At 64.6% G+C, this 115,343-nt stretch carries 103 protein-coding genes, 1 tRNA gene, 1 other RNA gene and 1 riboswitch (1 of these 106 running past the window's edge); of the genes, 62 read left to right on the top strand and 43 right to left on the bottom strand.

What is annotated here, in order from left to right:
• Positions 1-233 carry the 5' portion of a replication-associated recombination protein A gene (locus tag NCS02_RS03945; protein WP_034471382.1) on the bottom strand. 1,084 nt of this gene lie to the left of the window's left edge, so 233 of the gene's 1,317 nt are visible here — the first part of the coding sequence; it begins with the start codon at positions 231-233; its stop codon lies off the left edge, out of view.
• A 160-nt stretch (positions 234-393) separates the two neighbouring features.
• Here NCS02_RS03945 and cytX point away from each other — a divergent pair, with 160 nt between their 5' ends.
• Positions 394-1,722: a putative hydroxymethylpyrimidine transporter CytX gene (gene cytX / locus NCS02_RS03940; protein ID WP_244807790.1), complete on the top strand. Its 1,329-nt coding sequence runs from the start codon at positions 394-396 to the stop codon at positions 1,720-1,722.
• 3 nt (positions 1,723-1,725) lie between these two features.
• On the opposite strand, the gene speB is transcribed toward cytX, so the two are convergent.
• Positions 1,726-2,751 (bottom strand): agmatinase, encoded by a 1,026-nt coding sequence (gene speB, locus NCS02_RS03935; RefSeq protein WP_175981751.1) that lies wholly within the window; start codon positions 2,749-2,751, stop codon positions 1,726-1,728.
• A 115-nt stretch (positions 2,752-2,866) separates the two neighbouring features.
• On the opposite strand from speB, the gene NCS02_RS03930 reads away from it, so the two are divergent.
• Positions 2,867-3,769 (top strand): LysR family transcriptional regulator, encoded by a 903-nt coding sequence (locus NCS02_RS03930; RefSeq protein WP_244807789.1) that lies wholly within the window; start codon positions 2,867-2,869, stop codon positions 3,767-3,769.
• A gap of 23 nt (positions 3,770-3,792) precedes the next feature.
• Here NCS02_RS03930 and lolA read toward each other — a convergent pair whose 3' ends face one another.
• Positions 3,793-4,473: an outer membrane lipoprotein chaperone LolA gene (gene lolA / locus NCS02_RS03925; RefSeq protein WP_081851844.1), complete on the bottom strand. Its 681-nt coding sequence runs from the start codon at positions 4,471-4,473 to the stop codon at positions 3,793-3,795.
• A gap of 26 nt (positions 4,474-4,499) precedes the next feature.
• Positions 4,500-6,815 (bottom strand): DNA translocase FtsK, encoded by a 2,316-nt coding sequence (locus NCS02_RS03920; RefSeq protein WP_008350980.1) that lies wholly within the window; start codon positions 6,813-6,815, stop codon positions 4,500-4,502.
• A 354-nt stretch (positions 6,816-7,169) separates the two neighbouring features.
• Between NCS02_RS03920 and trxB the strand changes: the two genes are divergently transcribed.
• The 5 genes from trxB (at position 7,170) to NCS02_RS03895 (ending at position 10,942) form a co-directional block, all read left to right on the top strand.
• Positions 7,170-8,165, top strand: coding sequence for a thioredoxin-disulfide reductase (gene trxB / locus NCS02_RS03915; protein ID WP_008350982.1), 996 nt, complete (start codon positions 7,170-7,172; stop codon positions 8,163-8,165).
• A 155-nt stretch (positions 8,166-8,320) separates the two neighbouring features.
• Positions 8,321-9,157 carry a Smr/MutS family protein gene (locus NCS02_RS03910; RefSeq protein WP_008350985.1) on the top strand — a complete coding sequence of 279 codons (837 nt, stop codon included), beginning with the start codon at positions 8,321-8,323 and terminating at the stop codon, positions 9,155-9,157.
• Entirely contained in the window at positions 9,147-9,767 is a 621-nt protein-coding gene (locus NCS02_RS03905) for a trimeric intracellular cation channel family protein (protein ID WP_008350988.1), read from the top strand. The genes NCS02_RS03910 and NCS02_RS03905 overlap by 11 nt, the downstream gene beginning before the upstream one ends.
• A gap of 143 nt (positions 9,768-9,910) precedes the next feature.
• Positions 9,911-10,564 carry a protein-L-isoaspartate O-methyltransferase family protein gene (locus tag NCS02_RS03900; RefSeq protein ID WP_008350990.1) on the top strand — a complete coding sequence of 218 codons (654 nt, stop codon included), beginning with the start codon at positions 9,911-9,913 and terminating at the stop codon, positions 10,562-10,564.
• Positions 10,565-10,618: 54 nt separating this feature from the next.
• Positions 10,619-10,942: a rhodanese-like domain-containing protein gene (locus NCS02_RS03895; RefSeq protein ID WP_008350991.1), complete on the top strand. Its 324-nt coding sequence runs from the start codon at positions 10,619-10,621 to the stop codon at positions 10,940-10,942.
• A gap of 19 nt (positions 10,943-10,961) precedes the next feature.
• Here the strand turns inward: NCS02_RS03895 and NCS02_RS03890 are convergent, their stop codons facing one another.
• The 4 genes from NCS02_RS03890 to hemC form a co-directional block, all read right to left on the bottom strand.
• Positions 10,962-12,539, bottom strand: a complete 1,578-nt coding sequence (locus NCS02_RS03890) for a GDSL-type esterase/lipase family protein (RefSeq protein WP_244807788.1) — start codon at positions 12,537-12,539, stop codon at positions 10,962-10,964.
• Between the two features lie 190 nt (positions 12,540-12,729).
• Positions 12,730-13,923, bottom strand: coding sequence for a heme biosynthesis protein HemY (locus tag NCS02_RS03885; protein WP_008350996.1), 1,194 nt, complete (start codon positions 13,921-13,923; stop codon positions 12,730-12,732).
• The gene (gene hemDX, locus NCS02_RS03880; RefSeq protein WP_034471392.1) at positions 13,923-15,992 is read right to left on the bottom strand and encodes a fused uroporphyrinogen-III synthase HemD/membrane protein HemX; all 2,070 of its coding nucleotides are present in this window, start codon (positions 15,990-15,992) and stop codon (positions 13,923-13,925) included. Before hemDX ends, NCS02_RS03885 begins: the two co-directional genes overlap by 1 nt.
• Positions 15,992-16,999 (bottom strand): hydroxymethylbilane synthase, encoded by a 1,008-nt coding sequence (hemC, locus tag NCS02_RS03875; protein ID WP_008351000.1) that lies wholly within the window; start codon positions 16,997-16,999, stop codon positions 15,992-15,994. The genes hemDX and hemC overlap by 1 nt, the downstream gene beginning before the upstream one ends.
• Positions 17,000-17,334: 335 nt before the next feature.
• Here hemC and ppc point away from each other — a divergent pair, with 335 nt between their 5' ends.
• Positions 17,335-20,412 (top strand): phosphoenolpyruvate carboxylase, encoded by a 3,078-nt coding sequence (gene ppc / locus NCS02_RS03870; protein WP_244807786.1) that lies wholly within the window; start codon positions 17,335-17,337, stop codon positions 20,410-20,412.
• Between the two features lie 753 nt (positions 20,413-21,165).
• Here ppc and NCS02_RS03865 read toward each other — a convergent pair.
• The gene (locus NCS02_RS03865; protein ID WP_008351004.1) at positions 21,166-21,930 is read right to left on the bottom strand and encodes a class I SAM-dependent methyltransferase; all 765 of its coding nucleotides are present in this window, start codon (positions 21,928-21,930) and stop codon (positions 21,166-21,168) included.
• A gap of 103 nt (positions 21,931-22,033) precedes the next feature.
• Here NCS02_RS03865 and NCS02_RS03860 point away from each other — a divergent pair, with 103 nt between their 5' ends.
• The 19 genes from NCS02_RS03860 to NCS02_RS03770 all read left to right on the top strand — a co-directional run bounded on the left by NCS02_RS03860 (position 22,034) and on the right by NCS02_RS03770 (position 41,381).
• Positions 22,034-22,840 carry a helix-turn-helix transcriptional regulator gene (locus NCS02_RS03860; RefSeq protein ID WP_175981740.1) on the top strand — a complete coding sequence of 269 codons (807 nt, stop codon included), beginning with the start codon at positions 22,034-22,036 and terminating at the stop codon, positions 22,838-22,840.
• 55 nt (positions 22,841-22,895) lie between these two features.
• Complete coding sequence (gene argH / locus NCS02_RS03855; RefSeq protein WP_008351007.1) at positions 22,896-24,299, top strand: argininosuccinate lyase; 1,404 nt, start codon at positions 22,896-22,898, stop codon at positions 24,297-24,299.
• A 143-nt stretch (positions 24,300-24,442) separates the two neighbouring features.
• Positions 24,443-25,372, top strand: a complete 930-nt coding sequence (locus tag NCS02_RS03850) for a bestrophin family protein (RefSeq protein ID WP_008351010.1) — start codon at positions 24,443-24,445, stop codon at positions 25,370-25,372.
• Positions 25,373-25,478: 106 nt separating this feature from the next.
• Positions 25,479-26,084 (top strand): glutathione transferase GstA, encoded by a 606-nt coding sequence (gene gstA, locus NCS02_RS03845; protein ID WP_008351011.1) that lies wholly within the window; start codon positions 25,479-25,481, stop codon positions 26,082-26,084.
• 231 nt (positions 26,085-26,315) lie between these two features.
• A complete protein-coding gene (locus NCS02_RS03840; protein WP_244807785.1) occupies positions 26,316-26,831 on the top strand; it encodes a Csu type fimbrial protein in 516 nt (171 codons plus the stop codon).
• Positions 26,832-26,899: 68 nt separating this feature from the next.
• Complete coding sequence (locus NCS02_RS03835; protein WP_152563197.1) at positions 26,900-27,307, top strand: hypothetical protein; 408 nt, start codon at positions 26,900-26,902, stop codon at positions 27,305-27,307.
• 391 nt (positions 27,308-27,698) lie between these two features.
• Entirely contained in the window at positions 27,699-29,819 is a 2,121-nt protein-coding gene (locus NCS02_RS03830) for a glycosyl hydrolase family 18 protein (protein ID WP_250522894.1), read from the top strand.
• A 78-nt stretch (positions 29,820-29,897) separates the two neighbouring features.
• Positions 29,898-30,368 carry a type II secretion system major pseudopilin GspG gene (gene gspG, locus NCS02_RS03825; protein ID WP_008351020.1) on the top strand — a complete coding sequence of 157 codons (471 nt, stop codon included), beginning with the start codon at positions 29,898-29,900 and terminating at the stop codon, positions 30,366-30,368.
• Positions 30,369-30,385: 17 nt separating this feature from the next.
• On the top strand, positions 30,386-31,570 hold the full coding sequence (locus tag NCS02_RS03820; protein ID WP_250519331.1) for a type II secretion system F family protein: 1,185 nt from the start codon (positions 30,386-30,388) through the stop codon (positions 31,568-31,570).
• Positions 31,571-31,573: 3 nt separating this feature from the next.
• Positions 31,574-33,217, top strand: coding sequence for a GspE/PulE family protein (locus tag NCS02_RS03815; RefSeq protein ID WP_008351022.1), 1,644 nt, complete (start codon positions 31,574-31,576; stop codon positions 33,215-33,217).
• Positions 33,218-33,229: 12 nt separating this feature from the next.
• Positions 33,230-34,072: a hypothetical protein gene (locus tag NCS02_RS03810; RefSeq protein WP_244807783.1), complete on the top strand. Its 843-nt coding sequence runs from the start codon at positions 33,230-33,232 to the stop codon at positions 34,070-34,072.
• Positions 34,069-34,833, top strand: a complete 765-nt coding sequence (locus NCS02_RS03805; protein ID WP_244807782.1) for a hypothetical protein — start codon at positions 34,069-34,071, stop codon at positions 34,831-34,833. Before NCS02_RS03810 ends, NCS02_RS03805 begins: the two co-directional genes overlap by 4 nt.
• A complete protein-coding gene (locus NCS02_RS03800) occupies positions 34,830-35,354 on the top strand; it encodes a hypothetical protein (protein WP_244807781.1) in 525 nt (174 codons plus the stop codon). Before NCS02_RS03805 ends, NCS02_RS03800 begins: the two co-directional genes overlap by 4 nt.
• On the top strand, positions 35,351-35,914 hold the full coding sequence (locus NCS02_RS03795) for a hypothetical protein (protein WP_008351026.1): 564 nt from the start codon (positions 35,351-35,353) through the stop codon (positions 35,912-35,914). Before NCS02_RS03800 ends, NCS02_RS03795 begins: the two co-directional genes overlap by 4 nt.
• Positions 35,911-37,890: a secretin GspD/PilQ domain-containing protein gene (locus tag NCS02_RS03790; RefSeq protein ID WP_244807780.1), complete on the top strand. Its 1,980-nt coding sequence runs from the start codon at positions 35,911-35,913 to the stop codon at positions 37,888-37,890. Before NCS02_RS03795 ends, NCS02_RS03790 begins: the two co-directional genes overlap by 4 nt.
• 22 nt (positions 37,891-37,912) lie before the next feature.
• A complete protein-coding gene (locus NCS02_RS03785) occupies positions 37,913-38,380 on the top strand; it encodes a type II secretion system protein (RefSeq protein WP_244807779.1) in 468 nt (155 codons plus the stop codon).
• Between the two features lie 5 nt (positions 38,381-38,385).
• Positions 38,386-38,763, top strand: coding sequence for a type II secretion system protein (locus NCS02_RS03780; RefSeq protein ID WP_008351031.1), 378 nt, complete (start codon positions 38,386-38,388; stop codon positions 38,761-38,763).
• The gene (locus tag NCS02_RS03775; protein WP_008351032.1) at positions 38,738-39,250 is read left to right on the top strand and encodes a type II secretion system protein; all 513 of its coding nucleotides are present in this window, start codon (positions 38,738-38,740) and stop codon (positions 39,248-39,250) included. The genes NCS02_RS03780 and NCS02_RS03775 overlap by 26 nt, the downstream gene beginning before the upstream one ends.
• A 52-nt stretch (positions 39,251-39,302) precedes the next feature.
• Positions 39,303-41,381: a glycoside hydrolase family 19 protein gene (locus NCS02_RS03770; protein WP_250522893.1), complete on the top strand. Its 2,079-nt coding sequence runs from the start codon at positions 39,303-39,305 to the stop codon at positions 41,379-41,381.
• Between the two features lie 53 nt (positions 41,382-41,434).
• On the opposite strand, the gene NCS02_RS03765 is transcribed toward NCS02_RS03770, so the two are convergent.
• Positions 41,435-42,274 carry a lytic transglycosylase domain-containing protein gene (locus NCS02_RS03765; RefSeq protein WP_250522892.1) on the bottom strand — a complete coding sequence of 280 codons (840 nt, stop codon included), beginning with the start codon at positions 42,272-42,274 and terminating at the stop codon, positions 41,435-41,437.
• A gap of 151 nt (positions 42,275-42,425) precedes the next feature.
• Here NCS02_RS03765 and NCS02_RS03760 point away from each other — a divergent pair, with 151 nt between their 5' ends.
• Complete coding sequence (locus tag NCS02_RS03760; protein ID WP_008351040.1) at positions 42,426-43,286, top strand: 2OG-Fe(II) oxygenase; 861 nt, start codon at positions 42,426-42,428, stop codon at positions 43,284-43,286.
• Positions 43,287-43,329: 43 nt separating this feature from the next.
• On the opposite strand, the gene NCS02_RS03755 is transcribed toward NCS02_RS03760, so the two are convergent.
• On the bottom strand, positions 43,330-44,868 hold the full coding sequence (locus tag NCS02_RS03755) for a lytic polysaccharide monooxygenase (protein ID WP_250522891.1): 1,539 nt from the start codon (positions 44,866-44,868) through the stop codon (positions 43,330-43,332).
• A gap of 319 nt (positions 44,869-45,187) precedes the next feature.
• On the opposite strand from NCS02_RS03755, the gene NCS02_RS03750 reads away from it, so the two are divergent.
• The 4 genes from NCS02_RS03750 to NCS02_RS03735 all read left to right on the top strand — a co-directional run bounded on the left by NCS02_RS03750 (position 45,188) and on the right by NCS02_RS03735 (position 49,939).
• Complete coding sequence (locus tag NCS02_RS03750; RefSeq protein WP_008351043.1) at positions 45,188-45,706, top strand: Csu type fimbrial protein; 519 nt, start codon at positions 45,188-45,190, stop codon at positions 45,704-45,706.
• Positions 45,707-45,810: 104 nt separating this feature from the next.
• Positions 45,811-46,536: a fimbrial biogenesis chaperone gene (locus NCS02_RS03745; RefSeq protein WP_034472900.1), complete on the top strand. Its 726-nt coding sequence runs from the start codon at positions 45,811-45,813 to the stop codon at positions 46,534-46,536.
• A gap of 22 nt (positions 46,537-46,558) precedes the next feature.
• On the top strand, positions 46,559-48,973 hold the full coding sequence (locus tag NCS02_RS03740; protein ID WP_244807773.1) for a fimbria/pilus outer membrane usher protein: 2,415 nt from the start codon (positions 46,559-46,561) through the stop codon (positions 48,971-48,973).
• Positions 48,974-48,976: 3 nt separating this feature from the next.
• The gene (locus NCS02_RS03735) at positions 48,977-49,939 is read left to right on the top strand and encodes a Csu type fimbrial protein (RefSeq protein WP_008351048.1); all 963 of its coding nucleotides are present in this window, start codon (positions 48,977-48,979) and stop codon (positions 49,937-49,939) included.
• A gap of 28 nt (positions 49,940-49,967) precedes the next feature.
• On the opposite strand, the gene NCS02_RS03730 is transcribed toward NCS02_RS03735, so the two are convergent.
• The 4 genes from NCS02_RS03730 to apbC form a co-directional block, all read right to left on the bottom strand.
• Positions 49,968-52,253 (bottom strand): arginine/lysine/ornithine decarboxylase, encoded by a 2,286-nt coding sequence (locus tag NCS02_RS03730; protein WP_008351050.1) that lies wholly within the window; start codon positions 52,251-52,253, stop codon positions 49,968-49,970.
• A 91-nt stretch (positions 52,254-52,344) separates the two neighbouring features.
• Entirely contained in the window at positions 52,345-52,914 is a 570-nt protein-coding gene (gene dcd / locus NCS02_RS03725) for a dCTP deaminase (RefSeq protein ID WP_008351052.1), read from the bottom strand.
• 161 nt (positions 52,915-53,075) lie between these two features.
• Positions 53,076-53,609, bottom strand: coding sequence for a superoxide dismutase family protein (locus NCS02_RS03720; RefSeq protein WP_008351054.1), 534 nt, complete (start codon positions 53,607-53,609; stop codon positions 53,076-53,078).
• A 119-nt stretch (positions 53,610-53,728) separates the two neighbouring features.
• A complete protein-coding gene (apbC, locus tag NCS02_RS03715; protein WP_008351057.1) occupies positions 53,729-54,817 on the bottom strand; it encodes an iron-sulfur cluster carrier protein ApbC in 1,089 nt (362 codons plus the stop codon).
• 261 nt (positions 54,818-55,078) lie between these two features.
• On the opposite strand from apbC, the gene NCS02_RS03710 reads away from it, so the two are divergent.
• A complete protein-coding gene (locus tag NCS02_RS03710; RefSeq protein WP_008351059.1) occupies positions 55,079-55,735 on the top strand; it encodes a YiaD family glycine zipper/OmpA-like lipoprotein in 657 nt (218 codons plus the stop codon).
• Positions 55,736-56,050: 315 nt separating this feature from the next.
• Entirely contained in the window at positions 56,051-58,198 is a 2,148-nt protein-coding gene (gene metG / locus NCS02_RS03705) for a methionine--tRNA ligase (protein ID WP_008351060.1), read from the top strand.
• Positions 58,199-58,262: 64 nt separating this feature from the next.
• Here metG and NCS02_RS03700 read toward each other — a convergent pair whose 3' ends face one another.
• Positions 58,263-62,426, bottom strand: coding sequence for a translocation/assembly module TamB domain-containing protein (locus tag NCS02_RS03700; protein ID WP_250519325.1), 4,164 nt, complete (start codon positions 62,424-62,426; stop codon positions 58,263-58,265).
• A gap of 32 nt (positions 62,427-62,458) precedes the next feature.
• Positions 62,459-64,192 carry an autotransporter assembly complex protein TamA gene (locus tag NCS02_RS03695; protein ID WP_239295371.1) on the bottom strand — a complete coding sequence of 578 codons (1,734 nt, stop codon included), beginning with the start codon at positions 64,190-64,192 and terminating at the stop codon, positions 62,459-62,461.
• A gap of 333 nt (positions 64,193-64,525) precedes the next feature.
• Between NCS02_RS03695 and NCS02_RS03690 the strand changes: the two genes are divergently transcribed.
• The 4 genes from NCS02_RS03690 (at position 64,526) to panD (ending at position 66,923) form a co-directional block, all read left to right on the top strand.
• On the top strand, positions 64,526-64,714 hold the full coding sequence (locus tag NCS02_RS03690) for a DUF3460 family protein (RefSeq protein ID WP_174447747.1): 189 nt from the start codon (positions 64,526-64,528) through the stop codon (positions 64,712-64,714).
• Between the two features lie 86 nt (positions 64,715-64,800).
• Positions 64,801-65,628, top strand: coding sequence for a segregation and condensation protein A (locus tag NCS02_RS03685; RefSeq protein WP_034472990.1), 828 nt, complete (start codon positions 64,801-64,803; stop codon positions 65,626-65,628).
• Between the two features lie 60 nt (positions 65,629-65,688).
• Positions 65,689-66,522 carry a pantoate--beta-alanine ligase gene (gene panC / locus NCS02_RS03680; RefSeq protein WP_008351071.1) on the top strand — a complete coding sequence of 278 codons (834 nt, stop codon included), beginning with the start codon at positions 65,689-65,691 and terminating at the stop codon, positions 66,520-66,522.
• Positions 66,523-66,536: 14 nt separating this feature from the next.
• A complete protein-coding gene (panD, locus tag NCS02_RS03675; protein WP_008351073.1) occupies positions 66,537-66,923 on the top strand; it encodes an aspartate 1-decarboxylase in 387 nt (128 codons plus the stop codon).
• Positions 66,924-66,980: 57 nt separating this feature from the next.
• Here panD and NCS02_RS03670 read toward each other — a convergent pair whose 3' ends face one another.
• Positions 66,981-67,607 carry a ParA family protein gene (locus NCS02_RS03670; protein ID WP_008351074.1) on the bottom strand — a complete coding sequence of 209 codons (627 nt, stop codon included), beginning with the start codon at positions 67,605-67,607 and terminating at the stop codon, positions 66,981-66,983.
• A gap of 177 nt (positions 67,608-67,784) precedes the next feature.
• On the opposite strand from NCS02_RS03670, the gene NCS02_RS03665 reads away from it, so the two are divergent.
• Complete coding sequence (locus NCS02_RS03665) at positions 67,785-68,204, top strand: PaaI family thioesterase (RefSeq protein ID WP_034472911.1); 420 nt, start codon at positions 67,785-67,787, stop codon at positions 68,202-68,204.
• Here NCS02_RS03665 and NCS02_RS03660 read toward each other — a convergent pair.
• A complete protein-coding gene (locus tag NCS02_RS03660) occupies positions 68,198-69,673 on the bottom strand; it encodes a cobyric acid synthase (protein ID WP_244807771.1) in 1,476 nt (491 codons plus the stop codon). The genes NCS02_RS03665 and NCS02_RS03660 overlap by 7 nt on opposite strands.
• A 56-nt stretch (positions 69,674-69,729) precedes the next feature.
• On the opposite strand from NCS02_RS03660, the gene cobU reads away from it, so the two are divergent.
• The 4 genes from cobU to NCS02_RS03640 are packed head-to-tail and all read left to right on the top strand — an operon-like array spanning position 69,730 to position 73,115.
• Positions 69,730-70,278: a bifunctional adenosylcobinamide kinase/adenosylcobinamide-phosphate guanylyltransferase gene (gene cobU / locus NCS02_RS03655; protein WP_244807770.1), complete on the top strand. Its 549-nt coding sequence runs from the start codon at positions 69,730-69,732 to the stop codon at positions 70,276-70,278.
• 4 nt (positions 70,279-70,282) lie between these two features.
• The gene (gene cbiB / locus NCS02_RS03650) at positions 70,283-71,224 is read left to right on the top strand and encodes an adenosylcobinamide-phosphate synthase CbiB (RefSeq protein WP_244807769.1); all 942 of its coding nucleotides are present in this window, start codon (positions 70,283-70,285) and stop codon (positions 71,222-71,224) included.
• A gap of 5 nt (positions 71,225-71,229) precedes the next feature.
• Complete coding sequence (cobD, locus tag NCS02_RS03645; protein ID WP_244807768.1) at positions 71,230-72,225, top strand: threonine-phosphate decarboxylase CobD; 996 nt, start codon at positions 71,230-71,232, stop codon at positions 72,223-72,225.
• The gene (locus tag NCS02_RS03640; RefSeq protein ID WP_244807767.1) at positions 72,222-73,115 is read left to right on the top strand and encodes a cobalamin-binding protein; all 894 of its coding nucleotides are present in this window, start codon (positions 72,222-72,224) and stop codon (positions 73,113-73,115) included. The genes cobD and NCS02_RS03640 overlap by 4 nt, the downstream gene beginning before the upstream one ends.
• Here NCS02_RS03640 and NCS02_RS03635 read toward each other — a convergent pair whose 3' ends face one another.
• Genes NCS02_RS03635 through NCS02_RS03610 form a run of 6 tightly spaced genes read right to left on the bottom strand, consistent with a single transcriptional unit; the run spans position 73,116 to position 79,172 of the window.
• Entirely contained in the window at positions 73,116-73,685 is a 570-nt protein-coding gene (locus tag NCS02_RS03635; RefSeq protein ID WP_244807766.1) for a histidine phosphatase family protein, read from the bottom strand.
• The gene (locus tag NCS02_RS03630; RefSeq protein WP_244807765.1) at positions 73,670-74,428 is read right to left on the bottom strand and encodes an adenosylcobinamide-GDP ribazoletransferase; all 759 of its coding nucleotides are present in this window, start codon (positions 74,426-74,428) and stop codon (positions 73,670-73,672) included. The genes NCS02_RS03635 and NCS02_RS03630 overlap by 16 nt, the downstream gene beginning before the upstream one ends.
• Before the next feature lies 1 nt (position 74,429).
• Positions 74,430-75,482, bottom strand: a complete 1,053-nt coding sequence (gene cobT, locus NCS02_RS03625) for a nicotinate-nucleotide--dimethylbenzimidazole phosphoribosyltransferase (protein WP_244807764.1) — start codon at positions 75,480-75,482, stop codon at positions 74,430-74,432.
• 11 nt (positions 75,483-75,493) lie between these two features.
• On the bottom strand, positions 75,494-76,270 hold the full coding sequence (locus NCS02_RS03620) for an ABC transporter ATP-binding protein (protein ID WP_244807763.1): 777 nt from the start codon (positions 76,268-76,270) through the stop codon (positions 75,494-75,496).
• On the bottom strand, positions 76,267-77,295 hold the full coding sequence (locus NCS02_RS03615; protein WP_502799582.1) for a FecCD family ABC transporter permease: 1,029 nt from the start codon (positions 77,293-77,295) through the stop codon (positions 76,267-76,269). The genes NCS02_RS03620 and NCS02_RS03615 overlap by 4 nt, the downstream gene beginning before the upstream one ends.
• The gene (locus NCS02_RS03610; protein WP_244807762.1) at positions 77,292-79,172 is read right to left on the bottom strand and encodes a TonB-dependent receptor domain-containing protein; all 1,881 of its coding nucleotides are present in this window, start codon (positions 79,170-79,172) and stop codon (positions 77,292-77,294) included. Before NCS02_RS03610 ends, NCS02_RS03615 begins: the two co-directional genes overlap by 4 nt.
• Positions 79,173-79,253: 81 nt before the next feature.
• A riboswitch (cobalamin riboswitch) is annotated at positions 79,254-79,551 on the bottom strand.
• Positions 79,552-79,818: 267 nt separating this feature from the next.
• On the opposite strand from NCS02_RS03610, the gene NCS02_RS03605 reads away from it, so the two are divergent.
• From NCS02_RS03605 to NCS02_RS03585, 5 genes are all read left to right on the top strand, one after another.
• A complete protein-coding gene (locus tag NCS02_RS03605) occupies positions 79,819-80,187 on the top strand; it encodes an ATPase (protein ID WP_244807761.1) in 369 nt (122 codons plus the stop codon).
• On the top strand, positions 80,184-80,498 hold the full coding sequence (locus tag NCS02_RS03600; protein ID WP_008351102.1) for a cell division protein ZapA: 315 nt from the start codon (positions 80,184-80,186) through the stop codon (positions 80,496-80,498). The genes NCS02_RS03605 and NCS02_RS03600 overlap by 4 nt, the downstream gene beginning before the upstream one ends.
• Before the next feature lie 105 nt (positions 80,499-80,603).
• Positions 80,604-80,785: non-coding RNA, 6S RNA (gene ssrS, locus NCS02_RS03595), on the top strand.
• A 79-nt stretch (positions 80,786-80,864) separates the two neighbouring features.
• A complete protein-coding gene (locus NCS02_RS03590) occupies positions 80,865-81,323 on the top strand; it encodes an EVE domain-containing protein (RefSeq protein WP_008351103.1) in 459 nt (152 codons plus the stop codon).
• Positions 81,324-81,392: 69 nt separating this feature from the next.
• Positions 81,393-82,121: an SIMPL domain-containing protein gene (locus NCS02_RS03585; protein WP_008351105.1), complete on the top strand. Its 729-nt coding sequence runs from the start codon at positions 81,393-81,395 to the stop codon at positions 82,119-82,121.
• 52 nt (positions 82,122-82,173) lie between these two features.
• Here the strand turns inward: NCS02_RS03585 and lgt are convergent, their stop codons facing one another.
• Together lgt and NCS02_RS03575 are read right to left on the bottom strand one after the other, a co-directional pair.
• The gene (gene lgt / locus NCS02_RS03580) at positions 82,174-83,076 is read right to left on the bottom strand and encodes a prolipoprotein diacylglyceryl transferase (protein WP_008351107.1); all 903 of its coding nucleotides are present in this window, start codon (positions 83,074-83,076) and stop codon (positions 82,174-82,176) included.
• Positions 83,077-83,114: 38 nt separating this feature from the next.
• Positions 83,115-84,032, bottom strand: a complete 918-nt coding sequence (locus NCS02_RS03575; protein WP_244807760.1) for a LysR family transcriptional regulator — start codon at positions 84,030-84,032, stop codon at positions 83,115-83,117.
• 107 nt (positions 84,033-84,139) lie between these two features.
• Here NCS02_RS03575 and ilvD point away from each other — a divergent pair, with 107 nt between their 5' ends.
• On the top strand, positions 84,140-85,813 hold the full coding sequence (ilvD, locus tag NCS02_RS03570; RefSeq protein WP_008351111.1) for a dihydroxy-acid dehydratase: 1,674 nt from the start codon (positions 84,140-84,142) through the stop codon (positions 85,811-85,813).
• A gap of 19 nt (positions 85,814-85,832) precedes the next feature.
• On the opposite strand, the gene NCS02_RS03565 is transcribed toward ilvD, so the two are convergent.
• The 4 genes from NCS02_RS03565 to NCS02_RS03550 all read right to left on the bottom strand — a co-directional run bounded on the left by NCS02_RS03565 (position 85,833) and on the right by NCS02_RS03550 (position 92,405).
• Positions 85,833-89,780, bottom strand: coding sequence for an autotransporter outer membrane beta-barrel domain-containing protein (locus NCS02_RS03565; RefSeq protein ID WP_244807759.1), 3,948 nt, complete (start codon positions 89,778-89,780; stop codon positions 85,833-85,835).
• 280 nt (positions 89,781-90,060) lie between these two features.
• Positions 90,061-90,399 carry a DUF2486 family protein gene (locus NCS02_RS03560; RefSeq protein ID WP_008351113.1) on the bottom strand — a complete coding sequence of 113 codons (339 nt, stop codon included), beginning with the start codon at positions 90,397-90,399 and terminating at the stop codon, positions 90,061-90,063.
• A 60-nt stretch (positions 90,400-90,459) separates the two neighbouring features.
• The gene (locus NCS02_RS03555) at positions 90,460-90,876 is read right to left on the bottom strand and encodes a DNA polymerase III subunit chi (protein WP_008351114.1); all 417 of its coding nucleotides are present in this window, start codon (positions 90,874-90,876) and stop codon (positions 90,460-90,462) included.
• The gene (locus NCS02_RS03550) at positions 90,873-92,405 is read right to left on the bottom strand and encodes a leucyl aminopeptidase (protein ID WP_250519324.1); all 1,533 of its coding nucleotides are present in this window, start codon (positions 92,403-92,405) and stop codon (positions 90,873-90,875) included. The genes NCS02_RS03555 and NCS02_RS03550 overlap by 4 nt, the downstream gene beginning before the upstream one ends.
• 168 nt (positions 92,406-92,573) lie before the next feature.
• On the opposite strand from NCS02_RS03550, the gene lptF reads away from it, so the two are divergent.
• From lptF to NCS02_RS03535, 3 genes are read left to right on the top strand one after another with little or no spacing between them, the layout of a single operon-like run.
• On the top strand, positions 92,574-93,671 hold the full coding sequence (gene lptF / locus NCS02_RS03545) for an LPS export ABC transporter permease LptF (protein ID WP_008351116.1): 1,098 nt from the start codon (positions 92,574-92,576) through the stop codon (positions 93,669-93,671).
• A 4-nt stretch (positions 93,672-93,675) separates the two neighbouring features.
• Positions 93,676-94,824, top strand: a complete 1,149-nt coding sequence (lptG, locus tag NCS02_RS03540; RefSeq protein ID WP_008351117.1) for an LPS export ABC transporter permease LptG — start codon at positions 93,676-93,678, stop codon at positions 94,822-94,824.
• A 27-nt stretch (positions 94,825-94,851) separates the two neighbouring features.
• Positions 94,852-95,226 carry a sirohydrochlorin chelatase gene (locus tag NCS02_RS03535; RefSeq protein WP_244807758.1) on the top strand — a complete coding sequence of 125 codons (375 nt, stop codon included), beginning with the start codon at positions 94,852-94,854 and terminating at the stop codon, positions 95,224-95,226.
• A gap of 257 nt (positions 95,227-95,483) precedes the next feature.
• On the opposite strand, the gene cobA is transcribed toward NCS02_RS03535, so the two are convergent.
• From cobA to NCS02_RS03505, 6 genes are all read right to left on the bottom strand, one after another.
• The gene (cobA, locus tag NCS02_RS03530) at positions 95,484-96,242 is read right to left on the bottom strand and encodes a uroporphyrinogen-III C-methyltransferase (RefSeq protein WP_008351119.1); all 759 of its coding nucleotides are present in this window, start codon (positions 96,240-96,242) and stop codon (positions 95,484-95,486) included.
• A gap of 26 nt (positions 96,243-96,268) precedes the next feature.
• Positions 96,269-97,582, bottom strand: a complete 1,314-nt coding sequence (locus NCS02_RS03525; protein WP_008351120.1) for a sulfate adenylyltransferase subunit 1 — start codon at positions 97,580-97,582, stop codon at positions 96,269-96,271.
• Between the two features lie 27 nt (positions 97,583-97,609).
• Entirely contained in the window at positions 97,610-98,572 is a 963-nt protein-coding gene (gene cysD / locus NCS02_RS03520; protein ID WP_008351121.1) for a sulfate adenylyltransferase subunit CysD, read from the bottom strand.
• A 65-nt stretch (positions 98,573-98,637) separates the two neighbouring features.
• Positions 98,638-99,360, bottom strand: coding sequence for a phosphoadenylyl-sulfate reductase (locus tag NCS02_RS03515; RefSeq protein ID WP_244807757.1), 723 nt, complete (start codon positions 99,358-99,360; stop codon positions 98,638-98,640).
• Positions 99,361-99,363: 3 nt separating this feature from the next.
• Positions 99,364-99,903 (bottom strand): DUF934 domain-containing protein, encoded by a 540-nt coding sequence (locus tag NCS02_RS03510; RefSeq protein ID WP_034472943.1) that lies wholly within the window; start codon positions 99,901-99,903, stop codon positions 99,364-99,366.
• A 10-nt stretch (positions 99,904-99,913) separates the two neighbouring features.
• The gene (locus tag NCS02_RS03505) at positions 99,914-101,590 is read right to left on the bottom strand and encodes a nitrite/sulfite reductase (RefSeq protein ID WP_250519323.1); all 1,677 of its coding nucleotides are present in this window, start codon (positions 101,588-101,590) and stop codon (positions 99,914-99,916) included.
• Between the two features lie 239 nt (positions 101,591-101,829).
• Between NCS02_RS03505 and NCS02_RS03500 the strand changes: the two genes are divergently transcribed.
• The 3 genes from NCS02_RS03500 to NCS02_RS03490 all read left to right on the top strand — a co-directional run bounded on the left by NCS02_RS03500 (position 101,830) and on the right by NCS02_RS03490 (position 104,184).
• On the top strand, positions 101,830-102,771 hold the full coding sequence (locus NCS02_RS03500; RefSeq protein ID WP_008351128.1) for a CysB family HTH-type transcriptional regulator: 942 nt from the start codon (positions 101,830-101,832) through the stop codon (positions 102,769-102,771).
• A gap of 52 nt (positions 102,772-102,823) precedes the next feature.
• Positions 102,824-103,984: an ABC transporter substrate-binding protein gene (locus tag NCS02_RS03495; RefSeq protein ID WP_008351129.1), complete on the top strand. Its 1,161-nt coding sequence runs from the start codon at positions 102,824-102,826 to the stop codon at positions 103,982-103,984.
• A gap of 115 nt (positions 103,985-104,099) precedes the next feature.
• Positions 104,100-104,184 (top strand) — tRNA-Leu (locus tag NCS02_RS03490).
• 63 nt (positions 104,185-104,247) lie between these two features.
• Here the strand turns inward: NCS02_RS03490 and NCS02_RS03485 are convergent.
• Entirely contained in the window at positions 104,248-104,469 is a 222-nt protein-coding gene (locus NCS02_RS03485) for a hypothetical protein (RefSeq protein WP_152563226.1), read from the bottom strand.
• Entirely contained in the window at positions 104,442-104,810 is a 369-nt protein-coding gene (locus NCS02_RS03480; RefSeq protein ID WP_250481500.1) for a hypothetical protein, read from the bottom strand. Before NCS02_RS03480 ends, NCS02_RS03485 begins: the two co-directional genes overlap by 28 nt.
• Positions 104,811-105,141: 331 nt before the next feature.
• Here NCS02_RS03480 and NCS02_RS03475 point away from each other — a divergent pair, with 331 nt between their 5' ends.
• From NCS02_RS03475 to NCS02_RS03460, 4 genes are all read left to right on the top strand, one after another.
• On the top strand, positions 105,142-106,659 hold the full coding sequence (locus tag NCS02_RS03475) for a hypothetical protein (RefSeq protein ID WP_250481499.1): 1,518 nt from the start codon (positions 105,142-105,144) through the stop codon (positions 106,657-106,659).
• A 108-nt stretch (positions 106,660-106,767) separates the two neighbouring features.
• Positions 106,768-107,865, top strand: a complete 1,098-nt coding sequence (locus NCS02_RS03470) for a TIGR03118 family protein (protein ID WP_033537122.1) — start codon at positions 106,768-106,770, stop codon at positions 107,863-107,865.
• A gap of 185 nt (positions 107,866-108,050) precedes the next feature.
• A complete protein-coding gene (locus NCS02_RS03465) occupies positions 108,051-108,764 on the top strand; it encodes a pseudouridine synthase (RefSeq protein WP_244807753.1) in 714 nt (237 codons plus the stop codon).
• Between the two features lie 122 nt (positions 108,765-108,886).
• Positions 108,887-109,063 (top strand): hypothetical protein, encoded by a 177-nt coding sequence (locus tag NCS02_RS03460; RefSeq protein WP_008351142.1) that lies wholly within the window; start codon positions 108,887-108,889, stop codon positions 109,061-109,063.
• Here the strand turns inward: NCS02_RS03460 and NCS02_RS03455 are convergent.
• Complete coding sequence (locus NCS02_RS03455) at positions 109,060-110,073, bottom strand: NAD-dependent epimerase/dehydratase family protein (protein ID WP_244807752.1); 1,014 nt, start codon at positions 110,071-110,073, stop codon at positions 109,060-109,062. The genes NCS02_RS03460 and NCS02_RS03455 overlap by 4 nt on opposite strands.
• A gap of 86 nt (positions 110,074-110,159) precedes the next feature.
• On the opposite strand from NCS02_RS03455, the gene NCS02_RS03450 reads away from it, so the two are divergent.
• From NCS02_RS03450 to NCS02_RS03440, 3 genes are all read left to right on the top strand, one after another.
• Complete coding sequence (locus NCS02_RS03450) at positions 110,160-111,191, top strand: CDP-6-deoxy-delta-3,4-glucoseen reductase (RefSeq protein ID WP_008351145.1); 1,032 nt, start codon at positions 110,160-110,162, stop codon at positions 111,189-111,191.
• Between the two features lie 275 nt (positions 111,192-111,466).
• Positions 111,467-112,651: an acetylornithine transaminase gene (locus NCS02_RS03445; protein ID WP_244807751.1), complete on the top strand. Its 1,185-nt coding sequence runs from the start codon at positions 111,467-111,469 to the stop codon at positions 112,649-112,651.
• Positions 112,648-113,070 (top strand): GNAT family acetyltransferase, encoded by a 423-nt coding sequence (locus NCS02_RS03440; RefSeq protein ID WP_244807750.1) that lies wholly within the window; start codon positions 112,648-112,650, stop codon positions 113,068-113,070. Before NCS02_RS03445 ends, NCS02_RS03440 begins: the two co-directional genes overlap by 4 nt.
• 61 nt (positions 113,071-113,131) lie before the next feature.
• Here the strand turns inward: NCS02_RS03440 and NCS02_RS03435 are convergent, their stop codons facing one another.
• From NCS02_RS03435 to NCS02_RS03425, 3 genes are all read right to left on the bottom strand, one after another.
• Positions 113,132-113,428 (bottom strand): hypothetical protein, encoded by a 297-nt coding sequence (locus NCS02_RS03435; RefSeq protein WP_244807749.1) that lies wholly within the window; start codon positions 113,426-113,428, stop codon positions 113,132-113,134.
• 693 nt (positions 113,429-114,121) lie between these two features.
• Positions 114,122-114,793 carry a hypothetical protein gene (locus NCS02_RS03430; protein ID WP_244807748.1) on the bottom strand — a complete coding sequence of 224 codons (672 nt, stop codon included), beginning with the start codon at positions 114,791-114,793 and terminating at the stop codon, positions 114,122-114,124.
• A gap of 160 nt (positions 114,794-114,953) precedes the next feature.
• On the bottom strand, positions 114,954-115,343 hold a 390-nt coding region (locus NCS02_RS03425; protein ID WP_250522890.1), incomplete at its 5' end, for an ATP-binding cassette domain-containing protein.

The following is a 115,343-nucleotide window of genomic DNA, read 5'->3' as shown; positions in this document are numbered from 1 at the left end:
GCCGACAGCGAGATGAACTGCGCGTGAAACGCATCGGCCATGAGACGCGCGAGCGTGGTCTTGCCGACGCCGGGCGGGCCCCAGAGAATCATCGAATGCGCCTCGCCCGATTCGAAGGCGACGCGCAGCGGTTTGCTCGGCCCGAGCAGATGCTTCTGGCCGATCACGTCGTCGATGGTGCGGGGGCGCAGGCGCTCCGCGAGCGGAACGGTGCCACGGTTTTCTTCGAACATGTGCTGTGCGATGCAGATTGACGCAGTTGGGTGGATCGCGGCGATAATCTCGCGCTTCGGCAAAGGCGCGGCGCGGCCGCAGAATCGGGTCATTATGACAGCCTGAGGGCCGCGACCAACGCGGGCCACGCCTGAACAATCCATATAAGGACGCAATCCGATGGGGCAAGAGCACACCACGAACGCCGCAGCGCACGGCGAAACTTCGACTTACGCGCCGCTCACGCCGGTGCCGCCGGAGCGGCGCGCATTCGGCACGGGCGACGCCTTCGCGCTCTGGTTCTCGCTCGGCATCGGCCTGCTGGTCGCGCAGGCGGGCGCGCTGCTGGTGCCGGGATTGTCGCTGCCGCACGCCCTCGCGGCGATCGTCATCGGCACGGTGATCGGCGTCGTGCTGCTCGCGCTCGCGGGCGTCGTCGGCACGGATACGGGGCTTGCGGCGATGTCCTCGCTGCGCCCGACGCTCGGCGTGCGCGGCGCATCGGTGCCGGCGGTGCTCAACGCAATCCAGCTCGTCGGCTGGGGTTCGTTCGAGATCATCGTGATGCGCGATTCCGCCGACGCGCTCGCGAAGCAATCCTTCAATCTCTCGATGCCGCTCGTCTGGACGCTCGTCTTCGGCGCGCTCGCTACCTTGCTCGCGGTGAGCGGCCCGCTCTCCTTCGTGCGCCGCTTTCTGAGAACGTGGGGAATCTGGCTCCTGCTCGGCGGCGCGGGCTGGCTCACCTGGAATCTGCTCGCGAAGCACGATCTCGCCACGCTGATGGCGCGTCCCGGCACCGGCGAAATGGCGTTCGGCGCGGGCATCGATCTGGTCGTCGCGATGCCGCTGTCGTGGCTGCCGCTGATCGCCGATTACACGCGTTTCGGCAAGAGCGCGGGCGGCGCGTTCCGCGGCACGCTTCTCGGCTACGGCATCGCGAATCTGTGGTTCTATGCGCTCGGCGCGATCTACGGGCTCGCGGCGGGCGGCGGCGATGCGCTTCTCACGACCGCGTTCGCGCAGGCGGGCGGCGGGCTCGCGCTCTTCCTGATCCTGATCGACGAAACCGACAACGCCTTCGCCGATATCCACTCCGCCGCCGTATCGACGGGCACGTTCTGGGCGCGCGCGAGCGTGCCGCTGCTCTCGTGCGCGTTCGGCGCGCTGTGCACGCTCGTCGCGCTCGTCGTCGAGATGGGCAAGTATCAGAACTTCCTGCTGCTGATCGGCTCGGTGTTCGCGCCGCTCTTCGGCGTCGTGCTGGCGGATCACTTCATCGTGCGCAAGCGCCGCATCGAAGCGGCCGTGCTCGCCGATGTCAACGGCCGCTATGGCTTCTCCGGCGGATGGCACGTCAGCGCGTTCATCGCATGGGGCATCGGGATCGCGGCGTATCACGCGATCAATCAATGGCTGCCGAATCTCGGCGCGACGCTGCCCGCGCTCGCACTCGGCGCGGTGTGCTATCTGCTGCTCGTGTCGGGCAGACGTCGCGCCTACGCGTAAGCGTTATTTCGCCGCGCGATACTCCACGCCCGGCAGCACGCACAGCAACTCGAACGCGAGGTTCGCGCCGAGCAGCGCGGTCGTGCCGAACGGATCGTAAGGCGGCGCGACCTCGACGAGATCCGCGCCGACGATGTTCAGCCCGCGCGCGCCGCGCACGATCTCCAGCGCTTGCGGCACCGTCAGCCCGGCGATTTCCGGCGTGCCGGTGCCGGGCGCGAACGCGGGATCGATGCCGTCGATATCGAAGGTGATGTACACCGGCCCATCGCCCATCTGCGCGCGCACTTCGTCCATCAACGGAACGAGCGACTTGTTCCAGCATTCCTCCGTCTGCACGACGCGAAAGCCCTGCTCGCGGCACCAGTCGAAATCGCCCGCTTCGTAGCCCGTGCCGCGCAGCCCGATCTGCACGACGCGCGAGCAATCGAGCAAGCCCTCTTCCACCGCGCGGCGAAACGGCGTGCCGTGCGCGATCTTCTCGCCGAACATCGTGTCGTTGACGTCCGCGTGCGCGTCGATATGAATCAGCCCGACCTTGCCGTGCTTCGCGTGAATCGCGCGCAGGATCGGCAGCGCGATGGTGTGATCGCCGCCGAGCGTCAGCGGCTTGCAGCCGTGCTTCAGGATTTCGCGATACGCGCGCTCGATGCGGTCGATCGAATCGAGCAGGTTGTACGGATTGATCGCGACATCGCCGATATCAGCCACGCGCAGCGAATCGAACGGCGCGGCGCGCGTCGCCATGTTGTACGGACGCAGCAGCACCGACTCGCTGCGCACCTGACGCGGGCCAAAGCGCGCGCCGGTGCGATTCGACGTGCCGAGATCGAACGGCACGCCGACGAAACAGGCATCCAGCCCTTCCGCCGATTGAACGTGCGGCAGACGCATCATCGTCGTGATGCCGCCGCAGCGCGGCATCTGATTGCCGGAAAGCGGCTGCGGACGCTCGGCGCGCTGTTCGAGGAAATGCGAATCGAAGTGTTCGGCTGGAGCGAAAAGCGACGAAGGCGAGGAAGGATTCATGGCGTCGAATGGCGGCGGGTGGTCGATCCGACAATTAATAGCCGCTTTCCCGCGGAGATAAAATGGCGAAGAAATCAACTTAACATCGATATTTATCGATGTATCGACGGCGGCCATGTTCACTCACCTTTCCGATCTGGATCTGCGCCTGATCCGCGTGTTTCTCGCCATCGTCGATGCGGGCGGCGTCTCGTCCGCGCAAGCGACGCTCAACGTCGGGCAGTCGACCATCAGCACGCAGCTCGCGACGCTGGAAACGCGGCTCGGCTACCGGCTTTGCGAGCGCGGACGCGGCGGCTTCGCGCTGACCTCGCGCGGCGAGCCGTTCGTCGAGGCGTGCCGGACGCTGCTCGCGGCCATCGACACCTTCGATTCGACCGCGCGAAATGTCGGCAAGAAGCTCGTCGGCACGCTGACGCTCGGGATGATCGGCAACACGCCTGTCAGCGCGAACGCGCGCGTCAGCGAGGCGATCGCGCGTTTCCGGCAGCGCGACGAATCCGTGCGCTTCGCGGTGCTCGTGCGCTCGCCCGGTGAACTCGAAGAGATGCTGCTCGCCGAACGCATCCAGATGGCGATCGGATACTTCTGGCATCGCGTGCCGTCGCTCGAATACACCGAAATTTTCGCGGAGGATCAACTCGCGTATTGCGGACGCGAGCATCCGCTGTTCGCGCGCGCGGGACGCGTCGCCGTACCAGAAGCGTTCGAGCACGACTGGGCGTGGCGCAGCTATCCGCTGCCGGAAGCGGGCGAGCTGACGCCGCGCAATATCGGGGCGGTCGCGGACAACATGGAGGCCGTCGCGATGCTCGTGCTGTCGGGCCGGCATCTCGGCTATCTGCCCGAGCATTTCGCCGCGCTCTACGTGAAGGAAGGGTTGCTCGCGCCGTTGAACCCGAAAGCGATGCGCTATCGCGTCGCGTTTCAGATGGTCACGCGCGCTGAACGCTCGGGCAGCGCGAAACGGGAAATCGTGGAAGCGTTCGTCGAGGACATGCAAGCCGCGCACGCCTGACGCGCGCGGCCGGACCTGAAACGTCAACCGTTGATGACATCCGCGCCCTTCGGCACGGTGAATTTGAACGTATCGCTCTTGATGGGCGGGTTCTTCTGGATGTTCGAGAACGTCAGCAGCGTCACGTTGCCGAAAACGTCGTGCAGTTCCATCGCCTGCAGGTTGCCGTCCTTGAAGCCGATGCCGACCGTCTCGAATTGCGTGTCCTTCGCCTTGGGCGTGAGTTCGAGCCAGTCGATGCCGCCCTTCTCCCCCGCGTCGCGCAGGTTGAAGTTCTTTTCCAGATCGTTACTGCCGAAGAGAATCGCCGCCGGGCTCGCACCGAGCGCGCCGCCGAGCGTGCGTACCGTGACCTGGTTCAGATCCTTGTCGTAGACGTAGAGCTTGTCGCCGTCGGCCTGGAGAATTTGCGAATACGGCTTCTGATACGACCAGATGAACTTGCCCGGCCGCGCGAACATGAACGTGCCGCTGGAGGCTGCGCCCTTGGTCGGCACTTGCGTGGACGTCGCGCCGTTGTTGGTCTTGCCGGGCGCCTTGATTTCCTGCTGCGTGAAGTCGCCGCGCGCCGCGTGGACTTGCGACACGAACGCCTTCAATTGCTCCGTGCCGCTCGCGAATGCGTGCGATGCGACCAGCATCGACGCCGAAACCAGCGCCGTGCCGAATGCCTTGACGAAACTGCGCCCCGTAAACTGCTTCATGCTTATGTTCTCCATATAACGCGCGGTCATTCCGCGTCGCGCGCCGGCGTGAGGATTTCGCGGTTGCCGTTCGACGACATCGCCGACACGAGCCCCGAGTTCTCCATCTGTTCGAGCAAACGCGCCGCCCGGTTGTATCCGATGCGCAAATGCCGCTGCACGAGCGATATCGACGCGCGACGGTTCTTGATGACGACCTCGACCGCCTGATCGTACAAAGGGTCCGACTCGCCATCGGCGCCGCCGGTTCCGCTTGCGCCCGCCGAGCCTTCGTCGCCATCGCCCGCGAGGCCGCCTTCCAGAATGCCCTCGATATAGTTCGGCTCGCCCTGCTCCTTCAGCTTGTCGACGACGCGATGCACTTCTTCATCCGACACGAACGCGCCGTGCACGCGTACAGGCAGGCCCGAACCGGGCGGCAGATAGAGCATGTCGCCCATGCCGAGCAGCGACTCCGCGCCCTGCTGATCGAGAATCGTGCGCGAATCGATCTTCGACGACACCTGGAACGCCATGCGCGTCGGCACGTTCGCCTTGATGAGGCCGGTGATCACATCGACCGAAGGACGCTGCGTCGCGAGAATCAGATGGATGCCCGCCGCGCGCGCCTTCTGCGCAATGCGCGCGATCAGCTCTTCGACCTTCTTGCCGACGACCATCATCAGATCGGCGAGTTCGTCGATCACGACGACGATGTTCGGCAGACGCGTGAGCGGCTCCGGCTCGTCGGGCGTGAGGCTGAACGGATTCGGAATGTTTTCGCCGCGCTTCTTCGCTTCGTCGATCTTCGTGTTGAAGCTCGCGAGATTGCGCACGCCCATCTTGCTCATCAGCTTGTAGCGGCGTTCCATTTCGGCGACCGCCCAGTTGAGCGCGTGGCCGGCCTGCCGCATGTCGGTGACGACCGGACACAGCAAATGCGGAATGCCTTCGTAGACGCTCATTTCGAGCATCTTCGGATCGATGAGGATGAGACGGACCTGATCCGCGCTCGCCTTGTACAAGAGCGAGAGAATCATCGCGTTGATGCCGACGGACTTGCCCGAGCCCGTCGTGCCCGCGACGAGCAAGTGCGGCATCTTCGCGAGATCGGCGCAGACCGGATTGCCGCCGATGTCCTTGCCGAGGCCCATCGTCAGCGGCGATGCGCCGTTCGCATAGACTTCGGAGCCGAGAATTTCGGAGAGCTTGACCGTTTGACGGCGCTGATTCGGCAATTCGAGCGCCATGAAGTTCTTGCCCGGAATCGTCTCGACGACGCGAATCGACACGAGCGACAGCGAGCGCGCGAGATCCTTCGCAAGACCGACGATCTGGCTGCCCTTCACGCCCGTCGCCGGCTCGATTTCATAGCGCGTGACGACCGGCCCCGGATACGCCGCGACCACGCTCACTTCGACGCCGAAGTCCTTCAGCTTCTTCTCGATGAGACGCGACGTGTATTCGAGCGTATCGGCGGCGATGGTTTCCTGCGTCTTCGGCGGCGGATCGAGCAGCGCGAGCGGCGGCAAGGTGGAATCGCCCGGCAGGTCCTTGAAGAGCGGCACCTGCTTTTCCTTTTCGGCGCGTTCGGAACGCGCGGGCGCGGGCGCGGCGGGCACGATCATCACCGGCTCGTGATCCTCGCTCTTCTCGCGCGAACGCACGACCTTGCCTTCGCGCTTGACCGCGGCCGCTTCGCCCAGCTTGCGATCGCGTCCGGCTTCGCGGCGCAGTTGCGCGCCGGTGATCGCATCGAGAATGCCGTCGCCGACCTTCTCGCACACGGACAGCCACGAGAAGCGGAAATACAGCGAGAGGCCGATCGCGAGCGCGATCAGCAGAAACAGCGTCGCGCCCGTGAAGCCGAGCGCGTGCGATACATGGCGCGCGACCACATCGCCGACGACGCCGCCCGGCGCGCGCGGCAACTGCACCTTGAGCGACCACATGCGCAGTGCCTCGATGCCGTCGGAGGCAAGCAGCACGAGCACGAACGCGAACGCTTCGGCGAGCCAGGTGCGGTCTTTCGGCGCGTCTTCGTCGACGACCGGCGGATGCGTGATCTTTCGATAATTCGCGATGATGCGCCGCGCGAGCAGCACGATCAGCCAGTAGGACGATAGCCCGAAGACGAGCAGGAGGATGTCCGACGTGTACGCGCCGACGCGCCCCGCCCAGTTCGCGATGTGATCGACGCTCACCGCGTGGGTCCAGCTCGGATCCTTGCGGCTGTACGAGAGGAGCGCCATGACGAGAAACAGTCCGAGTGCGACCTGGAGAATCCAGCGAATCTCGGTGAAGAGCCGCGACATGCGGTGCGGCAATGCCTGCGGGCTCGCGGAATAGGTAGCTTTGGCCATTGATTCGGTGTCGCTTTGTATCGCTTTTTTGCGGCTCGCGCCTGTTGCGCAAGAGCGGCATGGAACGGTGAACTATTGTAAACGCTGCATTGCGGTGAAAGGCGCAAAAACCGGCGCGTTCTTGCAACCTGTAACACTCGTCACGCGCGCGTCATGTCGCGGTTTCGGCCCGGCGCGGCTATCAATCCGATTGAAAGGTTCATTCGGAAGGCTTTTTCCGACGCCTTTATAATCGTCGTTTTGCACTCAAATACGGTTCATCGGATGTACCGGGCGTCGAGATTGCTGCGTCGCAGGCAATCGCTCGCGCGCCTCGAGGCGCGCATCCGAAACCATCAATAACGGACCATCATCATGTCTTCGCCCAAACACGCCAAAGTGCTGATTCTCGGTTCCGGCCCCGCCGGCTACTCCGCCGCCGTCTACGCCGCGCGCGCGAACCTGTCGCCGCTGCTCATCACCGGCCTCGCGCAAGGCGGCCAGCTGATGACCACCACGGACGTCGAGAACTGGCCGGCGGATCCGTCGGGCGTGCAAGGCCCCGAACTGATGCAGCGTTTCGAGGAACACGCGCGCCGCTTCAACACCGAGATCGTCTTCGATCACATCCACACCGCGAAGCTCAACGAGCGCCCTTTCCGTCTGATCGGCGATTCCGGCGAGTACACCTGCGATTCGCTCATCATCGCGACGGGCGCATCGGCGCAATATCTCGGCGTGCCGTCGGAAGAAGCGTTCATGGGCAAAGGCGTGTCGGCCTGCGCAACGTGCGACGGCTTCTTCTATCGCAACGGTGAAGTGGCGGTGATCGGCGGCGGCAATACGGCCGTCGAGGAAGCGATCTATCTCGCGGGCATCGCGAAGAAGGTCACGGTCGTGCATCGCCGCGACAAGTTCCGCGCCGAGCCGATTCTCATCGACCGCCTGCTCGCGAAGGAGAAGGAAGGCATCGTCGACATCAAGTGGAATCACGTGCTCGACGAAGTCACCGGCGATCAGTCCGGCGTCACCGGCCTGCGCATCAAGGACACGCAATCGGGCAAGACGACCGACATCGCGCTGCAAGGCGTGTTCGTCGCGATCGGCCACAAGCCGAACACCGATCTCTTCGTCAACCAGCTCGAGATGAAGAACGGCTACATCATCACGAAGGGCGGCACGAGCGGCGACGCGACCGCGACGAGCATCCCCGGCGTGTTCGCGGCGGGCGACGTGCAGGATCACGTCTATCGCCAGGCGATCACGAGCGCGGGCACGGGCTGCATGGCCGCGCTCGATGCGCAGCGTTATCTCGAAACCATCGACGAAACGCCGACGCCGCATTCGATGAGCCACGAAGCCGACCGCTGATCGGGCGGCGCGAGCCGCTAGAATGCAGCAACGACGGGCCACGGTTCACTCCGCCGGCCCGTTTTCGTTTCGGCGCGCGCGTGCCGTCGTTTCAGCGGCGACGCCGGCGCGCGGCGCGCCGAGTCCGATCCCCGACCCATTCCGCTGGCCGAACGATGCCGAAGAATCTCCCTCATCCGAACGAACCGAAAGTCCGTCGCAAGGAAGCGCCGCGCCCGGCCGCGCCCGCGCAAAAACCGGTGGATGCGCGCGATGTCGCCGCCGCCGTGAAACGCGAAGGCCTGTCGGGTCTGTCGTCGCTGAAGGGCGCGCTGAAGGCCGACGCCGAAAAGCGCGAAGTCCAGCGCGTCGCGGCGGCGCGCGCCGAGCGGGAAGCCGTCGCGGATGCCGACGAGTTTCGTCGCGCGATCGGCGAAATCGAGCCGCTCAAGACGCCGCCGCGCACGACCGTCACGCGCGTACCGCCGCCGCCCGTGCCGCTGCAGAGCCGCCGCGACGAAGAAGCGGTGCTGCAGGAAGCGCTCTCCGACGAATACGATCCCGAAAGCCTGCTCGACATCGACGAAACGCTGTCGTTCTATCGTCCGGGCGTCAGCCAGGAAGTCGTCAGAAAGCTGCGGCGCGGGGCGTGGATCGTGCAGGCGCAGCTCGATCTGCACGGCATGCGCCGCGAGGAAGCGCGCGAGGCGCTCGCGGAGTTCATCCGCGAATCGGTGAAGCGCGGGCTGCGCTGCCTGCGCGTCATTCACGGGAAAGGGCTCGGGTCCATCGGCAAGGAGCCGGTGCTGAAGGGCAAGGTGCGCGCGTGGCTCGTGCAGAAGTCGGAGGTGATCGCGTTCTGTCAGGCGCGGCCGCACGACGGCGGCGCGGGCGCGGTGCTCGTGCTGCTGCAGCCGGGCGGCACGCCGCGTCATCACAATCATCCGCAGGACAAGTCGCAGGACCGGAGCCTCGGCAAGAACAGCAATCCGGGGCCGGACAGTGCATCCTAGACTCACCCTCGCCATCACCATCATGGAGGCGCTCGCGATTTTCGCGTACGCCTTCTCCGGACTCATCGAGGCGCGCAAGCGCCGGCTCGACGCGGTAGGCGCGTTTCTCGTCGCGCTCGTGACCGCGTTCGGCGGCGGCACGGTGCGCGACGTGCTGCTCTCGCGCCGGCCCTTCTACTGGGTCGAGCATCAGGACTACGTGCTGTTCATCTTCGCGATGGCGATCTTCGCGCCGCTTTTTTTGCGCGTCACGTCACGCCTCTTCGACCAGCGCGCGCTGCTCGTCACCGATGCGATCGGGCTCGGGCTCTTCAGCGTGTCGGGCACGTCGATCGCACTCGACGCCCAGATGCCCGCCTTCACCGCGACGATGATGGGCGTCATCACCGGCGTGTTCGGCGGCGTGCTGCGCGACGTGCTCTGCAACGAGATTCCGCTGATCCTGCGCGACTCGCGCCCGTACGCGGTCTGCGCGTTCGCCGGATGCTGGATGTATCTCGGGCTCGAACGGCTCGACGTCGACACGATCTACAACGTGCTATTTTCGACGGCGTTCATCCTGATCGCGCGGCTCATCACCTTCAAGTTCGATATCCGCCTGCCGCATTAGCCGCACGGGAGGCCAGCGCGTCGGGCGCAGGTCGGGCGCAAAGCAGGCGGGAAAACCCTTCGATTTGCTACAATCGCGTAGTTTTCTAGCCCCGCATCCGGCCGCGATGCAAGCCGCTCCGGTCGCCATCACGCACACAGAACATGAACATCGAGCAAGCGCGTTTCAACATGATCGAGCAACAGATTCGTCCGTGGGAAGTGCTGGACCAGGACGTCCTGAACCTGCTCGCGATCGTCAAGCGCGAGAACTTCGTTCCCGCCGCGTACCGCAACATCGCTTTCGCCGATCTCGAAATTCCGCTGCCTGGCGGCGAGCGCATGTTGTCGCCCAAGGTCGAAGCGCGCGTCCTGCAGGAACTCGCGATCCACAAGGGCGAAACCGTGCTGGAAATCGGCACCGGCTCGGGCTACATGGCGGCGCTGCTCGCGCACCGCGGCCGCAGCGTGACGACGGTCGAAATCTCGCCGGAGCTCGCCGCTTTCGCGCAGCAGAACCTCGCGGCGAACGGCGTGACGAACGTCGACGTGATCACCGGCGACGGCGCGCTCGGCTGGAATCAGGGCGCGCCTTACGACGTGATCTGCGTGTCGGGCGGGCTGCCGGTCATGCCGCAGGAATTTCTGGAACAGCTGAAGATCGGCGGGCGCATCGCGGCGTTCGTCGGCTCGGCGCCGGTCATGAAGGCGCAGATCATCACGCGCGTGGACGAAAAGCAGTTCCGCGTGTCGGATGTCTTCGAAACGCTCGTCGCGCCGCTGAAGAACGCGGTGCATCCGTCGCAGTTCAAGTTCTAAGCCGAAAGCGCGCTGCCGGCCTTATCCGGTAGCGCGCATCTTGCCGGAATCTCCATGCAAAACCTGACCGCACCCGAACTCGCCGCGTGGCTCGCCGATTCGTCGCGCCCCGCTCCCGTTCTGCTCGACGTGCGCGAGCCCTGGGAAATCCAGACGGCGAAGATGGACAACATCGTGTCGATTCCGATGCGCGACATCCCAGCACGCAGCGAAGAACTCGACGACGAAGCGCAGATCGTCTGCATCTGCCATCACGGCGCGCGCAGCGCACAGGTCGCGATGTTCCTCGAATCGCGCGGCTTCACGAAGACGTTCAATCTCTACGGCGGCATCGACGCATGGTCGCGTCAGGTCGATCCGTCGGTTCCGACGTACTGAAAGCGCTCGGCGCGGCGCTTCATCCCTCGCTCGACCAGAGTGCGGTGCCGCGCGCCGAAAAGATGACGAGATAGCCGTTCGGCAAGATAGTCGCGTAGGCGCCCGGATGCCCCGACGTGTGCGTCTGCCAGACCGTCGCGCCATTGTTGTCGTACATCGCCAGATTGCCGTCCTCCTGCATGCGCAGTTCGACGCCCGGCGTGCCGCTCACCTGCGATGACCAGATCGTCGCGCCATCCTTCACCGCGACGAGATAGCCGTCGCCGCGCAAGTTCACCTGCACGTTTCCACTGCACGCCGCGATCGATTGCCCTTCCGCAAGGCCTTCGCCCATCGCGATGCGCCCGCACGCTGTCGGCGCGTTGATCGGCGGCAGCGCGGCTAACCAGCCCAGATCGACCGCATTGGCGATCGCCAGCATGCCGGCATCGTCCGGATGAAGGTCGTCGCCGCTGTTGTAGGCGCGCGCGAACGCCGTCGAGTCGTGCGCGCCGGCCGGGTGGCCCAGCGCCGCGGCCTGATCCAGCACGGCATCGCAACCGCTGCTCTTGCTGCGCAGATAAGCGTTCACCGTCTGGCGCGTGTTCTCGATCTCGGGCGTCCATTCGTCGAGGCCTTCGAAGGGCGTAAGCGTCGAGCAGATCAGGCCCACTTTCGCCGCGGCCGCCTGGTGAACGAGTTGCTGATACGCGCCGATGAGCTGCTGCGCGCTCGGCGGATTGCCGCTGATTAGATTGTTCACCGCGTCGTCGGAGACGATCACCCATTTGACGTTGGACTGCGCGAGCACGTCGCGGGCGAAGCGCGTCAGCCCGGCTTGGCCCGAACCGTTCGTGAAGAAATCGTTGCCGCTGATGCCCTGATTCAGCACGCCGACCGTCATGCCTGAGCGGATCAGCCGCTCCGCGAGGCGGTTCGGCCAGCGCCGGTTCGTATTGGGCGTCGACGCGATTCCGTCCGTGATCGACGCGCCGAAGGTGACCACCGCGCCCGTCGCCGCGGCGTTCATCACATCGACATTGGTGAGGAAATAGTACGACTGCTCGCCCGCCGCGTTCACGACGCCGCCCGTGAACGCCGGGTCCGCGCTGACGTCGCCCGGTGCGATCCAGTTGTCCTGCAAGCCCTCGACGTGCCCGGTCGATCCCGGCGGCGTCTGCGACGGAATATGGAAGCTCACGGAGATGTCCGCGAGCGCCGGCACCTGAAACGGAACGGGGTCGGTCTGGACGGTGCCGCCGACGGGAATCGTCACATAAGTCTGCCCGTTGAAGGTCGCGGCCTTGTCGCTGCCGGCGATCGTCCGCGCGCCGCTCGCGCGACGGGCGACATGCACGTCGCCGAGCGTAACGGGCTGCGTGCCGAACAGATTGGAGAACGTCAGGCGCGCCGCCGTCCCGCCGATGCTCGTCCGCACGACGTGGCGAATCGTCTGATTGTTGAAGCCCCGGTCGGCGGTGACATCGGGCGCGGCGGCCCAGGTTCCGGTCCACGGCGCGGACGTGATAACGCCCTGCGCGAAGTAATGCGACGTATCGGGCCAGGACAGAAAAACGACGAGCGCAAGCCCGATCAACGTGTGTAGCGCCCGTTTCACGCCGCCTCCTTTTCTTTCGATCCTCGTATCGGTGGAAGGAAACTAGACCATCTTGCCCGCGCATCGGCCGTGCGGTGGCGTACAGACAACGCGAAAACGCCGGTCCGGAAAGCGCGTGCGAAAAAAAATAATGGGCTGCATGAGCATCGCGCCCGTGCAGCCCGTTCCTGAACGCGTCAGGCGAGCGCAATCAGACGACGTTCATCGCCAGCGCGCTTGCGCGGTAATGTTCCGCGGCCTTGTCCGCGTCGCCGAGCTGTTCGTGCAGACGGGCGAGCGCGCGATGCGTGCGAATCTTCAGCGGTTCGTTGTCGGCGAGCTTCAGCGCCGATTCGAGGAACGCCTGCGCCTTGCCCCACAACTGCTGATGCAGGCAGAGACGTCCGAGCGTGAAAAGCAGGTCGGCGTCTTCGGTGCGTTCCTTCTGCCACGCTTCGGCGCGCTGGATCAGCGGGAAAGCGTCGCCGCCGACGATGCAGTCCGGATAACGCCGCAACAGCCGCGCGTCCCAGTTGTGCGCGAGCGCGTCTTCGACGATCTTCTTCGCCTCCGCGCGACGATCGAGCGCGATCAGCAGTTCCGCGGCGAGATCGGCGAGACGCGGCGACTGGCGCTCGGTCGCCGACAGCGATTGCCACAGTTCGAGCAGCGCGTCCGGGTTATGCCGGCGATCGCGCAGCAGATTTTCCGCCGCGACCTGGCGCAGCCGCACCGCGACCGCCGGATGCAGCGCCTCGCGCTTCTCCAGCATCCGCACGAGCTTCAGCACTTCGCCCCAGTTCTTCAATTGCTGCTGCGCGCGCAGCGCGATTTGCTGCGCGTGGATGCGCCGGCCGCCCTGCGCCTGCATTTCGGTGAGCGCGACGAGCGCGCCGTCGGCGTCGCGGCCATCGGCGCGCATGTCGGCGGTGGCCATCAGGCGCGCGTCCTGCCAGTCGGCGCCGGAAACCTGCGCGAGCCACTCGTCGCGGCGCGCATATTCGTGCAGACGATGCGCCGCGTTCGCGCCGATCAGCCCGGCCGCACCCTTGTTGTCTTCGACGGACAACGCATCGCGCGCGGCCTTCTCGGCTTTCGAGAAACGTCCGGCGTACAGATGCCCGACCGCATCGCGCAGCGACGCATTCGCCTTCGCGATCTTGCTGCGCGTGCGGTACGCGGCGACGCGCGACGGCATCTTCCAGACGCCACGCACCGCGCGGATGATCGCGTACAGCACGATGAACAGCACGACGAGCGCGACCGCGAACAGATTGAGCGACATGTCCACGCGATACGGCGGTATCACGAGCAGGATTTGTCCGTTGTTGAAGCCGCCGACGGTCGCGACGATCACCGCGACGGCGAACAGCAGCGCGAGCCAGATGAGTCCACGAATCGTCATCATCCGCCTCGCTTGAACTGATGGACGGCGGCGAGGCTCGCGTTCAGGTTCGGTACGGCGACGGCGAGCGACGCCTGATCGACCTGCTTCACGAGCTCGCGCACGGCCTGCACTTTCTTCGACGAGGCATCGAAGTAGCGGCCGAGCGCGGCGTCGGCGGCGCGCAGGTCCGACTTGAGCGTCGGCTCGCTGCGCGACAGCAGCGAAAGACGCGCGGACAGCAGCCGCAGCTTCACGTTTTCGCGCACGAAATAACCTTGATCGGGCGATGTGAGCATCGCATCGGCGTTATCGATGCGGCGCACCGAGACGAGGCTCGACAACTGCTGGCCGATGCCGTTCGTGATCTGATGCCACAGCACCTTCCAGCGCGGCTCGCCGGTCGCCGCCGCGATCGACGCGCTGTTGGCCGGCTCGGCGGCCTGCGCGCGGGCGCGGGCGATCGGCGCCTCGCCCGAAAGCGGCAACTGGTCGATCTGGTCGATGGCCGTGTCGAGCTTGATCGCGAGACCGGTGAGATCGGTCGTCGGCGTGGCTTTCAGCTTGTCGATGTCCTGCGCGATCGCCTTGCGGATCGCGACGACCTGCGGACCGGTGGTCGCGGCAAGACGCGTGTCGGCGCTTTGCAGCGCGAAAAGCGCGAGTTGAACGTTGCCGGTGAGTTGCAACTGCTGGCTCGCGCTCGACAGAATCTGCTCGACTTCGGCGACGGTCCAGTCGTCGCGATTGCTCGCGAGATCCTGATATTGCTGCTGCAGCGCCTGACTGTGCGCTTCGGCATCGGCGAGCTTGCCCTGCAACTGGATGATCTGCGTGTTCAACGCGGTGGTCGCGCTCGCGGCCTGATCGGCTTTCGCGCGCAGATCGGCGTTCTGCTCGTCGGACTGGGCGAGGCGCTGCGACAGTTGCGCGTCGGTGCGCTCGAACTTGCGGTTCAGGACGAAGGCGCCCGCGCCCGCCGCCACCGCCAGAATGACGACGACGAACCACAACACCACGATGCCCGCGCCGCCGTTCTTCTTCTGCTGCTCATAAGGCGTGAAAGGCGTGTTCGGCGGCAAGGGCGGTGTCACGTTCGGCTGAGGTGAAGCTTTCTTGGAATCGTTCGAATCAGTCATGCGTGATTGAGCCGTTTGTTGGGCCGGCGCGGTGGCCGGATTGGCGTCCGTCGGCGCGGATGAGGAATTTATCGAAGCCGATGCGCTCGCGTGCGCGTGAGCCTCCGGATCCCGTTGGAGCGGGAACAGCGCTTCCAGCGCGTGCGCGATGCGCTCATCGCCCGCGCCGGACACCGTAATCCTATCAAAACCCGCTCCCCGCGCGGCCTCGGCGATGCGCGGGTGCGGGCAGACGAGCGGCGCGCGCTTGAGCAGCACGATTTCGTCGGCGGTGAGATGTTCGTGGGCGAGCTCGTCGAGATTGCGCACGCCTTCCGAGCTTGTCAGCAGCCACGCGTGCGGTTCTCCGGCCAGCAATTCGTGGATGCGCTCCCACTCTTGCATCGACGGTTCCGGCAACACGCGGCGATAGGCGGCGGCCTTTTCGACCCGCGCGCCTGCTTGCGCGAGCCGCTCGGCGAGCCATTCGCGGCCGCCGTCGCCGCGCACGATCAGCACGCGCTTGCCTTCGAGACCGTTCGTGCCGAAATGCGCTTCGATCGCGGTGAAGAGCGCCTCGGAATCGAAGCGCGGATCGAGCGCTTGCGCCGACGGACTGATCACGCGATGCGACGGCGCGTGCACGCCCTGACGCGCGAGCGCCGCGACCGAGCCCGGACCGACGACCGCGACGGGCAAATCGACGGGCCACGGCGCGGCGAGCCGCGAGAACGCATGATCGATCGCATTCGGCGACACGAACACGACGAGCGCATAGCGCCCCGGCGCTTCCGGCGGCAGAAAAAGCTCGTCGAGCGCGGCGCGCAGCGGCGCATCGTCGGCGACGGGCGCGATATCGATGAGCGGAAATTCCAGCGCGTCGAAGCCGGCGCTCGCAAGGAGCGCGAGCAGCGCGGACGACTGTCCGGCGGGACGCGTGACGACGACGGTGGCGCGGCGCTCGCTCGCCATCAGGACTTCGGCCCCGAGGGCGCGGTGTTCGGGCCGTCGGCGCGCGACATGGTGCTGAGCGCGGCGACGATATCCATCGCGCCTTGCGCTTCGAGATCCGACGACACGCGCTGGCCGAGCGCGAGCGCGGCGGCGAGATCGGGCGCCTGCACGCTTTCCTCCGCGCGCAGCACGCGCTTGCCGTCGGGCATCGACACCGCGCCGCGCAGATGCAGCGCGCCGTCGCGCCATACGGCGTACGCGGCGAGCGGCACTTCGCAACTGCCGCCGAGCGCGCGCGACACCGCGCGTTCCGCCTCGACCGCGAGCGCGGTGTTTTCATCGTGCAAAGGTGCGAGCCACGCGGCGAGATCGGCGCGGTCCGCGCGAATCTCGATACCGAGCGCGCCCTGCCCCGCTGCCGGCAAGCTCTCGGACGGATCGAGCAGCGCACGGATGCGCGCTTCCAGACCGAGACGCTTCAAACCCGCCGCCGCGAGGATGATCGCCGCGTACTCGCCGCGGTCGAGCTTGGCGAGACGCGTATCGAGATTGCCGCGCAACGGCCGCACTTCGAGATGAGGAAAGCGCGCGCGAATCATCGACTCGCGACGCAGGCTCGACGTGCCGACGATGCTCCCCGCAGGCAGCGCATCGAGCGACGCGTAATGCGGCGACACGAAAGCGTCGCGCGGATCTTCGCGCTCCATGATGGCGCCGAGCGTGAAGCCTTCGGGCAGTTCCATCGGCACGTCCTTGAGCGAATGCACGGCGAGATCGGCGCGGCCCTCGGCGAGCGCGGCTTCGAGCTCCTTCACGAACAAACCCTTGCCGCCGACCTTCGACAACGTGCGATCCAGAATCTGATCGCCGCGCGTCGTCATTCCGAGGATTTTCACGTCGCAAGATGGATATAATTTGTGCAGCGCACACCGCACGTGCTCGGCTTGCCACATCGCAAGCCGGCTTTCCCGCGAAGCGATGATGATGCTCGCGGGCGGTGTCGTTGAATGCGTCTCGGAATTCATTGATGCTCGATCGAATGACGGGATGGATGAATAGACATTAGCGAACAATGGTAGCACGCACGCCAAGGTCCACCGACACCCGGGCAGCGCGCGAGAGCCTTGTCCGATGCGCCTTTCGGGGCGTCCGTGGTGTGTTCGTAGCGGCGTGAACGACGGCCCCGGCCGCGTCGCGCGCGATGAACGCTTCGGGGCGCGAAGAATGCCGCGGCATGCTGTCGCCGGTTTGACGCACGGCCGTTCGCGCGGCCCGCGATTTTCTGCCGATGCGGCGCCCGTCGAGGTCGCCGGATCATGTCGATGTACCCTGGCTTCGCAGCTTTCGAGAGGAACCCAACGTGACGTCATCCGGATCGGCTCGCCCGGCGCGCCGCAACGCCGCATTGCCCAAGTCTTCCTCCTCCGACGCGCCGCGCGCGGCGTCGTCGCCCATCGTCACGACGAAGGCCGCGACGGCCGCGAAGGCTTCGAAAGCCGCCATCGCGCCGAAGCTCGCGAAGAAAGCCATCGCGACCAAGACCGCGCCGACGAAGCTCAAAACGCCGCGCCCCAACGGCGTGGCCGTCGCGAAAGCCGCGAAGCCCCCGAAGCCCGCGAGCCGCACGCGCGACGACAAGGACCGCCCGCTCTTCGAAGACATCCGCTTTCTCGGGCGTGTGCTCGGCGAAGTGCTGCGCGAGCAGGAAGGCGACGCCGTGTTCGAGGTCGTCGAGGCCATTCGTCAGACGGCCGTGAAGTTCCGCCGCGAGGACGACGTCGAAGCCTCGCAGACGCTCGAAAAGAAGCTGCGCGCGCTGTCGCCGGAACAGACGGTGTCGGTCGTGCGTGCGTTCAGCTACTTCTCGCATCTCGCGAACATCGCCGAAGACCGCCATCACAATCGCCGGCGGCGCATTCACGCGCTCGCGGGCTCGGGTTCGCAGCCGGGCACCATCGCGTATGCGATCGAGCGCATGCGCGAGCACAAGAACATCAGCGCGACGCGCAAACTGCTCGAGAGATTTTTCGGCGATGCGCTGATCGTACCCGTCCTCACGGCGCATCCGACCGAAGTCTCGCGCAAGAGCATTCTCGACGCGCAACACGATATCGCGCGTCTGCTCGCCGAGCGCGATCAGGAACTGACCGCGCGCGAACGCGCACAGAACGAAGCGGTGCTGCGCGCACGCGTGACGTCGCTGTGGCAGACGCGCATGTTGCGCGACGCGCGCCTTTCCGTCGCCGATGAAATCGACAACGCGCTGTCTTACTATCGCGCGACCTTTCTCGCCGAAATTCCCGCGCTCTACGCCGATATCGAAGCCGCGCTCGCGGAACACGGCCTGCCCGTGCGCCTGCCGCCGTTCTTTCAGATGGGAAGCTGGATCGGCGGCGACCGCGACGGCAATCCGTTCGTCACCGGCGAAACGCTCGAAAACGCGATCACGCGTCAGGCGATCGTCATCTTCGAACACTATCTGGAAGAGACGCACAAGCTCGGCGCGGAATTGTCCGTGTCGGACCTGCTCGCCGGTTCGAGCGATGCCCTGAAAGCACTCGCCGATGCCTCGCCCGACCAGTCGCCGCATCGCAAGGACGAGCCGTATCGGCGCGCGCTCATCGGCATCTACACGCGGCTTGCGGCGAGCGCGCGCGTGCGGCTCGGCGAAGGCGTCGTGACCGTGCGTAGCGCGGGTCCGGGCGCACCGCAGATTCGCGCGACGCCCTACGCCGATGCCTCCGAATTCGTGCGCGACCTGCACGTGCTGATCGATTCGCTCGCGGAGCATCACGGCGCGTCGATGTCGAGCCTGCGTCTGTCGCCGCTCGCGCGCGCCGCCGAAGTGTTCGGCTTCCATCTCGCGAGCATCGACTTGCGGCAAAGCTCGGACATTCACGAGGCCGTCGTGAGCGAGCTGCTCGCGCGTGCGGGCGTCGTCGAGGATTACGCGTCACTCACCGAAGAGCAGAAGCGCGAAGTGCTGCTGAAGGAGCTCGCGCAGCCGCGCCCGCTGCGCCTTCCATACGCGCACTATTCCGATCTCGCGAAAAGCGAGCTCGGCGTGCTCGAAGCGGCCCGCGAGACGCGCGCGAAGTTCGGTGCGCGCGCGGTGCGCAACTACATCATTTCGCATACGGAGACCGTCAGCGACTTGCTGGAAGTGATGTTGCTGCAGAAGGAAACGGGCGTGCTGCAAGGCTATCTCGGCGCGAAGGACGATTCCCCGCGCGACGGCCTGATGGTCATTCCGCTCTTCGAGACCATCGCCGACTTGCGCAACGCGCCGGTCATCATGGGCGAATTCTTCGCGCTGCCGGGCATCGACAAGCTCATCGAAAATCAGGGCAACGAGCAGGAAGTGATGCTCGGCTATTCGGACAGCAACAAGGACGGCGGTTTCCTCACGTCGAACTGGGAGCTGTATCGCGCGGAACTGGCGCTCGTCACGCTGTTCAAGGAGCGTGGCACGACGCTGCGCCTCTTCCACGGACGCGGCGGCACGGTCGGACGCGGCGGCGGCCCGACGTATCAGGCGATTCTGTCGCAGCCGCCCGGCACCGTCGACGGGCAAATCCGCCTGACCGAGCAAGGCGAAGTGATTGCGAGCAAGTTCGCGAACGCGGAAATCGGGCGGCGCAATCTGGAGACGGTCGTCGCCGCGACGCTGGAAGCATCGCTGTTGCCGCACGAGAACGCGCCCGCGCAGTTGCCGCAATTCGAAGCGGCGATGCAGACGCTCTCCGATTCCGCGATGGCCGCGTATCGCGCGCTCGTCTACGAGACGCCGGGCTTCACCGACTACTTCTTCCTGTCGACGCCGATTTCGGAGATCGCGGAGCTGAACATCGGCAGCCGGCCGGCGTCGCGCAAGCTGCAGGATCCGAAGCAGCGCAAGATCGAGGATCTGCGCGCGATTCCGTGGGGCTTCTCGTGGGGCCAGTGCCGTCTCTTGCTGACGGGCTGGTACGGCTTCGGCAGCGCGGTGACGGCGTATCTCGACCGCGCCGGTTCCGACGATGAACGCGCGAAACGTCTCGCGACGCTGCGCAAGATGCACAAGACGTGGCCGTTCTTCAAGAACCTGCTGTCGAACATGGACATGGTGCTCGCGAAGACCGATCTCGCCGTCGCGTCGCGCTATGCGCAGCTCGTCACCGACAAGAAGCTGCGCAAGACCGTGTTCGACAAGATCGTCGCGGAGCATCAGCGCACGTGCGACGTGCTCGGCGAAATTACCGGCAAGATCGATCGTCTTTCGGATAACCCGCTGCTCGCGCGTTCGATCAAGAACCGCTTCCCTTATCTCGATCCGCTCAATCACTTGCAAGTGGAGCTGTTGAAGCGTCACCGCGCGGGCGATCAGAACGTGCGGCTGCGGCGCGGGATTCATTTGACGATCAACGGGATTGCCGCGGGGTTGCGTAATACCGGCTGATGCCTTCCCTTGGCGGGGCGTTTTGGTTCGGGATGCAACGTTGCCTCGATGTATGCGTGGGTTTCGGCGGATCCCGATTTCGTGTCGGTCTATTGGCGTTGCCCCTGTGCGGGGCGGCACCTACTTTCTTTGCTGCTGCAAAGAAAGTAGGCAAAGAAAGCAGCTTTTCAGGCCCACGGTCACACGCACGTTGGGTAGTTCTCTCGTCCCGGGCGGCACTCGCCTAAAGAGTGCCCTCAAAGGACCAATCGGGCTTGGCTCGCGCACGGTCTGCCGCCCGAAGGTGTTCAGAACATTGGTTCAGCACGAAATAGCTTCGGCACAGCGCTTCGCGCTGCCGTAGGGCATGCAAGGGAAACCATCGGTTTGCGTGCGCAGTGCGATAGCGATGTTAATAGCGAAGCACTGGCAGTCCCGCTTAACCGGTCGGCCGCGAAGCGGGCTGGAGCTGTTTGGTGCTGAACCAGTTCGTTGTGTGGTGCGATGTGGCAGACCGTGCGCGAGCCAAGCCGGGTGATTGTGATGAGGGCACTCCTTAGGCGAGTGCCACCTGGGACGAGAGAACTACCCAAATTGCGTGTGACCGCGGGCCTGAAAAGCTGCTTTCTTTGGTCACTTTCTTTGCAGCAGCAAAGAAAGTGACTGCCGCCCCGCACAGGGGCAACGCTAATAGACCGACGCGAATAAGGGATCCGGCGAAATCAACAACCGTCACCGACACGAACCCGAGGATCGAGCGACATCCAACAATCTTCAACCACGCCGCTTCCCCTCCACCATCACCGCATCGAGCTCGAACGAGCAATCATCCTTCACGTTGAAATACTGCCGCACCTCATCCGGCGCGCTCGCCCACATCGATCTGATGGCCGTCACGCGCTCGGCCGGCGTACGCATCCGCGTCACCCACGACTCGAATTCCAGCGGGATGCGCCAGCGCTCGGCGATTTGCGCATCGAAACCGGCGGCATCGAGCATCGCGATCCATTCGTCGGCGCGATAGTCACGGATATGCGACGCATCGCGCAGGATTTCGATCGCCTGAATGTGCGTGTCGTAGAGCGGATCGTCGATGCCCGCGATATCGATGAACTTCAGCCGCCCGCCAGGCTTCAACACGCGATGCACTTCGGCAAGCGCTGACGAAACGTCGCGCCAATGATGCGCGCTCATCCGGCTCACGGCCCAGTCGAACGACGCATCCGCGAACGGCAGCGTTTCGGCCGCGCCCTGCTGCGTGCGAATCGTCGTCAGGCCGCGTTCCTTCGCGGCGGCTTCCACGGTCGCGAGCATCTGCGGGGCGATGTCGTACGCCACCACTTCGCGCACGTGCGGCGCGATCGCAAAGCTCGCGTGGCCCGCGCCGCATCCCATGTCCAGCACGCGCGCGTTGCCGCAAGTGGCCGCGAACGTCGCGGAGAGATTCTGCAGATCCGCGCCGCTCGCATGGACGGCGCTCGTGAGATACGCGGCAGCGGTGCTGCCGAATGCGTCTGCGACCTGATCGTGGTGTTTCATCGTGGGCTCCGGTTTCGTCGTGGTCTTGTGTCGCTACAATAGAACCCGCTTTGTACCAGTACAAGTTGTGCAGTTATTCTGGTATGTACACCACCTGCCACGCATGAATCACATCGACAAGAACGAAACCCTCGCCGAAACGTCCGCGCACGCGCTCGGCGAGTTCATCCGCGCGCATCGCGAAAGGCTGTCGCCGCAAGCGGTCGGACTCGCGCCCGGCCCGCGCCGCCGCACGCCCGGCTTGCGCCGCGAAGAAGTCGCGCAACTGTGCGGCGTGAGCCCGACCTGGTACACCTGGATCGAGCAAGGCCGGCCCGTGTCCGCTTCCGCCGATGCCCTCGCGCGCATCGCCGTCGCGCTGCAACTGTCGCGCGCCGAACGTGCGTATCTTTTCGAGCTCGCCGCCCAGCGCGATCCCGCCGAGCCCGATCCGGCTTCGCAGGACGCGCCCGCCGCGCTGCTCCAGACCGTCGGGCTGATCGCCGCGCCCGCCTACGTGCTCGATCGTCAGTGGAACGCGCTGCGCTGGAACGAGCATGCGTCGGCGCTGTTCGTCGGCTGGCTCGACGGCGAGCACGACCGCAATCTGCTCACGTACACGTTCACGTCGCCGGCGGCGCGCGCGCTGATCGTCGACTGGGAAACGCGCGCGCGGCGTCTCGCGGCCGAATTCCGCGCCGATTCGATCCGCCATCTGAACGATGCGCCGACGCGCGCGCTCATCGACGATCTCTCCGCCGCGAGCGATGCCTTCGCGCGCTACTGGGCGTCGCAGGACGTGTTCGAGCGCGAAGGCGGCGAGCGCGCGTTCAATCATCCGTCGCGCGGGCGCGTCGTGTTCAATCAGATCACGTTCAAGCCCGCGCATCGCGAGGATTTGAAGCTCGTGATTCTGGTCGGATCGGAATAGTGCCGAATGTTAAGATTGTCGACTTCCCGAAGCCCGAACCGCTGAAAACATCACCATGACGTCCCAACTCCACAAAAAAGGCGAAGCCTGGTCGGCTCGCTTCTCCGAGCCGATGTCGGAGCTCGTCAAGCGCTACACGTCGTCGGTGTTCTTCGACAACCGGCTCGCGCTCGTCGACATTCAAGGCTCGCTCGCGCACGCGTCCATGCTTGCGGCGCAGAAGATCATCAGCGCCGACGACCTCGCCGCCATCGAGCGCGGCATGGCGCAGATCAAGGGCGAAATCGAGCGCGGCGAGTTCGAGTGGAAGCTGGATCTGGAAGACGTGCATCTGAACATCGAGGCGCGCCTGACGGCGCTGATCGGCGATGCGGGCAAGCGCCTGCACACCGGCCGCTCGCGCAACGATCAGGTCGCGACCGACATCCGCCTGTGGCTGCGCGGCGAAATCGACCGCATCGGCGAGCTGCTGAAGGAGTTGCGCGTCGCGCTCATCGACATGGCCGAAAAGCATGCCGACACCATCATGCCGGGCTTCACGCACCTGCAGGTCGCGCAGCCGGTCACGTTCGGGCATCACCTTTTGGCCTATGTCGAAATGTTCTCGCGCGATGCCGAGCGCATGCGCGATCTGCGCCGTCGCGTGAACCGTCTGCCGCTGGGCGCGGCGGCGCTCGCGGGCACGAGCTATCCGATCGACCGTCACGCGGTCGCGGCGGCGCTCGGCTTCGACGGCATCTGCGCGAATTCGCTCGACGCCGTGTCCGACCGCGACTTCGCGATCGAATTCACGGCGGCGGCCGCGCTCGTCATGACGCACGTGTCGCGCTTCTCCGAAGAACTCGTGCTGTGGATGAGCCCGCGCGTCGGCTTCATCGACCTGGCGGACCGTTTCTGCACGGGTTCGTCGATCATGCCGCAGAAGAAGAATCCCGACGTGCCCGAACTCGCGCGCGGCAAGACGGGCCGCGTGAACGGCCATCTGATGGCGCTGCTCACGCTGATGAAAGGCCAGCCGCTCGCGTACAACAAGGACAATCAGGAAGACAAGGAGCCGCTGTTCGATACCGTCGATACGGTCGCGGATACGCTGCGCATCTTCGCGGAAATGGCCGCAGGCATCACGGTGAAGCCGCAGGCGATGCGCGCGGCCGCGCTGCAAGGCTTCTCGACCGCCACCGATCTCGCCGACTATCTCGTGAAGCGCGGCCTGCCGTTTCGCGACGCGCACGAAGCCGTCGCGCACGCGGTGCGTATCTGCGACGATCGCGGCTGCGATATCGCGGACCTGTCGCTCGACGCGATGCGTATCGAACTGCCGAACGTCGCGCATCTGATCGGCGAAGACGTGTTCGACTATCTGACGCTCGAAGGCTCGGTCGCGAGCCGCAATCATCCGGGCGGCACCGCGCCGGATCAGGTGCGCGCGGCGGCGAAAGCGGCGCGCGCGGCGCTCTGATCGCATTGTCGCGTTGCTGATCTCGAAGGCCGTTCGCAAGGACGGCCTTTTCGTTTCCGCACGCGACGCCATGTCTCGCGCGCGATGCACCTTATTTTCGAGATAATCGGAAATTCATTGCGGTTTCACCGGCAAGCTCGTCCATGATCATTCGCCCCAAGCTCAACTGGTTCCGGCTGCTGTTCGTGTGGCGCGGCTCCGTGCTGCCGCAACTGCTGCCGCGCCTCGGGCTGATCTTCGCGCTGTCGCTCGCGGCGATCTTCATGCACGACCACATGCGGCACTATCCGCTCGGGCTCGGCACGCCGCCGTTCGCGCTCGTCGGCATCGCGCTCGCGGTGTTTCTCGGTTTCCGCAATAGCGCGAGTTACGAGCGATGGTGGGAAGGCCGCAAGCTGTGGGGCACGCTGCTCAACACATCGCGCGCGCTGGCGCAGCAGGCGCTGTCGCTGCCGGACAATCGCGACCGCGCTGAGGAGCGACGTTTTCTGTCCGCGCTCGGCGCGCTGCCTCACGCGTTGAGACATCAACTGCGCAACACCGACGCGCTCGCCGATCTCGCGCCCCGCCTCTCGCCTGAACTGCACGCACGCGTGGCCGCCGCGAAGTTCCGGCCCGCGCTGATTCTGCTCTGGCTCGGCGAATGGGTCGCCGAACGCAAGCGGGAAGACGCGCTCGACGGCTATGCCGTCCTCGCGATTCAGCACAATCTGAACGCGCTTTCGGATGTGATCGGCGGATGCGAGCGCATCGCCTCCACGCCGCTGCCCTTCTCCTACTCGGTGATGATTCACCGCACGATCTACCTCTTCTGCGTGATGCTGCCGTTCGGCCTCGTCGATGGCGCCGGCCTGCTCACGCCGCTTTTCGCGTTGCTCGTCGCGTATGCGTTCATGGCGCTGGAGGCGATCGCCGCGCAGATCGAAGATCCGTTCGGCCTCGAGGAAAACGATCTCGCGTTGAACGCCATCTGCGACGCGATCGAAGCCGCGCTGCACGACATGGCCGCCGACCCCGACTTCCCGATGCCGCCGAAGACCGTCGCATCCTCGCGCGATTTCATCCTCGATTGATCGCGGTTCGATCTTTCATCAAACGACACAATTCGTTTCGCGATAGCGGATGCTGCGCAAGCACGACATCGTTCATAATCGTGCGACTCATCCTGGAGGAATTGTTTTGAAACTGTTCTACAAGGCAGGCGCCTGTTCCCTCGCGTCGCACATCGCGCTCGAAGAATCTGGGCTCGCCTACGAAACCGAAGCCGTCGATCTCAAGACCAAGCTCACCGCGAGCGGCGCGGATTTCACCAAGATCAACGCGAAGGGTTACGTGCCCGCGCTCCTGCTCGACAACGGGGAACTGCTGACCGAAGGCCCGGCGATCATGCAATACATCGCCGATCAGGTTCCGGCGAAGCATCTCGCGCCGCTCAACGATGCGATGGCGCGGTACCGTCTGCAAAGCTGGCTCACGTTCATCGGCACGGAACTGCACAAGAACTTCTCGCCGTTCTTCAACCCGGCCGCAAGCAGCGACTGGAAGGCCGCGGCGATGGCCAATCTCGAACGCCGTCTCGCCTACGTCGCGCAGCAAGTCGATGACAAGCAGTTCCTGCTCGGCAACGAATTCAGCATCGGCGATGCGTATCTGTTCACGGTTTTGAGCTGGGCGAAGCATATCGATCTCGACCTCGGCAAGTGGCCCGCGCTCGTCGCGTATCAGGCGCGTGTCGGCGCGCGCCCGGGCGTGCAGGCCGCGCTCAAGGCCGAAGGACTGATCTGAATCCACGTCGTCACCGTTAGCCAGGCGGCCTCCTTCGGGAGGCCGTTTTCACATGTAGCGTCGGCATCTCGATAAACGCGTCAGCACAATGCCATCCGGCGAAACCGCTCGTTTCACCATCTCAAATAAGAGTCGTCTCATTCAGTCTTAGACGCGCGCTCCCTATCATTTGCTCATGTTCTCGCGACGCCAAACGCAATCGGCGTCGTCAATCTGATACCGGAGATTCTCATGCGCAATCTGTTCAGCAAAGCCGCCGTCATCGCCATCGTTGCCGGCGCCGCCACGCTCGGCGTCGTCGCTTCGCCCAATGCAATGGCCGCCAGCAAGAGCGCGACATTCGATGTCACGCTGACCGTGCAGGACGACTGCTCCATCGCCGCGAACCCGCTGAATTTCGGCAGCACCGGCGTGATCAGCAACAACCTCGATCAGACGACGACGCTCTCGGTCACATGCACCAAGGGCACGGCCTACAGCGTCGCGCTCGACGCGGGCACCGCGAACGGCTCGACTGTCGCGGACCGCAAGATGAGCAACGCGGCCGGCGATGCATCGGTCGAATTCAATCTGTATCGGGATACGGCGCGCACGCAGGTCTGGGGCAATACGGTGGACAGCGACACGGTCGCAGGCACGGGCGACGGCTCGAACCAGAGCATCACGGTTTATGGCCGCGTGCCGTCGCAAGACACGCCGGCTGCGGGCACGTATTCGTCGACCATCACCGCGACGCTGGTTTTCTAAGCATTTCGGTTTCCTTTTTTCAAAGGCGCGGGGCTTTTTAGAAAGCACCCGCGCATACGCACTGTTGCATGGCGCGAAAAATCAATATCCCCTCGGGTCCATTCATGAAAAGTCACTCGCTCTACCATGCCGCATTCGCCGCCTTGATTGCGGCGGAAACGCTTGCTGTGTCTCCCGAAGGTTTCGCGAAAAGCGGCACGGCTAAAATGGACATCGCGCTGACAATCGAAAATGCCTGCTCGATCGTCACGCCCGGCGCACCTGTCGAAATCGATCAGGCAAGCCGCGTCGCGGTGAATTGCGGCGGGACCAAAACGCCGTATCGCGTCGGCGTCGAAGCGAGATCGGCTTCGGGTGAGGCGCTATCGTTGCAATCGATCGAGCACGCATCTCACGTCAAGGGCGCGGCGGCATCGACCAGTGTGTCCGGCAGCGAAAACTATCCACCGATCGTTGCCGTCACGGTTCAGTTCTGACGCACCGATACGCCGATATACCGGCAGGCGATTAAAGCGATCCCGCATACGGACCTGCGGCGCGTTTCACATTCGCATCGCTGCATGCATCAACGATCCATATCGCCGGAATGCCGATTGAAAATAACGGCCCGATGTCGAACTCACGACGTGCATATTCAAATCGACGGTGCCATATTTCGAAGCAGTATTCTTTGCGTCGCGTAAAAAGCACGCCTATAAGAAAACCAGAAGGAAAACTAATCATCAATTTCCAACTTGCTTAGTGGAGAAGCTTGGATTATCAAAATATCCGCGTATAGGCGCTTGAAATGCGCGGCGTTTGAGGCAAACAGCTTGACAATGTAGAGAATCGAAACCAACCATAATCGAAACAAAGGAGGCCATTCTCATGAATCGCCTTGTTAAGCATTCCAAAATTAGCGCATTGACGCTGGCATTGCTGGTTGCCTATTCAGTCAGCGCCAATGGCGCCGAGTGGCAGGAAGGGACCACATATTCGGCAGGCGCCACCGTCACTTACAACGGCCACACCTATCAGGCGCTGCAATCGCATACCGCCTACCCCGGCGCGGGATGGACGCCTTCCACCACGCCGACGTTGTGGAAGGATCTCGGCGCAACGGGCGGCACGCCGACGCCGACACCGACTCCAACGCCGAGTCCCACGCCGACACCGACTCCAACGCCGACTCCAACACCCACGCCAACGCCAACGCCGACTCCGACTCCGACGCCCACGCCCACGCCGACACCGTCGGGCGCCGCGTGTTATGACGCGTGGTCGTCGACGCAGGCTTATGCGACGGCGGGCACGCGCGTGACGTACAACGGCCGCAATTATCGAAACAAGTGGTGGACGCAGGGCGAAAATCCGGCGCAATCCGGGCAATACGGCGTATGGGAAGATCTCGGCGCGTGCTCGGGCGGGCCGTCGCCTGCTCCTGCTCCTGCGCCGACGCCGGTTCCGACACCGACGCCAACACCCGTTCCGACGCCCACGCCCACGCCCACGCCCACGCCGACGCCGACGCCCACGCCCACGCCGACGCCGACGCCGGTTCCAACACCAACGCCGACGCCCACGCCGGTTCCAACACCGACGCCAACGCCGGTGCCAACGCCGGCCCCAACACCGACGCCGACACCCACACCCACACCCGCACCCTCCCCCTCAGGGGCGCGTGAAATCGGCGGCTACTTCGCGCAGTGGGGCATCTACGATCGCAACTACAAGCTCAAGGACGTCGACACGACCGGCTCTGCCTCGATGCTCACGTTCATCAACTACGCGTTCGGCAACCTCTACCAGAAGAACGGCGGCTACGAGTGCGGCATCATCAACAAGGCCGAGCCGGGCGCGACCAATCCGAACGCCGCGGACGCAGGCACCGGCGGCGACGCCTGGGCCGACTATCAAAAGAACTTCGGCGCCAACGAAGCCGTCAGCGGCAAGGGCGACACCTGGGACTTCCCGACGAACGATCCGCGCTACGGCAAAGCCGGAGCCGGCCCGCTGAAAGGGAACTTCAATCAGCTCAAGCAGTTGAAGGCCAAGCATCCGAACCTGAAGGTGATCATTTCGCTTGGCGGCTGGACCTGGTCGCGATGGTTCGGCAAAGCGGCGGCAACCGACGCGCTGCGCAAGCAGCTCGTGAGCTCGTGCATCGACGTCTACATCAAGGGCAATCTGCCCTATGACGCCGGCTCGAACGCGGGCGGCGACGGCATCGGCGCGGACGTGTTCGACGGCATCGACATCGACTGGGAATTCCCCGGCGGCGGCGGCCAGCCATACAACGCCGTCGATCCGAACGACAAGAAGAACTACACGCTGCTGCTCGCCGAGTTCCGCAAGCAACTCGACGCCATCGGCGCCCAGAACGGCAAGCGCTATCTGCTGACGGTCGCGATCGGCGCGGGCGGCGACAAGATCGCGATGACCGAGCCGGGCGAATACAGCAAGTCGCTCGACTGGATCAACATCATGTCGTACGACTTCCACGGCGGATGGGAAACCAACGGGCCGACCGACTTCCAGGCGCCGCTCTACGGCGACCCCGACAGCCCGAACTACAAGGCGGGCCAGTATGCGCCGACCTATAACGTCGACGGAGCGGTGAAGGCGCTGCTCGCAGGCGGCGTGCCGACATCGAAGATCGTGGTCGGCGTGCCGTTCTACGGACGCGGCTGGACCGGCGTCACCAAGGGTCCGCAAGGCGACGGCCTGTATCAGAAAGCCACCAAGCCCGCGCCGGGCAAGTACGAGGAAGGCATCCAGGACTACCGCCTCCTGAAGAGCGCGGCCGGCACGGTGTACGAGCATCCGGTCGCGAAAACCGCGTACAAGTTCGACGGCACCACCTGGTGGTCCTACGACACGCCCGGAACCATGAAACTCAAGATGGACTACGTGAAAGCGCAGAACCTGCGCGGCTCGTTCGCCTGGGAACTCGACGGCGACGGACCCAACGCCGAGTTGCTGAAAGTGATGAGCGACGGACTGAAGTGATGCTCGACGGGCCGCGCGCGTATCGCCCGACCGGGCAGACGCGCGCGGCGCCGAGATCCGAACCTGCCGGGGGCTGCCATGTATAACCATTTGACGAAGGCTGCCGCACTGAGGGGAAAGCTGACGCAGACCGGCATCGGCTTGCGCCGGCGCGGCTTCACCTTGCTCGAACTGCTGGTGGTGCTGCTCATCATCGCGCTATTGGCGGGCTATGTCGGACCGAAGCTCTTCGGCGAAGTGGGCAAGGCGCGCAGCAAGACGGCGGCATCGCAGATGAAGGGCATCGAAAGCGCGCTCGACCGTTATCGGCTGGACACCGGGCACTATCCGGGCACCGACGCCGGCCTCGCCGCGCTGATGACCAACGTCGGCAACACGTCGGGCTGGGAAGGTCCGTACATGAGCAGCGCGATTCCGAACGATCCGTGGGGCAAGCCGTATATCTATCGATCGCCGGGCGAAGGCGGCAAGGACTACGACCTGATGACCTACGGCGCCGACGGCAAGCCGGGCGGATCGGGCGAGGACGCGGACATCGTCGCCAAATGATCCGCGCGGTGAGCGCCATGCGATATCGCGTACGGGTCGAAAGCGACGGCGGCCAGCAGGAGCTGGAACTCGACGCCGCCGATGACGCCCAGTTGCGCCAGAGCGTCGCCGACATGGGTCTGTCGCTCATCGAAGCGACGCCGCTCGAAAAGCGCAAGGCGGGCTTCACGTTCCGCAAGCCCGTGTTCGAGCGCGCGCTCTTCACGCAAGAGCTGATCGCGCTGCTCGAAGCGGGCCTGAGCCTCGTCGAGACCGTCGAGACATTGCGCGACAAGAGCCGCGACGGGCTCAATCGCACAGTGCTCGCGCAGATCGTTTCCGCGCTCTACGAAGGCGAGCCGCTGTCGCGCGCGCTCGAGCGGCAGCCCGCGCACTTTCCGCCGCTCTACGTCGCGACCGTGGCCTCCGCCGAACAGACCGGCCATCTCGCCGAGGCGCTCAAGCGCTATCACCACTACGACGCGCGGCTCTCCGTGGTGCGCAAGAAAGTCGTGTCGTCGATGGTGTATCCGTCGATCGTCATCGCGACGGGCGCGCTCATCGTCCTGTTTCTCGCGTTCTACGTGATCCCGAAGTTCAGCCAGGTGTTCGCGTCGATGAAGGAGATTCCGTTCTCCGCCCGCGTGATGCTCGCATGGGGAAATCTCGTCGAGGCGCACGGCGGGCTGCTGCTCGCGGGCGTCGTCGGCGCGATCGTCGGCGCGGGCTTGTCGTTGCGCAGCGAGAAAGTGCGCGCGCGGCTCTTCGAAGCGTTCATGCGCCTGCCGAAGCTCGCGGACTATCAGCGCCTCTTCGCGCTGACGCGCTTCCACCGCACGCTCGGCCTCTTGCTCGCGGGCGGCATGTCGATGGTCACGTCGATGGAACTCGCCGCGCAGGTCTTGCCCGCGCAATTGCAGACGGCACTCGCGCAGGCGCTCGACGAAATTCGCGCGGGCAAGCCGCTCTCCGGCGCGCTGCCCGCCGCGAACCTGACGACGCCGGTGGCCGAACGGCTCATCCGCGTGGGCGAGCAAAGCGGCGAGCTGGCCGGCATGGTGACGCGCTCGGCCGAGTTTTGCGACGAAGAGCTGGACCGCGCGATCGACACGCTGATGCGCGTGGTCGAGCCCGTCCTGATGCTGGTGGTGGGCAGCATCATCGGGACGATCATCTTCCTGCTCTACATGCCGATCTTCCAACTGGCCGGAGCCGTGGGGTGAATCATGGAACAAGCCGCGCACATCGCGCCCGATACGCGCACGCGCCAGCAGCGATTCTGGGACGATGCCGATCACGATCCCGCCGACTATCTGCATAACGTGACGGCGACGCTCGGCCTGCGCGGCTTCGACGCGCAAGCGCTCGAAACGCTCACGCCGCGCTTCGACCTGCTCTCTTTCGGCGACGCGATGTCGCGCAAGTGCCTGCTCGCCGACGACCCCGGCGCGCACTTGTGGCTCGTGCTCGCCGACCCTTTCGACGCCAACATGCGCGCCTGGGCGATGAACCGCGTGAAGAAGCCCTTCGCGTTCGCGTTCTGCGTGCCCGCCGAACTGATGGCGTACCTCGCGCTGCATGAATCGGCGCATCAGGCGCTCACGCAGATCAGCGTCGAGGGCAAGTCGTCGGCGAGCGCCGATGCGGGCGTCGAGATCACGCTCGCCACGCTCGCCGCCGACGTGCATCCCGTGATCCGGCTCGTCAATTCGTCGCTGTACGACGCGCTGCGGGCCCGCGCATCGGATATCCATATCGAAAGCACGGCGGCGGGACTCGTCATCAAATACCGCATCGACGGCGTGCTGCAGGAAACGGCGAGCGCGCCGGGCATCGACACGGCCGAGCAAGTGCTGTCGCGCCTGAAGGTCATGGCCGATCTCGATATCGGCGAGCGGCGCATTCCGCAGGACGGGCGCTTCAAGGCGATCATCAATCAGCGCGAGATCGATTTTCGCGTCTCGATCATGCCGTCGATCCACGGCGAAGACGCCGTGCTGCGCGTGCTCGACAAGCAACGCGGCGAGGCCGGCGCCACCGCGCTGCGGCTCGATTCGATCGGCCACGAGCCGGAGATCGTCGAGGCGATCCGCACGATCGCGCACGAGCCGTACGGTCTCCTGCTCGTGACCGGGCCAACCGGCTCGGGCAAATCGACGACGCTCTACGCGACGCTCACCGAAATCAATACCGGCGACGAGAAGATCATCACGATCGAAGATCCGGTGGAATACGAGTTGCCGGGCGTGCTGCAAATTCCCATCAACGACAAGAAAGGGCTCACGTTCGCGCGCGGCCTGCGCTCGATCCTGCGGCACGATCCGGACAAGATTCTCGTCGGCGAAATCCGCGATGGCGAAACGGCGGGCATCGCCGTGCAGGCAGCGCTGACCGGCCACCTCGTGCTGACGTCCGTCCACGCGAACAACGTCTTCTCCGTGCTCGACCGCTTCCTGCACATGGGCGTCGACATGCACAGTTTCGTCGACGCGCTGCTCGGCGCGGTCGCGCAACGGCTGATGCGCAAGAACTGCCCGCATTGCGTGCGCGACGACGATCCGCCCGACGACGCGCTGCTGCGCGCTTCGGCGCTCACGCGCGAAGAGATCGCCGGCTGGCGTTTCCGCAAAGGCGCGGGCTGCGAGGCGTGCAGGCGCACGGGCTATCTCGGACGTCAGCCGATCGCGGAAGTGCTGCGCCTGAACGATGCGATCAAGCAATGCTTCGTCGAGCGGCGGCCGATCGTCGAGCTGAAGCAACTCGCGTATCAGAGCGGCTTCGTGCCGCTGCGCGGCATCGCGTTGCGCGCGGTCGCCGACGGACGCACGACGCTCGCCGAAGTCAATCGCGTCACGATGGTCGAAGGCTGACGGAGGCGAATCATGTCGCGTTGGTCGGACCATCTCGAAGCGTTGCGCAGCGTCGCGAAGAAGCGGCCGAAGCTGAATGCGCCGTCGATCAAAACGCCCGCATTCATGAGCCGCACGACGATCTGGATCGACGGACGGCACGCCCGCACGTTCGGCGGCGCGCCGATGCCGCTGTCATCGGCGAACGATGTCGCCGCGGCGCTCAAGGCCATCGAAACGCTCGCGCCGAAGCCCGCGAACCTCGGTCTGCATGGGCTGCGCGTGGTGGTCGGCGCACCGTTCGCGCGCTATCACGCGCTGCCGTGGCAGCCGCTGCCGAAACCGCAGGACTGGGTCGCCGCCGCACGCGTGCAGGCCGTGCAGATGGGCGCGGGCACCGAGGCGTGGCGCTACGCCGTCACCGATGGCGCGTGGGAACAGGGACGCCTCGCCGCCGCGATATCGGAGGCGCTGTGCGCGGGCATCGAGCGTCTGTGCAAGACGCGCAAGCTGCAACTGCTCGGCATCGAGCCGGCGTATACCTTCGCGATGCAGAAGCATGCGGCGCGCATCCGCGACGGCGCGATCGCGATCGTCGCGCTGGAGGAAACGGAGCGTGACGCGGCCATCGCGCATATCGGGCTGCGGCGCGGCGGCGGATGGACGGCCTTCATCGCATTGCCGGTGACGCGCACGCGCGAGGGCGCGCTCGATGGCGTGCTGCGCGACGCGTTCGCGCTCTGCGCCGATACGCCGCCCGAACGCCGCTACGTGATTGGACCGGGCGGACCGGGCGGACCGGACGCGCGCGAGCGCTGGTCGGCCGACGCCGCGCTCGTCGAATGGCTGCCCGCGCCCTGGGATGCCGCGACATGAAAGCGCCCGTCATCGACCTGCATCGTCCGAACCGGCCCGGCGCGGCCGTGGGGCTGCTCGCGCTCGTCGTCGGGATCGTCGCGCTGATCGCGGCGATGCAGTATCGCGACGCGCTCAAGGAACAAGGCGAGGCGCTCGACGAACGCGAGGCGACGATCGCGAAGCAGGAAGCGAAGTTTCATGTGATCAGCAACGCGCATCGCGAGTCCGGCGACGCGCGCATGGCGCAGTTGATGGCGCAGCAGCGCTACGCGACGGAACCGGCGCGCGATCTGATCGAAGGCGGATGGCATCCGAATATCGCGCTGCTGTCGCTGGATTTCGTCACCGCGTCGCGGCAGATCAACATGCAGTTCGAGACGCGCTCGGTCCAGGAAGCGATCTCTTACGCCGACTGGCTTCAGGCGCAGCCCGGCGCGGAAAGCGTCGCGATCAAGCGGCAGATTCAGAAGCCGGGACCGCCGGCGCCATCGGTGGAGACGTCGTTGCAGGTCACGTGGAAGGCGTTCGTCGCGCGCCCGGTGGCGGCTTCGGCGGTTGCGGCCGCTGTTTCGGCATCGGCGGCATCGGCGGCGGCTTCGGCGGCATCGGCGGCGGCTTCGGCGGCATCGACGGCGGCTTCGGCGGCATCGACGGCGGCTTCGGCGGCTTCGGCGGCATCGGCGGCATCGGCGGCATCGCCGGCTTCCGCCGCTCCGGCCGCATCGCAAGCGCGGCCCCAGGCGAGCCACGCCGCCCATCCGAGCGGAGCGCGCCGATGAACCGCCTCGTCTGGGAACTGCGGCGCGCGCAGTGGCGGCTCGGCGCCTTCGGGCTGCTCGCGGTACTGCTCATCGCGGGCGCGGCGATCGTCGCGCTGACCGACATCCTGCCCTTGCATCGCGACATCGCGCAGCGTGAGGCCGATCTGAACGCGCGCGCCGTCCATCTGACGCAACCGCCGCCACCCTCGCCCGACGAAGCCGTCGCACCGGTCAGCCCCGAGGAGCGTTATTTCGTGTTCCTGCACAGTCTGCATGCGATCGCGGCGAAGAACGGCATCGCGATTCCGCAGATCACGTATCAGCTCGCCGCGCAGGAGAAGGACGATCCGTCGCTGCGGCGCTATGTCGTCGAGACGACGTTCAGCGCCACTTATCTGCAGTTCCGCGGCTTCATGCACGAACTGCGGACGCTGCCGGGCCTGCGCTGCGAACGGCTCACCCTGTCGCGGCCGAATATCGGCGTGACGCAACTGGAGGTGCGCCTGCAATGCGCGTTTCTCGTGGAAGCAACGAAATGAGCCGGCTCGACCTGCGCACCCTGAAGATCTCGCGTCCGGTGCTGGGGCTGATGTTGGCGGCGCTCGCGCTCGTCGTATTCACGTATTTTCGCGGCGGCGACGATACGGCGCCCGAACCGCAACAGTCAGCGGCGACATCGACGGCGAAGCCCGCCGCGCCCGCTTCCGCGCCGCCGGCGGCGAGCGCAGCCGATATCGTCGCGGCGGCCGGACCCGCGCCCATCGATCTCTTTCCGACGCAGAACTGGCAGCCACCGCCGCCGCCGCCGCCGCCCGAACCGCCCAAGCCGTCGAAGCCGCCGCCGCCGCCCGAGCCGCCGCCGCTGCCGTTCGCGGTTCGCTCGCTCTGGCTCGATCAGCAAGGCGTTTTCTATGTGGTCATTTCCGGCGCGAACCGCGAGTTCCCGCTCTGCATGAACTGCCAGAAGAAGGGCTTCCTGCACAAGGGCGACGTGATGCTGAACGCTTATCGCATCGACGACATCAGCCGCCGCGAAGTCCAGTTCACGTACCTGCCGCTGAAGCGCCGGCAGACGCTGTCGCTTGGAGAACTCAAATGAGCCGGCTCAAAGACGTGACGGTCTGCCTGTTGATTCCGCTCATCGCGGCATGCGCGGGGGATCTGCATCGGCAGGATCTGCAAAACCGGCTCGCGGGCATGCCGCCCGACGCCCAGCTCGAACTGCTCGCGCAGCAAAGCGCGCAGTATCCCGACGATCTGGAAATCAGAAGCTGGTATCTCGCGTTGCGGCGCAGGCTGTCGATGGAATACCTGCAACGCGCGACCGTCGCGTACCGCGCGGGCGACGCGGCGCAGGCGCTCGGCTGGGCGCACAAGGCGCAGCAGGCCGCGCCCGGCGACGACAACCCGCGCGAGATGATCGAGTGGATCGAGCGACAGGCGCCGATCGACGCGGAAGTGCGCTACGCCGAATCGGTGCGTCTGGATCAGCCGCAGGCGGCGCTCTCGGCCGTTATCGACGTGCTCGCGAAGCAGCCCGACAACGCGCGCGCGATCCGGCTGCGCGAAGAACTGCTCGCGCCGAAGGGACAATCGATCGAGCCGAAGCTCAACAAGGACCTCGATCAACCGATCACGGTGCAGTTCCGCGATCAGCCGATCATCAGCATCTTCGAGCTGGTGTCGAACATCACAGGGCTGAACTTCACGTTCGACCGCGAAGTGCAAGCGACCGCGCCGACCACGATCTTCGCGAGCAACACGCCCGTCAAGCAGGTGCTGTCGATGGTGCTCCAGGCCAATCAGCTTTCGAGCAAGATCGTGAGCGGCAATTCGATCCTCATCTACCCGAAGCGGCCCGACAAGGAAACCGAGTACAAGGATCTCGTCGTGCGGACGTTCTATCTGCAGAACTCGACGGCGGCGCAGGTGCTCGGCGTGCTCAAGCAGATGGTCAAGACCCGCGACGCCGTGCTCGACGAGCGCACCAACGCGATCATCATGCGCGACGCGCCGGACACGATCAAAGTGGCGGAGCGCATCATCCGCGCGCTCGACGTGACGCCCGCCGAAGTGGTCATCGACGCGCAGGTGCTCGAAGTGTCGTCGTCCGATCTGCTGAACATGGGTATCCAGTATCCGGACCGCATCACGTTCGGGCTCAAGTCCGGCACGATCGACGACGGCACCACGCTGCCCGACAACACCGTCACGCTCGAACAACTGCATAACCTCAACAGCAGCGACGTGCTGGTGCGGATCGGGCCGGTCGGCATCAACTTTTTGCAGACGCACGGCAAGACGCGCACGCTCGCCAATCCGAGCATCCGCGTGCGCAATCGCGAGAAGGCGAAGGTGCTGATCGGCGACCGGCTGCCCGTCGTCACGACGACGCTCTCCAGCAACTTCAGCTCCGAGAGCGTCAACTATCAGGACGTCGGCCTCACGCTGGAAGTCGCGCCGGTGATCGCCAGTCCCGACGAAGTGCAGGTGAAGCTGCGCATGGAAGTGTCGAATGTCACCGACACGATCACGACGTCGACCGGGCTCGTCGCGTACCAGATCGGCACCCGCACCGCCGAAACCGTGATGAGCGTGCGCAACAACGAAACGCAGATGCTCGCGGGCCTGCTCCAGCGCAACGATCGCAGCTCGGGATCGGGCCTGCCGGGATTGAGCCGCCTGCCGATTTTCGACCGCATCTTCGGCTCGCGCGCCGACGACTCGAAGGAAACCGAACTCGTCTTGCTGCTCACGCCGCGCATCGTGCGCAATCAGGCCGTGCCGACCGGCAACGCGATGCAGTTCGATTCGGGCACGGAAACGCGCATCAGCACCGAGCGCGATGTCGTGACCGGCAACGAGAGCTTGCGTCTGCCGCCGCCGGTCGCCGCCGCGCCGGCGGTCGCGGCCGGTGCGGTCGCCGCAGCCCCGCTGCCCGCTCCGTCGGCTCCATCGGCTCCATCCGTGCCGAACGAGCCGCCGAGCGCGCCGCCCATCGCGATCCTGCCGCCGCCCGCGCCGACGCTTCAGTCAACCGGCGAAGCGCAGCGGCTGCCGCGCGAGCAACCCTGAACCGCGCAGCCGGCCGACGACGATGGAAAGGGGCTTCACGATCATCGAACTGCTGGTCACGCTCGCGATCCTCGCCGCGCTCGCGATGGTCGCCGCGCCCCTCGTGCAGATCGCCGCGCAGCGCAACCGGGAGGACGAGTTCAGGCGCGCGCTGTGGAGCATCCGCGACGCGATCGACGCCTACAAGAAAGCCGGCGACGACGGCAAGATCGACCGTCCCGTCGGCGAGACGGGCTATCCGGCGAAGCTTGCAACGCTCGTCGAAGGCGTCGTCGACAAGACGAGTCCGACGCACGCGCGCATCTACTTTCTGCGCCGCGTGCCGCGCGACCCGATGTGCGACTGCCCGAGCCGCTCCGACGACGCGACCTGGGGCAAGCGCAGCTACGCGAGCCCGCCCGATTCGCCGAGCGAAGGCGACGACGTCTACGACGTCTATTCGCTCTCCGAAGGCACCGGTCTCAACGGCGTTCCCTATCGAAAGTGGTGAGAGCCATGTGGAAGAAGGCGCTGCGCGCATTCACGCTGATCGAGTTGCTGGTCGTGCTGGCGATCATCGCGACCTTGCTCACGCTCGTCGTGCCGCGCTACTTCGGCCAGGCGGACAAGGCGAAGGAAACCGTGCTGCATCAGAACCTCGCCGCGATGCGCGATTCCATCGACCGCTTTCGCGCGGATCAGGGGCGCTATCCGCAATCGCTCGATGAGCTCGTGCAGAAGCGCTATCTGCGCGAGATACCGATGGACCCGGTCGCGGGCAATCGCACCGCATGGACGACCGAGCCGCCCGCCGACGGCACACCCGGCGTCTACAACGTGCGCAGCGGCGCGAAAGGCAAGGGCAAGGATGGCAGCGATTACAGCGCGTGGTGAGCGGCGCGGCGGCGCACGTCGAAAGCGCGAGCGCGGCTTCGGCATGTTGTGGGCGCTGATGTGCGTCGCGCTGATCTCCATCTATCTGATGGCGGTCGGCACCGTATGGACCACGCAAATCCAGCGCGTGAAGGAAGACGAGCTGCTGCGCCGCGGCGACGCGATCCGCCGGGCGATCGAGGCTTACGTCAAGGCCGACAAGAGCGGCGCGTTCCCGAAGCGCTTCGACGATCTGCTGCGCGATCCGCGCGCGTCATACGTGCAGCGCTATCTGCGCGAGGCCTATGCCGATCCGATGACCAACGACGGCCCGTGGCAGGAGATTCGCGGGCCGGACGGCGAGTTATACGGCGTGTACAGCGCATCGAACGAAGCGCCGCTCAAGAAGGACGGATTTTCCGACAGCGATGCGAGCTTCGGGCTGCAGACGAGCATTTCGGAATGGAAGTTCACGTACTACCCGGAAAAGAACATGAGCCGACGGTAGCCGACTTCAATCGTCCGGCGCGCATCCGGACCTTCACGCTGGAGAGACTGAGATGACATCGATTCGAAGAAAGCTGGCATTGCTGCCGGCCGCGCTGATGCTTCAGGCGGGTCTGACGTTCGCGCAGCAGGCCTGGACCGAGGGCACGACCTATTCGGCGGGCACGACAGTCACGTACAACGGACGCGTCTATCAGGCTTTGCAGACGCATACGGCTTATCGCGGCGCGGGATGGAATCCGGCTGCGTCGCCGACGTTGTGGAAGGATGTCGGCGCGGCGGGGACGCCTGCGCCGGCTCCGGCTCCGGCTCCGACGCCTGTGCCGGTTCCTGCTCCGGTTCCGGTTCCGACTCCGACGCCTGTTCCGACGCCCACGCCGACGCCGACGCCGGTTCCGACACCAACGCCGACACCAACGCCAACGCCAACGCCAACGCCAACGCCGACACCAACACCGTCCGGCTGCTACACGGCGTGGTCCGCGAGTCAGGTTTATGCGCAGGCGAACACGCGCGTGACGTACAACGGGCGGAACTATCGAAACAAGTGGTGGACGCAGGGCGACAATCCCGCGCAATCGGGCGCGTATGGCGTGTGGGAAGACCTCGGCGCGTGCAGCGGCGCAACGCCGAGCCCGACGCCCGTTCCTACGCCTGTTCCTACGCCTGTTCCTGCGCCTGTTCCTGCGCCGACGCCTGTTCCGACTCCAACGCCCACGCCGACTCCGGTGCCGGTGCCCACGCCGACGCCGACGCCCGTACCTGTGCCCACTCCGGTTCCGACGCCAACGCCAACGCCAACCCCAACGCCAACGCCAACTCCAACCCCAACGCCAACCCCAACGCCAACGCCAACCCCCGCGTCCTACAAACCTCAAATCACCTACATCCCCGCGCCCGCCGATTACCCGACGCAGGCCCAGTTCAACGCGTCCGAGAAAGCGCTGATCGACCAATCCGGCGGCCAGATCGCGACGCTGCGCGACGCCCTGCGCGTGCTGCCCGACGACGAAGTCAACGCCGTCGTGCCGAAACGCGCCGCCAATCCGTCGAACGTGAAGCGCGTCGAAGCGATCATCCCCGAAGCGAAGTTCGACGCGCTCTTCCCTGTACGCAACATCGCTTATTCGTACGTGAACTTCCTGCGCGGCATCGCTAAATTCCCGGCCTACTGCGGCGACTACACGGACGGACGCGACGCCGACGCCATCTGTCGCAAGCTGCTCGCCACATCGTTCGCGCACTTCGTGCAGGAAACCGGCGCGAACTGGAATTCGCTGACGCCGGCGCAAGCGCGCTCGAACGACGCCGAGCACAACAACCCGGTACTCGCGACGATGCCGCAAAACACGCCGATTCCCTTCTGGCAGCAAGGTCTGTGGTTCCTGCGCGAATCGGGATACACGGAAGGCTCGGCGGTCGGCGCGTATCAGCAGTGCATCCCCGGCTCGCACGCGACGAACTGGATCTTCTATCCGTGCGCGAAGAATGCCTCGGGCAAGTATCTCGACTACTTCGGGCGCGGCGCGAAGCAGCTCTCGTGGAACTACAACTTCGGCCCGTTCTCGCAGGCGCTGTATGGCGACGTCAACATCCTGCTCGACAATCCCGGACGCGTCGCGGATACGTGGCTCAACTTCGCATCCGCGATCTGGTTCGCCGTGACGCCGCAAACGCCCAAGCCGCCGATGACCTGGGCCGTCGACGGAACCTGGAAACCGAACGCCGTCGATATCGGCAACAACATGAAGCCGGGCTTCGGCGCGACGGTGTTCATCATCAACGGCGGGATCGAGTGCGGCGGCGGCGGCGCGGAAAAATCGCAGGTGACGAACCGCATCAACGCGTACAAGGAGTTCACGCGCGAGCTGGGCGTGACCATTCCCGCCGACGAACCGCTCGGCTGCGCCAACATGAAAGGCTTCAACGAACGCTCGGCCGCCGCGATCAAGGCGTATCTCGACAAGGACTATTCGTGGATCAACGGCAAGCCGGCGACGGGATGCAAGCTGGTCGACTATCAGATGCCCTTCTCGCTCATCAATCCGGGCGATTACAAGGCGTGCACGGACTACTTCTTCCGCGGCAAGGTGACATACAACGGCAAGGTCGAAGTCGACAACACGAAGTAAGCGCCGGCGCGTTCCCTCGCGGCAACATCCGCGCGAGGGAACGCGTGAAGCGTTCAGCGCCCGTCGCGATAACGCTCGGCGAGCGTCTTCACGCGCGACACATACGTGCGCGTCTCGTTGTATGGCGGCACGCCGTTGTAGCGATCGACGGCCGCCTCGCCGCTGTTGTACGCGGCCAGCGCGAGATCGAGATTGTTGTTGAAGCGCCTGAGCAGCCACGACAGATACTGCACGCCGCCGCGCATGTTTTGCGCCGCGTCGAACGGATCGCCGACGTTGAAGCGCGTCGCCGTCGCCGGCATCAGTTGCATGAGGCCCTGCGCGCCCGCGCGGGAGATCGCGTTCGCGCGATACGCCGATTCCGCGTGAATCACCGCGCGCACGAGCGCGCTGTCGACGTTGAACGACGCGGCGGCGGCATCGATTTCGCGTCCGTAGGAACGCGTGTCGAGCGCGAGCCCCGCAACGTTGACGTCATCGCCGGGCGAGCACAGATTGCACGTCTCCATGAAACGCAACTCGATGACCGTTACGTTCGCCGCAACGCCGGCCGGTTTCCTGGACACGAAGTGGCGCACGCCGTCTGCGACATAGCTGTAGATGCGCGCCGTGGTCTGACGTCGCGTGAGCGGCGCGGCGGGCGGCGCGGCCGACGCCATCGATGCGGATGACGCTGCAGGCGGCGTCCACTGCCAGTTCATGTTCACGCGGATGCACTTTGCGTTTTCGATGCGCGTGCTGACATACGTGACCGTGTTGTCATCGGACTCGCAGCGCAGCATCGACGCGGCGCGCGCTCGCTCGCCAAGCGCGAGGCATCCGATCGCCAGCAACAAGGCGATCACAGGGCGGCCTTCGATCCTCAACGATGCGCTTCGCATGGCGCGATTCATCCCTCATCCGACACGGCCCGATGCCGCGCCTTGAGAAAGCATAGTTCGCTTTGCGCGAGCCGCGCGGCTGTTTCAATCGCGCCGTTGTTATTCAGATGCTTTTGTGCTTCCATGAAAGGACCGATCGTTTAGTGATACTCGGAAAGCCGCCATGAGCACGATTCCCCGCTTCGATTCGACATGGAAGAACTGGCTCGACGACAACATCCGCCGCGGCTGCACGCATCAGTCGCTGATCGACGCGATGATCGCCGCCGCGTTCCATCCGAACACCGCGCGCCTGCTGCTCGCGCGCCATCTTGCCGGCGACGCGCCTCAAGCCGACGATGAAACATCGCCCGACTATCTCTACGGCACGCCGATGCTGCCGCAGGCGCGCGTGCTGACCGCGAGCGATCGATCCGCGCCCAAGGTGTTCAGCAGCGAACAGCCGGTGATCGCGCTCGTCGCCGACGTGCTCGACGACACCGAATGCGACCGGCTGATCGAGATCGGCCGCGAGCATGTGCAGCGCTCGTCCGTCGTCGATCCGGATTCGGGCAAGGAGATCACCATCGAAGAACGCAGGAGCGAAGGCGCGTTCGTCAATGCATCGACGGATGCGCTCGTCGAAACGATCGACCGAAGGATCGCCGAACTGTTTCGCCAGCCGGTAGAGAACGGCGAGGATCTGCATATCCTTCGATACGGCATGGGCGGCGAATATCGCCCGCATTACGACTACTTCCCCGAAGAGCAGGCCGGCAGCAAACATCACATGCAGCGCGGCGGGCAGCGCATCGCGACGGTCATCCTCTATCTCAACGAAGTCGAGCAAGGCGGCGACACGACGTTTCCGGACATCGGACTCGCGATTCATCCGCGGCGCGGCAGCGCGCTCTATTTCGAATACGTCAACGAACTCGGACAAAGCGATCCGAAAACGCTGCACGCGGGCACGCCCGTCGAAAAAGGCGAGAAGTGGATCGCGACGAAGTGGATCCGGCGCGGGCGTTTTCGCGCTGAAGCATGAGACTTGCGCGACGCCTCGATGCGGGCGCCGCGCTCCCCCTCTCTCATTTGCAGGCTCCGACTTTTTCCCAGGCGCCGTCGGAGTTCGTCGCCGGATCGGCGTTGGCGCTCCACCACTTGTTGCGATAGTTCATGCCGTTGTAGCTGACCGTCGTGCCCGCGGTCGCGTAGGTCTTGCTCGCGCTCCACGGCGCGGCGCACGCGAGCAACGTCTGTCCCGAACACGCGCCCAGGTCCTGCCACGATTTGCCGCTGCCCGAATTGCGCGAGGGATCGTCGGAGTTCTCCCAGCGCGCGCTGTAGTTGCGGCCACTCACCGATACGTTTTCCTTCGCCTTGTAGATCGTGCCCGACTGCCAGGCGATGGCGCATGTCGCGCCTCCTGCGCTGGGTGAGGGGGCGGGGGTTGGTGTCGGCGTTGGCGCCGGTGCGGGCGTAGGTGTTGGCGTTGGCGTTGGCGTTGGCGTGGGCGTGGGCGTTGGCGTTGGCGTTGGCGTGGGCGTGGGCGTGGGCGTTGGCGTTGGCGTTGGCGTGGGCGTGGGCGTTGGCGTTGGCGTTGGCGTTGGCGTGGGCGTTGGCGTGGGCGTGGGCGTGGGCGCAGGTGAAGGCGTCGGCGTAGGTGAAGGCGCGGGTGCCGGCGCGCCGGTGTAATCGACCGCGAAGTTGTAGTCCTGCGGACTGTCGACGTAGATGCGGTTCGCCGACATCGTCTTCTGCGGCACGATGTTGCCGTTGTTGTCGATCAGCCCCAGCCGCACATGCTTCGCATCCGAGTTGACCTTCTGCGCCATCGCATACACCCAGTCCGCAGCGGCCGTCGTCTGCGCCGTCACCGTATAGCTGATCGATTCCAGATCGTGCCCGTCCGCATCGAAGACCCGCAGCGTGATCTTCATGCCCGCCGGTTGATCCAGCGCCGTCGTCGGGATCGGACGCATCTCGCGCCAGGTCGTGCGCGCGCCGTTGATGACCACGTCGCTGCACGCATAGAACGCTTCGGCGCTGTCGTTGCGCTGCCAGATCGTGTAAATGATCCGCCTGCCCGTTTTGCCGGCGGGCAGCTTGCATTGCAGCTTGTAGCGCCCGTTGTCGAGCGTCGCGCTGTTGAGTTCGCAGAACGGCTTGCTGTCGAGATCGGACCATTTCAACGGCTGATTGAAATCGTAGCCGTCCGAGGTCATGTACATCTGGAAGTAGCGCGTGACGTGCGGCGCGGTCGCGTACCAGACGAATGTGTAGTTTCCGCTCAGATCGGCCGAGATCGTCGTGGCCGGCCAGTCGCTTCGGCCGAGATCCAGACCGTAGTAGTTGGTCTTGCCGCCGCTGCACAGATGCCCGTCGGGCACGAAAGCCTTGTGATCGCCATTGGGCAGTTGATTCACGCCAGCCCAGTCGTACAGGAATGATGGCCCCGCCACCGCGACCGCAGCCTTGCACGGCGCCGACGTCGGGCTTTCCGGGCCCTCGAGGTAGCACGAATAGACGCGGCTGATCGGCGTCTCGATCGTACCGTGCGCCGACACCGCACACGGCACGGCCAACGGAAGCAGCACGAACCTCAATTTCCACTTCTCAGCGAACATGACAATCCCCTTTTTTGATTTGCTTCGCATATCTAATTCAAATGGTCGAACCGCGCCCGATCGCTCTTCATTCTAGAAGGCGCAATCGGGATGAGTTAGCACGAAGATGCTCCGTGCCGGCAGCCAGTGATTCGCGGCACGCATCAATCTCAATAACGCCCGCGACATAACCACAACAAGCGAAACACCGCGCCTGCCTATCTCAATTAAGAGTCGTCTCATTCAGTCTTAGTCGCGTATTCCCTATGATTCATCCATGTCCTCGCGACGCCAGCGCGATTCAGCATCAGTCATCTTTTCGATCTCAGGAGTGTTCCTCATGCGTAACCTGTTCAAGAAAGCCGCCGTCATTGCCATCGTTGCAAGCGCCGCCACGCTCGGCGCCGTCGGTTCGCAGAATGCATTCGCCGCCACGAGCAAGACCGCGACTTTCGACGTCACGCTGACGGTTCAGGACGATTGCTCGATCGCCGCCAATCCGCTCGATTTCGGCAGCACCGGCGTGCTCACGCAGAACATCGATCAGAACGCCAGCCTGTCGGTCACCTGCACCAAGGGCACGCCCTACACCGTCGCCCTCGACGCGGGCACGGCCACCGGTTCGGCCATATCGGATCGCAAGATGGGCAACGCAGCAGGCGACGCATTCGTCTCGTTCAACCTGTATCGCGATATCGCCCGCACGCAGGTCTGGGGCAACACGGCGGACACCGACACGGTCGCGGGCACCGGCGACGGCGGCGCGCAAACCATCCCGGTCTATGGCCGCGTGCCGACGCAGAACACGCCCGCGGCTGGCGCGTATTCGTCGACCATCACCGCGACGGTCGTGTTCTAAACCTCGCATCGCGCTGCAAGCATCTCGCACTCAGCGCGACGCTTGCTTGTTCGCAGATAAATCTATATCAATGGGATAGTCGGGATGACATAAGGAGACCGACGATGCCCACCTTGCTACCGCGCGTCTGCGCGGTTTTTCTCTTTCTGCAATGCTCCGCGACGCTCGCCGCTTCATTGCAAATCTCCCCGGTAACGATCCAGCTCACTGCCGCGGAGAACGGCAAAGTCATCAACCTGAGCAACGGCGGCGACGAACCGATCCACGCTCAAGTGCGCGCGTTCGTCTGGGATCAGGCCGATGAACAGGACAAGCTGACGCCGACGCGCGAGATCGTCGCGAGCCCGCCTATCGCCGAAGTGGCCGCGGGCGGACAGCAGGTCATCCGCGTGATTCGCGCGAGCATGGAGCCGTTGCAGCAGGAGCGCGCGTATCGTCTGCTCATCGATGAATTGCCGCCGGAAGGCGCTACCGCCGGTGCAAACGTTCAGTTTCGCTTTCGATATTCTGTACCACTATTTATTTCGCCAGCCGGTGAAGCGGGCAAGCCGAAGCTGCAATGGAGCATCGTCGAGAGAAACGGCAAGCCGTTTCTGCTCGTCTCGAACAGCGGGGCGATCCATGCGCAGTTGAGCGCGGTATCGCTGAAAAACGGCGGCGCGGACATTCCGATTTCCGCGGGCCTGCTCGGCTACGTCCTGCCGGGCCGCGTGCGCGCGTGGGCGCTGCCCGCCGCCGCGAGCGCCTTGCGCGGCAAGCCGGCGGACGTCGCGGCGACGGTCAACGGCTCGGCCGTCACGGAGCGGCTCGGCGAGAGCGGCGGACCTTGATCGCTTGCGCATCGCCGCGAGCATGTCCTCGTCCGCCGACACTGCCAGGAAGACGCCGGGCCGGAAAGCTCGCGTCGCGCTGACGCTCGTTCTCGTGTCGGAAGCGGCGATCGCGCAGGTCGACATCACCGGCGGCGGCTCGCCCGCCGAACTGCCGAGCCTCTCGGGCGCAGCGCGCGGGGAGCCCTTCGGCGCGTTCGCCGAAACGAATCAGCAACTCGTGCTCGAGATCGTCATCAACGGAACGAATCTCGGCGAGCCGTCGGAGTTCGAACTGCGTCACGGCCAACTTTATGCCGAGCCGCACACGCTCGGAGCCGCGGGCATCCGCGTGAGCGATCTCAAACCGGACGCCGATGGCTGGCTCGCGCTGTCGTCGATTCCCGGCTTGCGCGCGACGTATGCGCCCGCGCGCCAGCAGGCGATTCTCGACGTCGACGAAGCGCGCCAGACCACACGCAAGATCGGCTACACGCTGCCGGTCACGCCGAAGGCGACGTCAGGCACCGGCTTCCTGATGAACTACGACGTGAGTTACACGCGCGAATACGGCGAGGACAGCGAAAACAGCATCGGCGTGTGGAGCGAGCAGCGCCTCTTCACGCCCTTCGGCGTGTTCGACAACACCGGCACCTGGATCAACGCGGACGGCGGCTCGAACCGATACACGCGGCTCGACACGAACTGGAGCTACTCGAATCCCGCGAAACTTTTCACGATGACGGTCGGCGATTCGGTATCGGGATCGCTGCCGTGGTCGCGCTCCGTGCGCTTCGGCGGATTCCAGATCCAGCGCGACTTCACGCTGAGGCCCGACCTCATCACGTTTCCCCTGCCGATGTTCTCCGCCTCGGCCGCCGTGCCTTCCGCCGTCGATCTCTACGTCAACGGCCTGCGCCAGTACAGCGGCGAAGTCGCGCCCGGGCCGTTCCAGATCGCGCAGGCGCCGAGCCTGAACGGCGCGGGCGTCGCGCAAATCGTCGTCACCGATGCGCTCGGTCGCCGCGTCACGACGAGCGTGCCGCTCTATATCGATGCGCGGCTCTTGTCGAAGGGATTGTTCAACTATTCGTTCGAACTCGGCTTCCTGCGCGACAACTACACGGTCGAGTCTTTCGACTACGAGCGTTCGCCCATCTATAGCGGCGTGTTCAGCTATGGCGTCAGCGACTGGCTGACCTTGCAGGCGCACGCCGAAGGCGGCCAGGGACTCGTCAACGGCGGCGCGGGCGCGGTCATCGGCACCGGCGGCTTCGGCGTGTTCAGCACGGCGGCGGCCGCGAGCAAGGTCGACGGTATGACCGGTTCGCTCTACAGCCTCGGCTATCAGTACATCGGGCCGAAGTTTTCCGTCAGTCTGCAGGGCACGCAGGCGTCGAGCGGCTATCGCGATGTCGCGTCGCTTACGGGCACGTCGACGTTTCAGCATGTCTATCAGGCGACGGCGTCGGTTTCGTTCCTGCGCACGCAATCGGCGACGATGAGCTATGTCGATTTCGAGGACAGCTTTTCCGGGCACGCGCGCGTCCTCACGCTCGCGTACAACGCGCAGTTCGGGCGGCGCTGGTCGCTCTTCGCGACGGCGTACCGCGACTTCCTGCAGAAGAACGTGTGGGGCGGATCGATCGGCGTGACGGTCGCGCTCGGCGGCAACATGGCGGTCAGCACGACGCTCGCGCAATCGGGCGGCCACTCGACGGCGGACGTCACCGCGTCGCGTCCGGCCGATTTCAGCGGCGGATGGGGCTGGACGGTGCAGGCGGGCGCGGGCGCGGATTATCGGCATGGGTTCGCGGGCGCGAACTATCGTGCGAGCTTCGGGGAATTCCAGGCGACGGCGCAGCGCTTCAACGGCACGACGACGGGCACCGCCGAGATGACCGGCGCAATCGCCATCATGGACGGCGCGGTGCTGCCCGCGCGCACGATCACGGATGGCTTCGCGCTCGTCTCCACCGACGGCGTCGCGGGCGTGCCGGTGAGCCAGGAGAACCGCAAGGTCGGCGTCACGAATTCGGGCGGCCATCTGCTGGTGCCGGATCTGCAGTCGTATCAGCGCAATCAGATCGCGATCGATCCGCTCGCCTTGCCCGCCGATGCGCGTATCGAAACGACGAAGCTCAACGTCGCGCCCGAACGGCGCTCGGGCGTGCTCGCGCGCTTCGGGATGTCGCGGTATCAGGGCGCGTCGGTGAGTTTCGTCGATGCGGGCGGCGCGCCGATCAAGGAAGGCGCTGCCGCGACCAACGAGAGCACGGGCGAAACGGCGATCGTCGGCTTCGACGGCCTCGCGTTCTTCAACAAGCTCGACGCCGCCAACACGGTGACGATTCGCGGACACGGCGCGAGCTGTTCCGCGCAGGTGCCGTTCGACGCCGCGTCGTCACACGAGTTGCCGCAGATCGGGCCGTTCGTCTGTCGCGGCAACGGAGGATGAATCATGCGAACGCGATCGTGGATACGAAGAGGCGCGGTCATCGTCGTCGCGATGTTTGCGCTGCTCGCGCTGCCGAAAGCGTCGCGGGCGCAGATGTGTTCGTTTTCCGTCGGCTACACGGATTTCGGCGAATACGACACGACCTATTCGGAGCCGACGGAGGTCGTCGGCGCGGTCATCATGTATTGCACCGGCTACACGACGCCGATGGTGCGCATGTGCCTGAACATCAGCACGACGTCGCCGCGCGTGCTGACCGGCCCGAACGGCGCGACGCTCGACTACAACCTATACGTCGATCCGGATCATGTGAGCGTGTGGGGCTCGATTCTCAACCCGTCGACGACGCCGTACATCATCGACCTGCCCGTGCATCCGAGCGGCAAGGTGTGGGCACAGGAGCCGTTCTACGGGCGGATTCCGCCGAATCAGCAGGTCGGATTGGGGACGTACACGCAGACGTTCACCGCCGCCGACACGTATTTCGTCTATGTGGGCTACAGCGGCACGCCGCCGAGTTGCAGCACGGCGACCGCGCCGTACAAGTCGGCGGCGTTCAACGTATCGGTCAACGTGGCGAACAACTGCAACATCTCCGCGACGCCGATGGCGTTCGGCACGCAGAGTTCTTTTCAGGAGCCGCTCGAGGCGACGAGCCGCATCACCGCGACCTGCACGTCGGGCGCGTCGTACAACATTGCGCTGAACGGAGGCACGTCGGACGGCGGCGCGATCACTGGGCGCAAGCTCACACGGGTGGGTGGGACCGAGACAATCGACTATCAGCTGTACATCGACCCTTCGCATACCGTCCCGTGGGGCGACGGCACGTCCGGGACTGTGATGGGCAACGGCGTCGGTACGGGCGTCGCCTACACCTTCACCGTCTATGGGCAAGTGCCTGCGCAATCGGCCCCACGGCCCGGCCCCTATCGCGACACGATCACCGCATTCATTATTTTTTGATGCGGCTCGTGATCGCCACGGCGTGCACTCAATCCCGCACGCAATCCACGAAATACTCGATCCGTCCGTTGATCATCTCGCCGACCAGCCCGTGAATATCCGTATGGAATCCCGGGAAGCGCTCGTTGAACTCGCGCGCGAAACGCAGGTAATCCACGATCGTGCGATTGAAACGCTCGCCCGGAATCAGCAACGGAATGCCCGGCGGATACGGCGTCAAAAGAATCGACGTCACGCGTCCTTCCAGTTCGTCGATAGGCACGCGATCGATCTCGCGGTGCGCGAGCTTCGCGAACGCCTCGGACGGCTTCATCGCCGGCTCCATGCTCGACAGATACATCTCCGTCGTCAGGCGCGCGATGTTGTTCGCGCGATAGACGCTGTGAATCTGCTCGCATAGATCGCGCAGACCGATGCGCTCGTAAGACGGATGCTGCGCGACGAACTCCGGCAGCACGCGCCACAGCGGCTGATTGTTGTCGTAGTCGTCCTTGAACTGCTGAAGCTCCGTGACCATCGAGTTCCAGCGGCCCTTCGTGATGCCGATCGTGAACATGATGAAGAACGAGTAAAGCCCCGTCTTCTCCACGATGATGCCGTGCTCCGCCAGATACTTCGTCACGATCGCGGCCGGAATGCCGGTCTCGCCGAATTCGCCGTCGACGTCGAGTCCCGGCGTGATGATCGTCGCCTTGATCGGATCGAGCATGTTGAAGCCTTCCGCGAGCGCGCCGAAACCGTGCCAGCGGTCGTTGGGCTTCAGCACCCAGTCCTCGCGATCGCCGATGCCCTCTTCCGCCAGCGCGTCCGGGCCCCAGACCTTGAAGAACCAGTCGTCGCCGTATTCGGCATCGACCTTGCGCATCGCGCGGCGGAAATCGACCGCTTCCGCAATCGACTCCTCGACGAGCGCCTCGCCGCCCGGCGCTTCCATCATCGCGGCCGCGACGTCGCACGACGCGATGATCGCGTATTGCGGCGACGTGGACGTGTGCATCAGATACGCCTCGTTGAAACGATGACGGTCGAACGTGCTGTTCTCGCTGTCCTGCACGAGAATCTGCGACGCCTGCGAAATGCCCGCGAGCAGTTTGTGCGTGGAGTGCGTCGCGAACACGAGCGCGCCCGTGCGCGGACGGCCCGCGCCGATCGCGTGCATGTCCTGATAGAACGAGTGGAACTCGGCGTGCGGCAGCCAGGCTTCGTCGAAGTGCAGCGTGTCGAGCATGTCGCCGAGCAGATCCTTGATCATCTCGACGTTGTAGATCACGCCGTCGTACGTGCTCTGCGTGATCGTCAGAATGCGCGGCTTGATCTTCGGGTTCTTCGCCAGCGCCTCGCGCGCGAACGGATTCGCCTCGATCTTCCTGCGGATATTCTCCGGCTTGAACTCGTCGCGCGGAATCGGTCCGATGATGCCGAAGTGATTGCGCGTCGGCGTGAGGAACACGGGGATCGCGCCCGTCATCGTGATCGCGTGCAGGATCGACTTGTGGCAGTTGCGATCGACCAGCACGATATCGCCCGGCGCGACGGTCGCATGCCACACGATCTTGTTCGACGTCGACGTGCCGTTGGTCACGAAGAAGAGATGATCCGCGCCGAAGATGCGCGCCGCGTTACGCTCCGACGCCGCGACCGGGCCGGTGTGATCCAGCAGCTGACCCAGTTCCTCGACCGCGTTGCAGACGTCCGCGCGCAGCATGTTTTCGCCGAAGAACTGATGGAACATCTGCCCGAGCGGATTCTTCAGGAATGCCACGCCGCCCGAGTGCCCCGGACAGTGCCACGAATACGAGCCTTCGTCCGCGTACTGCACGAGCTCCTTGAAGAACGGCGGCGCGAGCGCATCGAGATACACCTTCGCCTCGCGGATGATGTGACGCGCCACGAACTCCGGCGTGTCCTCGAACATGTGGATGAAGCCGTGCAGTTCGCGCAGGATGTCGTTCGGCAGATGGCGCGACGTGCGCGTTTCGCCGTACAGGAAGATGGGGATATCGGCGTTGCGCTTGCGCACCGCGGTGATGAACGCGCGCAAGGCGACGATGGCCGTCGCCAGTTCCGGCGTATCGCCTTCTACGACGACGTTGTCCGCGTAAGGCAGCAATTCCTCGTCGTCGATCGACAAAATGAAACACGATGCGCGGCTCGACTGCTGCGCGAACGCGGCGAGATCGCCGTAACTCGTCAGGCCGAGGACTTCGGCGCCTTCCTTTTCGATCGCTTCTGCGAGCGCCCGGATGCCGGAACCCGAAATGTTTTCGGAGCGAAAGTCTTCGTCGATGATGACGACGGGGAAGCGGAACTTCATGGGGCGAATCTCCAAATGGAAACGACCGCTGCCCGAGTCGCAATCTCGGGGCCAGCGGTCTTTCGACAAGCTTGTAACGTGCGTGGTTCGATCAGGTTTTCGGCAGCGTCACGCCGTGCTGACCTTGGTACTTCCCGCCGCGATCGGCATACGACGTCTCGCACATTTCATCGCTTTCGAAGAACAGGACTTGGGCGACGCCCTCGTTCGCGTAGATTTTGGCAGGCAAAGGTGTCGTATTCGAGAATTCGAGCGTGACGTAACCTTCCCATTCCGGCTCGAACGGCGTCACGTTCACGATGATCCCGCAGCGTGCATACGTCGACTTGCCGAGGCACACCGTGAGGCACGAACGCGGAATGCGGAAATACTCGACCGTGCGCGCGAGCGCGAAAGAATTCGGCGGAATGATGCAGACATCGCCCTTGAAGTCGACGAACGATTTCTCGTCGAAGGCTTTCGGATCGACGATGGTGGAATTGATGTTCGTGAAGATCTTGAATTCGTCGGCGACGCGAATGTCGTAGCCGTAGCTCGACGTGCCGTAGCTCACGATCTTGCGGCCGTCCTCGGCCACGCGCACCTGATCGCGCACGAACGGCTCGATCATCTTGTGCTCTTCGGCCATGCGGCGAATCCACTTATCGGATTTGATGCTCATAGGGGACGCTACTCAACGGTGAACGGCTCGGTCTCGCGACCGCCGCCTGCGGTGAAACGGGGCATGGCCGGCGGCGGTTCTCGCCGCGCGGGCCAAACGAAAGCGGGTATTTTACGCGAAGCGCGCCGCCGCGCCGGGCGCTTCGCATGCCGCCGCAGCAGCTACCGCCGGATCACGCCGCAAGCGAGCGCGGGTCCGACGTTGTGCGGCGCGCTCGCGTACGGGTCGAGCGCTTCGCGGTGCAGCATGATCGCGCGCGAAATGATCGAGCGCACGCCGTCGAGCGAGACATCTGTCGCGACGATGAAGCCCGTCGCCGCGCCGGTTGCGTCCGCGTGGATGTTGCCGAGCTCGCCTTCGAGACGCGATGACGTTCGTCTGCGATCCGAAGGCAGCGCGAACACCGGACTCGCGTCCGGCCCGTTGACCGCGATGCAGTCGCCGCGCTCGTGAACGGTCAGCGCGTGATCGCTGTTCGGCGGCATGTCGGTGAGGCTGTAGGAAACCTGCACGCCGTCCGCGCGCTCGATCAGCGTGACGGTGCCGCGCGTGGCGTTGCCGGGCGTTGGATTCAAAACGGCGTCCGCGCGCTTTTCGTGATTCTGGAAGATGAGGCCGCAACCGCTCAGCATGACGCTGCAAGCGGCCATCGCGATCGAGGCGTAAAGCGCCCTTCCGTCGAATCTGTGTCTCATGCGATCCTCTCGGCGGCCCGCCGACGCCCCGTGCGTCCGCGCTGCCGCGCATCGAAGGCGACATGATACCGCGAGCCGCATCGCACAAGGCTCGCGCCGATTCGATCGCTTATTCGAAATCAGGTGTTCTGCACGACGATGCTCGGAAACTTCGAGGTCATGTCGCGCTGGCGCTCCGCAATCGAAATGGCGACGCGGCGCGCGATGGCGCGATACGTCTCCGCGATGCGGCTGTCCGGCTGCGACACGACGGTCGGCTGGCCCGCGTCGGTGCGCTCGCGAATGGCGATATCGAGCGGCAGGGAACCGAGCACTTCGACGCCGTATTCCTTCGCCATGCGCTCGCCGCCGCCTGCGCCGAAGATGTGCTCTTCGTGACCGCAGTTCGAGCAGATATGCGTGCTCATGTTCTCGACGATGCCGAGAATCGGAATCCCGACCTTCTCGAACATCTTCAAGCCCTTCTTCGCGTCGAGCAGCGCGATGTCCTGCGGCGTCGTGACGATCACCGCGCCCGTCACCGGCACTTTCTGCGATAGCGTGAGCTGGATGTCGCCGGTGCCCGGCGGCATGTCGACGACGAGGTAATCGAGATCCTTCCAGTTCGTCTGACGCAGCAATTGTTCGAGCGCGGACGTGACCATCGGGCCGCGCCAGACCATCGGATTGTCCTGCTCGATCAGAAAGCCAATGGAGTTCGCCTGAATGCCGTGGCCTTCGAGCGGATTCATCGTCTGATTGTCAGGCGATTCCGGACGGCCGGTGATGCCGAGCATCATCGGCAGCGAGGGACCGTAGATGTCCGCGTCCAGCATGCCGACCGACGCGCCTTCGGCCGCGAGCGCGAGCGCGAGATTCGTCGCCGTCGTGCTCTTGCCGACGCCGCCCTTGCCGGACGCCACCGCGATGATGTTCTTGACGTTCGGCAGCAGCTTCACGCCGCGCTGCACGGCATGCGCGACGACCTGCGACGAAACATCCACGGTCACGTTCGCGACGCCCGCGATCTGACGCAGCGCGCCTTCCACCATTTCGCGGATCGCACCGAACTGCGATTTCGCCGGATAGCCGAGCACGACACTCACCGCGACGTTCGCGCCGTCGACGGATACGTTGCGAATGCTTTTCAGATCAACCAGCTTGCGGTTGGTGTTCGGATCGGTCAGTGTGGCGAGTGCGGCGTCGATCTTCGCGCGGTCAATACTCATCGAGACTCCATGGAACGATTGTTGCTGGCGCCCAGCGGCGCACGGAACACTCTGAGGAAATTGAAAGTAATTGTTAGCGCCGTTGCGTTGTAACGCTTACGCATTGCACTATCCCGCTGCAAATCTTTCCGGGGACGCATCCCACCGGGCAGTCGGGCGCTTTTCTCATTATTGTAGAGGCTCGCCCGGAGGCTCGTCCGAAGACCCTTTCGCACTGTCGGCGCATGCGCCGAACGCTTGTTGAATCAAAGGAGATCGTAGATGAATACTAAGTTGATGACCCGCCTGTCCGTCGTTGCCCTGGTGGGCGCGCTTCTCGCCGGCTGTCAAACGCAGCAGGGCACCAACACCGCAGTCGGCACCGGCGCGGGCGCCGCGACCGGCGCGGCGATCGGCGCGATCTTCGGCGGCGGCAAGGGCGCGGCGATCGGCGCGGCAGCCGGCGCGGCGACGGGCGGTATCGTCGGCTACAACTGGCAGTCGATCAAGAACAAGATCTCGGGCGACTCGAAGGGCACGGGCACGCAAGTGACCGAGCAGCAGGACGGCTCGCTGAAGGTGAACATTCCGAACTCGATTTCGTTCGACACGAACAGCTACGCGATCAAGCCGTCGTTCGATCCGGTGCTGAACTCCGTCACGCAGACGATGCAGCAGCATCCGGAGCTGATCGCGAGCGTGGTCGGCCATACGGATAACACGGGTCAGGCGGCTTACAACCAGACGCTGTCGCAGAATCGCGCGCAGAGCGTCGCGTCGTACATTTCGACGCACGGCGTCGCGGCGCAGCGTCTCGCGGCATCGGGCATGGGCCAGACTCAGCCGATCGCGGACAACTCGACGGAAGCCGGCCGCGCGCAGAATCGTCGCGTGGAGATCTATCTGCGTGCGACCGCGCAGCCCGGACAAGTGCAGTAAGCGTCTGATTATAAAGGAGAATATGCCGCCGCGAGGGCGGTGGCACGAGCGGCAATTAGTCGTCTGAAAAAAATTTGAAACTTGGACGCGGTGCTGCTGTCTGTCCTTACGGTAGGCGGATGGCGATGCCATCACCTGCCATTCTCCTCTTGTCGTTGTTGCTCCGGGGCCCGATTGGACCCCGGTTTTTTTTTTGGGCGCTCGAAACGCACTCCGCCCCATCCACCGCCGACTCCGCCCGCCTCTCCCCGCCCTGCTAAAATCGAGCTCCGCGTTTTTTCACAACCTCAAGCACTCCCACCGGGCCGCGCCTTTATGTCAGCACCGATTTCAGCCACTGCCACCGCCGCGCCTGCCGCTCAAGCCTTTGAAGGCGGCCGCCGCCAGATCCTCGTCACGTCCGCGTTGCCGTACGCGAACGGTCAGATTCATATCGGCCATATGGTCGAATACATTCAGACGGACATCTGGGTTCGGACGCTGCGAATGCATGGCCACGAGGTCTACTACGTCGGCGCGGACGACACCCACGGCACGCCAATCATGCTGCGCGCCGAGAAGGAAGGCATCACGCCGAAAGCGTTGATCGAGCGCGTGTGGAAAGAGCACAAGCGCGACTTCGACAGCTTCGGCATCTCGTTCGACAACTACTACTCGACCGATGCCGAGGAAAACCGCGAACTGTGCAACACGATCTACGGCGCGCTGCAGCAGGCGGGCCTGATCGAGGCGCGCGACATCGAACAAGCCTACGATCCGGTCAAGGAAATGTTCCTGCCGGACCGTTTCATCAAGGGCCAATGCCCGAAATGCGGCGCGAAGGACCAATACGGCGACAACTGCGAAGTCTGCGGCTCGACCTATCAGCCGACCGAACTGATCAATCCGTATTCGGTCGTGTCGGGCGCGACGCCGATCCGCAAGACGTCGACGCATTATTTCTTCAAGCTGTCCGATCCGCGCTGTGAGGAATTCCTGCGCGGCTGGGTCAGCGGTCTCGCTCAGCCCGAAGCCACCAACAAGATGCGCGAATGGCTCGGCGACAAGGGCGAAGCCAAACTCGCCGACTGGGACATTTCGCGCGACGCGCCCTACTTCGGCTTCGAAATTCCCGGCGCGCCGGGCAAGTATTTCTACGTCTGGGTCGATGCGCCCGTCGGCTATTACGCGAGCTTCAAGAATCTCGCGGACCGCATCGGCGTGAATTTCGGGGAATGGGTGAAGCCCGGCTCGAAGGCCGAGCAATATCACTTCATTGGCAAGGACATTCTGTATTTCCACACGCTGTTCTGGCCGGCGATGCTCGAATTCTCCGGCCATCGCACGCCGACGAACGTGTTCGCGCACGGCTTCCTGACCGTCGACGGCGCGAAGATGTCGAAGTCGCGCGGCACGTTCATCACCGCGCAGAGCGTCATCGACACGGGGCTGAATCCCGAGTGGCTGCGCTACTACTTCGCGGCGAAGCTGAACAGCACGATGGAAGACATCGACCTGAATCTCGAAGATTTCCAGGCGCGCGTGAACAGCGATCTCGTCGGCAAGTACGTGAACATCGCGAGCCGCGCGGCGGGCTTTCTCATCAAGCGTTTCGACGGCCGCGTGCAGGACAGCGCGATGCATCATCCGCTCGTCGCGCAACTGCGTTCGGCGATTCCGCACATCGCCGGCTTCTACGAGTCGCGCGAATACGGCCGCGCGCTGCGCACGACGATGGAACTGGCCGACGCCGTCAACGCCTACGTCGACACCGCGAAGCCGTGGGAACAGGCGAAGGATCCGGCGAACGCCGTCGCGCTGCATGAAACCTGCAGCGTGAGCCTGGAAGCGTTCCGCCTGCTGTCGCTCGCGTTGAAGCCGGTTTTGCCGAAGCTCATCGAAGCGGTGGAATCGTTCCTCGGCATCGCACCGCTCGTCTGGGCCGATGCCGACAAGCCGCTGTCGTCGGCGAGCGCGATCAACGCATACAAGCATCTGACGACGCGCGTCGATCCGAAGCAGATCGAGGCGTTGCTCGCCGCGAATCGCGAATCGCTCGCGCCGGCCGCGGAAGCCGCAGCCGCAACGGCGACGACAACAGCCGCTCCGGCCAAGACCGCCGCTAAGAAGCCGGACGATGCGGGCGTCATTTCCATCGACGACTTCGCGAAGGTCGATCTGCGTATCGCGAAGATCGTCGACTGCAAGGCCGTCGAAGGCTCCGACAAGCTGCTGCAACTCACGCTCGACGTCGGCGAGGACAAGACGCGCAATGTGTTTTCGGGCATCAAGTCGGCGTATCAGCCGCAAGATCTGATCGGCAAGCTGACCGTGATGGTCGTCAACCTCGCGCCGCGCAAGATGAAGTTCGGTCTGTCGGAAGGGATGGTGCTCGCGGCATCCGCCACGGACGAAAAAGCCGAACCGGGCCTCTACATTCTCGAGCCGCACAGCGGCGCGAAACCGGGCATGCGGGTGAAGTAACACGCATCGCATAACAAAAAGGGCACGCAGATCGCGTGCCCTTTTTGCTTGAAGCAGACGATGCTCAGTCCGATTCCACTTCCGTCGCCGATGCCCCGAACGGCGCGCTCACGCCCGACGCCCCCGAGGCCGCCGATGGCTGCACAGTCGACGCCCGCGATGCCGACGAAGACGAAGACGACGACCACAGCCTCGACCAGCGATTGAAGCGCCGCGTATAAGACAGATCGACGCCCTGATACGTCCCGCCGTACACCGTCACGGCCCAGAACCGCGACAGGTTCAGCGTCGCCTTGACCGCGTTGCTCGCCGATTGCAAGCCTTGCTCGTAGCCGATCACGAGCCGTTCGTTGATCGCCTTCGACAGCAGCACGACTTGCGGATCGGTCAGGCCCACTTCGCTCGATCCGACCGTGAACTCGTCCAGTCCGACCGTCTGCGCGATCTTCGCGCCGCCGCGGCTTCCGAGCAGCGCGAGCGCGCTCGTCATCGCGCTCTGCTGGCCGACGTTGTTGCCCTGATCGGTGCCGTGGCCGAACAGCAGCCACGAGAGCTTTTCGTTGTCTGGCACGCTCGGCTCGGAAATCAGCTTGGCGACCGGCGCCTGCACCGTGCCCGTCACCTGCACACCCGCCTCGACTTCCTGATTGCGCCGCATCGCGAGAATGTTGAGGCCGGGATTCGCCACCGGCCCGTTGAACGTGAAGAAACCGTTCTCGATGTTCAGCTTGCGCCCGAACGCCGTGTACGACGAACCCGGCGTCGTCACGCGCACGTTGCCGACCGCGCGCAGCGGCATGTTCGGCGCGCTCATCGCCGTAATCGTGCCCGCGAGGCCGAGGTCCGCACCCGCGCCCTTGAAGCGGAAGTGCTGACCGAGATCGATCCCGATGTTCGCGCGCGGCGTGAACGGCCCGACCGGCTTCTCGGTCTTCGCGGTGATCGACTGATTCTCGCCCTTGATCGTGCCATCGGGGCGCTCGATCACGACATCGTCGCCGAGAGACGGCGCGGACGATTCCGGCAGATCGATGAGCGCGTGATCGACGGTGAACTTGCCGTCGATCGCCATGCCGCCCTGCAAGCCCGCGTTCGCGATCGTCGCGCTGCCGGAGAGCATCAGCTCGCGATCCGGCGATGCGAACAGCTCCAGCTTGTCCGCGATGATGCTCGCGGTCAGATCGGGCTCCTGCTGATCGAGGCGCACCTTGCCGGTCGCGCGCAGCGTGCCGCTCGCGCCATGAAACTCGACGCGCTGAAAATCGACGAGATTCTCCGACAGCGCAATGCGGATGATGCCGTCCTTCAGTTGCACGCCCTGATCGACGACCGTCGCGGAAATGTTGTCGCCCGTCAGCGAGCCCGACAGATTCGGCTTCGCGACGATGCCCGCGATCACCAGCTTGAGCGCAATCCTGCCGCCGAGCAGATAGTTCGCGCCGAGCAGGCCGCCGGTCGTGCGCAATTCCGGCACGTTCGCGTTGATGGCGCCGGTCAGCGGCGCGTTGTCGTCGATGGTGAGCATGCCGTCGCGATTGACGAGCGGCGTGTGCACGTTGGCATCGATCACGCCGATGCGGCTCGCCTGGGCGTGCAGCGACGCGTTCAGGCGGTTGCCGTCGGTGAAATCCGCGCGCGCGGCGATATCGGAAATGCCGAGCGCCGACAGGCCGCGCGTACCGTCGATCGTCACGTCGCCGGCGCGGCGCTTGATCTGCGCGTAGCCCGTCGCGGTCGCGCCGAGCGTGAAGTTCCAGTCGCCGTCGAAAACGAGATCGGTGCGGATCGGCGGCTCCGCGCCCGTCAGCGTCTGGCGCACGTCGAGCAGATGCGGCACCGACAGGTTCGTCAGCGTGCCCGCCGATTGCAGGCGGCCGTTCTCCATCGCGAACGATTTCAGATTCAGCACCGCGCCTTCCGCGACGAGCCGCGTCGCGCCGAGCACGAGACGCTTCGGACCGTAGCTCACCGAAAGCGGCGATTCGAGATTCAGCGACGGCGTGCCCTTGTTCGACAGCTTCGTGATCGCGCCGTCCCAGTGCGGGCCGTCGGGCGCGTCGGTGAACTTGCCGTTCGCGCCGAGCGCGAGATTCACGGGCTGGCCGCGCACCTTGCCGGTCGCCGTCACGTCGAGCGTGTGATGCGCGCGCGTGCCGTTCAGATTCGCGTCGAGATTCGCGATGTCGATGTCTTCCGTGCTCGCATCGCGCGCCTTCAGCGTGAAGACGAGCGCGCCGTTCGCGCCGTCGCGGATATCGGCGCGGCCTTCCGCGTGACCGAGCCGATTCGCGCCGAACACGAGGCCATCGGCCTGATAGTTCGCCGCGATGTTCGGATGCGCGATCGAGCCGGTCAGATCGCCGTCCGCCTTCGCCGTGCCCGCGATGCCGAAGCCGAGCCGTTCGAGCGCGGGCGCGTCGACCTTGAAGCGCAGCCGGTCGCCGGGCGCGCCGAAGCTGCCGTTCAGATCGACGTTGTTGCCCGCCACCGACAGCGCCGCCTTGCTCGGCAACAGTCGCATGCCCGCGACCTGTATCGTGCCCTCGCCCGTCAGCGGCAGATTGTCGTACATGCTGTCGGTGAGCTTGAAGGTCGCCTTGGTCGTGAGCGTCGGCGCGAGTTGCCCCGATGCCGCCAGCGTGCCGTTCACGCGCGCTTCCACGACACGCGCCGGCGCGGCCGGCTTGTTCGACGGCTTCGCGCCTTTCTTCGCCGGCGCGGGCTTCGGCGCGATCAACTGCTGTTGCAGCAGCAGCGGATTGAACTCGACGATTTTCGCCTTCAGGTCGTAGCTCGAATTCGCGTCCTTCTTCAGCACGCCGCTCGCTTCGACGCGGCCCTTCCCGACCGTGAGCGTCACGTCGTCGAGCGTGGTCGCTTGCGGATCGAGCTTCACTTTGGCCTGCGCGCGGATCGCGGCTTTCGGATCGTTCAGGTCGGCGGCGATGCGCTGCGTGTCGCCATCCAGCTCGATGCGGATCGGTCCGGCGAAATCCGTCGGGCGCAGCGTCGGCTCGATCGCGTTCAGATCGAGCTTCGCGACCTTGAGGTCGAACTTGCCCTTGCCGCTTTTGAGCGCGCCGCCGCCCGTCACCGACGCGTTCTTCAGGAGCCGCACATCGAGATCGGTGATGCTTTGCTCGGACGCGTCGAGCCGCACGTTCGCGTGCGCGTCGATGAGCGGCAGCAGCTTCTTGTCGATGGAACCGGGCTTCGCGTTCACGATCGACACCGGCCCGGCGACGACGAACGCCTTCGGGTCCGCGCCTTCGACGGGCTTCACTTCGGCGCGCACGGCGAGGTCGGCCTCGGGCGCGCCCGGCGCGAACGCCTGCGGATTGACGTGATCGAACGTGACGAGCGCCGACTTGAGCGGCACGTCCGCGAACAGCAGCGCCTCGACGTGCGCGCGTCCGTTGAGTTTCAGGCCGCTCGCATCGACGTCGGCGATCAGGTCTTCGAGCGAGCCCGAGAGCCGCGCGCTCACGTTCACCGTTTCGTTGTTGACCTTGCCGGCATAGCCCGCATCGCCGGAAAGCGGAAACGGACGCGCGCCGCCATCGAGCTTCGCCGACGCCGTCACCGCGCCGAACGGCGTGTCGAGCCGCTCTACCGCCGCTTCGTGATGCTGGCCGTCGCTTCGGCCGTGGAAAAGCAGGCGCGAGAATTCGGTCGTCGCCGTGCCCTGATGCAGACGCAGTTTCCCGACGGAAAGATCGTTGATCGCAAGTTGAATCGGAATGCGCAGATCCTTGGGCAGTTCCGTTTTCTTGCTCGGCTCGTTCGACGGCGCAATGCGCGCATCGACCGTCCCGATGTGCAGATAATCGATCGTGAAGCGCAGCGGCTCGCGTGTGAGCGCCCAGCGGCCCGACACGCTATCGACCGCGATATCCGTGCCCTTGCCGTCCTTCCAGCGCACGTCGCGCAGTTGCAGGCCGGTCGCGATGGCGCCGCCGTCGAGCTTGCCGGTAAGTTGCCCCTTGAGCAGCTTCGTTGCCGCGTTCCATGCGTAGCGCGTGCCGCGCTCGGTCGTCAGCACGTAAAAGACCGTGCCGATGGCGATCCCGGCGATCAGCACGACGACGAGCACGAGCGCGCCGATCCACCGCGCCAAACGGCGCCAGCCGCTTTTGCGCGGCGGCGGTGTCTGCGCGCCGCCGTCGCCGCCGCCAACGTTTTCGGGCGGCGGCGCTTCGGCGTCCGCCTGCTTGTTCGGGTCCGTCATGCCGATTCAATGTCCTTCATCGTTCTCACGCATCAGAACGCGATGCCGAGCGTCAGATACGGTTTGATGCTCTTGTTCTTCAGCCCATACGCCAGGTCGACGTTGACCGGGCCGACGGGACTGCGCCAGCGCGCGCCGACGCCCACGCCCGGATCGAACACGCGCTCGCTCCAGTTGTCGGTCGCGGTGCCGATGTCGAAGAACACCGCGCCGCCCCAGTCGTGCGTGAACCAGTGCTGATATTCGCTGCTGGCCGTCACCATGTATTTGGTCGGCAGGATCGAGCCGGCCACATTGTTGCCGATGCTGAGATAGCTATAGCCGCGCACCGAATTCGCGCCGCCCGCGCGGAACAGCAGCGAAGCCGGCACGCCGCTCGACGGCCCGCTCGTGAACACGCCGCCGAACTCCGCGCGAAACACGAGCAGATCGTTCTTGCCGAGCGGCACGTATTGCAGCGCGTTGGTGTACAGGCGCGCGAAAGTCTGATCGGCCATCACGCCCTTGACGGCGAAACCCGCCTCCGCGCGGATGATGTTGCCGCGGCGCGGAAACAGCGGATCGTCGACGTCGCGGCGCACCCAGCTCCACGCGGGCACGAGCGCACGCGCCGTCGACGGATTCGGCTCGTTCTGCGTCAGGCGGTCGTCGTAGAAGGTCAGCGAATACGTCGTGTCGATGTTCTGACGCGAGCGCGAACGCTGCACGCCGACGCGCCCGCTATAGATCTTCGTGCTCGAGACGTCGGTGATCGTGTACGAGCCGAACACGGCGTTGACCCAGCCGGACGAATCGGGCGGCATCGCGAGTTGCACGCGGCCGTATTGCTGCGTCTGGTCGAGCCGCCCGGAAATCGTGAACGGGTACGCCGCGCCGAACGTATTGAGATAGCTGTAGGCGCCCTGAATGTGGAAACCCGTGTCCGTCGCGTAACCCACGCCGTAGCGGATGCTGTTGTACGGATACTCGCTCACCTTCACATGCAGCGGTGTGTCGACCGGCTTGTTCACGTCGCTGTCCGCATCGATCGCGACGCTCGCGTAATACGGCGTGTTCTGGATCTGGCGCTGCAACTCGTTCAGGCGAGCGATGTCGTAGACCTCGCCTTCGCGGATCGGATTCACATGGTCGATGATCCACGCGGGATAGCGCTTCGGGCCGCTCACCTCGAGCTTGCCGAGCGTGAAGGTCGGGCCGCTGTCGAACGTCACGGAGAGATCGGCCAGATGCGCGCGCGGATTGATGCGCGCCTGCGAACGCACGATCTTCGCGCCGAGATAGCGTTTCGATTGCAGGGCCCGCAGCGCGGCGTTTTTCGCGTCGTCCCAGCCGCTTTGCGTGAAAGGATCGCCTTCGCTGACCGAAAAAGCGAAACGCGCCGCGTTCTCCTGCGCGCGATCTTCGGTCGTCACCGCGCCCGTGAAATTCAGTTGCACCGAGGCGACCATCGTGCGCGGGCCGGGATCGACGCTCACCTTGACGTTGCGCTTGTCGTCGACGGTCGTGACGTCCGTACGCACGATGGGCGTGAAATAGCCTTCCGTCGCGACGAGATCGCGCACGTCCTTCGGCGTCGCGGTGACGAGGAACTGGAACTGGTCGTCGCTGACGTCGTCGCGCTTGGCGAAACGGGAGAGATCGAGGTTCTCCTTCAGCAGCTTCTTGATGCTGCGCGGCGCGTCGATGTCGACGTCGTACTTGGCGCAAGCGGGCGCAGCGAAGCCGAACGCGACGAGCGCCACAATCAGGGCCGGCCAGCGGCTCATGCCGCGCGGCCTTACGCGCCACGCGCGCAGCGGATCAAACGAACGCCCCGCCAAACGTGACCTCCGGCATCGGGAAAAAGTGGGATTCGAGGTAAAACTTGCAGCCGACGCAATCGGACGCAGGCGCTATTTCACCACATCGGCATGGACGCACGCCGCAAAAGCGGCCATCTCGCGCCGGACGTGCGCCGTTGGACGGCTGCGCGCCGCGTGGGTTCCGCGAAAGCTGCACGCGCGTGCGCCTTCCGGGCGACGAAACTGCCGCGCGCTTGCGGTAAAATTGCGCGCACAGGCAAAATCACAGGCTCACGCCTCGACCTCAACGGAAGCCGGATCATGTATCAGTCGGATATCACCCAGTTCATCAATCAGTTGAAAGAGCAGAAGCCCTCGCTGGAAGAAGAACAGCGCCGCGGCCGCGCGCTACTGTGGGACAAGCAGCCGATCGACCTCGACGAGCGCACCACGCAGCAGCAATCGCGCGTGAACCAGACGCCCTACGTCTATTACCAGAACTTCTGAACGTGAGCGCAGCAGGCCGCGAGCCGCAATCGTCCGCGCATTCGCCGTCTGAGGCAAAGCGCGACGAAGCCCGGGAAGACCGTGCCGTGGCGCTCGCCACGCCCGCAACCGATTCGACGCCCGACACCATCGACGGCGTCGCGATCGCGCACCTGTACGGCGAGCCGCTCTGGAAGCTGCCGACCGACCTGTACATCCCGCCCGACGCGCTCGAGATCTTTCTCGAAGCCTTCGAAGGCCCGCTCGACCTGCTGCTCTATCTCATCCGCAAGCAGAACTTCAACGTGCTCGACATCCCGATGGCGGATGTCACCGCGCAATATCTCGGCTACGTCGATCAGATTCGCGAATCGAATCTCGAGCTGGCGTCGGAATATCTGCTGATGGCCGCGATGCTGATCGAGATCAAGTCGCGCATGCTGCTGCCGGTCAAGAAGGCCGACACCGGCGAGGAAGCCGAAGATCCGCGCGCCGAACTCGTGCGGCGTCTGCTCGAATACGAGCAGATGAAACTCGCCGCGCAGAAGCTCGACCAGTTGCCGCAACTCGGCCGCGACTTCCTGCGCGCGGACATTTACATCGAGCAGTCCGCCGAGCAGCGCTTCCCCGACGTCGACATGAACGACCTGCGCGCCGCGTGGGCCGACGTCATCAAGCGCGCGAAGCTCGTGCAGCATCACAAGATCACGCGCGAAGAGCTTTCGGTGCGCGAGCACATGAGCGTGATCCTGCGGCGTCTGCAGAACGCGCGCTTCATGGAGTTCACGGAACTCTTCGACACCACGCGCGGCGTGCCGGTAGTCGTCGTGAACTTCATCGCGATGCTGGAGCTGTCGCGCGAATCGCTGATCGAAATCACGCAGGCCGAACCCTACGCGCCGATCTACGTGCGGCTCGCGTATTCTCCTGCCTAGTCTTTCTTATCTTTTTCCGCGTGGCGGCGCACCGGCCGCTCGACAGGAGACACCCGCTCGATGAAAGTCATCAGCTCCATCCACGAACTGCGCGACCAGTTGCGCGGCCAGAACCGAACCGCCTTCGTCCCGACGATGGGCAACCTCCACGAAGGCCATCTCTCCCTGATGCGTCTCGCGCGCCAGCACGGCGATCCCGTGGTCGCGAGCATTTTCGTGAATCGTCTGCAGTTCGGCCCGAACGAAGATTTCGACAAATATCCGCGCACGCTGCAGGACGACATCGAAAAGCTGCAGAAGGAGAACGTCTACGTGCTGTTCGCGCCGACCGAGACGGACATGTATCCGGAGCCGCAGGAGTATCGCGTGCATCCGCCGCACAATCTCGGCGACATTCTCGAAGGCGAATTCCGCCCCGGCTTTTTCACGGGCGTGTGCACCGTCGTCATGAAACTGATGTCGTGCGTGCAGCCGCGCGTCGCGGTGTTCGGCAAGAAGGATTATCAACAGTTGATGATCGTGCGCGCCATGTGCCATCAGTTCGCGCTGCCGACGGAAATCGTCGCGGCGGAAACCGTGCGCGATGAAGACGGCCTCGCGCTGTCGTCGCGCAACCGCTTCCTGTCCGCCGACGAGCGCGCCGAAGCGCCGCAGCTCGCCGCCGCGTTGCAGCGCGTGCGCGAAGCCGTGCTGTCGGGCAATCGCGATATCGCCGCACTCGAACGCGACGCGATGAACGCGCTCGCCGACCGCGGCTGGAAGCCGGACTACATCAGCGTGCGCAAACGCTCGAACCTGATCGCGCCGGGCGCCGACGAAACCGACGCGCCGCTCGTCGTGGTCGCGGCGGCCAAGCTCGGCGCGACGCGTCTCATCGACAATCTGGAAATCTGAAGGAAGGAAGCATCATGCAGCGCACCTTGTTGAAATCGAAGATTCACCGCGCGACGGTCACGCATTGCGAATTGCATTACGAAGGCTCGTGCGCGATCGACGAAGACCTGCTCGACGCCGCGAACCTGATGGAAAACGAGCAGATCGACATCTGGAACGTGAACAACGGCGAGCGCCTGACCACGTACGCGATCAAGGGCGAGCGCGGCAGCGGCATGATTTCGCTGAACGGCTCGGCGGCGCGCCGCGCGCAACTCGGCGATCTCGTCATCATCGCGGCGTTCGCGCAAGTCGACGAGGAAGAGATCAAGGCGGGCTGGAAGCCGAACCTCGTGTTCGTCGACGAGGACAATCGCATCAAGGGCAGCCGCGATCACGTCCCGACGCAGAACTGGACCTGATTTCCGGGCGGTTTTCGTCCGACGAAGCCGGCGTTCCTCAACGGACGCCGGCTTTTTTCATTTCTTCGACACCCAGTCGATGATCGGCTCCCACTGCTCCAGATCCTTTTCGACGCGGCTTTTGGCCACGTCCCAGATCGTGAGGCCGTGCGCGGCGAGCTGCACGTAGTTCTGCGTATCGCGCAAGAAGCCGAGCACCGGCAAATCGAGTCCTTCGACGAAACGATGCAACTGTTCGGCCGAGCGCGTGCGTGCATCGACGCGCATGCCGACCACGCCGACCTGAATCGCGCCCTTCCTCACCGCCTTCTCCTTCGATAGCCGCGTGAGAAAGTCCTGCGTCGCGAGGATGTCGAACATCGACGGCTGGAGCGGCACGATCACTTTATCGGCGAGATCCAGCGCGAGCGACAGGCGGTTGCCGTGCACGCCGGCGGGCGTATCGACGACGGCTTTCTCCAGACCTTTGGGCGGCTTCGCGGGAGAATCGACGTCGACGGCCCATTCCTCGATCTTCGGCAGCATATCGACGCGCAGCGAAAGCCACGCGTGCGACGAGCGCTGCTTGTCGAGATCCGCGAGCGCGACCCATTCGCCTTGCGCCGCGAAATAGCCGGCCAGATTGGTTGCGAGCGTGCTTTTGCCGACGCCGCCTTTAGGATTTGCCACCACGATCACGGTCATGAAGTGTCCTGGATTTTGTTGGGCGCGCTCGCGCAGTGTTTCCGCGCCGCGCACGATTTCGTCTTGACTAGAACAGGTGCATGATTTCGAGCGTTGATATTATCGGCAAAACTCGCGCGGCCGGCATCTCTCCCGAACGGCCGTACGCCTTCCTCCATTTCAACCGACCGAACGCTCATGACGCCCCTTCGCCCCGATGTCACGCTCGATTTCCTTCGCAATCGCCAGAAAGGCCGCCTGCCCGAGCTGCTCGGCGTGCAACTGATCTCGCTCGATCAGGGCCAGTTGAGCGGCGAACTCACGATCCGCCCGGAATTGCTCGCGCCGAATGGCTTTCTGCATGCGGCGACGGTCGTCGGCCTCGCGGATACGTGTTGCGGCTACGCGTGCATCGCGCATCTGCCGGAGAAGGCGCAGAACTTCACGACGCTCGAACTGAAGAGCAACCACGTTTCGACGGCGCGCGAAGGCAGGATCGTCGCGAAGGCGACGGCCGTGCACCTCGGGCGCAGCACGCAGGTGTGGGACGCGACGGTCACGAACGGCGACGGCAAGCTGATCGCCATGTTCCGTTGCACGCAGATGATTCTTTATTGACCGAAGGCAGCTTGTAGCGCGTCCAGATCGAGCGACTGCGCGAACGAATCGGCGAGGCGATCCAGCGACGCCTCGCGCAGCGCCGGATAATCGAGCAGCTCGGCGTCTTTTACGCCCGCCCATGCGAGCAGCGCGGCGCAGGCTTCGGGCGTATCGAAAACGCCGTGCAGATACGTCGCGGCGATCTGGCCGTCATCCGATACCGCGCCGTCGACACGCCCGCCGTCCAGCGCGACCAGCGGCCGCGCGAGCGCCGGTCCGCGCGTGCGGCCCATGTGGATTTCATAGCCGCGCACGGGCGCTTTGGCATCGCCGATGGTCAACCGTCCGGTGACATTCTCCAGTTGCTTCTGCGGCGTTAGCACGGTCGAGAGATCGAGCAGCCCGAGGCCGCCCACGCACCCCGCCGCGCCTTCGACGCCATCGGGATCGTCGATCTCGCGTCCGAGCATCTGCATGCCGCCGCATATGCCGAGCACCTTGCCGCCGTATCGCAGATGCCGTTCGATCGCGCGATCCCAGCCGTTTTCGCGCAGCCATGCGAGATCGCGCTGCACGCTCTTCGAACCGGGCAGCACGATCAGATCGGCGGGCGGCGGCGCAACGCCCGCGCGCACATAGCTGAAGTCGATCTGACGATGCGCCCGCAGCGCATCGAAATCCGTGTGATTGCTGATGCGCGGCAGCGCCGGCACGATCACCTTCAGCGCGGGTGCATCGCCCCGCGTGTGCGGCTGGCTCGGCAGCATGTCCTCGGCGTCGAGCGTCAGGCCGTGCAGATACGGCAGCACGCCGAACACCGGCTTGCCCGTCTGCGCTTCCAGCCAGTCGAGCCCCGGCTTCAACAAGCCGATATCCCCGCGAAACCGGTTGATGACGAAGCCGCGAACGCGCGCCCTTTCGCTCTCCGACAAACACGCGAGCGTGCCGACGAGATGCGCGAACACGCCGCCGCGATCGATATCGGCGACGAGCACGACCGGGCAATCGACGCGCTCCGCGAAGCCCATGTTGGCGATATCGCCGTCGCGCAGATTGATTTCGGCGGGACTGCCCGCGCCTTCGACGATCACCGCGTCGAAGTCCTTCTGCAAGCGCTCGTACGACGCGAGCACGGCGTCGAACGCGATGCGCTTGTACGCGTGATACGCGCGCGCGTCGAGGTTCGCGTGCGCGTGACCGTGGATGATGACCTGCGCGCCGCGATCGCTCGTCGGCTTGAGCAGGACCGGATTGAAGTCGATGCGCGCATCGACGCCCGCCGCGATCGCCTGAAGCGCCTGCGCGCGGCCGATCTCGCCGCCATCGACGGTCACTGCGCTATTGAGCGCCATGTTCTGCGGCTTGAACGGCGCGACGCGCACGCCGCCGCGCCGGGCGAGGCGGCACAATCCGGCGACGAGCGTGCTTTTGCCGGCATCGGACGTCGTGCCCTGGATCATCAGCGTGCCGCGTGGCGTGAATGGCATCGGAGGATTCTCATGAAGAGCGACGCGCTATCTTAGCCCGTCAGTACAATATCGCGATGACCCCCGACCTCACTTTCATCCTCGGCGGCGCACGCTCCGGCAAGAGCGCGCACGCCGAACGGCTCGCCGCCGAAAGCGGCCTGCCCGTGACGTATATCGCGACTGCGCGCGTCGGCGACGCGGAGTTCGCCGAACGCGTGAAGCTGCATCGCGGGCGCCGGCCCGCACACTGGACGCTCGTCGAAGCGCCGCTCGATCTCGCGGGCGCGTTGCGCGAAGCGGATCGCGCGGGACATTGCGTGCTGATCGACTGCCTGACGCTGTGGCTCGCGAATCTGCTTTTTTCGAAAGAAGCGATGAGCGACGAAATCGCCGTTCTGCCCGACAGCGCCCGCGATGCCTTCGCGCAATTCGACGCAACGCTCGGGCAGACGAAAGGCAAAGTGATCGTCGTGAGCAACGAAATCGGGCTGGGCGTCGTGCCGCTCGGCTCCGTCACGCGTCTTTATGTCGATGAACTCGGCCGGCTGAATCAGCGCGTCGCGGCCGCGAGCACACGCGCGACGCTGATGGTCGCGGGCCTTCCGCTCGCGCTCAAGGGTTAGCGCGATGCTCCTTCTCTCCGCCTACGCAATGGCGCTTCTCGCCGTGCTCGGCGTGATCGTCGATCGCATCTTAGGCGAGCCGCGCGCGCGGCATCCGCTCGTCGGCTTCGGCAATCTCGCGACGAAGCTCGAAGCGCGCGTGAACACCGGCTTTCGCGCGCGGCCGGCGGGCATCCTCGCGTGGTTCGCGCTGGTCGCGCCGCCGGTCGGCATCGCGTGGTTTCTGGTCGGCGCGCTGCCGTTCGCGTATGCGTGTCTCGTGCATGTTCTGCTGCTCTGGTTCGCCCTCGGCGCGAAAAGCCTGCGCCAGCACATCGCGCCGATCGCTCGCGCGTTGAGTTTCGGCGATATCGATCACGCGCGCGTGCTGACGTCGCGCATCGTGTCGCGCGATACATCCCAAGCCGATGAAAACGCGCTCTCGCGCGCGGCGGTCGAATCGGCGCTGGAAAACGGCAACGATGCGATCTTCGGCGCGCTCTTCTGGTTCGCGGTCGCGGGCGGCCCCGGCGCGCTGATGTTCCGCCTCGCCAACACGCTCGACGCGATGTGGGGTTATCGCACGCCGCGCTTTCTGCGTTTCGGCTGGGCGGCCGCGCGCTTCGACGATGTGCTCAACTTCATCCCCGCGCGCCTCACGGCCGCGACCTACGCGCTCGCCGGCGACACGCACATGGCGTGGCACTGCTGGCGCACGCAGGCGCGCTCGTGGGATAGCCCGAACGCGGGGCCGGTAATGGCCTCGGGGGCCGGCAGTCTCAACGTGCTGATCGGCGGCGCGGCGGTGTACCACGGCGTGCTCGAAACGCGTCCGACGCTCGGCGCGGGCCATCCGGCGACGGCGAAGCATGTCGTCGCGGCGTTGCGGCTCGTCGAGCGCGCGACATTGATGTGGCTCGCGGTGCTATTGATGATCGCGGTTCTGAGCGTAACGACGAGTGGCTGACTGACATGACGCAATCCATCCGGCACGGCGGCAATCTGCGCGAGGCCGCGCGCCGCTACGCGATATCTCTCGATGACTGGCTCGATCTGTCGACCGGCATCAATCCGCACGGCTATCCGGTGCCGCCCGTCGCGCCCGATGCGTGGCGGCGCCTGCCCGAAGACGACGACGGCCTCGCCGAAGACGCCGCGCGCTACTACGGCGCGCCGCTCGCGTTGCCGGTGGCGGGATCGCAGGCGGCGATACGCGCGTTGCCCGCGCTTTTGCGCCGCGGCACGGCGGCCGTCGCGCCGCTCACGTACGGCGAATACGCGCCCGCGTTCGCACGCGCGGGCCACGCGATCGCCACGCTCGACATCACGAAGCACGATTTGCCCGATACGTTCGATCACGTCATCGTCGCCAATCCGAACAATCCGACGGCCGAGCGCGTCGCGCCCGACACGCTGCTTTCCTGGCACGAACAGCTCGCCTCGCGCGGCGGCACGCTGATCGTCGATGAAGCGTTCGCCGATACCGATCCCGCATCGTCGCTGGCGAGCGAGACGGCGCACGACGGGCTCGTCGTGCTGCGCTCGGTCGGCAAGTTTTTCGGGCTCGCGGGCATTCGCGCGGGTTTCGTGCTGGCCGCGCCCGCGCTCGCCGACGCGTTGCGCGACGCGCTCGGCGCATGGACCGTGAGCGGCCCGGCGCGACATGCGGTCGCCGCCGCTTTCGCCGATATCGCGTGGCAGCGCGAAATGCGCGAGCGTCTGCATCGCGATGGCGCGCGCCTTGCCGCATCGATCGCGATCTACGGTTTCGACGTGCGCGCGACGCCGCTTTTCGCGTGGACAGCGACGCCGAAAGCGCCCGAACTGCAACACGCGCTCGCGTTGCGCGGCATCTGGACGCGTCTTTTCGATCCGCCCGGCATGACGCCGAGCCTGCGCATCGGATTGCCAGGCGCGGAAGGCGACTGGGCGCGCCTGTCGCTCGCGCTGCGGGAGATTTGCGCGTGAGGTTGTGCCGTGCGATTGCCCTGCTGATCGGCTTCGCGGTGACGCAAGCGCATGCGATCACCGTCGTCGATGACAGCGGCGCGTCCGTCACGCTCGCGAAGCCCGCCGAACGTGTCGTCAGTCTCGCGCCGCATGTGACCGAGTTGCTGTTCGCGGCGGGCGGCGGCGCGCGCGTCGTCGGCGCGGTGACGTATAGCGATTATCCGAAAGAGGCGCAGGCGATTGCCCGCGTCGGCGACAACAAGGCGCTCGATCTCGAACGCATCGTCGCGTTGCATCCGGATCTGATCGTCGTGTGGCGGCATGGAAATGCGGCGCGTCAGATGGATCGGCTGCAGGCGCTCGGCGTGCCGATCTATTTCAGCGAGCCGAAGCATCTCGACGATATCGCGGCGAGCATCGGCAAGCTCGGCGCGCTGCTCGGCACGCAGAATGAGGCACGCGCCGCGTCCGATGCCTTCACGCGCGCGATTGCGCGATTGCGTGCGCGTTACGCGGAACGGCCGCGCGTGAGCGTGTTCTATCAGGTGTGGGACGATCCGTTGATGACGCTCAATCGCGACAACGTTTTCGACGAAGTGATCGGCTTGTGCGGCGGCGCGAACGTGTTCGCAGCCGAGAAACCGCGCGTGCCGACGATATCGACCGAAGCCGTGCTCGCGGCGAATCCGGAAGCGATCGTCACGGCGACACCCGGCGCGACGAAGCCCGATCGCCCGTTGCCCGCGCTCGAAAGATGGCGGCGCTGGACATCGATGACGGCGGTGGCGCGCGGCAATCTTTTCGGCATCGACGGCGATCTCATCAATCGGCCGACGCCGCGGCTTGCGCTGGGCGCGGATGAGCTGTGCCGCGATTTGGAAATCGCGCGCGAGCGGAGGACGAAGTAGTCAGGCGTTCCACCGCACAAGCAGCCACTGCCCGCGCACGCGCCTGAACCACGCGATCCCGCCGAAATCGAGCGGCCATTGCAACGCCGATTCACGCGCGACGCCGAGCAGATGCGCAGCAAGCACGCGCACGACGCCCGCATGCGCGACGACATGCACGGCCCGTTCATCGACACACGTCGCATCGAACCACGCGATCACGCGATGCGCGAACTGCGCGAGACTCTCGCCGCCGTGCGGACGCGCATGGGCGATATCGTCGGCCCATGCATCGATCAGCGCGCGATCGATCGCGTCCCACGCGCGCCCTTCCCACGCGCCGAAGTGCATTTCGGCCAGACGTGCGTCGAGATGAACGTCGCCGCCCAGCGCACGCGCGATCGAAGCGCAACGCACGAGCGGACTCGCGTGCCATCCATCGACGCATGGGGGCACGTTCAGCGCCTTCATGCGCGCCGTCAACGCGCTCGCCGATTCGCGCGCATCGCGCTGCAAAGGCACATCGGTTTGCCCGTAGCAAACGCCCGCATCGACGGCGACTTCCGGATGCCGGATCAGGACGAGATCCATGCGAGCCCTATGAGATAGATCGCGATCTCGAACACTTGCTGCGCGAAACCGAGGCAATCGCCCGTGTAACCGCCAATGCGCCGCACGAAGTACCGTCCGATGAACAAGCGCAGAACGATCAGCGCGACGATCGTCACGCACGCGAGCTTCCAGTCGGTCACGAAGAGCCACGGCAGGCCGAACGCGAGCGCCAGCGCGAACGACGACACGCTCATGCGCTGCGCGACCGGCTTCGCCTTGCCTTCGGCGCGCACGTAATCGAGCGTGACGAGATAGCTGATTGCGAACGCGCGGCTCGCGGCGTGCGCGGCGATCATCGTCCACGCGACGCGTTGCGGCGGCAATGCGGCGAGCGTCTGCCATTTCAGCGCGAGCGCGATCATCAACGCAATCGCGCCGAACGCGCCGATGCGCGAGTCGTGCATGATGCGTAACGCGTCCTCGCGCGTGTATGCGCCGCCGAAGGCATCGACGCAATCGGCGAGTCCGTCTTCGTGAAACGCGCCGGTCAAGACGAGCGTCGCGGCCATCGAAAGCAGCACCGCGATGCCCGCCGGAAACACGCGCAACGCCGCGAGATACACCAGCGCCGCGACGCCGCCGACCATCGCGCCGACGAGCGGAAAATAGCGCGCCGCCGCGTTCAGATAGTCGCGCTCGAAGCCGACCCAGCGCGGCACCGGCACGCGCGTGAAATAGCCGAGCGCGGTGAAGAAATAGCGCAGTTCGTCGAGCGGGCGCATCTCAGTCGGCTTTATTCGAGACGCCCGCCGACTCGAAGCTCGCCATTTCGTCGACGAACGCGACGGCCGCGCGCAGGATCGGCAACGCGAGCGCCGCGCCCGTGCCTTCGCCCAGACGCAACTCGAGTTGCAGCAGCGGCGCGGCACCGAAATGCGCGAGCATCCGGCGATGCCCCGTCTCGTTCGATGCATGCGCGAACACGCAATAGTCGAGCACGTCAGGCGCCATCTTCGATGCAACCAGCAACGCGGAAGTCGCGATGAAACCATCGACGAGTATCGTCATGCCCGCGCACGCGGCGGCGAGATACGCGCCCGTCATCATCGCGATTTCGAAGCCGCCGAAGGTCGCGAGCGTGTCGATCGCATCGCCTTCATCGCGATGCAGCGCGAGCGCTTTAGACAGCACCTCGCGCTTGTGCGCGAGTCCTCGCTCGTCGAGACCGGTGCCGCGCCCGACGCACTCGTCGATCGAAAGAACGCACAGACGGCTCATCAAACATGCCGCCGCCGACGTATTCGCGATGCCCATTTCGCCGAAGCCGATCACGTTCGTGCCGAGCGACGCGTGATGCCGCACGCGCGCCGCGCCGCGCGCGATGCCTTCGAGCGCGGTCTCGCGCGACATCGCGCGTTCGTGCGCGAAGTTGCGCGTGCCGAGCCCGAGCGACAGACGCTCGTATCCATGATCGATGGGAATCGGCGTCGCGACGCCCGCATCGACGACTTCGAGCGTCATGCCGACCGAGCGCGACAGCGCGTTGATCGCAGCGCCGCCCGCCAGAAAATTCGCGACCATCTGCGCGGTCACTTCCTGCGGATACGAGCTCACGCCCTCTTTCGCGATGCCGTGATCGCCCGCGAAGACGATCATCGCGGGACGCTCGATGCGCGGCTTCGCCGTGCGTTGAATCAGGCCCATTTGCAGCGCGATGTCTTCGAGCCGCCCGAGACTGCCGGGCGGCTTCGTCTTCGTGTCGATGATGCGGCGCAGTTCGCCTTCGATGGCGCGGTCGAGCGCGCGGGGCATCGGGATGCCGTTATTCGTGGACATCGGAATTCCTTTCATGAGCGAGGGATGGAAGGCACGAGCGCTTCGTGCTCGCCATCGCGAATCAACGCGAGCGGATAGCCGAATGCGGCGCTGGCGCGTTCGGCCGTGAGCACGTCGGCGACGAGTCCCGCATGAGCGCCGCCGTTCCCGTCGAGCAGAAGCGCGTGCGTCGCGAAACGGCGCGCGAGATTCAGATCGTGGCACGAGAAGATTACGGTGCGCTTGTGCGCGCGCGCCGCGTCGCGCAACGCGTGCAGGCAATCGATCTGATGATGCAGGTCGAGATGCGAAAGCGGTTCGTCGAGCAACAGCAGCGGCGCGTTCTGGCACAGCACGGCGGCGAGCGCGACACGCTGGCGTTCGCCGCCGGAAAGCGTCAGCACGTCGCGCGACGCGAACGATGCGAGACCCAACGTTTCGAGCGCGGCGTACGCGGCGGCGCGATCCTCGTCGCTCTCCCAGCCCCAGCCGGTGAGATGCGGAAAGCGGTTGAGCAGCACGGTATCGAGCACGCTCGCGCTGAAGGCGTCGTGCGCGGCTTGCGGCATCAAAGCGCGCGCGCGCGCGAGTTCCGTCGCGCGCCATGACGCGAGCGCGCGGCCGTCGAGCGACACGCTGCCCGATGCGGCTTTCGCAATCCCGGCGAGCACGTTGATGAGCGTCGTCTTGCCCGCGCCGTTCGGCCCGGCGATGCACCACATTTCGCCCGCTTCGATCGACTGCGTGAGCCCGTCGATGAGCGTGCGCTTACCCGCGCGAAGCACGATGGCGTCGAGCCGCAAAATCATCGCGGCCTCCGCAGCAGCATCCACAGGAACATCGGGACGCCGATCAATGCCGTGACGACGCCGACCGGCAATTGCGCGGGCGCGATCACCGTGCGCGCGACGAGATCGGCGGCCATCACCGCGAGTCCGCCCGCGAGCGCGGCGGCGGGCACGAGCATGCGCTGATCGTTGCCGAACGCGAGGCGCAGCAGATGCGGCACGACGAGCCCGACGAAGCCGATGGTGCCCGCCGTCGTCACGGCGGCCGCCGCCGCGATCGATGCGACGAGATACACGCGCAGACGCAAGCGCTCGACCGGCACGCCGAGCGCGCGCGCGGTCGTATCGCCGCGCAAGAGCACGTTCAGTTGCGGTGCGACGGGAACGATGACCGCGAGCACGACGGCGAGCGCGATCAGCGCGGGCCATGGCGCCGCCGCGCCGTTGAGATCGCCCGTCAGCCAGAAGATCATGCCGCGCAAACGGTTCTCGGGCGCGACGCTCAGGATCAGCGTGATGAGCGCGCCCCATCCCGATGCGATCACGACACCCGTCAGCAAGAGCCTCGGCGATGCGTCCTGTCCGCTTTGCCACAAGTCCTTGCGCGCGAGTCCGAGGACCAGAACGATCGATGCGAACGCGCCCGCGCAAGCCGCGATATCTACGCCCCACCACGGCAGCGACCCGAGCATCGCGGCAAGCGCGAAGGTTGCCGCGCCGCCGGATACGCCGAGCACGTACGGTTCCGCCAGCGGATTGCGCAACAGCACTTGCAGCAGCGCGCCGGCGAACGCGAGCAATGCGCCCGACGCGAAGCCCGCGAGCGCGCGCGGCAGACGCAAGGTCAGCACGATGTCATCGGCGATATCGGGCGTCGCCGAGTGCGCGTGAAAGAGCGCGCCGATCGCGCGCGATACGGGCAACGCGACGCTGCCCATCGCGAGCGACGCGACCAGCACGACGAGCGTCGCTGCGCCGAGCGCGATCCAGATCGCGGTGGCGCGGCTCGCGTTCATCGCGCGCGGACGTTCAGCCACGCGGCTCACGACGGATGCCAGCCCAACGTGATGTACGCGCCGCGTCGTGGCGTGTTGTACGAGTACGCAAGTTCATAGTCCTTGTCGAACAGGTTGTCGATGCGCGCCGTGACGTACCACGACTTCGAGATGTCGTAGCGCGCCGACAGATTCACGATGCCGTAGCCCGCGAGCGTCGAATCGTAATCGCTGCGTTGACCGCTCACGATCCATTCGCCACCGACGCGCCACGGCCCGATCGTGCGATGCGCCGTCAGCGTCGCGAAATGCCGCGCGCGCCGCGTCAAATCCTCGTGATTCGTTTCGTCGACGGGATTCTGGAACGTGACGCCCGCGCGCACATCCGTTGCGCCGACGTGCCCCGCCCACGATCCCTCGATGCCCTGCACCTTCGCGCGCCCGACGTTCTGCGCGACATAGTAGAAGCCGCCGTCGGACACGTAATCGATCAAATTCGAATAGCGCGTCTGAAAAAGCGTCACGCGCACCACGCCGAGCGCATTCGATGCGTACTGCAACGCCGCCTCGACCGAATGACTGCGCTCCGGCTGAATCGACGGATTGCCGCTCAGCGGATAGTAGAGATCGTCGAAGCTCGGCGCGCGAAACGAGGCCGAATAGCTCGCGCTCGCCTTCCAGTGCGCGTCGAAGTTATACGCGTAGCCCAGATAGTAGCTGTTCGCGCCGCCGAAATCGGAATACTGATCGCGGCGCAGATTCGCCTGCAACTCGTTCGCGCCGATGTGCCCCACGTAACCCGCGAACATCGAATTCACATGACGGTCGGGCGCGCTGAACTGATCGGAATCGAGCGTCTGATCGAGATGCTCGTAGCCGAAGAGCAGCTTGTGCGCGTCGCTGATCCGCACGTCGTTCTGCCACGTATATTGCCGGTTCTCCGAATCGAAACGGCTCGTATAGACGCCGTTCTGCTCGATGTTCGCGCGGTCCTGTCCCTGCGCGATCGTGAAGTGCGTCGTCCAGTTATCCGTGACGCGGCCGTTCGCGAACACCGACGCCGAGCGCACGCGATCGTGCGTTTCGTTGATATCGGTCGGCTGGCCATAGGCATCGTCGAAACTGTTGATGCCGTTCGATTGCAGGAAGCGCACGCCCGCGTCCCACTTGTCGCTGAACTCGTGACGCAGCGTCGCCGCGACGCTCTCGTTCAGATAGCCGTTCGCGTTCGGATTGGCGCCGGGCGCGATTCCCGGATCGATCGACGAGAAGCCGTCGGTTTTCTCGCGCGAGACGTTCACGCTGAAGGTCGTGCGGCCGTCCTTGTCGAGCGCGCCGCTCACGCCCGCCGATTGCCGCTGCGTGTGATAGCTGCCGTACTCCGCCTCGAAGTTGAAGCGCGGCGGATGCGCCTCGCCTTCCTTCGTGAAGATCTGCACGACGCCGCCAATCGCATTCGATCCATAGAGCGCCGACACGTTGCCGTTCACGACCTCGACGCGCCCGATCTGGTCGAGCATCAATTGCGATAGCTGTGCCGCGCCGAGCGACGCCGATTCGACGCGCACGCCGTCGATCAGCACGAGCGATTGCGACGACGCCGCACCGCGTATGAAAAGCCCCGAGTTCGAGCCCGGTCCGCCGTTGCGCGTGATCTGCACGCCGGGCGCGAGCGCGACGAGTCCGAGCGCGTCGCTTGTGTTTGCATCGGCGATGTCCTGCTCGTCAAAAAGCGATGTCTGCGGAATCGATTCGGCAAGCGGCTGCGGCGCGCGCGTCGATGTGACGACGACGGGCGCAAGCGTTTGCGTGCTGTCTTCCGTCTGGGCCGCCTGTGCAGCGCCGGCGAACGGCAAGGCGCCGATGGCCGCAACGAGCGCGCCATGACGGGAGAGACCGCTTCTGAGCGCGGCCAGTGGCAATACCATGTGTGAAGTGTTCCGTTTCGCGTGAGCGCGACCCCGCTCCCCGCGAGGACGATGCGCGACGAACGCACCGCGCCATGCGCGCCGATGCGTCGGACTCCGGCCGGTATCCGGGCTGGCGATCAATCGTCTCGCCTTCCCGCGCATGGCGCGCAGTGGCATCGACACGTTTCTTGCAGTCGCGCGCGTGCGACGAATTTCGACACGCTCGCGCGGCAAAAACGCGCATGAGACGACTTGCAACTTGCGTTGCGGTCGCTTACCGTTGCGGGGGCAGCACAGGTTGGCTCGTCGTCGATTGCGGCGACTTCGCTCCCTGTTTCCCGTTTGACTGCATCCACGAGATCCGCGGATGCGAGCACCAAAAGTGCGGCAAGTGTAGGAGCGCGGTTCGGGGCCGTCAAGAAAACCGCGCGGGCAGACTGGCGCGGCGCATGACGAATCGAACGAGAAGCGAAAGAGAAGCGGCCGGCCTGTCATCACGAGCGTTGCGGGGCGCTCGCGTTTTCTGCACACGAATGCATCGCGACATGCGCTTGATTCGAAGGATTAAGCGCTAGATCGCGTGTTGTTACGTCTCGAAACGAGACATTTATCGGAAGCTCCGTTGAACCGCGCTAAAATGCGAGGTCTTTAGAGGACGCAGCACATGCTCAACGAACTCGAATCACTGTCAGGAAACATCGGCCGGCTGATCCAGATCAGCGAGCGCCACAAGCAGGCGCATCAAGCGCTGCAGGAACAACTCGAACAGCTGCGCGCCGACTATGCGAACGTGCAGGCCGAGCTCGCGCAAGTGCGCGAAGAGCGCGATACGCTGCAGTCCGAACGCGATTCGCTGTCCGCGAAAATCGACGACGCGCAAATCCGCCTGAACGCGATTCTCGAAAAGCTGCCGCGCGGCAAGTCCGCGCAACATGCCGAGTCCGACAATCAACTCGATCTCCTCGAAGCCGATTCCCAGGAAGCACATGAAACGGAATTGCACGGCGAGCATCATCAGGGAGAGAAGGCATGACGACCACGCAGATCGAAGTATCCATTCTCGGGCAGCCGTATCGTCTCGCGTGCTCGCCGGAAACCGAAGGCGCATTGCGTGAAGCCGTCGCGCGCGTCGACGCCGAAATGAACAAAGTGCGCAATGCAAGCAGCGTGCGCGGCACGGATCGCATCGCGGTGATGGCGGCGCTTTCGCTGGCGTCGGAATTGCTTAAGCTGCAGGACAGCGTGCGTCACGGCGAGGCCTTCCCCGCCGAAGAAATCCGCCGCACGATGCACTCGATGAACGAGCAATTGGGCGCGGTCATTGCGCAACACGAAGCGCAATAAGGCAGATGCGCGTCGAGTCAATCAGCGCGCAATGTCAATCGAAAAAAGAAACTGCCGAAGTAGCGTGAAGAGGCTGCAGAAGGCAAACGATTGGTGTAGAGTGACGTTTCCCTGCCTGGTACGCCAAGGTCATATATTCCTTGAACCAATGCTACATTGGCACGGTTGCGGAACCTTGCAGCACGGGCGCGCGCGTCGCTAGTCCGATGTACCCGAAGTGTTGCTTACCGCGACCAATCTTGAACCCAGGTTCAGGATGCCGGCCTAGCGGCTGTGGCGGGGACCTCATTCAAGAAACGGCATCGGTTTTTCCGATGCCGTTTTCGTTTGTCCCTGCCGTTCGCTCTTCGATTCATGCACACGACCATGCGCTACTGGCTGATGAAGTCCGAACCGGACGAAGCGAGCATCGATCATCTCGCGCACGCGCCGAAAAAAACCTTGCCGTGGACGGGCGTACGCAACTATCAGGCGCGCAACTTCATGCGCGATCAGATGCAGATCGGCGACGGCGTGCTCTTCTATCATTCGAGCTGCCCGGAGCCGGGCATCGCGGGCATCGCGAAAGTGTGCTCGACGGCGTATCCGGATCCCACGCAATTCGATCCGAAGAGCGATTACTACGATCCGAAATCGACGCAGGAAACGCCGCGCTGGATGCTCGTCGACGTGAAGTTCGTGAAGAAGACGCCGCTCATATCGCTCGCCGCGTTGCGCGAACATCCAGAGCTTGCCGACATGCAAGTGCTCGCGCGCGGCAACCGGCTCTCGATCACGCCCGTGACCGAAGCGCAATGGCGATTTATTACCGAGCACCTCGTCTAACAAGGAACTTACGACTTCACGAATGCGACTAAATCCCGTCGCACGTACGCGATGTCACGGAGTCCTTCGATGCTCAATAAGAAAACCGCCGCCGCCTTCGCCCTGCTCGCGATGTCCGGTGCCGCGCTTACGTTGTCTCAAACCGCCGCTGCGCAGACGGTGATAACGCAGCCACAGCCCTCGGGCGTGCTCTCGCTCTCCGCACAAGCGAGCGCGCAAGTGCCGCAGGATGTCGTCAACATCACGCTCTTCTACGAACAGGAAGCGGCCGATCCGTCGTCGCTCACCAGCACGCTCAATCAGCGCGCCGAGGCCGCGTTACGCGAAGCCAAAGGTGTCGACGGCGTGACCGCGAAGAGCGGCTCGTTCACCGTCTATCCGTCGACGGATCGCGACGGCAAGATTTCCGCGTGGCGCGGGCGCACGGAAGTCGTGCTCGAATCGCATGACTTCGCGGCGGCATCGAAGCTCGCGGGCAAGATGAGTTCGTCGATGCAAGTGGGTAGCGTCGCGTTCTCGCTGTCGCCCGAAGCGCAGCGCGCGGCCGAGCAAAAGCTCGTCTCGCAAGCCATCGATTCGTTCCGCAAGCAGGCGCAAAGCGCCGCGCAAGGCTTCGGCTACAGCAATTTCACGATTCGGGAAGTGAATGTCGGACGGAGCGGCGCGCAGCCGCGTCCCGTCATGATGATGCAATCGCGCGCGATGAGCGCCGATGCGAAGATGGCCCCGATCGCGATGGAAGCCGGCACGACCACGGTGACAGTCGACGTTTCCGGCTCCGTACAAATGGGACGCTAAACGTCGCTCACGCTGTTCACGCGGGGCGGCGTTCGACCGCCCCGCTCTTTCCTCAAGCCTTTGCGGATTCGGGCGGCAGGCGCAGATTGCGCTTGTAGGCCCACACCATCATTACCACGCCGGCGACGATCATCGGCAGCGAAAGCCATTGGCCCATCGAGAGATTGAGCGCGAGCAAGCCGAGATAATCGTCCGGCTCACGCGCGAATTCCACGGTGAAGCGCGCGAGTCCATAACCGATCAGGAACAGCGCCGAAATCGCGCCGACCGGACGCTGCTTGCGCGAGAACGTCCAGATCACGATGAACAGCACGAGCCCTTCCAGCGCGATTTCGTACAACTGCGACGGATGACGCGGCAGCATGTGGTAACGCTGAAAAATTTCCGTGAGGTGATACTGCGCGTCGAGCTGCGGATTCTTCGAGAGCCACACGGCGTCGTCGTTCGTCGAGTTCTGGAAGAGCATCGCCCACGGCGCGTTCGGGTCCGTCACGCGGCCCCACAGCTCGCCGTTGATGAAATTGCCGAGTCGCCCCGCCGCGAGACCGAGCGGCACCATCGGCGCGACGAAATCCGTCACCTGCAGCCACGTGCGCTTGCGGTGATACGCGAACAGCACCATCGCGAGCGTCACGCCGAGAAAGCCGCCGTGAAACGACATCCCGCCTTCCCATACCTTGAAGATATCGAGCGGATGCGCGGCGTAATAACTGGCCTTGTAAAACAGCACGTAGCCAATGCGCCCGCCCAGAATCGTGCCGAGCACGCCGTAGAACAGCATGTCGTCGATGTCCTTCACGGTCCAGCCTTGCGCGGCGACATAAGGCAGCCGCAGCCGCAACCGGCCGATGACGATGGCCGACACGAACGCCACCAGGTACATGAGGCCGTACCAGCGCACGGCGAGCGGTCCGAGATGAATCGCGATGGGATCGAAATTGGGATGTATGAGCATTCTGATGTGGGAATCTTTAAGCGGGCTACAGGGGCGAATCATACAGAACCGGCGCTTTCGGCCCTCGAACGGACGATTTCGATGAACCCGGCGAGCACCGGACTCACTTCCGCGATCCGCCATACCAGCCCCGTTTCCACGAAAGGACCGGGATCGAGAAGCGGACGATACACGACGCCCGTGCGCCTTAGATGACGCAGCGATTGCGGCACGAGCGCGACGCCCATGCCGGCGGACACGAGGCTCACGATGGTCTGCATCTGGATCGCCTCCTGGCCGATACGCGGCGTGAGCCCGGCCGCGCCATAGCAGCCCATGATGATGTCGTGCAAGCCGGGCGCGAGACGCCTCGGAAAGACGACGAGCGGCGCGGCGGCGAGATCGTGCAGGTCGACGGGTTCGTCTTCGCTCGAATTCAGCTCTTGCGCCTGCTTCTCGGACATCGCGATCATCAGCGGCTCGCGCGCGATCGGCACATACTCGAGCGACGACGCGTAACGCGGCGGCAGCGGCGGAATGACGAGGCCCGCATCGACGCGCCCGGCGACGAGTTCGTCGATCTGCACGTCGCTCGTCGCTTCGGTCAGTTGCAGACGCACGCCGGGATGACGCGCACCGAAATCGCGCAGCAGCGCCGGCAGAAGCCCGTAATCGGCGGTGGAGACGAACGCGAGCGACAGCACGCCCGCCTCGCCGCGCGCGAGCGATTGCGCGAGCGGACGCAGCGCATCGGCGGATGCGAGCAGGCGGCGCACTTCCGGCAACAGATCCTTGCCGACGGGCGTCAGCTCCACGGTCCGTTTCGTGCGCACGAAAAGCGCGACGCCGAGCGATTCTTCCAGCGCGCGGATCGCCTGCGAGAGCGGCGGCTGCGTCATCGCGAGGCGCGCGGCGGCACGGCCGAAGTGCATCTCTTCGGCGACCGTCACGAAATAACGCAGGAGCCGTAGTTCCATTGATATGTTTTGCGACCTAGTAAGCCCTGAATAATATATTGGACAGACACATAGCGCGGTTGCATTCTTGCTGCATCAAATCAAGAACATCCCCTCAGGAGCACACCATGGCCTTCAATCGCCGCTCGAAGCACATTACTCAGGGCGTCGCGCGCTCGCCCAATCGCTCGATGTATTACGCCCTCGGCTACAAGGAGGAGGACTTCGACAAGCCGATGATCGGCGTCGCCAATGGCCACTCGACGATCACGCCGTGCAACGCGGGCTTGCAGCGCCTCGCGGACGCCGCCGTCGAATCGATCAGGAAATCCGATGCGAATCCGCAGATTTTCGGCACGCCGACGATCTCCGACGGCATGTCGATGGGCACCGAAGGCATGAAGTACTCGCTCGTGTCGCGCGAGGTAATCGCGGACTGCGTCGAGACCGCCGTGCAAGGCCAGTGGATGGACGGCGTCGTCGTGATCGGCGGCTGCGACAAGAACATGCCGGGCGGCATGATCGGCATGGCGCGCATGAACGTGCCGTCGATCTATGTGTATGGCGGCACGATTCGCCCCGGCAACTGGAAGGGCAAGGATCTGACGATCGTGTCGTCTTTCGAGGCGGTCGGCGAGTTCACCGCGGGGCGCATGTCGGAGGAGGATTTCAAGGGCGTCGAGAAGAACGCGTGCCCGTCGACCGGCTCGTGCGGCGGCATGTACACGGCGAACACGATGAGCTCGTCGTTCGAGGCGCTCGGCATGTCGCTGATGTATTCGTCGACGATGGCGAATCCGGATCAGGAAAAGGTCGATTCCGCGGCCGAATCGGCGCGCGTACTCGTCGAAGCGGTGAAGAGGGATCTGAAGCCGCGCGACATCATCACGAAGAAGTCGATCGAGAACGCGGTGGCGCTCATCATGGCGACGGGCGGCTCGACGAACGCCGTGCTGCACTATCTCGCCATCGCGCACGCGGCGGACGTGGAATGGAGCATCGACGACTTCGAGCGCATGCGCAAGAAAGTGCCGGTCATCTGCGATCTGAAGCCTTCCGGTCAATATGTCGCGACAGACTTGCACAAAGCCGGCGGCATTCCGCAAGTGCTGAAGATCCTGCTCGACGCGGGTCTCTTGCACGGCGACTGCATCACGATCACCGGCCGCACGATGGCCGAAGAACTGAAGGACGTGCCGAGCAAGCCGCGCGCGGATCAAAAGGTCATCTTCCCGATCGAGCAGGCGCTTTACAAGGAAGGGCATCTCGCGATCCTGCGCGGGAATCTCGCGGAAGACGGCGCGGTCGCGAAGATCACGGGCCTGAAGAATCCGGTCATCACGGGTCCTGCGCGCGTGTTCGACGACGAGCAAAGCGCGATGGACGCCATTCTCAGCGACAAGATCAAAGCTGGCGACATTCTCGTGCTGCGCTATCTGGGGCCGGTCGGCGGTCCGGGCATGCCGGAGATGCTCGCGCCGACATCGGCGATCATCGGCAAGGGGCTGGGCGAATCCGTCGGCTTCATCACCGACGGGCGTTTCTCGGGCGGCACCTGGGGCATGGTGGTCGGCCACGTCGCGCCGGAAGCGTTCGCGGGCGGCACCATCGCGCTCGTGCAGGAAGGCGATTCGATCACCATCGACGCGCACAAGCTGCTTCTGCAACTGAACGTGGATGACGCCGAACTCGCGCGCCGCCGCGCCGCGTGGAAGCAGCCCGCGCCGAAGTACACGCGCGGCGTGCTGGCGAAATTCGCGGCGCTCGCGGGGCCGGCGAACAAGGGCGCGGTGACGGGTTGACGCGCAACCGGCGCGCGCGTCACCAGATGTAGCGCGCGCCGAGCAGCCCTTCGTAGCTCCGATAACCGCCGTCGCCTTGCTGATAGCCGAGATTGCCCCACACGCGCCACTGTTTCGCGATCTGGCCTTGCGCGCCGAGCTTGAACTCCATGCGATTTCTCGGGCCGTCCTGCGACACGCGCACGTCGTTGAACGAAACCGAGGAAAGCTGCGTGTCGTGCCACCAGTTGATTTCCGCGAACGGCAGCCATCCGGGCGACGCCGCCGAGCCTGGCGCGTGAAAGATCCGCACACCGACGCGCGTCGTGAATCCGCCGCCATCGTCGCTGTGAATCACCGTTCCGTTGTTCTCGACGTGATCGCCGGCGTGATAGTTCGTGTAGATCAACTGAAGCTGCGGCTCGACGAGCACCGGTCCCGTCGATGTCTGCCCGAGCGCGAAGGCCCAGCCGCCTTCGAGCGATCCCGCCCACACGCTGCTCGAATAATTCTCGCCCGGCAGATCCGCGCCCTTCACGGTGTTGTCGAAATGGGCGTACTGCAGCCAGGTGTCGACGTACGGGCCATCGGCTGACCAGGCATTGCCGCGCCACGTCGCGTAGACGCCCGCGCTCGCCCCGTTGACGTTGCCGCGCGCGGTCGCGGAACTGTTCTGCGCGGTCGCATCGGTGGTGGACGAGCCGTAGCCCGCCATCACGCCCGCCTGCCAGCGATGCCCGTCCGACACCCGATGCAGCAGGTCGATGCCCGCCTGCACGAGCGCGGTGTCCGTCGATTCGCCGATACACCCGCTGGCCGCGTCGCTGTCGGTATGCGCGCCTCTCGTGCGCGCCCAGGCCGTCGCGTTATCGGCGTCCGGCGGTAGCGCGGCGTAGGAATCGGCGAAGCCTGCGCGATCGTGCAGTGTCATCGTGAACATCGTTTCGGCCGAGCGCTGATTGCCGAGGTAAGCGCCCGGCTCCGGGCGCGGCGTCGGCGCCGAACGCAGATACCAGTCGCCATCGCCCGGCGTCGCCAGGCCGCCTTGCCGCAGACTGTATTCGTACTGACCCGCGACCACGCGGCCGTCAAGCGTGAACACGCCGTTCGATTGCCCGTCCACCTGGACGATCTCGATGCCGTTCGCCGTTTGCGCGCCCGCGCCGCCCGCATTTGCGATTGCGACCCGCGTCTGCCCCGCCGTGCCGCCGTGTACGACAAGTCTGTCGGTCGCCGATCCGTCGCCCGCGAGCACCGTGGAGAGCGCCATCCGGCCGTTGTTGCCGGTGTAATCGCCCGCGACGGTCAGCGTGCTCGCGGGCGCGGCGCTCGCCATGCGAATCTCGCCGTTGTTCGTGAGCGCGCCGCCGATGAGGAATTGTCCCGCCGGACCGCCCGCGAAACCCGGCGCGGCATCGGCTATGGCCAGCACGCCGTTGTTGAGCACCGCGCCGCCCACCGAGCCATAGCCGCCGAAGGTCGCGCTCGGAGCCACGCTTACCTGAGACGTATTCGCGAGCCGCGCGCCGTCGGTCAACACCAGCGCGCCGGCATCGACGCGCGTGGCGCCGCTGTAGGTTTGCGCGTTGGTCAACGTGACGACGCCGCTGCCTTGCTGAACGACATCGCCCGTGCCGCTGATCGTGTTGCGGAAGATCACGTTGTCGGCGCGGTCGAAGACGAGCGCGCCGTCATCGACGACGTTCCCGGCGACGCTGCCCGTCGTCCCGCCCGCGCCGAGCCGCAGCGCGCCCGAAGCAATCGTCGTCGTGCCGGTGAACGTGTTGTCGCCGCTCAGCGTCAGCGTGGCCGCGCCGCTCTTCGTCAAACTGCCTGCGCCGCCGATCGTGCCGCTGAACGTCGAATCGGCCGCGCTGTTCACGCTCAGCGCACCGCCGGCGAGCGTCACATTGCCCGCGCCGGCGAGATCGCTGACGTGCTGATCGAAGCCGCGCAGATCGAAGGTCGCGCCCGCCGCCACCGCGAGCTGCGAACTTCCCGCGATCACGTCGCGCGCGCCCGCGGCGAGCGTGCCGGCATCGATCAGCGTCGCGCCGGTATAGCCGTTCGCCGCCGACAGGATCAACGTGCCCGCGCCCTTCTTCGTCAACGTCCGGCCGTCCCAGCCGCTCGCGAACCGGCCAGTCTGGTCGTTGAGCGCGACATCGGCATTGAAGGTATCCGCCGCGCCTGCGAGCGTGAACGCGCCGTCGCCCTGTGCCGCGCCTGCGAGCCAGCGCAGGCCGAAGCCGACTTCGTAGTCGAGCCCGTTGTTGGTCTTCGCGCCGGCGAGCGTCAGATAATCGACGGGACTCGCCGTGCCGCCGAACCCGACGCTCGCGAAATCGCCTGCGATACCGCCGCTCGTATGGATGATGTCAAAGCGCGTGCTCGTGAGCGCGCTCGCGGAATCCGGCGCGCTCGCGCCGAAGCCGCTCACGTTCAGCGCGCCGCCGAGACTCGCGCTCGCCGCCGTGATGATCGGCTGGGCCTGTCCGATGGCGATCGTCAGCGCTGCGCCCGGCGCCTGGCTGAAGTTCGTCGCGACGTTCAGCGTCGAATCCGCGGCGATGGCGGTCGTCGTGCCCGGCTGCGTCGCATAGCTGCCCGCATTGAACGCGCCCGCCTGATTCAGCGCGAGCGTGCCCGCTTGCACGTTTACCGCGCCTTGCGACGATCCCGCTGCTGTCAGCGCGGCGGTGCCGCTGCCCGCCTGCACGAGCGTGCCCGTTCCCGTTATCGCGCCGTCGAACGAAAAGGCGTCGCTGCGATTGAACCGAAGCAGGCCGTCATTGACGACATTGCCCGTCACGATGCCGGCCGCGCCGCCCGTGCCGAGCGTGAGCGAGCCCGAAGACCTTACCGTCGTGCCGCCGCCGTTCTGAATGACCGCGCCGCCGAGCGTCAGCGCGCCTTCGACATCGAGCGCCGCTGAGGATGTCCCGCCCATCAGCACCGTGCCGTTGAGCGTCCAGTCGCTGCCCGCGCGGGGGTTCAGCCGGACGAAGCCATGTTCGGGACTTGCGAAGAAGTTCCCCGACTCCGTGTTGGTGCCCGTCAGGATGATCGAATTGTCTGTGCTCTGGCTGGTGATGGCGTTGCCATTGCCGCTTATCAGCCGCGAACCCGCGCCGAGCGTCACGACGTTGTTCGGGCCGAATAGCAGAATGGCCGTTTCCGACCCGCTGGCAATGACGCCGGCGTTATCGAGCGTGCTCCCGCTTTGGAGCCGCACGCCCGCCCCGATCGTGCTGCGGATCACGCCCGTGGCGCCATTGCGTACCTCCATGGGAAGGCCGCTTCTGCCGAGAATGCCTTCGTGATAGGCATCGATGAGTCCGTCATTGTGGATCACCGCCGTTCCGGCACTCACGAGGATCCCGCTGCCGTTATCCTGATCGCCCATACCCGAGCGGATGACCGCCCCGGCGTGATTGTTCACGGTCACGTTGCCCGTCGATCCGAGGAGAATGCCGTCCGTGCTGGCCGTCACCGCCGAGTTGGCGTTGAGCGTTCCGAAGTTGTCGACGGTCCCGCTCGCCGCGCCCAAGTAGGTAATTGCATGGCTGATACGCGCGCTGACATCGCCGCGATTGACGATATTGTTGGCTGCACCGTTGTTGTTGAAGAGGATGCCGTGCGTATGGCCCAGCGCCGCGCCGGACACCTGATTGACGAGCGATCCGGGCACGTCGAACACAACTGCCGCCGCGATGTTGTCCGTAGAACTGATGATCGAACCCGCGTTCGACATGGTTACGGGCGCAATGCCCTCGACGTTGATGGCGTTGCCCGATGAGGTCGTGATCGCGGTGCCGGGGTTGATCAGGTAGGACGTGTCGGTGGAAACCGTCTGCGTGGCCGAGCTTGGCCCGAGTGTCGTGACGGCGTGCGCCGACATCGCGAAAAGAAGGAGCACGGCGGCGGAATGAGGACGCCGTTCAGTAAAGAATGGCCGGTCCCGCCCGCGATATCGTTGTTTGCTCATGCGCTGGACGACTCCGTTCCACCGACGTCCCAAGGCGTGCATCACGACTGCGAGTCACGCGCTCATCGCTGTATCTGGTCGAAGCATTGGCAGTATAGGTAAACGCCCGTCGAATTCCGGCGTCATCCTCTTTGTAACGATATGCGTGGCAGGCGAACATGATCAGTTCGCCAAAAGAAATAGCGCAACAATCGAACGCGCGCGTTCGACTGGAGAAACAGGGTGTCGCCGGGATCAGGTTATCGCGTGCCGGGCGGAGATACCGTCGCCGCGATAGAACTCATTCGCCGCGCTGACGGCGCAACTCTTCCTCGACTGCATCGCGCACCCATTCGCTCATCCGGCCTTCGAGCGCCATCGCGACTTCGCGCGTGATCGCCGACACGAGTTGCGTCGAATGTTCGCGCAGCACTTCGCGGCAGCGTTCTTCGATGAGCGCGCGCGCATCGCCTGTCAGGAAGTTCGTGAAGCGGCCGCGCAGCCGCTCGGCGATCTGGTCCGCGTCGTATTCGATCGCGGCGTTGATCGACGGCGCGCGCGCGTATTCCGGCTTGCCGGGCACGACGACATCGGTCAGCGTCGGAATGGAGGAATCGAAGGATTCGGGCTTGTCGGTCATCTCGGGTGGTCTCCTTTGTCACTGCCAGCGTAGCGCACGCAACGCGCGCTTTCTGTTCGCTCAACCGCCCTGATTGTGCGTCTCGATCGCATAGCCGCGATCGCGATAGAAGCGATAACGCTCGCGGCCCGCGGCGAGTTCGTCCCCCTCGCTGCCGACGATCTCGACGAGCCGCTCGAAGCGCGCGAACTGCGCGGACACCGGCGCGCCGAGATTCACCAGCACCTGATGATGCGGCGCTTCATCCAGATTCGACGTGAGCACGACAGGCGTGTCCAGCGCGAGCGCGCTCTTCGCCATGCAGTGCGGCACGAATTCGAGCGGCTGGAAGGTCCACAACTGCTCGTCGAACGCGGCGAGACGCTGCGGTTCGGCGAGCACGACGAGCGGCTTGCCGCTCGCATACACCTTGCGCGCGAGGCGGCAGGCGTAGGCGAGCGGATCGCCGACATTCGTATGGAAGTCGATGCGTGTCATGCGCCCGCGCGATCGACCAGGAACTGCGAAAGCAGCGGCACGGGACGGCCCGTCGCGCCCTTCGCCGCGCCGCTCTTCCACGCGGTTCCGGCGATATCGAGGTGCGCCCACGGATACGCCGTCGCGAAGCGCGACAGGAAGCACGCCGCCGTCACGCTGCCGGCCGGACGTCCGCCGATATTCGCGACATCCGCGAAATTCGACTTGAGCTGGTCCTGATACTCGTCGTCGAGCGGCAGGCGCCATGCCGGATCGGACGCTTCGCGCGATGCGTCGAGCAACTCGCCCGCGAGCGCGTCGTCCTTCGAGAAGAGACCGGTGTTGTGATGCCCGAGCGCGATGATGCACGCGCCCGTGAGCGTCGCGATATCGACCACGGCGGCGGGCTTGAAGCGCTCCGCGTAGGTCAAGGCGTCGCACAGGATCAGGCGGCCTTCGGCGTCGGTGTTGAGCACTTCGATGGTCGTGCCGTTCATCGCCGTGATGATGTCGCCCGGCTTCACCGCGTTGCCCGCGGGCATGTTCTCGCAAGTCGGGATCACGCCGATCACGTTGAGCTTCAGGCCCATTTCGGCGACCGCGCGCATCGTGCCGAACACGGAACCCGCGCCGCACATGTCGTATTTCATCTCGTCCATCGCCTCGCCCGGCTTGATCGAGATGCCGCCCGAGTCGAACGTGATGCCCTTGCCGACCAGCACGATCGGCGCGTTCTTGCCCTTCGTCTTGCTCGCTTCGACGCCCGCGCCCTGGTAATGCATGACGATGAACTGCGGCGGCTCGACCGAACCCTTCGCCACCGACAGGAACGAGCCCATGCCGAGCGCCTCGATCTGCTTCTGGCCGAGCACCTCGACCTTCAGCTTGAAGTCGCGGCCAAGCTTCTTCGCGGTCTGGCCGAGATAGGTCGGCGTGCAGACGTTCGGCGGCAGATTGCCGAGATCGCGCGTGAGATCCATGCCGTTCGCGATCGCGACGCCCTGCTTCACCGCGACCCTGGCGGCTTTCTCGTCCGCGGAATCGATGCTGAACACGATCTTCCTGAGCGAGCGCGCGCCGTTGTCGGGCTTGCTCTTCATCTGCGTGAATTTGTAGGTCAGCTCGCGCAGCGCGAGGATCGCGGCGCGCACGGCCCACACGCCGTCGCGCTCCTGGACCGGCAGTTGAGCGAGCGTGAAGGTCGCCTGGCCGATCTTCGAGCCGAGCAGCACGCGCCACGCGGCGCGCACGGCTTCGCCATAGGCTTTCTGATTGAAGGCGTCCTGCTTGCCGAGCCCGACGAGCAGCACGCGCGATGCGCCGATGCCGGTCACTTCGGGCACGAGCAGCGTCGTGCCGGCGCGGCCGCTCATGTCGCCGGCTTTCACGACGCGCGAAATGAGGCCCTTGGTGGCGACGTCCATGTCGCGCGCGGCGCCCGTGAGCGTCTGCGCTTCAAAGATGCCGAGCACGATGACATCCGACTTTCCGGTAAGGAAACCATTTGCCTCGCCTTTGCTCCAATCACAGGCTTTTATGCTAAAGTCCATCGCGCTTATCCTCGGATAAAATCTAGGCTGAAGGATGAAAGCCGCAATTATCCGCTATTTTTTCCGCGGCGGTCACAGGCGCAAAGCGAGGATGAGCACGATGCCCTTCCCCTTCGCCACAAGATGCGTGCATGATTCCGCATCCCCGCCGGCAAATCGCAAAATTCAATGATCTTCGAACGCTCCCTGCAGCGCGAACTCGCGTATACGGCCGGCGCCGTGTTCATGGTCCTGCTCACGATCATGCTCACGACGATGATGATCCGCATCGTCGGCTTCGCGGCGCAAGGTCAGATCGACCCGAAAGACGTCGTCGTGCTGATCGGGCTTACCGTCATCGGCTATCTCGCGGTCATGCTGATCGTGACGCTGTTCGTCTCCATCCTCTTCGTGCTCACGCGCTGGTATCGCGACTCGGAAATGGTCGTGTGGCTCGCGTCGGGCGTGAGTCAGACGCAGCTCATCAAGCCGATCGCCGTGTTCTCGACGCCGATCATCATCCTCATCATGTTCTTCGCTTTCGTCGGCTGGCCGTGGTCGAATCAGCAGAGCAAGCTCATCAAGCAGCGCTTTCAGCAGCGCGATGAAGTGTCGCTGCTCGCGCCGGGCCAGTTCCGCGAATCGCCGGCGAGCCATCGCGTGTTCTTCATCGAGAAGATGTCGCAGGATCAGGGGCACGTCGAGAACGTGTTCGTCACGAGCACGGAAGGCGGCAAGGTCAACGTGATCGTTTCGAAGAACGGGCACACCGAAACGCGTCCCGACGGCGACCGCTTCATCGTGCTCGACAACGGCCGCCGCTACGACGGCGAGCCCGGCCAGCCGAACTTCCGGATCATGGAATTCGAGCGCTATGGTGTGAAGATAATGAGCCGCCAGGTCGTCAACACGCCGACGACCACGGGCATCTACACGCCCGATCTGCTCGCGGATCCGACCAAGGAAAATCTCGCGGAGTTCGCGTGGCGCGCGGGCTTGCCGATCATCGCCATCAATCTGATGCTGCTCGCCATTCCGCTTTCGTATCAAAACCCGCGCCGCAGCCGCACGATCAATCTCGTGATGGCCGTGCTCATCTATCTCACGTATTCGAACCTGCTGAACGTCGTGCAGTCGTGGATCGAGCAAGGCAAGCTGTCGTTCGGCGTGGGACTCGTCGGGCTGCACCTCGTCGTGGGGGCGCTCGTCGCATTCATCTTTTGGCTGCGGATTCGCAACCGGCCGCTCTTCAGGCTCTCGTCGCTGACGGGTTCAAAGGGGGCCTGACATGTTGCGCATCTACGAACGATACTTCGCGCGCCAGATCTACCTCGCGTTCATCTTCATCCTGTTCGCGTTCTCGGGGCTGTTCTTCTTCTTCGACCTGATCAACGAGCTGAACACGGTCGGGCACGGCAAATACAACTTCATGCTCGCGGTGCTGCGCGTCGGGCTGCAGACGCCTTCGCGCTTCTACGAGATCATTCCCGTCGCCGCGCTCATCTCGGCCATTTACGTCTTCGCGCAGATGGCGGCAGCCTCGGAATTCACGATCTTCCGCGTGTCGGGGCTTTCGACCGGCGCGGCGCTGCGCTCGCTGATGAAGATCGGCATTCCGTTGGTGTTCATCACGTACCTCATCGGCGAAGTGATCGGGCCATACACGGACCAGTTGTCCGAGCGCGTGCGGCTTGAGGCGCTCGGATCGTCGGTGTCATCGAATTTTCAGTCGGGCGTGTGGGTCAAGGACACGTTGACGGCGAAAGAGAACGGCGAACAGGTCACGCGTTTCGTCAACGTCGGCACGCTGAACCCCGATACGACGATCGCCAACGTGCGAATCTACGAGTTCGATTCGAAGTTCCGCCTGACCAACGTACGCATCGCGAAGACGGGTGTGTACGCGCCGCCCGGCCACTGGAAGCTCACCGGCGTGACCGACACCCGCCTGAACGACGCGCCGCCGCAGGCCGTCAATCCCGGCGACACGTTGAATCCGGTGTATCGCGCGACGCAGACCACGCTGCCGGAGTACTCGTTGCGCTCCGAGCTGACGCCGCAGATTCTGTCGGTGCTGCTCGTGTCGCCGGACCGGATGTCGATGTTCAACCTCTTTCGCTATATCCAGCATCTGACGGAGAACCATCAGGACGCGCAGCGCTATCAGATCGCGTTCTGGCGCAAGATTCTTTATCCGTTCGCGGTGTTCGTGATGCTGATTCTGTCGCTGCCGTTCGCGTACCTGCATACGCGCGCGGGCGTGGTCGGCGTGAAGGTGTTCGGCGGCATCATGATCGGCATGAGCTTCCAGTTGTTCAACACGCTGTTCTCGCATATCGGCAATCTGAATACCTGGCCCGCGCCGCTCACGGCGGCCGCGCCCGCGCTCGCCTATCTGGCGGTCGGGTTGATCGGACTGAAGTGGGTCGAGCGGCACTGACGTTTCTTCTCTGACGGAGAACGCGCGATGAAGAAGCACGGCATCATCCTGTTCGGTCACGGCGCGCGCGATCCGCGCTGGGCCGAGCCATTCGAGCGGCTCGCGCAGAAGTTGCGTGGTTCGCGCGGCGATCAGCCGGTGGCGCTGGCGTTTCTCGAGTTGATGTCGCCGGATTTGCCGGCCGCAGTGGCGCGGCAAGCCGCCGATGGATGCGATGCCATTACGGTCGTGCCCGTGTTTTTTGGGCAGGGCGGGCATGTGCGTCGCGATTTGCCGGAGATCGTCGAGAAGTGCCGGAAGGCACATCCCGACGTTGCGATTTTCTGCGCGACGGCAGTCGGGGAAGATGACGCGGTGCTGGAAGCGGTCGCGGGGTATTGTTTGCGGCAGATGGGCGCGTAGTTCATCGCTGGCCGTTCGGCCGAATGGCACCCTCCGAATCGAGCGCCTCTACTTGGATTGACTTTTCCGTATATCCGATTGGGCCCCGTATGGATCTGCTCATTTCCAAATAGGCAATAGCCTCGCAGTACGCATTCCCGCGGCAGCAACTCGAAAAAGAAGAAAATCAAGCTCGTCGACTTTTGAATTCCGAGATCCAAAGCAAAAGGAGCGCACCGTCTCCGGTGCGCTCCTTACTTTGAGCCTGTCAAACGACATCAAGCCGCCGCCTGCATCCCCTTCAAATGCACCTTCGGCTTCACCGCCGACGCCCGTTCGCGAAACGCCTCACCGATCATCAGCAAGCTCGGCTGCGACGGATCCAGCCACTCCTGCGCCTCACCCAGCGCCATACGCGCGAGCGTCAACGTCAGCGTGCGTTCGCGCGGCGTGCTGCACGCCTCCACGATCGCCACCGGCGTCGAGCCGGGACGTCCCGCATCGATCAACTGCTGCGCGATGTCCGGCGCGCTGTCGCGGCCCATGTAGAACACGAGCGAATCGGCCTTCGCCTGCTCGCGAATCTCGTCGCTGTCCGCCGCACGCGAATGCGTCGCCAGTGCGACGCTGCGCGCCACACCGCGCAAGGTCAGCGAGCGCTTGAGCGTCGCCGCGCTCGCGAGCGCCGCCGTGATGCCCGGCACCACTTCGAACTCGATGCCCGCAACTTCGAGCGCGCGCATTTCCTCGTCGGCGCGGCCGAAGAGCATCGGATCGCCGCCCTTCAGACGCACCACGACACCGTGTTCCAGCGCAGCATCGACGATCTGCTTGTTGATGAAGTGCTGCGCCGTCGAACGCTGTCCGCAGCGCTTGCCGACAGCAATCTTCTTCGCGTTGGGCGCGTAGTCGAGCATCGCCGGTTCGACGAGCGCGTCGTGCAGCACGACGTCCGCCTGCTCGAGCAAGCGCATGCCGCGCACGGTGATGAGATCCGCCGCGCCCGGCCCCGCTCCGATCAGATAGACCTTACCCATTGCAATCATCCGTCGCTAAATGTCGATCAAGCCGCGATCGAACGAATCATGCCGGCGGCGACCGTGTGATGCGTCGCTTCATCGATCAGCACGAACGCGCCGGTGCCCTGATGCGTATCGTACTCGTCCGCGACGATCGGCTTCTGCAACGTGAGCGCCACGCGGCCGATGTCGTTCATCGCGAGCGTGCTGCGATCGACCGAATGCGACAGCGTATGCACGTCCAGCACCTGCTTCACCGCGCCGATGCGCGCGAACACCGTGTTCGTCGTCTGTTTCAGCAGATATTTGCGCTGCGGCGAAAGCGGCTCTTCGTCGAACCAGCAGAGGTCCGCTTCGAGCTTCTTCGCCGGCTCGACCTTCGCCGCGGCGGGCACGAAGGTATCGCCGCGCGACACGTCGACGTCTTCCGTCAGGCGAATCGTCACCGTCTGGCCAGCGAACGCGCGATCCACCGGCGCGACACCACCCGGCACTGGCGCGATGATCTCGGCAACCGTCGCTTCGCGGCCGGCGGGCAGCACGGTCAGCGCATCGCCGACGCGCACTTCGCCCGCTTCGACGCGGCCCATGTAGCCGCGGAAATCGTCGGCTTGCGAGCCGTCCTGACGCGCGACCCATTGCACCGGGAAACGCAGCGCCTGATCGTTCGGCTGCGCGACCGGCAGCGATTCCAGCAGATCGAGCAGCGGCTCGCCTGCGTACCACGGCATGCGCTCGCTCGCCGTCACGATGTTGTCGCCCTTCAGCGCCGACACCGGCACGAAGCGCACGTTCGACAGCCCGAGCTGACGCGCGAGCACGACGTACGCATCGCGAATCTCGTTGAAGCGCGCTTCGCTGTACTCGACCAGATCCATCTTGTTGATCGCGACGATCACGTGCTGCAGACCGAGCAGCTTGACGATCGCGCTGTGGCGCTTCGTCTGCGGCAGCAGTTGCGCGACGCCGTCCTCGAACGTGACGCGCGTTGCGTCGACGAGAATGATCGCCGCATGCGCCGTCGACGCGCCCGTCACCATGTTGCGCGTGTACTGCTCGTGGCCCGGCGTATCGGCGATGATGAACTTGCGCTTCGCCGTGGCGAAATAGCGATACGCGACGTCGATGGTAATGCCCTGCTCGCGCTCGGCTTCGAGGCCGTCCGTGAGCAGCGAGAGGTCGATTTCATCGCCGACCGTGCGCTTGTTCTTCGCGCGCGAAATCGCCGACAACTGATCCGACAAGACGGCCTTGCTGTCGTACAGCAGACGGCCGATCAGCGTGCTCTTGCCGTCGTCGACGGAACCCGCGGTGATGAAGCGCAACACGCCCAGATCTTCAGCTTGATAGATGCTCATGACTCGTTTCTTCCTGTGGCGTGATGCTTAGAAATAACCTTGCTTCTTGCGCTGTTCCATCGCGGCTTCGGAAGCCTGATCGTCCATGCGCGTCGCGCCGCGTTCCGTGATTTCCGTCACGGCCGTTTCCGCGATGATCTTCTCGACGTCATCGGCATCGCTCGCGACCGGGCACGTGCAACTGATATCGCCGACGGTGCGGAAACGCACTTGCGCGATCTCGGCGGTCTCGCCTTCGCGCACCGGCGTGAGCGGCGTTACCGGCACGAGCAGGCCGTTGCGGCGCACGATCTCGCGGTCATGCGCGTAGTAGATGTTCGGCAGTTCGAGCTTTTCGCGCGCGATGTACTGCCACACGTCGAGCTCGGTCCAGTTCGAGATCGGGAACACGCGCAGATGCTCGCCGTTGTGCAGACGCGCGTTGTAGATGCTCCACAGTTCCGGACGCTGCGCCTTCGGATCCCACTGGCCGAATTCATCGCGGAACGAGAAGATGCGCTCTTTCGCGCGCGCCTTTTCTTCGTCGCGGCGCGCGCCGCCGATCATCGCCGTGTAGCCGTATTGCTCGATGGTTTCGAGCAGCGTCACCGCTTGCGCGGCATTGCGCGAATCCGTCTCGCGACGCAGACGCACCGTGCCCTTCTTGATCGAATCCTCGACATGACCGACGACGAGCTCCGCGCCGATCTCGGCCGCGCGGCGATCGCGGAAATCGATCACTTCCTGGAAGTTGTGACCCGTGTCGATGTGAACCAGCGGGAACGGCAGCGTCGTCTTGCGGCCCCCGCCGAGGCCGAACGCCTTGAGCGCGAGCGCCAGCACGACGACCGAATCCTTGCCGCCCGAGAACAGGAGCGCGGGCTTGCTGCATTCCGCGACCAGTTCGCGAATGATGTGGATCGACTCGGCTTCGAGCCAATCCAGGTGATCCATGCGAGTCGCCTTGTTGACGACCGGTGCGGTGACGTTAGAGTCGAGCGTCGTGCTCATGTTCGTCGATCCTTTTTCTAGCGGCGCTTCTATGAGCGCCGCGTTCAGTGACAGGGGGTAGTGCCTTAGATCGCGGAGCTTGGTGCTGCTTCGACGATCTTGATGTTCGTGATGTGCAAGCCGCATTCCTTCGTATCGCGCGATTCCCACCACCAGCGTCCGGCGCGGCTGTCTTCGCCGGGGCGCACCGCGCGCGTACAAGGCTCGCAGCCGATGCTCGGATAGCCGCGCGCGTGCAGCGGATTCACGGGCACATCGAAGGCTTTCAGGTAATCCCACACATCGGTTTCGGTCCAGTCCGCGAGCGGATTGAACTTGGCGATGTTGCGCGGCTCGTCGCGCTCTTCCTCGTGCAGCTCGGCGCGCGTCACCGATTGTTCGCGGCGCTGTCCCGTCACCCACGCGGAGACATCGGACAGCGCGCGATTGAGCGGCTCGACCTTGCGGATATGGCAGCAGCTCTTGCGCAAATCAATGCTTTCGTAGAACGCGTTCAGACCGTGATCGCGCACGTAGGCATCGACCGCGTCCTGTTGCGGATGAAACTGCTCGATGTCGTAGCCGTAGCGCGCTTTCACGGTATCGAGCATGCCGAGCGTTTCCGCGTGCAAACGGCCCGTATTCAACGAGAAGATGCCGATCTTCACATCGCGCGAAAGGATGGCGTGCGTCAGCACCATGTCTTCGGCGGCGAGACTGCTGGCTAGCTTGACGTTCTGGTGGCGCGCCGCGATCGAATCGAGCAGCGCATCCAGGCGTTCAACCTTGGCTTGCAATTCAGGCGTCATACATCAGGCTCCAAGCGCTGCGACGAGCGCCGCGCGACGACGGAACAGCGGTTCCGGATTGTCGGTCGCGCCCTGATACAGATTCGTGAACTCGGTGAACGCGTTGAGCGCGTCGTTGATGTCCTTGTCCGCGCGCACGGCGAACGCATCGAAGCCGCAGCGCGCGTGGAATGCAACCTGATCGCGCAGCACGTCGCCGATTGCGCGCAGTTCGCCCGTCCACTGATAGCGCTCGCGCAGCAAGCGGCCGATAGAAAAGCCGCGGCCATCGCGGAACACCGGGAAATCGACGGCGATCACGGAAATCTGCGCGAAATCCGCGACGATGTCGGCGGGTTCGTCGTCCGGCGCGAGCCACACGCCGATGTCTTCTTTCGCGCGCGACGCGACGATCGCCGGCTTGTGCTCTTTCCACAGCGCAAACGGCACGATGATCTTGCCGGCCGGCAGCGCATCGACGGCGGGCAACGTACCGTCTTCGGCGGCGCGCACAACGGTGAAACTGTCTTCGACGACCGCGCGGTTCTTGATAATCAACGTCATTTGCAGATCCTTAAGCGTGAGCCTGGCGCGATGCGTACACGCGCTCCTTGAACGGCGCCATGCCGATGCGGCCGAACGTCTCGATGAAGCGCTCGCCTTCGATGCGGTTGTCGACGAAAGTGTCGATCACTTGCGCGATCACGTCGGGCATCTCTTCGGCCGAGAACGACGGGCCGATCACCTTGCCGAGATGCGCGCCGGTCGCGCCCGAGCTTTGCTCGCCGCCGAGCGTCACCTGATACCACTCCGAGCCGTCCTTATCGACGCCCAGAATGCCGATATTGCCGACGTGGTGATGACCGCACGCGTTGATGCAGCCCGAGATGTTCAGCGAAAGGTCGCCGAGGTCGTGCACGTAGTCGAGATCGTTGAAACGGTCCTGAATGGCGAGCGCGATCGGGATCGACTTGGCATTCGCGAGCGAGCAGAAATCGCCGCCCGGGCACGCGATGATGTCCGTCAACAGGCCGATATTCGCCGTCGCGAAACCGAGCGCCTTCGCGCGTTCCCACACCGTGTGCAGATCGCGCTTCTTCACGTTCGCGAGAATCAGGTTCTGCTCGTGCGACACGCGGATTTCGCCGAACGAGAATTCATCGGCGAGCGCGGCGACGTCGTCCATCTGCTGATCGGTGGCGTCGCCCGGCGCGATGTGGCGCTGCTTGAGCGAGAGCGTCACGGCGGCGTAGCCCGGCACCTTGTGCGGACGCACGTTGCGCTCGACCCAGCGCGCGAACGGCTTGCTGTCGATCAGATGCTTTTCATAGGAAGCGTCGGTGTCCGCGAGCTTCTCGTAGACGGGCGACGCGAAGAACTTCGACACGCGATCGACTTCTTCCTGCGTGAGCGTCGACGGGCCGTCCTTCAAGTGTTGCCACTCTTCCTCGACCTGCTTGCTGAACTTCTCCGGCGACAGCGCCTTAACGAGAATCTTGATACGCGCCTTGTACATGTTGTCGCGACGGCCGTAGCGGTTGTACACGCGCAGCACGGCTTCGCAATAAGTAAGCAAGTGTTGCCACGGCAGATCGCGCTTGATGATCGCGCCGACGATCGGCGTGCGGCCGAGGCCGCCGCCCGCGAGAATGTCCATCACGACTTCGCCTTGCGCGTTCTTCTTCAGATACACGCCGAGATCGTGGACTTGCACGGCCGCGCGGTCTTCCGCCGAGCCGTTCACCGCGATCTTGAACTTGCGCGGCAGCCACGCGAATTCCGGATGGAACGTCGACCATTGACGCAGAACTTCCGCCCACGGACGCGGATCGACCTGCTCGTCGGGCGCGACGCCCGCGAACTGATCGGCGGTGATGTTGCGGATGCAGTTGCCCGACGTCTGGATCGCGTGCATTTGCACCGACGCGAGCTTGCGCAGGATTTCCGGCGTCTCTTCGAGCTCGACCCAGTTGAACTGGATGTTGGTCCGCGTCGAGAAGTGACCGTAGCCGCGATCGTGCTCGCGCGCGATGGTGGCCAGCATGCGGAGCTGGTCGCTGCGCAGGTTGCCGTACGGGATCGCGATGCGGTGCATGTACGCGTGGCGCTGCATGTACAGGCCGTTCTGCAAACGCAGCGGACGGAATTCTTCTTCGCTCAATTCGCCCGACAAACGTCGGCGGACCTGGTCGGCGTACTGCGCGACACGTTCGTCGACGATACGTTGGTCGATCTGATCGTATTGGTACATTCGGGGGCCCCAAGTTCTTGTGTAAAGCGCAGCGTCCTAGGTTACGCGGCGCGTCTCGTCCATCGAATATCCATTGAGTCGCTATTGCCCGAGCCGTTCAGACTGAACGCTCATTTGCTTATGACAGATGGAGATATGGATATTGGAAAAATTGGACTGATAGTAAAGAACCTGCTATATATTGCAAACGACTGAAAAATTACTTTGATATGCCCGGTAGTAATAAACAAAGGCTATAAATGAATCTGCATCAGTTTCGCTTCGTGCGCGAGGCCGTCCGGCAGAACTTCAACCTGACGGAAGCCGCCAAGGCGCTGTATACGTCGCAGCCGGGCGTCTCGAAAGCGATCATCGAATTGGAAGACGAATTGGGCGTCGAAATCTTCACGCGGCACGGGAAACGCGTGAGGTCGCTCACCGAGCCGGGGCGCATCATTCTCGCGTCGGTCGAGAAAATCTTGCAGGAAGTGGAAAGCCTGAAGCGCGTCGGTAAGGATTACGCCGCGCAGGATCAGGGCAATCTCGTCATCGCCGCCACGCATACGCAGGCGCGTTATTCGCTGCCGTCCGCCATCGCAGAATTCAAGAAGCGCTTCCCGAAGGTCCACCTTTCGATTCTGCAAGGCAGTCCGACGCAAGTCGCCGAAATGGTCATCCACGATCAGGCCGATATCGCCATCGCGACGGAAGCGATCGCCAACTATAAGGAACTGGTGTCGCTGCCCTGCTTCCAGTGGCAGCATCTGGCCGTCATGCTGCCGGATCATCCGCTGTTGGAGCGCAAGACGCTGACGCTCGACGATCTCGCGCAATTCCCGATCATCACTTACGAGGCGTCGTTCGCCGGGCGCACGAAGATCAATCAGGCGTTCGCGCTGCGCAATCTGACACCGGACATCGTGCTCGAAGCCATCGATGCCGACGTCATCAAGACTTACGTCGAACTGGGGCTCGGCGTCGGGATTCTGGCGGATATCGCGTTCAATCCGGAGCGCGATCGGCATTTGCGCGCGATGCCGGTCGGACATCTCTTCGGCACGAACGTCACGCGGCTCGCGCTCAAACAGGGCGCGTACCTGCGCAGCTATGTGTATACGCTCGTCGAACTGCTGTCGCCGTCGCTGAATCGCAAGCTGATCGAACAGGCGCTGTCCGGCGAGCACGAGAGTTACGAGCTTTGAATATCGGCGGCGCCCGCCGCCTAGAAAATCCTGCCCTTTTGGAGACCATCCGATGACGTTGTCGAAGTTCACGCGCCGGCTCGCTGCCGGCGTCGCCTTGTCCGTAGTTGCCGCCGCCGCGCACGCCCAGTTGAAGGTCGGCATCGATCTGTCGAGCACCGGTCCGGCCGCCGCCATCGGCATCACCAGCAAGAACGCGATGCTCATGTGGCCGAAAACCATCGCCGGGCAGAGCGCGGAGTACATCATCCTCGACGACGGCTCGGATCCGGGCGCGGCCGTGCGCAACATCCGCAAGCTCATCAGCGAAGATCACGTCGATGTGATCGTCGGGCCGAACATCACGCCGGCGGCGCTCGCCGCGCTCGATCCCGTCGCCGAATCCGAAACGCCGATGATCACGCTGATCGGCTCGGCATCGGTCGTGGAGCCGCAGGAAGGCAAGAAAGTGTGGGCGTTCAAGATGGCGCAGACCGATCGCGCGATGGCCGACGTCATGACGCGCTACATGGCCAATCACGGCGTGAAGACGGTGGGTTTCATCGGCTTCGCGGACAGCTACGGCGATAGCTGGCTCAACGAGTTCACCAAGTTCGCCGATCTTCGGCATATCAAGATTGTCGCGAGCGAGCGTTTCAATCGCACCGATGCGAGCGTCACCGGCCAGATTCTCAAGCTGATGGCCGCGAAGCCCGACGCGGTGCTGATCGCGGGCGCGGGCACGCCGACGGTGTTGCCGCAGCGCACGCTCGTCGAGCGCGGCTACAAGGGCGCGATCTATCAGACGCACGGCATCGCGACGCCCGAGTTCATCAAGCTCGGCGGCAAGGACGTCGAGGGCACCCTGTTCCCGACGCAGCCGGTCGTCGTCGCGCGGACGCTGCCGGCGGATCATCCGTCGAAGAAGGCTGCGCTGGCGTTCGCGAATGCGTATGAGGAGAAGTACGGCAAGGGCACCGTGACGCAGTTCGCGGGCGATGCGGCGGGCGTGTATCCGCGTCTTCAGGACGCCGTGGCGCGCGCGCTGAAGACGGCCAAGCCGGGCACGAAGGAGTTTCGCGTGGCGCTGCGCTCGGAACTCGAGCATGCGCACGAACTGGTCGTGCCGAACGGCGTCGTCAATACGAGCGCGACGGATCACGTCGGTCTGGATCAGCGCGCGAGCGTAATGGGCGTCATCAAGAACGGCGCATTTACGTATCTCGCGCAGTAATGTCCTTTGTTCTGAAAACGCTACTGTCGATGCTTGCCGGCGACGGCGTTTTCGGTCATAATCGCCGACTCGATTGGCTCGTTGGTTCGCTCTGTTCCGCTACGAGTCGATTCAGGCCCAGGTGGTGAAATTGGTAGACGCAGGGGACTCAAAATCCCCCGCCGCAAGGCGTGCCGGTTCGATTCCGGCCCTGGGCACCAGGATTGTTGAAAAAGCCGCTCCGTTGTGAGCGGCTTTTTTGCGTTTGGGGCACGGCTTCGGCGTCATTTCGGCATCTCGCCGGGTTTCGCGGCAATCTGCGTTTGAACGTTGCCTGAACCGCGCCCGACTTCGACGCGCGGCTCATCGCCCGCAGTCTTCCGATAAATCCAGCCCACGACGGGCGGAACGACGAACCTGGCGATCGCGTAAGCCAACACGACAGGCCAATACTCTCGAAAGAAACCCAGCACGAAGTTCAACATTTTTCCACCCACGCCTTCCATTCATTCACCGCGATCGAAAATACATAGTAGACCAGAGCATCCCGAAGAGGATGCATAGGCAGAATCGCCCGAACTTCCTCACTGAACGAAGCGACGAGCAAGTATATCCAGAGAAGCATCCCGATTAGAGAGGCGAAAATTCCCAGATTCGCGACAAGAAACGCCTGAGCGATTCGTCGCTCGGAGAACCATCGAGAATAGGCGCCGCGGCGAAGCTCACCCGGCAGCACCGTCAAAGCAAGATTCAGACTGACGCTCGACGCGACGAGCGAAATCGGAAAGAAGTCATCCCTGCCCGGCTGCTTCAGCGCCACCCTCAAGATGTATTCGATCGCGCCCATGAATAGCGGCAGTCCGACGATCAGTTGCCGCGCCGTCGCGTCGAAGCCCCTTCGATTGCATTGTCATCGTCCTTATGTGCGTGATGACACGCAATTTCGCCGATGACGCGAGCGCGCGTAAGTCGTCCGTCCGGCTATGTGCGCTCTCGCGTAGACGCGCACTGCCGCGTCAGCAAAAAATGGCCTCCATCGGCATCGGGAACCCCGGCGCGCGGAGCATCGCGGGGATGCTCGCACGCGCAGCGCCCGCATTTCGGGTTGCTTAGGACCCTCTCGATGTCGTGACCCGCTCGCGCGACGCGCCGAGCCATAACTCGAAGAAAGGTACGACATGAATCGACCTGATCACTCGCTGTCTCTCGACTCCGTCATCTGCAAGCGCTGCAACACCGTTTCCCCTGCCTCGGAAGACACCTGCCCCGCGTGCGGCGCCGATCGTCAGGGCGCGATTTTCACGAGCCGCGCGGCCGAAGCCGCCGCGGCCGCCGCGGCGCCGGTGCCCGCGCCGCTCGACATTCTCGACTGGGACGATAGCCACTGGCTGCAGCGCCTCGTGCGCCGCAGGATGCTGACGTCCTATCCGAACTTCGTCGAGCCCGATGCGCAGGATCAGCGCAAGCCCGCCCGCACCGGCATGGCGATGCTGGTCGGCGGGGTGGTCGCCAGCATCGCGGTCGGCGGATACTTTTACGCGCGTCTGGACGACAACGCGCCGTCGCCGAGCGCGGAGCCCGGTATCAGCGCGGCGGGATCGATTCGCGACGGCGCCTCCGGCGCGCTCAAAGCCGATGCCGCGCGGCACGCATCGTTGGCGCGCTCCAAAGCGGATACGCCGAGTGCGCAGCCTGTCCCGTCAGCGACGACGACAACGACGATCGCGAAGAAGCCCGCGCCGATAGCGGAAACCGCGTCTGTCGCGCCGCGCGTCACGGCATCGAGCATGTTGCCGACGACGCCGCACGTTGCGGCGAACGCGGCTCCGGCGAGCAACGCGTCGCCAGCCATGTTCGCAACTGCGAAGCCGGCGACGCCCGTTCCCACGACGAACGCAGCCGCAGCGACAGCCGCATCGGTCGCTGCCGTCGCGCCGCCGACCAAGCCGACGACGCCGGTCGTCGCATCGCTGCAGATGCCTGAACCGCGCGTGGTCGCGACGATCGCCGCAGCGGCGCCGGTGCCGCCGAAACCGGTGACGCAAGCGCCCGCGCCCGTCGCCCGCGCGATCGAGCAGCCTCGAAATACCGCGCCCGTCGCCCGACAATCCGAACAGCCGCGCAGCACCGCGACGGTCGCCTCGATCGACAAACCGCCCACGCCCGCCACGCCCGCCGTTCAGCCTGCGCCGGAGCCGCTTCCCGCAGCCGTCGCGCGGAGCATCGCGGCGGCTCAGCAAGCGCTCGCCGGGCGCGACCTCGCGGCGGCGCGCCGTCACATGCGCAGCCTCTCGGCGAGCGAGCCGCGCAGTCCGGAAATCCAGCAGCTCGCGGCCGAATTGTCGCGTCAGGAACGTGCGCGCGACGGCGCGATAGCGAACGCGCGCGCCTGCGCCGCCAACATGGAAGCGGCGTGCGCGTTGCGCAACGCACGCCGCGCGGTCGCGCTCGACCCGCGCAACGGCCAGGCGCAGGCGACGCTGCGCCGCGCGCTCGCTGTGCAGAACGAGAGCAACACCGAGTACTTCCGCCAGGCGAGCGGCATCCCGAAGCCGGTCGTCCCGACGATGACCTACGACGGCCGTTGGAACGCGCACGCCCATCATTCGGGGATACCGGATGACGACGATTCGCGCTTCACGCTCTTCGGCCTGGGCGTGCCGGCCGTATCGAAGGGACGCGGCGACGCGCATTGATGTACTGACGCGCCATTCAGCATGATGCAAACGGAATAAGCCGCAACGCACATCCGTTTAAAGGTGACGAACGAGCTGCCGGCGAACCGCGCCGAAGGAGTCACCATCATGCAAACCGGATTGTTGCGCCGTCTGGTGGTTTGCGCCGCCGCGGTCGTCTCGCTCGCGGGCATCGCCTCATGCGGCGGCGGCTCGGACGACAACATGCCGACGGCGACACGTTTCAAGATGTCGATCGTCGTCTCCGATGGCGCCGTGTCCGCGCCTCACACCGACCCGAATCTGAAGAACGGCTGGGGCGTGGCGTTCAACCCGAACGGCTTCGTTTGGGTCGCCGACAACGGCACGCAGACGGCCACGCTCTACGACGGCAACGGCGTCGTTCAGTCGCTGGTCGTATCGATCCCTCCGAGCGCGTCCGGGCCCGCCAAACCGACAGGAATCGTCTTCAACAAGGGGCCGGATCTCACGCTCTCGCGCAACGGCAAGTCGGGCGTCGCCGCGTTCGTCTTCGCGGGAGAAGGCGGCTCGATTACCGCGTGGGCACCCGCCGTCGACATGACGCACGCGTTCACCGCCGTCGATTCGAGCGCGTCGGGCGCGATCTACAAGGGACTCGCGATCGCCACGACGTCGACGGGCGCGCATCGCCTTTACGCGACCGATTTCCATAACAACAAGGTCGACGTCTTCGACGGCACGTTCACGAAGATCGCCGTGCCCGGCGGCTTCAGGGACGCGCAGATTCCGGCGGGTTTCGCGCCCTTCGGCATTCAGACGATCGGCTCGAAGATTGTCGTCACCTACGCGAAGCAGGACGGCGACGCCGAGGACGACGTGCCCGGCGCGGGCCTGGGCTTCGTCGACGTGTTCGACATCGACGGCAATCTGACGCAGCGCTTCGCGGCGAACGGGCCGCTCAACGCTCCGTGGGGCATCGCGCAGGCGCCCGGAAACTTCGGCACGTTCAGCAACGATATCCTCATCGGCAATTTCGGCGACGGCACCATCAACGCGTTCGATCCGAATACCGGCGCGTTCGTCGGCGCGCTCACGGATACCGGCGGCGCGCCGCTCGTGCAGCACGGTCTGTGGGGCATCGCGTTCGGCAACAACCTGAACGCGCAGCCGTCGAACACGCTGTTTTTCGCCGCCGGGCCGAACGACGAAGCCAACGGCGTGTATGGCCGCATCGACATGCAATGACGCGCACGCGACGATTCCCTGGGCGATGACGCTGGCCGCGGACGCATGGCCGTCCGAAAGCGCATCGCCACGCTCGGCGCCGCCCGCGGTTCGGGCGGCGCTTTTTTTGGCGATGCGAAGCGCGCCGGCGCGCGCGGACCGAAAGCGCGGCTTGCTAGAATGCGCGCTTCAACTCCGCTCATCCGATGGACCTCGAAACCCTCCTCTTCTCCCAAGGCTTCGGGTCGCGCCGCCAGTGCCGCGGCATCGTGGCCGAAGGCCGCCTGCGCATCGCGGGCATCGTGCGCGACGATCCGCACGCCCATCTCCCCGTCACGCCCGGTCTCGAATTCCAAGTCGACGATCATCTCTGGACGTATCGCGAGAAGGCGTACATCGCGCTCAACAAGCCCGCGGGCTACGAATGCTCGCGCGATCCGCAGCATCATCTGAGCGTGTTTCATCTGCTGCCGCCGCAACTCGCCGAGCGCGGCGTGCAGGCCGTCGGCCGGCTCGACCAGGACACGACCGGCCTGCTGCTGCTTTCCGACGACGGCGCGTTCGTGCACGCGTTCACGTCGCCCAAGCGCAAGGTGCCGAAGGTCTATCTCGCGACCGTGCGTCATCCGCTCGACGGTCTGCAACTCGCGAAGTTGCGCGAAGGCGTGCTGCTGCACGGCGAGCCGAAACCCAGCGCCGCGCTCGCCGCCAAACAACGCGGCGAACGGCTGCTCGAACTCACCGTGCTCGAAGGCAAATACCATCAGGTCAAGCGCATGGTCGCGGCCGCGGGCAACCGCGTGGAGAAGCTGCATCGCGAGCGGGTCGGCGGTTATGCGTTGCCCGACACGCTCGTCGAAGGCGCATGGCGCTGGCTCGAAGACGCCGATCTCGCCGCGTTGCGAAACACTTCGCATTGAGCACGCAAATCGGTGAATCCCCTCACCGGCGGACGCTGCGATGCAGCATGCCTTCCACGTTTCGTACTCTTATACTGGTCTAACGGATACCAAAATGATTACGAAAAAAGCAGGAGGGCATCATGGTCTCCCAATCGGCCGTTGCGCTGGTAGCGTTCGTCGCGCTGTGCGCAGTCCTCATCGGGGTGCTGGGCTTCGTCATGCACATGCGCCACAAGTATTCGCCGAATCTCATCGGCGCATTGATCGGCGCGTTGATGTGCTTCGTTCTGCTCGAAACGATTCCGGCGCTGATCTAACGCCGCGCGTTCTGCTTTAGGAACGCGTCGACCGTCGGATGGCGCAGCACGTAGCCCAGTTCGCGCTTCAGGCGCGTGTTGGCGAGCCGCCGCGATTCGCGCATGAACGAAAGCGTGACCGGCTCCAGGCGCGTTTGCGCTTCGCTGCGCGAAATGCGCGGCACGCGCGTCAGGCCGTAGGCATCGGCCACGCGGTCGAAGTAATCCGCCATGCGCAAATCCGTGTCGTCCGACGCGTTCACGACGCGCTGCGCACGCCCGCGCGCGAGCGCACGCACGAGAATGGCCGCGAGATCGTCGGCGTGAATGTGGTTCGTGTAGACGTCGTCCGGTTCGGCGAGCGCGGGCATGCCCTTTTCGATGCGCGCGATCGGCAGGCGGTTGGCCGCGTAAATGCCCGGAATCCGCACGACCGACACCCGCCAGCCGCTTTTCACGCCCGCCGCGCGCAACTGCCGCTCCGCCGACACGCGCCGCCGCGCGCGTTCGTTCGCAGGCCGCGCAGGCCGCGTTTCGTCGATCCACGCGCCGGCGCAATCGCCATAAACGCCGGTCGTGCTCGCATAGACGAAACGCGTGCGCTGCCCGTCCCGGCGCTTCGCGGCCGCACGAAGACCGTCGGGTACAATGAAAGATGTTTTTCCGGCGCGATCCGCATGCAGCCAATGGCTTGCGGCGGCGCGCGCCACCGAGCGGCGCGGTCTGCGCAGCGCGGCGATCAGCGCGCGCGTGCGGCGGTCCGAATCGCCGTCGCGCTGAGGCGGCGCGAGATGCAGCACGTCGCGTGCGAGGCCGGCGAGCCTTGCGAGGCTGCGGCGCACATCGAGATCGCCGGAAATGGGCGTCGCGCCGGCCGCGCGCAATTCGCCGGCGCGTTCGGGATGATGCGTGAGCGCGACGACGCGGGGCGCGGCGGCGCGCGCATGCAGAAGCGGCAACGCGCGCATGCCGACATCGCCGCATCCGACGATCAGGACGCGCGCGCGGCGAAGGTTTCGAGTGGCGATCATCGGAGCATTTTATCCGTCGCCTTAAACCCGCGTGCGGCGTCCGAAAAGACTCACGAGACAACTCCACACATCGCAGAAATCGATCTATGGCTTTCAACGTAACGCTCCGGCAAAGCGGCCGGCAGTTTCAAGTAGAACCCGACGAACCGGTGCTGACCGCCGCGCTGCGCCAGGGCATCGGCCTGCCGTACGGCTGCAAGAACGGTGCGTGCGGTTCGTGCAAGGGCGCCGTCGTGAGCGGCGAGGTCGAGCAGGCGCCGCATTCGTCGTCGGCACTGTCGAACGACGAAAAGACGCGCGGCATGGCCCTCTTCTGTTGCGCGACCGCGCAGACGGATTTGACCATCGACGTGCGCGAAGTCGCGGGCGTCGGCGACGTCCAGGTGAAAAAGCTGCCGTGCCGCGTGAACGCGCTCGAACGCAAAGCCGACGACGTCATCGAACTGAAGCTGCAACTGCCCGCGAACGAACGCCTGCAGTATTACGCGGGCCAGTACATCGAATTCATCCTGAAGGACGGCAAGCGCCGCAGCTATTCGATGGCGAGCCCGCCGCATCACGAAGGGCCGCTCGAACTGCACATTCGCCACATGCCGGGCGGCACGTTCACGGATCACGTCTTCGGCGCGATGAAAGAGCGCGACATCTTGCGCTTCGAAGGCCCGCTCGGCACGTTCTTCCTGCGTGACGAGTCCGACAAGCCGATCGTTCTGCTCGCTTCGGGCACGGGTTTCGCGCCGATCAAGGCGATCATCGAACATGCGGTCTTCAAGAATCTGAATCGCCCGATGACGCTTTATTGGGGCGGCCGCCGCAAGAAGGATCTCTACATGATGTCGCTCGCCGAACAGTGGGCGCGCGAGGTTCCGAATTTCAAGTTCGTGCCGGTGCTCTCCGAACCCGACGCCGGCGACGCCTGGACGGGCCGCACGGGCTTCGTTCATCGGGCTGTCATCGAAGATCTGCCAGACTTGAGCGGCTATCAGGTGTACGCGTGCGGCGCGCCCGTGATGGTGGAATCGGCGCAGCGCGACTTCACGCAGCATCATCGGCTGCCGGAGGACGAGTTCTACGCGGATTCGTTCACGAGCGCGGCAGATCTCGCGCATCCCGTGTGAGCTTGCACACAACGTGCACGCGGACAAAAAATCCGCGTCCACGGTTTACAGGCGGCAACCGCTTAACGTATCCTTCGCGAATGCTCAAAACGCTGAACGCACTTCGACGTCGCCGCTCGCCGCTTCCCTAGGGATGCCGCTGGCTCGTCACGCACTGCGCTCACGGTTCGGTCTTGTCGAAGCGTACGAAATGAAGCCACGGAAATCCGTGGCTTTTGTTTTTTCCGCATCGTTTTCCTCTTTTTCTCGCACTAGCCTTCGTGGAGCCCGCTGTCATGAATTTCAATGAGTACCCCGTTGATTCGCTGATGTACATCACGAACCGTCCCGAGATCGTGTTCACGCATGGCAAGGGTTCCTGGCTCTACGACAACACGGGCAAGCGCTATCTCGACTTCATCCAGGGCTGGGCGGTGAACTCGCTCGGCCACTGCAACGAAGGCATGATCGAGGCGATGGAAAAGCAGGCGCGCACGCTGATCAACCCGTCGCCCGCGTTCTACAACGCGCCGATGGCGCAGCTCGCCGGCCTGCTCACCGCGAACAGTTGCTTCGACAAGGTGTTCTTCGCCAACAGCGGCGCGGAAGCGAACGAAGGCGCGATCAAGCTCGCGCGCAAGTGGGGCAAGAAGTTCAAGAACGGCGCGTACGAGATCATCACGTTCGACCACAGCTTCCACGGCCGCACGATCGCGACGATGTCCGCGAGCGGCAAGGCCGGCTGGGACACGATCTACGCGCCGCAAGTGCCGGGCTTTCCGAAGGCCGATCTGAACGATATCGCGTCGGTCGAGAAGCTCATCAACGAGAAGACCGTGGGCGTGATGCTCGAGCCGATTCAGGGCGAAGGCGGCGTGATTCCCGCGACGCGCGCATTCATGCAGCAACTGCGCGAATTGACGAAGAAGCACAACATCCTGCTCATCGTCGATGAAGTGCAAAGCGGATGCGGCCGCGCGGGAACGCTGTTCGCGTACGAGCTGTCGGGCGTCGAGCCGGACATCATGACGCTCGGCAAGGGCATCGGCGGCGGCGTGCCGCTCGCGGCGCTCCTGTCGAAGGCGGACGTCGCGTGCTTCGATGCGGGCGATCAGGGCGGCACCTACAACGGCAATCCGCTGATGACGGCGGTCGGCTACTCGGTGATTTCGCAACTCGTCGCGCCGGGCTTTCTCGAAGGCGTGCGCGAGCGCGGCGAGTATCTGAAGCAGGAACTGCTGAAGCTGTCGGACGAGCGCGGCTTCAAGGGCGAGCGCGGCGAAGGTTTGCTGCGCGCGTTGCTGCTCGACAGCGACAAGGGTCCGCAAATCGTCGAGAAGGCGCGTCTGATGCAGCCCGACGGCCTCCTCCTCAACGCGGCGCGCCCGAATTTGCTGCGCTTCATGCCCGCGCTCAACGTGACGAAGGACGAGATCGACCAGATGATGACGATGCTGCGTTCGGTGCTCGATTCGCTGTGATCATCCGCACTTTCGATGCAGGCGATCGCGACGCCGTGATCGCCCTGTGGCGCGATGTGTTTCCGGAGTACGCGGACGCATCGCGGCCGCAGCGCGATCCGGCGCTGTCGATCGAGAACAAGATGCGCACGCAACCGGAGCTGTTCTTCGTCGGCTCGATGGATGGCGAAGTGATCGGCACGGTGATGACCGGTTACGACGGGCATCGCGGCTGGGTGTATTCGCTTGCTGTCACGCCTGCGCTGCGCGGCCGTGGATACGGCAGTGCGTTGATGAAGCACGCGGAAGCGGCGTTGACGAAGCTCGGCTGCCCGAAGGTGAATCTGCAGATTTTGTCGTTCAAGACGGAGCTGCGCGGGTTCTATGAAAGGCTCGGGTATCGGATGGATGAAGTGGTGAGTTTGGGGAAGCGGCTTTGACGCGCGAACTCAGGCTGAACGCTTCGACAAGGCCGCTATCTTTCTCAGATGTCGACCAGGTTCAACAAGAAAAGCAGATTTGAGGCATCTCGTCGACGGCCGCTGCGCGTCTTTGCTTTCTTTGCGGATTGCGCGCCGCATCTTCTACCGACGAGCCGCGCACCTTGAACGACGGATTGGGTTCGATCGAAATGTTGCGAAAGACCACGTCCGTTGTGCCGCTTTCTTCCCTGTATTTCAGCGTCAGGTCTACGTTGTAATCAGTGAGCCAAACGCCGTCGTACTCCACGACGAATCCGCTCTGCGTCGCTACTGAGCAGTGGGTTTCGACTGCGGAGCCGGTGAGCGAAGCAAACACGTCGAACGCCGGTTTTGTGTCCGACCCGGCACTGCATGCGCTTTTCGCCCTTTCGGGAAGGCTGAGGAACGGACATATCAAATTCCGCCCCTTTGACCAGGGTCTGTGGGGTCGCGCGGATCGCAGTGCTATCTTTGAGGTTCGCCATGCCGATCTGGCTATCGCCCCACAGTTCCTGAGAACGCAGGTCCGCCATTCGGTAGTAGGTCCGGAAATAGGCCCATGTAACCGCACTATCTCCAGCGGTCGTGACGCTTTGCTCCGAAACGACACCATTGTCGTGACGGTTCACAAGAGTTGACGTGAAGGGCACACGCTTCAGTGGTGAGCGTGAATCGACCCAATCTGCTTCGATGATCAGTCGCTTGTAGGGAAGAATCTGGCTGCCCTTAGCGGGAAGACCGCGTTGCACCACCTCGCCATAGCTTCGAAAAGTATTGGCGCAGCATCGCGCCCTGCGGCGAATCCGGGTCGATACCTGATGATGCAAGCCGCGAGTTGAAGTCCGCCAAGTCTCTCGTCTCGGCGGATACGGGTGCGATCGGTTGAGTCTGTCCTGTCGCCGTCGCTATCGAGAGGAAAGCGAAGGCAGCCAAGAGCCAACGTATGATTTTCAAGCGTTGCATATATTCTTATCTGATCTGAGAGGTTCGAATGTGAATGGCCGAGCGAAAGGCGATGCAAGGCTCGCGATCATTGCGAAGTTGAATTCGAATCCGTGTCAACTCTCGCGTCGGCACATTTGGCAGCGCGTGTCACAGCGACGGGTTCATCCATGTCATGGCCGTCGATAAGACGAACGGATATCCAGCACTGCCTGCCCTTCATCTCGAGAAACGCATCGTAGTCACGGCCCGCAACCGGACTGAAAGTCACACGCGGTGGAGTACACCACCAATGGGCGTTACCCGCACTGCCGCTCGTTCCCATGCTCAGGACAATCGGCTGGCCGCCCGCCACCACATACTCTCTGATGGAATCCTTGAACTCCAGGCCGTCGACTCGCATGAACTCGCGCGGGCTCGGCGGCATGCCGATAACCTCGCTCCGCGACGAATATTTCCAATTGGCAAAAAAACCGTCGTCACCGGCCACCCATTCAGCTCCCTCGACGGAACCGCCATAACAGGCGTGATTGGGAAGGTACGAGGCAGTGCGCGTTCCGTTGCCGGAGAGAAGTCTGATACGCGCAGAGACCGCGCTATCGTATTCCGGCGCCGCGACGGTCACGTTATGACTGGGCTGCGGAAACAATCCGCAGCCCGTCAGTGCCATCGTGGCTGCGATGAGGAGGTGGCCGCGCTTCGGCAGCTGGCTGAGACTGGAGGTGAACATCGCGCAAAATCCCCGATTCTTGATCGGCATCCTGAGCTTCGATAGTGGGAAGAATCTGAGAAAGCGGGCTAATGCGACAGATGACGAGAAAGCGAGAACAATTTGGCGAAGCACCCGTAATCCTGGAAAAGAAAAAAGCCGACTGTCTCGCGACAGTCGGCTCCCTTTCGAGCATCGGACGGTTAAGTCTTCACTCACCCAAATACGCCGCCCTGACCTTCGGATCATCGAGCATGACCTTCGCGTCGCCGGACATCGTCACCGTGCCTGAATCCATCACGTAACCGCGATTCGCCGCCTGCAGCGCGAGACGCGCGTTCTGCTCCACGAGCAGCACCGTCAGCCCTTCCTTCGAGATTTCCCGCACGACTTCGAAGATCTTCTCGACCATGATCGGCGAAAGACCCATCGACGGTTCGTCGAGCAGCAAGAGCTTCGGGCGCGACAGCAGCGCGCGGGCCATCGCGAGCATCTGCTGTTCGCCGCCGGACAGCGTGCCCGCGTACTGCGACGCACGTTCCTTCAGACGCGGAAAGAAGCCGAACATGCGCTCCGTGTCCTTCTGAATGCCGTCCGAATC

Origin of the sequence: Caballeronia sp. NCF2 (assembly GCF_023631205.1) — a bacterium.
In the GTDB taxonomy this organism is placed as follows: Bacteria; Pseudomonadota; Gammaproteobacteria; order Burkholderiales; family Burkholderiaceae; genus Caballeronia; species Caballeronia zhejiangensis.
Note: the sequence above shows the minus strand (reverse complement) of the source record. Positions and strands in the feature narration are given on the sequence as shown.

Coding starts and splice junctions, on each gene's coding strand:
- NCS02_RS03635 (WP_244807766.1), bottom strand. CDS start 73,685: ATGGATCTCGTCCTGATCCGGCATCCGGAAGTCGCCGTCGATGCGGGC.
- NCS02_RS03795 (WP_008351026.1), top strand. CDS start 35,351: ATGAGCCGGCTCGACCTGCGCACCCTGAAGATCTCGCGTCCGGTGCTG.
- hemC (WP_008351000.1), bottom strand. CDS start 16,999: ATGAATTCCGAGACGCATTCAACGACACCGCCCGCGAGCATCATCATC.
- NCS02_RS03850 (WP_008351010.1), top strand. CDS start 24,443: ATGATCATTCGCCCCAAGCTCAACTGGTTCCGGCTGCTGTTCGTGTGG.
- speB (WP_175981751.1), bottom strand. CDS start 2,751: ATGAATCCTTCCTCGCCTTCGTCGCTTTTCGCTCCAGCCGAACACTTC.
- NCS02_RS03465 (WP_244807753.1), top strand. CDS start 108,051: ATGGACCTCGAAACCCTCCTCTTCTCCCAAGGCTTCGGGTCGCGCCGC.
- cobA (WP_008351119.1), bottom strand. CDS start 96,242: ATGGGTAAGGTCTATCTGATCGGAGCGGGGCCGGGCGCGGCGGATCTC.
- NCS02_RS03785 (WP_244807779.1), top strand. CDS start 37,913: ATGGAAAGGGGCTTCACGATCATCGAACTGCTGGTCACGCTCGCGATC.
- NCS02_RS03740 (WP_244807773.1), top strand. CDS start 46,559: ATGTCCTCGTCCGCCGACACTGCCAGGAAGACGCCGGGCCGGAAAGCT.
- NCS02_RS03500 (WP_008351128.1), top strand. CDS start 101,830: ATGAATCTGCATCAGTTTCGCTTCGTGCGCGAGGCCGTCCGGCAGAAC.
- NCS02_RS03560 (WP_008351113.1), bottom strand. CDS start 90,399: ATGACCGACAAGCCCGAATCCTTCGATTCCTCCATTCCGACGCTGACC.
- cobT (WP_244807764.1), bottom strand. CDS start 75,482: ATGTCCACGAATAACGGCATCCCGATGCCCCGCGCGCTCGACCGCGCC.
- hemDX (WP_034471392.1), bottom strand. CDS start 15,992: ATGGCGAGCGAGCGCCGCGCCACCGTCGTCGTCACGCGTCCCGCCGGA.
- NCS02_RS03900 (WP_008350990.1), top strand. CDS start 9,911: ATGAACATCGAGCAAGCGCGTTTCAACATGATCGAGCAACAGATTCGT.
- NCS02_RS03670 (WP_008351074.1), bottom strand. CDS start 67,607: ATGACCGTGATCGTGGTGGCAAATCCTAAAGGCGGCGTCGGCAAAAGC.
- NCS02_RS03600 (WP_008351102.1), top strand. CDS start 80,184: ATGACGACCACGCAGATCGAAGTATCCATTCTCGGGCAGCCGTATCGT.
- NCS02_RS03760 (WP_008351040.1), top strand. CDS start 42,426: ATGAGCACGATTCCCCGCTTCGATTCGACATGGAAGAACTGGCTCGAC.
- NCS02_RS03745 (WP_034472900.1), top strand. CDS start 45,811: ATGCCCACCTTGCTACCGCGCGTCTGCGCGGTTTTTCTCTTTCTGCAA.
- dcd (WP_008351052.1), bottom strand. CDS start 52,914: ATGAGCATCAAATCCGATAAGTGGATTCGCCGCATGGCCGAAGAGCAC.
- NCS02_RS03840 (WP_244807785.1), top strand. CDS start 26,316: ATGCGCAATCTGTTCAGCAAAGCCGCCGTCATCGCCATCGTTGCCGGC.
- gspG (WP_008351020.1), top strand. CDS start 29,898: ATGTATAACCATTTGACGAAGGCTGCCGCACTGAGGGGAAAGCTGACG.
- NCS02_RS03920 (WP_008350980.1), bottom strand. CDS start 6,815: ATGGCCAAAGCTACCTATTCCGCGAGCCCGCAGGCATTGCCGCACCGC.
- NCS02_RS03470 (WP_033537122.1), top strand. CDS start 106,768: ATGCAAACCGGATTGTTGCGCCGTCTGGTGGTTTGCGCCGCCGCGGTC.
- cobU (WP_244807770.1), top strand. CDS start 69,730: ATGACCCCCGACCTCACTTTCATCCTCGGCGGCGCACGCTCCGGCAAG.
- NCS02_RS03475 (WP_250481499.1), top strand. CDS start 105,142: ATGAATCGACCTGATCACTCGCTGTCTCTCGACTCCGTCATCTGCAAG.
- NCS02_RS03605 (WP_244807761.1), top strand. CDS start 79,819: ATGCTCAACGAACTCGAATCACTGTCAGGAAACATCGGCCGGCTGATC.
- NCS02_RS03525 (WP_008351120.1), bottom strand. CDS start 97,582: ATGAGCATCTATCAAGCTGAAGATCTGGGCGTGTTGCGCTTCATCACC.
- NCS02_RS03455 (WP_244807752.1), bottom strand. CDS start 110,073: ATGATCGCCACTCGAAACCTTCGCCGCGCGCGCGTCCTGATCGTCGGA.
- NCS02_RS03800 (WP_244807781.1), top strand. CDS start 34,830: ATGAACCGCCTCGTCTGGGAACTGCGGCGCGCGCAGTGGCGGCTCGGC.
- NCS02_RS03835 (WP_152563197.1), top strand. CDS start 26,900: ATGGCGCGAAAAATCAATATCCCCTCGGGTCCATTCATGAAAAGTCAC.
- NCS02_RS03750 (WP_008351043.1), top strand. CDS start 45,188: ATGCGTAACCTGTTCAAGAAAGCCGCCGTCATTGCCATCGTTGCAAGC.
- NCS02_RS03485 (WP_152563226.1), bottom strand. CDS start 104,469: ATGGAAGGCGTGGGTGGAAAAATGTTGAACTTCGTGCTGGGTTTCTTT.
- NCS02_RS03610 (WP_244807762.1), bottom strand. CDS start 79,172: ATGGTATTGCCACTGGCCGCGCTCAGAAGCGGTCTCTCCCGTCATGGC.
- NCS02_RS03660 (WP_244807771.1), bottom strand. CDS start 69,673: ATGCCATTCACGCCACGCGGCACGCTGATGATCCAGGGCACGACGTCC.
- NCS02_RS03780 (WP_008351031.1), top strand. CDS start 38,386: ATGTGGAAGAAGGCGCTGCGCGCATTCACGCTGATCGAGTTGCTGGTC.
- NCS02_RS03665 (WP_034472911.1), top strand. CDS start 67,785: ATGACGCCCCTTCGCCCCGATGTCACGCTCGATTTCCTTCGCAATCGC.
- cbiB (WP_244807769.1), top strand. CDS start 70,283: ATGCTCCTTCTCTCCGCCTACGCAATGGCGCTTCTCGCCGTGCTCGGC.
- NCS02_RS03445 (WP_244807751.1), top strand. CDS start 111,467: ATGAATTTCAATGAGTACCCCGTTGATTCGCTGATGTACATCACGAAC.
- NCS02_RS03630 (WP_244807765.1), bottom strand. CDS start 74,428: ATGCGCCCGCTCGACGAACTGCGCTATTTCTTCACCGCGCTCGGCTAT.
- NCS02_RS03815 (WP_008351022.1), top strand. CDS start 31,574: ATGGAACAAGCCGCGCACATCGCGCCCGATACGCGCACGCGCCAGCAG.
- NCS02_RS03895 (WP_008350991.1), top strand. CDS start 10,619: ATGCAAAACCTGACCGCACCCGAACTCGCCGCGTGGCTCGCCGATTCG.
- panD (WP_008351073.1), top strand. CDS start 66,537: ATGCAGCGCACCTTGTTGAAATCGAAGATTCACCGCGCGACGGTCACG.
- NCS02_RS03550 (WP_250519324.1), bottom strand. CDS start 92,405: ATGGACTTTAGCATAAAAGCCTGTGATTGGAGCAAAGGCGAGGCAAAT.
- NCS02_RS03700 (WP_250519325.1), bottom strand. CDS start 62,426: ATGACGGACCCGAACAAGCAGGCGGACGCCGAAGCGCCGCCGCCCGAA.
- NCS02_RS03755 (WP_250522891.1), bottom strand. CDS start 44,868: ATGTTCGCTGAGAAGTGGAAATTGAGGTTCGTGCTGCTTCCGTTGGCC.
- NCS02_RS03480 (WP_250481500.1), bottom strand. CDS start 104,810: ATGGGCGCGATCGAATACATCTTGAGGGTGGCGCTGAAGCAGCCGGGC.
- apbC (WP_008351057.1), bottom strand. CDS start 54,817: ATGAGTATTGACCGCGCGAAGATCGACGCCGCACTCGCCACACTGACC.
- lptF (WP_008351116.1), top strand. CDS start 92,574: ATGATCTTCGAACGCTCCCTGCAGCGCGAACTCGCGTATACGGCCGGC.
- NCS02_RS03790 (WP_244807780.1), top strand. CDS start 35,911: ATGAGCCGGCTCAAAGACGTGACGGTCTGCCTGTTGATTCCGCTCATC.
- NCS02_RS03515 (WP_244807757.1), bottom strand. CDS start 99,360: ATGACGCCTGAATTGCAAGCCAAGGTTGAACGCCTGGATGCGCTGCTC.
- NCS02_RS03735 (WP_008351048.1), top strand. CDS start 48,977: ATGCGAACGCGATCGTGGATACGAAGAGGCGCGGTCATCGTCGTCGCG.
- NCS02_RS03505 (WP_250519323.1), bottom strand. CDS start 101,590: ATGTACCAATACGATCAGATCGACCAACGTATCGTCGACGAACGTGTC.
- NCS02_RS03450 (WP_008351145.1), top strand. CDS start 110,160: ATGGCTTTCAACGTAACGCTCCGGCAAAGCGGCCGGCAGTTTCAAGTA.
- NCS02_RS03590 (WP_008351103.1), top strand. CDS start 80,865: ATGCGCTACTGGCTGATGAAGTCCGAACCGGACGAAGCGAGCATCGAT.
- NCS02_RS03930 (WP_244807789.1), top strand. CDS start 2,867: ATGTTCACTCACCTTTCCGATCTGGATCTGCGCCTGATCCGCGTGTTT.
- NCS02_RS03860 (WP_175981740.1), top strand. CDS start 22,034: ATGAATCACATCGACAAGAACGAAACCCTCGCCGAAACGTCCGCGCAC.
- NCS02_RS03565 (WP_244807759.1), bottom strand. CDS start 89,780: ATGAGCAAACAACGATATCGCGGGCGGGACCGGCCATTCTTTACTGAA.
- NCS02_RS03430 (WP_244807748.1), bottom strand. CDS start 114,793: ATGCCGATCAAGAATCGGGGATTTTGCGCGATGTTCACCTCCAGTCTC.
- NCS02_RS03810 (WP_244807783.1), top strand. CDS start 33,230: ATGTCGCGTTGGTCGGACCATCTCGAAGCGTTGCGCAGCGTCGCGAAG.
- NCS02_RS03495 (WP_008351129.1), top strand. CDS start 102,824: ATGACGTTGTCGAAGTTCACGCGCCGGCTCGCTGCCGGCGTCGCCTTG.
- lgt (WP_008351107.1), bottom strand. CDS start 83,076: ATGCTCATACATCCCAATTTCGATCCCATCGCGATTCATCTCGGACCG.
- NCS02_RS03820 (WP_250519331.1), top strand. CDS start 30,386: ATGCGATATCGCGTACGGGTCGAAAGCGACGGCGGCCAGCAGGAGCTG.
- cysD (WP_008351121.1), bottom strand. CDS start 98,572: ATGAGCACGACGCTCGACTCTAACGTCACCGCACCGGTCGTCAACAAG.
- NCS02_RS03865 (WP_008351004.1), bottom strand. CDS start 21,930: ATGAAACACCACGATCAGGTCGCAGACGCATTCGGCAGCACCGCTGCC.
- metG (WP_008351060.1), top strand. CDS start 56,051: ATGTCAGCACCGATTTCAGCCACTGCCACCGCCGCGCCTGCCGCTCAA.
- NCS02_RS03695 (WP_239295371.1), bottom strand. CDS start 64,192: ATGAGCCGCTGGCCGGCCCTGATTGTGGCGCTCGTCGCGTTCGGCTTC.
- NCS02_RS03585 (WP_008351105.1), top strand. CDS start 81,393: ATGCTCAATAAGAAAACCGCCGCCGCCTTCGCCCTGCTCGCGATGTCC.
- ilvD (WP_008351111.1), top strand. CDS start 84,140: ATGGCCTTCAATCGCCGCTCGAAGCACATTACTCAGGGCGTCGCGCGC.
- panC (WP_008351071.1), top strand. CDS start 65,689: ATGAAAGTCATCAGCTCCATCCACGAACTGCGCGACCAGTTGCGCGGC.
- NCS02_RS03620 (WP_244807763.1), bottom strand. CDS start 76,270: ATGATTTTGCGGCTCGACGCCATCGTGCTTCGCGCGGGTAAGCGCACG.
- NCS02_RS03510 (WP_034472943.1), bottom strand. CDS start 99,903: ATGACGTTGATTATCAAGAACCGCGCGGTCGTCGAAGACAGTTTCACC.
- NCS02_RS03770 (WP_250522893.1), top strand. CDS start 39,303: ATGACATCGATTCGAAGAAAGCTGGCATTGCTGCCGGCCGCGCTGATG.
- cobD (WP_244807768.1), top strand. CDS start 71,230: ATGACGCAATCCATCCGGCACGGCGGCAATCTGCGCGAGGCCGCGCGC.
- NCS02_RS03805 (WP_244807782.1), top strand. CDS start 34,069: ATGAAAGCGCCCGTCATCGACCTGCATCGTCCGAACCGGCCCGGCGCG.
- NCS02_RS03885 (WP_008350996.1), bottom strand. CDS start 13,923: ATGACGATTCGTGGACTCATCTGGCTCGCGCTGCTGTTCGCCGTCGCG.
- cytX (WP_244807790.1), top strand. CDS start 394: ATGGGGCAAGAGCACACCACGAACGCCGCAGCGCACGGCGAAACTTCG.
- NCS02_RS03555 (WP_008351114.1), bottom strand. CDS start 90,876: ATGACACGCATCGACTTCCATACGAATGTCGGCGATCCGCTCGCCTAC.
- NCS02_RS03535 (WP_244807758.1), top strand. CDS start 94,852: ATGAAGAAGCACGGCATCATCCTGTTCGGTCACGGCGCGCGCGATCCG.
- trxB (WP_008350982.1), top strand. CDS start 7,170: ATGTCTTCGCCCAAACACGCCAAAGTGCTGATTCTCGGTTCCGGCCCC.
- NCS02_RS03775 (WP_008351032.1), top strand. CDS start 38,738: ATGGCAGCGATTACAGCGCGTGGTGAGCGGCGCGGCGGCGCACGTCGA.
- NCS02_RS03765 (WP_250522892.1), bottom strand. CDS start 42,274: ATGAATCGCGCCATGCGAAGCGCATCGTTGAGGATCGAAGGCCGCCCT.
- NCS02_RS03730 (WP_008351050.1), bottom strand. CDS start 52,253: ATGAAGTTCCGCTTCCCCGTCGTCATCATCGACGAAGACTTTCGCTCC.
- NCS02_RS03720 (WP_008351054.1), bottom strand. CDS start 53,609: ATGAGACACAGATTCGACGGAAGGGCGCTTTACGCCTCGATCGCGATG.
- NCS02_RS03910 (WP_008350985.1), top strand. CDS start 8,321: ATGCCGAAGAATCTCCCTCATCCGAACGAACCGAAAGTCCGTCGCAAG.
- NCS02_RS03575 (WP_244807760.1), bottom strand. CDS start 84,032: ATGGAACTACGGCTCCTGCGTTATTTCGTGACGGTCGCCGAAGAGATG.
- argH (WP_008351007.1), top strand. CDS start 22,896: ATGACGTCCCAACTCCACAAAAAAGGCGAAGCCTGGTCGGCTCGCTTC.
- lolA (WP_081851844.1), bottom strand. CDS start 4,473: ATGAAGCAGTTTACGGGGCGCAGTTTCGTCAAGGCATTCGGCACGGCG.
- NCS02_RS03460 (WP_008351142.1), top strand. CDS start 108,887: ATGGTCTCCCAATCGGCCGTTGCGCTGGTAGCGTTCGTCGCGCTGTGC.
- NCS02_RS03710 (WP_008351059.1), top strand. CDS start 55,079: ATGAATACTAAGTTGATGACCCGCCTGTCCGTCGTTGCCCTGGTGGGC.
- NCS02_RS03830 (WP_250522894.1), top strand. CDS start 27,699: ATGAATCGCCTTGTTAAGCATTCCAAAATTAGCGCATTGACGCTGGCA.